At 46.5% G+C, this 115,343-nt stretch carries 118 protein-coding genes, 1 pseudogene and 1 other annotated feature (2 of these 120 cut by a window edge); of the genes and pseudogenes, 40 read left to right on the forward strand and 79 right to left on the reverse strand.

Features of this window, described 5'->3' with window-relative positions; translation table 11 throughout:
- The 6 genes from ACV3PA_RS12630 to ACV3PA_RS12655 all read right to left on the reverse strand — a co-directional run.
- On the reverse strand, nt 1-456 hold the 5' portion of the coding sequence (locus tag ACV3PA_RS12630) for a hypothetical protein (protein WP_053453026.1). It extends 360 nt beyond the left edge of the window; the window shows 456 of its 816 coding nt (coding positions 1-456); its start codon is at nt 454-456; its stop codon lies beyond the left edge, outside the window.
- Nucleotides 453-1,130, reverse strand: a complete 678-nt coding sequence (locus ACV3PA_RS12635; RefSeq protein WP_053453025.1) for an ATP-binding cassette domain-containing protein — start codon at nt 1,128-1,130, stop codon at nt 453-455. Before ACV3PA_RS12635 ends, ACV3PA_RS12630 begins: the two co-directional genes overlap by 4 nt.
- On the reverse strand, nt 1,123-1,503 hold the full coding sequence (locus ACV3PA_RS12640; RefSeq protein WP_456124996.1) for a GntR family transcriptional regulator: 381 nt from the start codon (nt 1,501-1,503) through the stop codon (nt 1,123-1,125). The genes ACV3PA_RS12635 and ACV3PA_RS12640 overlap by 8 nt, the downstream gene beginning before the upstream one ends.
- A gap of 156 nt (nt 1,504-1,659) precedes the next feature.
- Nucleotides 1,660-1,848 (reverse strand): hypothetical protein, encoded by a 189-nt coding sequence (locus ACV3PA_RS12645; RefSeq protein ID WP_029341324.1) that lies wholly within the window; start codon nt 1,846-1,848, stop codon nt 1,660-1,662.
- Nucleotides 1,849-1,861: 13 nt separating this feature from the next.
- On the reverse strand, nt 1,862-2,737 hold the full coding sequence (locus ACV3PA_RS12650) for an SDR family oxidoreductase (protein WP_456124997.1): 876 nt from the start codon (nt 2,735-2,737) through the stop codon (nt 1,862-1,864).
- Between the two features lie 87 nt (nt 2,738-2,824).
- Nucleotides 2,825-3,286, reverse strand: coding sequence for an NUDIX hydrolase (locus tag ACV3PA_RS12655; RefSeq protein ID WP_053453023.1), 462 nt, complete (start codon nt 3,284-3,286; stop codon nt 2,825-2,827).
- Between the two features lie 326 nt (nt 3,287-3,612).
- On the opposite strand from ACV3PA_RS12655, the gene ACV3PA_RS12660 reads away from it, so the two are divergent.
- Entirely contained in the window at nt 3,613-4,350 is a 738-nt protein-coding gene (locus tag ACV3PA_RS12660; RefSeq protein WP_053453022.1) for a peptidoglycan DD-metalloendopeptidase family protein, read from the forward strand.
- Nucleotides 4,351-4,518: 168 nt separating this feature from the next.
- Here ACV3PA_RS12660 and ACV3PA_RS12665 read toward each other — a convergent pair whose 3' ends face one another.
- Nucleotides 4,519-5,631 carry a glycerol dehydrogenase gene (locus ACV3PA_RS12665; protein ID WP_456124998.1) on the reverse strand — a complete coding sequence of 371 codons (1,113 nt, stop codon included), beginning with the start codon at nt 5,629-5,631 and terminating at the stop codon, nt 4,519-4,521.
- Between the two features lie 223 nt (nt 5,632-5,854).
- On the opposite strand from ACV3PA_RS12665, the gene ACV3PA_RS12670 reads away from it, so the two are divergent.
- A complete protein-coding gene (locus ACV3PA_RS12670) occupies nt 5,855-6,220 on the forward strand; it encodes a nuclear transport factor 2 family protein (RefSeq protein ID WP_456124999.1) in 366 nt (121 codons plus the stop codon).
- 139 nt (nt 6,221-6,359) lie between these two features.
- Here the strand turns inward: ACV3PA_RS12670 and brnQ are convergent, their stop codons facing one another.
- Nucleotides 6,360-7,700: a branched-chain amino acid transport system II carrier protein gene (gene brnQ / locus ACV3PA_RS12675; protein ID WP_456125000.1), complete on the reverse strand. Its 1,341-nt coding sequence runs from the start codon at nt 7,698-7,700 to the stop codon at nt 6,360-6,362.
- A gap of 366 nt (nt 7,701-8,066) precedes the next feature.
- Here brnQ and ACV3PA_RS12680 point away from each other — a divergent pair, with 366 nt between their 5' ends.
- Nucleotides 8,067-8,945 (forward strand): AraC family transcriptional regulator, encoded by an 879-nt coding sequence (locus ACV3PA_RS12680; protein ID WP_456125976.1) that lies wholly within the window; start codon nt 8,067-8,069, stop codon nt 8,943-8,945.
- Nucleotides 8,946-9,064: 119 nt separating this feature from the next.
- On the opposite strand, the gene ACV3PA_RS12685 is transcribed toward ACV3PA_RS12680, so the two are convergent.
- From ACV3PA_RS12685 to ACV3PA_RS12705, 5 genes are read right to left on the reverse strand one after another with little or no spacing between them, the layout of a single operon-like run.
- Nucleotides 9,065-10,255 (reverse strand): acetyl-CoA C-acetyltransferase, encoded by a 1,191-nt coding sequence (locus tag ACV3PA_RS12685; protein WP_456125001.1) that lies wholly within the window; start codon nt 10,253-10,255, stop codon nt 9,065-9,067.
- A 13-nt stretch (nt 10,256-10,268) separates the two neighbouring features.
- Nucleotides 10,269-11,045: a 3-hydroxybutyrate dehydrogenase gene (locus ACV3PA_RS12690; RefSeq protein ID WP_053453017.1), complete on the reverse strand. Its 777-nt coding sequence runs from the start codon at nt 11,043-11,045 to the stop codon at nt 10,269-10,271.
- Between the two features lie 5 nt (nt 11,046-11,050).
- Nucleotides 11,051-11,713 (reverse strand): 3-oxoacid CoA-transferase subunit B, encoded by a 663-nt coding sequence (locus ACV3PA_RS12695; RefSeq protein ID WP_053453016.1) that lies wholly within the window; start codon nt 11,711-11,713, stop codon nt 11,051-11,053.
- 13 nt (nt 11,714-11,726) lie between these two features.
- The gene (locus tag ACV3PA_RS12700; RefSeq protein WP_456125002.1) at nt 11,727-12,428 is read right to left on the reverse strand and encodes a CoA transferase subunit A; all 702 of its coding nucleotides are present in this window, start codon (nt 12,426-12,428) and stop codon (nt 11,727-11,729) included.
- 24 nt (nt 12,429-12,452) lie between these two features.
- A complete protein-coding gene (locus tag ACV3PA_RS12705; RefSeq protein ID WP_456125003.1) occupies nt 12,453-13,892 on the reverse strand; it encodes a GntP family permease in 1,440 nt (479 codons plus the stop codon).
- 242 nt (nt 13,893-14,134) lie between these two features.
- Here ACV3PA_RS12705 and ACV3PA_RS12710 point away from each other — a divergent pair, with 242 nt between their 5' ends.
- Genes ACV3PA_RS12710 through ACV3PA_RS12720 form a run of 3 tightly spaced genes read left to right on the forward strand, consistent with a single transcriptional unit; the run spans nt 14,135 to nt 15,891 of the window.
- On the forward strand, nt 14,135-15,250 hold the full coding sequence (locus ACV3PA_RS12710) for a GGDEF domain-containing protein (protein ID WP_456125004.1): 1,116 nt from the start codon (nt 14,135-14,137) through the stop codon (nt 15,248-15,250).
- Nucleotides 15,251-15,305: 55 nt separating this feature from the next.
- Nucleotides 15,306-15,473, forward strand: coding sequence for a hypothetical protein (locus ACV3PA_RS12715; protein WP_023467823.1), 168 nt, complete (start codon nt 15,306-15,308; stop codon nt 15,471-15,473).
- 13 nt (nt 15,474-15,486) lie between these two features.
- Nucleotides 15,487-15,891: a DUF350 domain-containing protein gene (locus tag ACV3PA_RS12720; protein WP_456125005.1), complete on the forward strand. Its 405-nt coding sequence runs from the start codon at nt 15,487-15,489 to the stop codon at nt 15,889-15,891.
- 528 nt (nt 15,892-16,419) lie between these two features.
- Here ACV3PA_RS12720 and ACV3PA_RS12725 read toward each other — a convergent pair.
- The gene (locus tag ACV3PA_RS12725) at nt 16,420-17,079 is read right to left on the reverse strand and encodes a hypothetical protein (RefSeq protein ID WP_456125006.1); all 660 of its coding nucleotides are present in this window, start codon (nt 17,077-17,079) and stop codon (nt 16,420-16,422) included.
- Between the two features lie 830 nt (nt 17,080-17,909).
- Between ACV3PA_RS12725 and ACV3PA_RS12730 the strand changes: the two genes are divergently transcribed.
- Nucleotides 17,910-18,032, forward strand: coding sequence for a hypothetical protein (locus ACV3PA_RS12730; protein ID WP_268760711.1), 123 nt, complete (start codon nt 17,910-17,912; stop codon nt 18,030-18,032).
- Between the two features lie 936 nt (nt 18,033-18,968).
- On the opposite strand, the gene ACV3PA_RS12735 is transcribed toward ACV3PA_RS12730, so the two are convergent.
- The 6 genes from ACV3PA_RS12735 to trhA all read right to left on the reverse strand — a co-directional run bounded on the left by ACV3PA_RS12735 (nt 18,969) and on the right by trhA (nt 24,193).
- Complete coding sequence (locus tag ACV3PA_RS12735; RefSeq protein WP_456125007.1) at nt 18,969-19,547, reverse strand: ABC transporter permease; 579 nt, start codon at nt 19,545-19,547, stop codon at nt 18,969-18,971.
- A gap of 127 nt (nt 19,548-19,674) precedes the next feature.
- The gene (locus ACV3PA_RS12740; protein ID WP_456125008.1) at nt 19,675-20,247 is read right to left on the reverse strand and encodes an ATP-binding cassette domain-containing protein; all 573 of its coding nucleotides are present in this window, start codon (nt 20,245-20,247) and stop codon (nt 19,675-19,677) included.
- A 426-nt stretch (nt 20,248-20,673) separates the two neighbouring features.
- A complete protein-coding gene (locus ACV3PA_RS12745; RefSeq protein WP_053453006.1) occupies nt 20,674-20,934 on the reverse strand; it encodes a hypothetical protein in 261 nt (86 codons plus the stop codon).
- Between the two features lie 21 nt (nt 20,935-20,955).
- Nucleotides 20,956-21,654 (reverse strand): ribose-5-phosphate isomerase RpiA, encoded by a 699-nt coding sequence (rpiA, locus tag ACV3PA_RS12750; RefSeq protein WP_053453005.1) that lies wholly within the window; start codon nt 21,652-21,654, stop codon nt 20,956-20,958.
- Nucleotides 21,655-21,697: 43 nt separating this feature from the next.
- Nucleotides 21,698-23,422, reverse strand: a complete 1,725-nt coding sequence (locus tag ACV3PA_RS12755) for a M3 family oligoendopeptidase (RefSeq protein WP_456125009.1) — start codon at nt 23,420-23,422, stop codon at nt 21,698-21,700.
- Nucleotides 23,423-23,545: 123 nt separating this feature from the next.
- On the reverse strand, nt 23,546-24,193 hold the full coding sequence (gene trhA, locus ACV3PA_RS12760) for a PAQR family membrane homeostasis protein TrhA (protein WP_053453003.1): 648 nt from the start codon (nt 24,191-24,193) through the stop codon (nt 23,546-23,548).
- A gap of 112 nt (nt 24,194-24,305) precedes the next feature.
- Here trhA and ACV3PA_RS12765 point away from each other — a divergent pair, with 112 nt between their 5' ends.
- Both ACV3PA_RS12765 and ACV3PA_RS12770 read left to right on the forward strand, forming a co-directional pair.
- Nucleotides 24,306-24,821 carry a DUF1836 domain-containing protein gene (locus tag ACV3PA_RS12765; protein ID WP_456125010.1) on the forward strand — a complete coding sequence of 172 codons (516 nt, stop codon included), beginning with the start codon at nt 24,306-24,308 and terminating at the stop codon, nt 24,819-24,821.
- 54 nt (nt 24,822-24,875) lie between these two features.
- The gene (locus ACV3PA_RS12770) at nt 24,876-25,841 is read left to right on the forward strand and encodes a DUF4003 family protein (RefSeq protein WP_456125011.1); all 966 of its coding nucleotides are present in this window, start codon (nt 24,876-24,878) and stop codon (nt 25,839-25,841) included.
- A gap of 75 nt (nt 25,842-25,916) precedes the next feature.
- Here the strand turns inward: ACV3PA_RS12770 and ACV3PA_RS12775 are convergent, their stop codons facing one another.
- From ACV3PA_RS12775 to ACV3PA_RS12790, 4 genes are all read right to left on the reverse strand, one after another.
- Entirely contained in the window at nt 25,917-26,192 is a 276-nt protein-coding gene (locus ACV3PA_RS12775) for a hypothetical protein (protein WP_053453000.1), read from the reverse strand.
- 61 nt (nt 26,193-26,253) lie between these two features.
- On the reverse strand, nt 26,254-28,011 hold the full coding sequence (locus ACV3PA_RS12780; protein ID WP_456125012.1) for an EAL domain-containing protein: 1,758 nt from the start codon (nt 28,009-28,011) through the stop codon (nt 26,254-26,256).
- Nucleotides 28,012-28,043: 32 nt separating this feature from the next.
- Nucleotides 28,044-29,678 (reverse strand): ATP-binding protein, encoded by a 1,635-nt coding sequence (locus ACV3PA_RS12785; RefSeq protein WP_235504850.1) that lies wholly within the window; start codon nt 29,676-29,678, stop codon nt 28,044-28,046.
- Between the two features lie 83 nt (nt 29,679-29,761).
- Entirely contained in the window at nt 29,762-30,193 is a 432-nt protein-coding gene (locus ACV3PA_RS12790; protein WP_456125013.1) for a YaiI/YqxD family protein, read from the reverse strand.
- A 124-nt stretch (nt 30,194-30,317) separates the two neighbouring features.
- Between ACV3PA_RS12790 and ACV3PA_RS12795 the strand changes: the two genes are divergently transcribed.
- Nucleotides 30,318-32,063 carry an ABC transporter ATP-binding protein gene (locus ACV3PA_RS12795; RefSeq protein WP_152910961.1) on the forward strand — a complete coding sequence of 582 codons (1,746 nt, stop codon included), beginning with the start codon at nt 30,318-30,320 and terminating at the stop codon, nt 32,061-32,063.
- Complete coding sequence (locus tag ACV3PA_RS12800) at nt 32,060-32,941, forward strand: NAD(P)-dependent oxidoreductase (protein ID WP_456125014.1); 882 nt, start codon at nt 32,060-32,062, stop codon at nt 32,939-32,941. The genes ACV3PA_RS12795 and ACV3PA_RS12800 overlap by 4 nt, the downstream gene beginning before the upstream one ends.
- A gap of 40 nt (nt 32,942-32,981) precedes the next feature.
- Here the strand turns inward: ACV3PA_RS12800 and ACV3PA_RS12805 are convergent, their stop codons facing one another.
- The 10 genes from ACV3PA_RS12805 to acnA all read right to left on the reverse strand — a co-directional run bounded on the left by ACV3PA_RS12805 (nt 32,982) and on the right by acnA (nt 44,262).
- The gene (locus ACV3PA_RS12805) at nt 32,982-33,617 is read right to left on the reverse strand and encodes a DUF975 family protein (RefSeq protein WP_053452996.1); all 636 of its coding nucleotides are present in this window, start codon (nt 33,615-33,617) and stop codon (nt 32,982-32,984) included.
- Nucleotides 33,618-33,804: 187 nt separating this feature from the next.
- Nucleotides 33,805-34,467 (reverse strand): copper homeostasis protein CutC, encoded by a 663-nt coding sequence (locus ACV3PA_RS12810; RefSeq protein ID WP_053452995.1) that lies wholly within the window; start codon nt 34,465-34,467, stop codon nt 33,805-33,807.
- Nucleotides 34,468-34,492: 25 nt separating this feature from the next.
- Nucleotides 34,493-35,257: a DeoR/GlpR family DNA-binding transcription regulator gene (locus ACV3PA_RS12815; RefSeq protein ID WP_053452994.1), complete on the reverse strand. Its 765-nt coding sequence runs from the start codon at nt 35,255-35,257 to the stop codon at nt 34,493-34,495.
- 187 nt (nt 35,258-35,444) lie between these two features.
- Nucleotides 35,445-36,059 carry a glycerol-3-phosphate 1-O-acyltransferase PlsY gene (plsY, locus tag ACV3PA_RS12820; RefSeq protein ID WP_456125015.1) on the reverse strand — a complete coding sequence of 205 codons (615 nt, stop codon included), beginning with the start codon at nt 36,057-36,059 and terminating at the stop codon, nt 35,445-35,447.
- 17 nt (nt 36,060-36,076) lie between these two features.
- Entirely contained in the window at nt 36,077-37,111 is a 1,035-nt protein-coding gene (locus ACV3PA_RS12825; RefSeq protein ID WP_456125016.1) for a M15 family metallopeptidase, read from the reverse strand.
- A gap of 236 nt (nt 37,112-37,347) precedes the next feature.
- The gene (locus tag ACV3PA_RS12830; RefSeq protein ID WP_053452991.1) at nt 37,348-37,785 is read right to left on the reverse strand and encodes an acyl-CoA thioesterase; all 438 of its coding nucleotides are present in this window, start codon (nt 37,783-37,785) and stop codon (nt 37,348-37,350) included.
- A 12-nt stretch (nt 37,786-37,797) separates the two neighbouring features.
- Nucleotides 37,798-40,041 carry an AAA family ATPase gene (locus tag ACV3PA_RS12835; RefSeq protein WP_456125017.1) on the reverse strand — a complete coding sequence of 748 codons (2,244 nt, stop codon included), beginning with the start codon at nt 40,039-40,041 and terminating at the stop codon, nt 37,798-37,800.
- 76 nt (nt 40,042-40,117) lie between these two features.
- On the reverse strand, nt 40,118-40,825 hold the full coding sequence (locus tag ACV3PA_RS12840; protein ID WP_023467799.1) for a hypothetical protein: 708 nt from the start codon (nt 40,823-40,825) through the stop codon (nt 40,118-40,120).
- Between the two features lie 184 nt (nt 40,826-41,009).
- Nucleotides 41,010-41,480, reverse strand: a complete 471-nt coding sequence (locus tag ACV3PA_RS12845; RefSeq protein WP_053452989.1) for a DUF3939 domain-containing protein — start codon at nt 41,478-41,480, stop codon at nt 41,010-41,012.
- 55 nt (nt 41,481-41,535) lie between these two features.
- Nucleotides 41,536-44,262: an aconitate hydratase AcnA gene (acnA, locus tag ACV3PA_RS12850; protein ID WP_456125018.1), complete on the reverse strand. Its 2,727-nt coding sequence runs from the start codon at nt 44,260-44,262 to the stop codon at nt 41,536-41,538.
- Nucleotides 44,263-44,519: 257 nt separating this feature from the next.
- Between acnA and ACV3PA_RS12855 the strand changes: the two genes are divergently transcribed.
- Nucleotides 44,520-45,014: a hypothetical protein gene (locus tag ACV3PA_RS12855; RefSeq protein WP_053452988.1), complete on the forward strand. Its 495-nt coding sequence runs from the start codon at nt 44,520-44,522 to the stop codon at nt 45,012-45,014.
- Nucleotides 45,015-45,108: 94 nt separating this feature from the next.
- Here the strand turns inward: ACV3PA_RS12855 and ACV3PA_RS12860 are convergent, their stop codons facing one another.
- The 3 genes from ACV3PA_RS12860 to ACV3PA_RS12870 are packed head-to-tail and all read right to left on the reverse strand — an operon-like array spanning nt 45,109 to nt 47,780.
- On the reverse strand, nt 45,109-45,717 hold the full coding sequence (locus ACV3PA_RS12860; protein ID WP_456125019.1) for a hypothetical protein: 609 nt from the start codon (nt 45,715-45,717) through the stop codon (nt 45,109-45,111).
- A gap of 26 nt (nt 45,718-45,743) precedes the next feature.
- A complete protein-coding gene (locus ACV3PA_RS12865) occupies nt 45,744-46,928 on the reverse strand; it encodes an RtcB family protein (RefSeq protein WP_456125020.1) in 1,185 nt (394 codons plus the stop codon).
- Nucleotides 46,929-46,958: 30 nt separating this feature from the next.
- On the reverse strand, nt 46,959-47,780 hold the full coding sequence (locus ACV3PA_RS12870) for a LysR family transcriptional regulator (protein ID WP_053452985.1): 822 nt from the start codon (nt 47,778-47,780) through the stop codon (nt 46,959-46,961).
- Between the two features lie 107 nt (nt 47,781-47,887).
- Between ACV3PA_RS12870 and ACV3PA_RS12875 the strand changes: the two genes are divergently transcribed.
- Nucleotides 47,888-49,126, forward strand: a complete 1,239-nt coding sequence (locus ACV3PA_RS12875) for a purine/pyrimidine permease (RefSeq protein WP_456125021.1) — start codon at nt 47,888-47,890, stop codon at nt 49,124-49,126.
- 97 nt (nt 49,127-49,223) lie between these two features.
- Here ACV3PA_RS12875 and ACV3PA_RS12880 read toward each other — a convergent pair whose 3' ends face one another.
- From ACV3PA_RS12880 to ACV3PA_RS12890, 3 genes are all read right to left on the reverse strand, one after another.
- Nucleotides 49,224-50,312 (reverse strand): MBL fold metallo-hydrolase, encoded by a 1,089-nt coding sequence (locus tag ACV3PA_RS12880; RefSeq protein ID WP_053452983.1) that lies wholly within the window; start codon nt 50,310-50,312, stop codon nt 49,224-49,226.
- Nucleotides 50,313-50,432: 120 nt separating this feature from the next.
- The gene (locus ACV3PA_RS12885) at nt 50,433-50,888 is read right to left on the reverse strand and encodes a YflT domain-containing protein (RefSeq protein ID WP_053452982.1); all 456 of its coding nucleotides are present in this window, start codon (nt 50,886-50,888) and stop codon (nt 50,433-50,435) included.
- Nucleotides 50,889-51,013: 125 nt separating this feature from the next.
- Complete coding sequence (locus ACV3PA_RS12890) at nt 51,014-52,594, reverse strand: peptide chain release factor 3 (protein ID WP_456125022.1); 1,581 nt, start codon at nt 52,592-52,594, stop codon at nt 51,014-51,016.
- Nucleotides 52,595-52,997: 403 nt separating this feature from the next.
- Between ACV3PA_RS12890 and ACV3PA_RS12895 the strand changes: the two genes are divergently transcribed.
- The gene (locus tag ACV3PA_RS12895; protein WP_053452980.1) at nt 52,998-54,242 is read left to right on the forward strand and encodes an MDR family MFS transporter; all 1,245 of its coding nucleotides are present in this window, start codon (nt 52,998-53,000) and stop codon (nt 54,240-54,242) included.
- A gap of 62 nt (nt 54,243-54,304) precedes the next feature.
- Here ACV3PA_RS12895 and ACV3PA_RS12900 read toward each other — a convergent pair whose 3' ends face one another.
- The gene (locus tag ACV3PA_RS12900) at nt 54,305-55,102 is read right to left on the reverse strand and encodes a hypothetical protein (protein ID WP_456125023.1); all 798 of its coding nucleotides are present in this window, start codon (nt 55,100-55,102) and stop codon (nt 54,305-54,307) included.
- Between the two features lie 140 nt (nt 55,103-55,242).
- Between ACV3PA_RS12900 and ACV3PA_RS12905 the strand changes: the two genes are divergently transcribed.
- From ACV3PA_RS12905 to ACV3PA_RS12915, 3 genes are all read left to right on the forward strand, one after another.
- On the forward strand, nt 55,243-55,683 hold the full coding sequence (locus tag ACV3PA_RS12905; RefSeq protein WP_053452978.1) for an RrF2 family transcriptional regulator: 441 nt from the start codon (nt 55,243-55,245) through the stop codon (nt 55,681-55,683).
- A 93-nt stretch (nt 55,684-55,776) separates the two neighbouring features.
- Nucleotides 55,777-56,790 carry a hypothetical protein gene (locus ACV3PA_RS12910; protein ID WP_023467785.1) on the forward strand — a complete coding sequence of 338 codons (1,014 nt, stop codon included), beginning with the start codon at nt 55,777-55,779 and terminating at the stop codon, nt 56,788-56,790.
- Nucleotides 56,791-56,816: 26 nt separating this feature from the next.
- Nucleotides 56,817-58,121 carry a VOC family protein gene (locus ACV3PA_RS12915; RefSeq protein WP_456125024.1) on the forward strand — a complete coding sequence of 435 codons (1,305 nt, stop codon included), beginning with the start codon at nt 56,817-56,819 and terminating at the stop codon, nt 58,119-58,121.
- Nucleotides 58,122-58,164: 43 nt separating this feature from the next.
- Here the strand turns inward: ACV3PA_RS12915 and ACV3PA_RS12920 are convergent, their stop codons facing one another.
- The gene (locus tag ACV3PA_RS12920; protein WP_050678333.1) at nt 58,165-58,488 is read right to left on the reverse strand and encodes a hypothetical protein; all 324 of its coding nucleotides are present in this window, start codon (nt 58,486-58,488) and stop codon (nt 58,165-58,167) included.
- A 91-nt stretch (nt 58,489-58,579) separates the two neighbouring features.
- Between ACV3PA_RS12920 and ACV3PA_RS12925 the strand changes: the two genes are divergently transcribed.
- Entirely contained in the window at nt 58,580-59,005 is a 426-nt protein-coding gene (locus tag ACV3PA_RS12925) for a DUF2621 family protein (RefSeq protein WP_053452975.1), read from the forward strand.
- Nucleotides 59,006-59,048: 43 nt separating this feature from the next.
- On the opposite strand, the gene ACV3PA_RS12930 is transcribed toward ACV3PA_RS12925, so the two are convergent.
- Both ACV3PA_RS12930 and ACV3PA_RS12935 read right to left on the reverse strand, forming a co-directional pair.
- Nucleotides 59,049-59,528 (reverse strand): CcdC family protein, encoded by a 480-nt coding sequence (locus tag ACV3PA_RS12930; protein ID WP_053452974.1) that lies wholly within the window; start codon nt 59,526-59,528, stop codon nt 59,049-59,051.
- 16 nt (nt 59,529-59,544) lie between these two features.
- Nucleotides 59,545-60,243 carry a cytochrome c biogenesis CcdA family protein gene (locus tag ACV3PA_RS12935; protein ID WP_053452973.1) on the reverse strand — a complete coding sequence of 233 codons (699 nt, stop codon included), beginning with the start codon at nt 60,241-60,243 and terminating at the stop codon, nt 59,545-59,547.
- Between the two features lie 221 nt (nt 60,244-60,464).
- Here ACV3PA_RS12935 and ACV3PA_RS12940 point away from each other — a divergent pair, with 221 nt between their 5' ends.
- The 3 genes from ACV3PA_RS12940 to ACV3PA_RS12950 all read left to right on the forward strand — a co-directional run bounded on the left by ACV3PA_RS12940 (nt 60,465) and on the right by ACV3PA_RS12950 (nt 62,346).
- Nucleotides 60,465-60,659, forward strand: coding sequence for an aspartyl-phosphate phosphatase Spo0E family protein (locus tag ACV3PA_RS12940; RefSeq protein ID WP_053452972.1), 195 nt, complete (start codon nt 60,465-60,467; stop codon nt 60,657-60,659).
- Nucleotides 60,660-60,742: 83 nt separating this feature from the next.
- Nucleotides 60,743-61,162 carry a hypothetical protein gene (locus tag ACV3PA_RS12945; protein ID WP_053452971.1) on the forward strand — a complete coding sequence of 140 codons (420 nt, stop codon included), beginning with the start codon at nt 60,743-60,745 and terminating at the stop codon, nt 61,160-61,162.
- A 305-nt stretch (nt 61,163-61,467) separates the two neighbouring features.
- Nucleotides 61,468-62,346, forward strand: a complete 879-nt coding sequence (locus ACV3PA_RS12950; protein ID WP_053452970.1) for an SH3 domain-containing protein — start codon at nt 61,468-61,470, stop codon at nt 62,344-62,346.
- Nucleotides 62,347-62,406: 60 nt separating this feature from the next.
- Here ACV3PA_RS12950 and ACV3PA_RS12955 read toward each other — a convergent pair whose 3' ends face one another.
- The 7 genes from ACV3PA_RS12955 to yneA form a co-directional block, all read right to left on the reverse strand.
- Nucleotides 62,407-64,170: an ABC transporter ATP-binding protein gene (locus tag ACV3PA_RS12955; RefSeq protein WP_456125025.1), complete on the reverse strand. Its 1,764-nt coding sequence runs from the start codon at nt 64,168-64,170 to the stop codon at nt 62,407-62,409.
- On the reverse strand, nt 64,160-65,917 hold the full coding sequence (locus ACV3PA_RS12960) for an ABC transporter transmembrane domain-containing protein (protein ID WP_456125026.1): 1,758 nt from the start codon (nt 65,915-65,917) through the stop codon (nt 64,160-64,162). The genes ACV3PA_RS12955 and ACV3PA_RS12960 overlap by 11 nt, the downstream gene beginning before the upstream one ends.
- Nucleotides 65,918-66,036: 119 nt before the next feature.
- Nucleotides 66,037-66,267 carry a YneF family protein gene (locus tag ACV3PA_RS12965; protein ID WP_012370001.1) on the reverse strand — a complete coding sequence of 77 codons (231 nt, stop codon included), beginning with the start codon at nt 66,265-66,267 and terminating at the stop codon, nt 66,037-66,039.
- Nucleotides 66,268-66,390: 123 nt separating this feature from the next.
- The gene (gene tkt / locus ACV3PA_RS12970; RefSeq protein ID WP_053452967.1) at nt 66,391-68,379 is read right to left on the reverse strand and encodes a transketolase; all 1,989 of its coding nucleotides are present in this window, start codon (nt 68,377-68,379) and stop codon (nt 66,391-66,393) included.
- 253 nt (nt 68,380-68,632) lie between these two features.
- Nucleotides 68,633-68,869, reverse strand: a complete 237-nt coding sequence (locus tag ACV3PA_RS12975) for a DUF896 domain-containing protein (RefSeq protein WP_053452966.1) — start codon at nt 68,867-68,869, stop codon at nt 68,633-68,635.
- Nucleotides 68,870-68,982: 113 nt separating this feature from the next.
- Complete coding sequence (locus ACV3PA_RS12980) at nt 68,983-69,636, reverse strand: YneB family resolvase-like protein (RefSeq protein WP_053452965.1); 654 nt, start codon at nt 69,634-69,636, stop codon at nt 68,983-68,985.
- A gap of 45 nt (nt 69,637-69,681) precedes the next feature.
- Complete coding sequence (gene yneA / locus ACV3PA_RS12985) at nt 69,682-69,969, reverse strand: cell division suppressor protein YneA (RefSeq protein ID WP_053452964.1); 288 nt, start codon at nt 69,967-69,969, stop codon at nt 69,682-69,684.
- A gap of 211 nt (nt 69,970-70,180) precedes the next feature.
- Here yneA and lexA point away from each other — a divergent pair, with 211 nt between their 5' ends.
- The 5 genes from lexA to ACV3PA_RS13010 all read left to right on the forward strand — a co-directional run bounded on the left by lexA (nt 70,181) and on the right by ACV3PA_RS13010 (nt 74,128).
- A complete protein-coding gene (gene lexA, locus ACV3PA_RS12990; protein WP_023467770.1) occupies nt 70,181-70,795 on the forward strand; it encodes a transcriptional repressor LexA in 615 nt (204 codons plus the stop codon).
- A gap of 31 nt (nt 70,796-70,826) precedes the next feature.
- Nucleotides 70,827-71,297: a metal-binding protein gene (locus ACV3PA_RS12995; protein WP_053452963.1), complete on the forward strand. Its 471-nt coding sequence runs from the start codon at nt 70,827-70,829 to the stop codon at nt 71,295-71,297.
- A gap of 187 nt (nt 71,298-71,484) precedes the next feature.
- Nucleotides 71,485-72,186, forward strand: coding sequence for an MIP/aquaporin family protein (locus ACV3PA_RS13000; RefSeq protein ID WP_053452962.1), 702 nt, complete (start codon nt 71,485-71,487; stop codon nt 72,184-72,186).
- A 43-nt stretch (nt 72,187-72,229) separates the two neighbouring features.
- Complete coding sequence (gene glpK, locus ACV3PA_RS13005) at nt 72,230-73,732, forward strand: glycerol kinase GlpK (RefSeq protein WP_053452961.1); 1,503 nt, start codon at nt 72,230-72,232, stop codon at nt 73,730-73,732.
- Between the two features lie 75 nt (nt 73,733-73,807).
- Nucleotides 73,808-74,128, forward strand: a complete 321-nt coding sequence (locus tag ACV3PA_RS13010; protein ID WP_053452960.1) for a hypothetical protein — start codon at nt 73,808-73,810, stop codon at nt 74,126-74,128.
- Between the two features lie 88 nt (nt 74,129-74,216).
- Here ACV3PA_RS13010 and dhaM read toward each other — a convergent pair whose 3' ends face one another.
- From dhaM to dhaK, 3 genes are read right to left on the reverse strand one after another with little or no spacing between them, the layout of a single operon-like run.
- A complete protein-coding gene (dhaM, locus tag ACV3PA_RS13015; protein WP_053452959.1) occupies nt 74,217-74,585 on the reverse strand; it encodes a dihydroxyacetone kinase phosphoryl donor subunit DhaM in 369 nt (122 codons plus the stop codon).
- A complete protein-coding gene (gene dhaL / locus ACV3PA_RS13020) occupies nt 74,578-75,180 on the reverse strand; it encodes a dihydroxyacetone kinase subunit DhaL (protein WP_456125027.1) in 603 nt (200 codons plus the stop codon). Before dhaL ends, dhaM begins: the two co-directional genes overlap by 8 nt.
- Nucleotides 75,181-75,204: 24 nt before the next feature.
- On the reverse strand, nt 75,205-76,173 hold the full coding sequence (dhaK, locus tag ACV3PA_RS13025; protein WP_053452957.1) for a dihydroxyacetone kinase subunit DhaK: 969 nt from the start codon (nt 76,171-76,173) through the stop codon (nt 75,205-75,207).
- Nucleotides 76,174-76,329: 156 nt separating this feature from the next.
- Between dhaK and ACV3PA_RS13030 the strand changes: the two genes are divergently transcribed.
- Both ACV3PA_RS13030 and ACV3PA_RS13035 read left to right on the forward strand, forming a co-directional pair.
- A complete protein-coding gene (locus ACV3PA_RS13030) occupies nt 76,330-77,031 on the forward strand; it encodes an AzlC family ABC transporter permease (protein ID WP_456125028.1) in 702 nt (233 codons plus the stop codon).
- Complete coding sequence (locus ACV3PA_RS13035) at nt 77,010-77,336, forward strand: AzlD domain-containing protein (protein ID WP_053452955.1); 327 nt, start codon at nt 77,010-77,012, stop codon at nt 77,334-77,336. Before ACV3PA_RS13030 ends, ACV3PA_RS13035 begins: the two co-directional genes overlap by 22 nt.
- A gap of 314 nt (nt 77,337-77,650) precedes the next feature.
- On the opposite strand, the gene ACV3PA_RS13040 is transcribed toward ACV3PA_RS13035, so the two are convergent.
- The 6 genes from ACV3PA_RS13040 to hflX all read right to left on the reverse strand — a co-directional run bounded on the left by ACV3PA_RS13040 (nt 77,651) and on the right by hflX (nt 82,712).
- A complete protein-coding gene (locus ACV3PA_RS13040; protein WP_053452954.1) occupies nt 77,651-77,926 on the reverse strand; it encodes a GNAT family N-acetyltransferase in 276 nt (91 codons plus the stop codon).
- Nucleotides 77,901-78,137 carry a (4Fe-4S)-binding protein gene (locus ACV3PA_RS13045; protein WP_050678346.1) on the reverse strand — a complete coding sequence of 79 codons (237 nt, stop codon included), beginning with the start codon at nt 78,135-78,137 and terminating at the stop codon, nt 77,901-77,903. The genes ACV3PA_RS13040 and ACV3PA_RS13045 overlap by 26 nt, the downstream gene beginning before the upstream one ends.
- 122 nt (nt 78,138-78,259) lie before the next feature.
- A complete protein-coding gene (glnA, locus tag ACV3PA_RS13050; protein ID WP_053452953.1) occupies nt 78,260-79,606 on the reverse strand; it encodes a type I glutamate--ammonia ligase in 1,347 nt (448 codons plus the stop codon).
- A gap of 45 nt (nt 79,607-79,651) precedes the next feature.
- Complete coding sequence (locus ACV3PA_RS13055; protein ID WP_023467758.1) at nt 79,652-80,050, reverse strand: MerR family transcriptional regulator; 399 nt, start codon at nt 80,048-80,050, stop codon at nt 79,652-79,654.
- Between the two features lie 140 nt (nt 80,051-80,190).
- Entirely contained in the window at nt 80,191-81,468 is a 1,278-nt protein-coding gene (locus ACV3PA_RS13060; protein WP_456125029.1) for a methionine gamma-lyase family protein, read from the reverse strand.
- Nucleotides 81,469-81,470: 2 nt separating this feature from the next.
- Nucleotides 81,471-82,712 carry a GTPase HflX gene (hflX, locus tag ACV3PA_RS13065; RefSeq protein ID WP_034785946.1) on the reverse strand — a complete coding sequence of 414 codons (1,242 nt, stop codon included), beginning with the start codon at nt 82,710-82,712 and terminating at the stop codon, nt 81,471-81,473.
- Nucleotides 82,713-82,851: 139 nt separating this feature from the next.
- Between hflX and ACV3PA_RS13070 the strand changes: the two genes are divergently transcribed.
- The gene (locus ACV3PA_RS13070; protein WP_456125030.1) at nt 82,852-83,823 is read left to right on the forward strand and encodes a tyrosine-type recombinase/integrase; all 972 of its coding nucleotides are present in this window, start codon (nt 82,852-82,854) and stop codon (nt 83,821-83,823) included.
- Nucleotides 83,824-83,994: 171 nt separating this feature from the next.
- Here the strand turns inward: ACV3PA_RS13070 and hfq are convergent, their stop codons facing one another.
- Together hfq and miaA are read right to left on the reverse strand one after the other, a co-directional pair.
- Entirely contained in the window at nt 83,995-84,243 is a 249-nt protein-coding gene (hfq, locus tag ACV3PA_RS13075) for an RNA chaperone Hfq (RefSeq protein WP_023467753.1), read from the reverse strand.
- A gap of 48 nt (nt 84,244-84,291) precedes the next feature.
- The gene (gene miaA / locus ACV3PA_RS13080; protein WP_456125031.1) at nt 84,292-85,218 is read right to left on the reverse strand and encodes a tRNA (adenosine(37)-N6)-dimethylallyltransferase MiaA; all 927 of its coding nucleotides are present in this window, start codon (nt 85,216-85,218) and stop codon (nt 84,292-84,294) included.
- A gap of 506 nt (nt 85,219-85,724) precedes the next feature.
- Between miaA and ACV3PA_RS13085 the strand changes: the two genes are divergently transcribed.
- Entirely contained in the window at nt 85,725-86,246 is a 522-nt protein-coding gene (locus tag ACV3PA_RS13085; protein ID WP_456125032.1) for a P-loop NTPase family protein, read from the forward strand.
- Nucleotides 86,247-86,288: 42 nt separating this feature from the next.
- Here ACV3PA_RS13085 and ACV3PA_RS13090 read toward each other — a convergent pair whose 3' ends face one another.
- Nucleotides 86,289-87,287: an ABC transporter permease gene (locus ACV3PA_RS13090; RefSeq protein ID WP_034785942.1), complete on the reverse strand. Its 999-nt coding sequence runs from the start codon at nt 87,285-87,287 to the stop codon at nt 86,289-86,291.
- Nucleotides 87,280-88,200: an ABC transporter ATP-binding protein gene (locus ACV3PA_RS13095; protein WP_029341234.1), complete on the reverse strand. Its 921-nt coding sequence runs from the start codon at nt 88,198-88,200 to the stop codon at nt 87,280-87,282. The genes ACV3PA_RS13090 and ACV3PA_RS13095 overlap by 8 nt, the downstream gene beginning before the upstream one ends.
- A 126-nt stretch (nt 88,201-88,326) precedes the next feature.
- Between ACV3PA_RS13095 and ACV3PA_RS13100 the strand changes: the two genes are divergently transcribed.
- Complete coding sequence (locus tag ACV3PA_RS13100; protein WP_456125033.1) at nt 88,327-89,091, forward strand: SGNH/GDSL hydrolase family protein; 765 nt, start codon at nt 88,327-88,329, stop codon at nt 89,089-89,091.
- Nucleotides 89,092-89,129: 38 nt separating this feature from the next.
- Here ACV3PA_RS13100 and ACV3PA_RS13105 read toward each other — a convergent pair whose 3' ends face one another.
- A complete protein-coding gene (locus ACV3PA_RS13105) occupies nt 89,130-89,480 on the reverse strand; it encodes a DoxX family protein (protein WP_238239368.1) in 351 nt (116 codons plus the stop codon).
- Between the two features lie 207 nt (nt 89,481-89,687).
- Here ACV3PA_RS13105 and ACV3PA_RS13110 point away from each other — a divergent pair, with 207 nt between their 5' ends.
- Nucleotides 89,688-90,818: a S1C family serine protease gene (locus ACV3PA_RS13110; protein ID WP_456125034.1), complete on the forward strand. Its 1,131-nt coding sequence runs from the start codon at nt 89,688-89,690 to the stop codon at nt 90,816-90,818.
- A 77-nt stretch (nt 90,819-90,895) separates the two neighbouring features.
- Nucleotides 90,896-92,143, forward strand: coding sequence for a lysine N(6)-hydroxylase/L-ornithine N(5)-oxygenase family protein (locus ACV3PA_RS13115; RefSeq protein WP_053452945.1), 1,248 nt, complete (start codon nt 90,896-90,898; stop codon nt 92,141-92,143).
- A gap of 77 nt (nt 92,144-92,220) precedes the next feature.
- On the opposite strand, the gene ACV3PA_RS13120 is transcribed toward ACV3PA_RS13115, so the two are convergent.
- On the reverse strand, nt 92,221-93,081 hold the full coding sequence (locus ACV3PA_RS13120) for a DUF4003 family protein (RefSeq protein ID WP_053452944.1): 861 nt from the start codon (nt 93,079-93,081) through the stop codon (nt 92,221-92,223).
- A gap of 114 nt (nt 93,082-93,195) precedes the next feature.
- On the reverse strand, nt 93,196-94,908 hold the full coding sequence (locus ACV3PA_RS13125) for an ABC transporter ATP-binding protein (RefSeq protein WP_456125035.1): 1,713 nt from the start codon (nt 94,906-94,908) through the stop codon (nt 93,196-93,198).
- Nucleotides 94,909-95,106: 198 nt separating this feature from the next.
- On the opposite strand from ACV3PA_RS13125, the gene ACV3PA_RS13130 reads away from it, so the two are divergent.
- Nucleotides 95,107-96,537: a C40 family peptidase gene (locus ACV3PA_RS13130; RefSeq protein ID WP_053452942.1), complete on the forward strand. Its 1,431-nt coding sequence runs from the start codon at nt 95,107-95,109 to the stop codon at nt 96,535-96,537.
- Between the two features lie 88 nt (nt 96,538-96,625).
- Nucleotides 96,626-96,805, forward strand: a complete 180-nt coding sequence (locus ACV3PA_RS13135; RefSeq protein ID WP_053452941.1) for a hypothetical protein — start codon at nt 96,626-96,628, stop codon at nt 96,803-96,805.
- A 29-nt stretch (nt 96,806-96,834) separates the two neighbouring features.
- Here the strand turns inward: ACV3PA_RS13135 and ACV3PA_RS13140 are convergent, their stop codons facing one another.
- Complete coding sequence (locus tag ACV3PA_RS13140) at nt 96,835-98,025, reverse strand: helix-turn-helix domain-containing protein (protein WP_456125036.1); 1,191 nt, start codon at nt 98,023-98,025, stop codon at nt 96,835-96,837.
- Between the two features lie 117 nt (nt 98,026-98,142).
- Between ACV3PA_RS13140 and ACV3PA_RS13145 the strand changes: the two genes are divergently transcribed.
- Nucleotides 98,143-99,414 (forward strand): MFS transporter, encoded by a 1,272-nt coding sequence (locus ACV3PA_RS13145; RefSeq protein ID WP_456125037.1) that lies wholly within the window; start codon nt 98,143-98,145, stop codon nt 99,412-99,414.
- 18 nt (nt 99,415-99,432) lie between these two features.
- Here ACV3PA_RS13145 and ACV3PA_RS13150 read toward each other — a convergent pair whose 3' ends face one another.
- Nucleotides 99,433-100,443, reverse strand: coding sequence for an LLM class flavin-dependent oxidoreductase (locus ACV3PA_RS13150; protein ID WP_456125038.1), 1,011 nt, complete (start codon nt 100,441-100,443; stop codon nt 99,433-99,435).
- A gap of 163 nt (nt 100,444-100,606) precedes the next feature.
- Between ACV3PA_RS13150 and ACV3PA_RS13155 the strand changes: the two genes are divergently transcribed.
- The 3 genes from ACV3PA_RS13155 to ACV3PA_RS13165 all read left to right on the forward strand — a co-directional run bounded on the left by ACV3PA_RS13155 (nt 100,607) and on the right by ACV3PA_RS13165 (nt 102,472).
- Complete coding sequence (locus ACV3PA_RS13155; RefSeq protein ID WP_053452937.1) at nt 100,607-101,092, forward strand: pyridoxamine 5'-phosphate oxidase family protein; 486 nt, start codon at nt 100,607-100,609, stop codon at nt 101,090-101,092.
- Nucleotides 101,093-101,210: 118 nt separating this feature from the next.
- A complete protein-coding gene (locus ACV3PA_RS13160) occupies nt 101,211-102,179 on the forward strand; it encodes a cation diffusion facilitator family transporter (protein ID WP_456125039.1) in 969 nt (322 codons plus the stop codon).
- On the forward strand, nt 102,176-102,472 hold the full coding sequence (locus ACV3PA_RS13165; RefSeq protein ID WP_456125040.1) for an MGMT family protein: 297 nt from the start codon (nt 102,176-102,178) through the stop codon (nt 102,470-102,472). The genes ACV3PA_RS13160 and ACV3PA_RS13165 overlap by 4 nt, the downstream gene beginning before the upstream one ends.
- Nucleotides 102,473-102,528: 56 nt before the next feature.
- Here the strand turns inward: ACV3PA_RS13165 and ACV3PA_RS13170 are convergent, their stop codons facing one another.
- The 10 genes from ACV3PA_RS13170 to ACV3PA_RS13215 form a co-directional block, all read right to left on the reverse strand.
- On the reverse strand, nt 102,529-103,050 hold the full coding sequence (locus ACV3PA_RS13170; protein ID WP_456125041.1) for a pyrophosphohydrolase domain-containing protein: 522 nt from the start codon (nt 103,048-103,050) through the stop codon (nt 102,529-102,531).
- Nucleotides 103,051-103,111: 61 nt separating this feature from the next.
- Nucleotides 103,112-104,761, reverse strand: coding sequence for an aromatic amino acid hydroxylase (locus tag ACV3PA_RS13175; RefSeq protein WP_456125042.1), 1,650 nt, complete (start codon nt 104,759-104,761; stop codon nt 103,112-103,114).
- A 60-nt stretch (nt 104,762-104,821) separates the two neighbouring features.
- Nucleotides 104,822-105,024 (reverse strand) — a binding site (T-box leader).
- Nucleotides 105,025-105,094: 70 nt separating this feature from the next.
- Nucleotides 105,095-106,240, reverse strand: a complete 1,146-nt coding sequence (locus tag ACV3PA_RS13180) for an FUSC family protein (RefSeq protein ID WP_053452932.1) — start codon at nt 106,238-106,240, stop codon at nt 105,095-105,097.
- A gap of 105 nt (nt 106,241-106,345) precedes the next feature.
- Nucleotides 106,346-108,280 (reverse strand): PTS fructose transporter subunit IIABC, encoded by a 1,935-nt coding sequence (locus ACV3PA_RS13185; RefSeq protein ID WP_053452931.1) that lies wholly within the window; start codon nt 108,278-108,280, stop codon nt 106,346-106,348.
- A 17-nt stretch (nt 108,281-108,297) separates the two neighbouring features.
- Nucleotides 108,298-109,218: a 1-phosphofructokinase gene (pfkB, locus tag ACV3PA_RS13190; RefSeq protein WP_035408794.1), complete on the reverse strand. Its 921-nt coding sequence runs from the start codon at nt 109,216-109,218 to the stop codon at nt 108,298-108,300.
- The gene (locus ACV3PA_RS13195; RefSeq protein WP_053452930.1) at nt 109,215-109,961 is read right to left on the reverse strand and encodes a DeoR/GlpR family DNA-binding transcription regulator; all 747 of its coding nucleotides are present in this window, start codon (nt 109,959-109,961) and stop codon (nt 109,215-109,217) included. Before ACV3PA_RS13195 ends, pfkB begins: the two co-directional genes overlap by 4 nt.
- 285 nt (nt 109,962-110,246) lie before the next feature.
- Complete coding sequence (locus ACV3PA_RS13200; protein WP_456125043.1) at nt 110,247-111,071, reverse strand: fumarylacetoacetate hydrolase family protein; 825 nt, start codon at nt 111,069-111,071, stop codon at nt 110,247-110,249.
- 244 nt (nt 111,072-111,315) lie between these two features.
- Nucleotides 111,316-111,735, reverse strand: a complete 420-nt coding sequence (locus ACV3PA_RS13205) for a hypothetical protein (RefSeq protein ID WP_152910960.1) — start codon at nt 111,733-111,735, stop codon at nt 111,316-111,318.
- 208 nt (nt 111,736-111,943) lie between these two features.
- On the reverse strand, nt 111,944-113,386 hold the full coding sequence (locus ACV3PA_RS13210) for a SulP family inorganic anion transporter (RefSeq protein WP_053452927.1): 1,443 nt from the start codon (nt 113,384-113,386) through the stop codon (nt 111,944-111,946).
- A gap of 72 nt (nt 113,387-113,458) precedes the next feature.
- Complete coding sequence (locus ACV3PA_RS13215; RefSeq protein WP_456125044.1) at nt 113,459-114,367, reverse strand: TetR/AcrR family transcriptional regulator; 909 nt, start codon at nt 114,365-114,367, stop codon at nt 113,459-113,461.
- Nucleotides 114,368-114,536: 169 nt separating this feature from the next.
- Between ACV3PA_RS13215 and ACV3PA_RS13220 the strand changes: the two are divergent.
- Nucleotides 114,537-115,343 (forward strand): annotated as a pseudogene (locus tag ACV3PA_RS13220) (DHA2 family efflux MFS transporter permease subunit) (it continues 667 nt past the right edge of the window).

Below are 115,343 nucleotides of genomic sequence, written 5' to 3' on the forward strand. Positions count from 1 at the left end.
AATCAACCAATCAAATAGATAAAAACTTGATTGCAATACACACCACTGAATTCCAATAAAACTTATGATGATCAAAAAGACTGTCGTCAATTTCGAGAAGAAGATGCTTGCTCGACTTCCAGGAAGCATTAGTAAACGATAAATATACTTTGTTTCTCCTAACCAATCCCGGTACCAAATTTGAATCGCATAGATGACAACAATCGCCATTCCGATCAGAGTCATATAACTAAAGAAAGAGGACGCCTCAGAGTATCCGAGTGTATCAATTTGTTTAAGTGCTTCTGCGACGGAAACTCGGTTAAGTTCTATGAAATTCTCGACTTTTCGTTCGTGATACATGACTTGCGCAACGATTGATGCTAACTCAATCGCTACCATTGCTAGTACAACGATCACATAAAGCTTAAAACTCCGTTTAATCTCTTCATTCGTCAATTGTATGTATTGTTTCATCGTTGATAGACCTCCCGCATCCGGTCCTGAACCGATTTCCCGTACAGTTCTCGCATCTCTTCCGTCTCATGTTCATCGATGATCCGACCGTCCTGTAAGAAGACGACTCGATCAATCAAGTGCTCGATTTCCTGAATTTCGTGTGTCGTCATCAAGATGCCACGTCCTTCCATGAAATGACTCGAGAATAGTCCAGCAATCTGTTCTTTCGTAAACAAATCGATTCCAGCGAACGGTTCGTCGAGCAATAAGTACGGACGATCGAGGGCAAATCCAAGGATCAAGCTGACCTTTGCCTGGTTCCCTTTTGATAAGTCTGTGATCTTGTCCGTCGAAAGTAGCTGGAAGATCCGCATCAATTCATCGGCTGTCGCTTGGTTCCAGTCTGAATAATAATCCGCCATATAGGTCAGGGCATCACCAACCGTCATGTAGCCAGGCATCGTCTGGATATCCGGAACGAAGGCGATCTTATTTCGGTTGATCTCGCCATCGACGAGAACCGTTCCCGCGTTGACTGGGACGAGACCTGCGATTGCCTTCAAGATTGTTGATTTCCCCTCACCGTTCAGTCCGATTAAACACGTCAGTTGATCCATCGGAACCGAGAACGAGACACCTTGAAGGACTGGTTTTTTACCGTATTTTTTTTGTAAGCCATGGACTTCAAGCATCAATCTTCCTCCGTTCCGTTTCCTGATAGACGGTCTCGACCTTCGAGACGATCTCATCGAGTGGGATTTGAATCGCCTTGACGGCATCGATAAATTCAGAAACTGCTTCTTCCAGCATCTCGGCACGTACTTTTTGGACGACTTGTGGATCGCGTGTAATCTTACTCGGGACATTCCGTTCTGTCGTAATCAATTGCTGCTCCTCCATCTCTTTATATGCTTTTTGTGCGGTATTCGGATTAATTCCGAGCTGTGCGGCGATTTCGCGGCGGGACGGGATCTCTTGCCCGCTTTGCAATTCCTCGGTCGCGATTCGTTGTTTAAACCAACGGACGACCTGCAGGTACACCGGGCTTCTTTGGTCGAACTGCATCGGTAGACCTCCCTTTCCTGTTTAATGTATTAAAACAATAATACACTTCTCCTCTGTATCATACTCACCATACAGTTTGACTGTCAAGCCGGTTTTTTGTTTCTGTCACGAAAAAGCCACCATCCTCGATTGGGATGGTGGCTCTGATCAATTCAATCAGTACGGATTCGGATCTTCCTGCGGTGTATCCGGAATCTCGGTTGGTTCTGGGAACGTATCCGGTTCCGGCTGACGGACCGGGTCTTCCTGTGGCGTATCTGGCACCTCGCTCGGTGGTGTCTGCGGTATCTCGTCCGGTTGATGATCCGGTTCGCGTTCAGGCACTTCATTCGGATTCTTCTTCATCTTGATCTCCCCCTTACGACGTGATGTAATCGCCGCCGTTGATATGAATCGTCTGACCCGTGACGTAACTTGAATCGCGGGAGGCGAGATAGACATAGGCCGGTGCGTTTTCTGACGGTTGTCCCCGGCGTTTCATTAACGTATCTTCCCCATGCGCCTCAACTTTTTCCTTCGAGAACGTCGCTGGAATGAGCGGTGTCCAGATCGGACCGGGTGCGACCGCATTAACGCGGATTCCCTTCTCGATCAAGCTCGAGGCAAGTGAGCGTGTCAATGTCGTGATTGCCCCTTTCGTCGCTGAGTAATCGATCAACGTTGGTGCTCCACGATAAGCCGTCACCGATGAAGTATTAATGATCGTATCTTCTTTATGCAAATGTGGGAGCGCAGCCTGAATCAAATAAAACATCGAAAAGACATTCGTCTCGAACGTTTCCTTCAATTGTTCTGGTGTAATAGCGAGGAAATCATCCTGCGGGAATTGTTTCCCGGCATTATTGACGACAATGTTCAATTGACCGAATTCCTCAATAACCGTATCGATGATCTCTTGTGCATTTTCCGGTTGACTGACATCTTTTGCGATTTTTAAGGCTTTGACCCCGTAGCCTTCAATCAACGATTTCGTCTTTTCCGCGTCTTTCCCCTCATTTAAGTAAACGATCGCGACGTTTGCCCCTTCTTTCGCATAAGCGACAGCGACGGCACGACCGATTCCACTGTCCCCACCCGTGATCAGCGCGACTTTTCCTGTCAGTTTTCCTGAACCGACATAATCTGGATCATCGTAGATGGGTTCTGGTTTCATGGCGTACTCGACACCGGGTTGTTGTTCCTGTGTCTGCCCTCGTGCTTCTTGATGCATCGCTTCGAACTGTTCTTCTCTCATGAACGATCAGCTCCCTTATCACTGTTGAATGAACTACATGATTAACCATTCCCTTGCGATACATCTATAAACGTTTTTCTGGAAAAGTCAGATGTCATTCGTCAACAGCGTTGGGAATGTATTCGTTCGGAGCATGTGCACGAGTTCACTTGGGTACACTGTATACTGATCCAGTTTGTCAAACGGAACAAAGCGATACGTCAACCCTTCACCTTCTGGACCATAAAAATCTTCTGTTAATAAAGGCAGCGGCTCTCGGCACGTCACATCATAAAACATCCCCAGTTCATGAAATTGGTGATCGGCATACTCAAAGAAATTTTCATGCAGGAAACGGAAGACCGGTGGCTCAATCAACTGACCGAGTTCTTCTACTAATTCACGTTCAATCGCTTTGGCACCACATTCACCGAACTGGACACGCCCTCCCGGTAATGACCAAAAATCATCTTCTCCTTGACGATGAATCAAAAGATGTCCATCTTGAATCAACAGCGCCACTGCGCGAATGTTAAGCTTTTTTTGATTTACTGTAAACGTTAAATCCATCTCATTTCCCACTCTCTAATTTTAGTTTCCCCATACTTTTTCATCATTTCCCATGATTGTATTTTGTCATCAAATTCATCTCGTTGTAATATAAATTCATCTTGATTTTAAGGCATTTTTACATTGAATAACTATTCAATATTACAACAATTGTTATTAGAATATATTTAAGCAATCGAATTGAAACACAAAGGTCTGATGTTTGAATGCTATACTCTCGTTAGTCAAATGACCGCATCACTCACTTCAATACACACTAAACGCATCCACTTCTATAGATGTCATTCCGACGACAACACAAGATATTCAACTTAGGAGGAACATTCATGAAACGAACAATCACGACGTTAGCAATGAGCGCCCTCGTTGTTTCAGGTTTTGCAGCTACGGGTAATGGTAAGGTTGAAGCCGCTTCTGGCTCATCGTATAAAGTAAAAATTAAAGCAGACGGACTCCGTGTCCGGACTGGTCCATCGTTGAAACACCGCATCGTCGACGGCGTCAATGCGGGTCAAACGTTCAAATACCTCGGTCAGACAGGAAACTGGACGAAGATCATGCATAAAGGTGAAAAGCGCTTCGTTTATTCCGGTTATGTCAAGAAGTACAGTACTTCTAGTAAATCAGCGAAAAAAGCATCGTTTTCTTCGTCAACTGGATTCATTCGTCCGACAAGCGGACCAATTACGCAAGGTTACGGAAATGCTAGCGGCAAGTACGGCTACACGTTCCACAACGGAATTGACTTCGGAGCACCTACAGGAGCACCCGTTAAAGCAGCTGCTGCCGGAAAAGTCATCAAGTCGTCATATCAAGGAGCATATGGAAACCATGTCATGGTCGAACATAAAGTGAACGGTATTTCGTACACAACAGTGTATGCTCACCTTAGCAAACGTTCTGTCTTCGTCGGTCAATCGATTCCTAAAGGCGCAAACATCGGAGCTGTCGGTAGCACTGGTAACTCATTCGGATCTCACTTACATTTCGAGATCCATCGTGGTAATTATGTCTACAGCGGTTCATCTGCAGCAAGCAGTGTTAACCCACTCGCCTTCTTGTAAACAAGCACGTTTAAGGTACCTCAATGGAGGTACCTTTTTATATGTATATGGCAATTCATCATATCCAACACTATCTAATACTGTCAATTTTATACTTGTATCATTTTTAAATAAGGGCACAAAAAAATCACTTCTTCTAAAAAGAAAAAGTGATTTTAAAATACCTAATCAAGAAGAAGTACGTTTCGCTTGGTACGCTTTCGAATAGCGATCGGCTGCGATGATCGCATCAGCGACTTCGTCAGCTGTGACGTTGAATCCACTGTGAATCGTCTCGCCTTCAGCTGTCGCTGCCTCGCCGACTTTGACGATATCCTCACGTGACGCATCCTTTAGCTTGACGTCTTCGAGCGTCACCGGTAAGCCAAGATCCATGTAGAGCGCGATATACCGCTCGATTTCTTCTTGTGGATGTTCTTCGAGCGCCAGCTGAACGAGTGTACCGAAAGCAACCTTCTCTCCATGCGTCAAGTGATGGATGTCCCCATCAAGTGCCGTGAATCCATTGTGAATCGCATGCGCTGCAGCTAGTCCGCCACTCTCAAAGCCAAGTCCACTTAAGAGCGTATTGGCTTCGACGACAGCTTCGAGTGCCGGCGTGACGACTTGTGCCTGAACGGATTCATAGGCTAGACGCCCGTGCTCGAACAAGACTTCTTCGCACCGTTTTGCGATGGCTTGCGCGGCAATCGTCGGTCTACCGCCTGCCATCGTCTGTCCACCAAAGGCGACGACGCTTCGGACCTCGACCCATGTTGCCAGCGCATCAGCGATGCCGGACGCGAAGAACCGCGCTGGTGCTTGCGCAATCAGCTTCGTATCGACAAGGACGAGATCCGGATTCTTCTTATAGAAGCGATAACTTTCAAAAATTCCTTCGTCGGAATAAATGACAGACAGAGCACTCGTTGGCGCGTCAGTTGAAGCCAGTGTCGGCACGATGACGACGGAAACGTTCAGTTCATCTGAAACGGCTTTTGCTGTATCGAGCGTTTTCCCGCCACCAACACCCATGACGAATCGGACATTTGCCGCTTTTGCCTGCTCAGCGATTCGTTTCACTTCATGGCGCGAAGCTTCGCCACTAAAATCTGCTTTCTCGATGCCGACGTTTTCGCTCGACAACGACTGCTCAACACGTTCCTTGACGATTTTCCAAACGACATCATCCGCGATGACGAGCGCTTTTTCACCGAACGGGCTCACATATGTACCGAGCCGGTCAATGACATCCTTTCCTTGGACATACTTCGAGGGACTAATGAAGACACGTTCTGACATGTTTCAACATCCTTTCTGTAAGGGGCACGATGATCAATGACATACAGTAGAGCAATTGCCGTTTCGACTGATCGTTAAACCCCCACTTAGACGTCTGAGAGTCAAACATGTAGAAATTGGCTAGATTTCGACAGACTTAGTGAAATATCATGAATCATAAGTCACAGGCTATTCTTTCTTTCAATTTGATAAAATAGAAAAAAGGAAGATAGGAGAGATAACAATGGACAACAGCGACTCAATAAAGAGGTTACTTCTCGAACGAGAGCAAAAATTATTAGAATCCGAAATTCGAAGAAACGCAGAAGAATTACATAAATTATTAGCCCCAACTTTTTTTGAAATTGGTAGTTCGGGCAAGATGATGTATAGAGGTGAAAGGACAGACCAAATTCAGCTAAGCACTGTCCACATGCAGCTGAGTGATTTTGAAATCCATCCGCTTTCAAAGGAAATTGTTTTAACGACTTACAGGATCTATGACGTATTAAATGATCAATCTTCATTACGCAGCTCGATATGGAAATGGATTGATGACGAATGGAAAATGCATTTCCATCAAGGAACCAGAGTACTTTGCTCTACCTAACACCTATCTTGGAACCGAACAAGGTTCATTCCTCTGAATTGATGTCTAATGATGCTTCATTTAAAAACATCTTCATACAAAAAAACCTGAATGGGATTCTTAAAGCAGGAATCCATCATTCAGGTTTTTTTCAGAGATATTAAGCAACTCGCGACGACGATTGTGTCTCCGCTGTTTTATTCCCAACGATTGCCCCGATCACCCCGCCGATGATAGCTGGAACAACCCATCCGAGACTGACGGAAGCAAAAGGTAACACCTCATTGAACACTTTTGTGACGACCGAGACATTGAGCCCTGCTGTCTGTAATCCATCAAACAAGCTGACGACGAATGTCATCCATAGCGCCCCTTGATAAACGGCTGGTTTTCCTTTGAAGAGTGGATGCAAGAACGTCAAGAAAATCAGACAAATCGCCAGTGGATAAAGCGTCATCAAGACTGGTTTAGAAACGGCGAGCAATTGGTTCAGACCGATGTTCGCGACGAGTGCGCTGAAGACTGATAGACCAATCGTCCATTTGACGTATGAGATTTTTGGCACGAGTGCCGAGAAGAACGACGCACATGCCGTAATCAAACCGACACTTGTCGTCATACAGGCGACTGTAATCATCAGACCGAGTAAGATTGCGCCATACTCACCGAAGTAATGATCCGACACGGCAGACAAAATCTCGGCTCCGTTTGCGAGTTGACCAATCTCCGAGACACTCGACGCACCCATGAACGCAAGCGCTGTATAGGTAATCGCAAGTAAAGCGGCTGCGATCAAAGAAGCTTTCGTACAAATCAGCAACAATTGTCGTTTCGATGTGACACCTTTTTCCTTGATTGCTGCGATGATGATGATGCCGAAGACGAAGGCACCTAGCGCATCAAGTGTCATGTATCCTTCTTGGAAACCATTAAAGAAGGCATTCGACTGATATGTCTTCAAAGGATTCTGAAAACTTCCGATTGGATGAAGAACAGCAACGATGATCAAGAGTCCAATGAACGTAATCTTGATCGGTGTCAGAACTTTACCAACGACATCGACAATCTTTGTCGGGTTCAACGATAAAAGACAAGCAACCGTGTAGAACAAGACCGTGAAGATGAGTAATGGCCAATGGCTCGTCGACTCGCTGAAGAATGGCTTGATTCCGATCTCGTATGAGACCGTTCCGGCACGTGGAATCGCAAAGAATGGTCCAATTGCCAGATACAAGATGACTGAGAAGCCGATTCCGAAAATAGGATGGACTCGTGACGCCATCGCTTGTAGATCGCGTTCCCCTGAGTACGCGAAGGCAAGAATCGCTAGCAATGGTAGACCGACACCGGTAACGAGGAAGCCGGCATTGGCGACCCAGACATGCTCCCCTGCGAGCTGCCCGAGCATCGGCGGAAAGATGAGATTTCCTGCCCCGAAGAATAAGGCGAAGAGCATCATGCCGATGACGATGATGAATGATGTTGGAACTGTTTTAGACATAATAAACCCCCACTGATGATTTCCGACTTCATCCGCTCCCTAAGCTGATGAAGTACTTCGTTCGAAAGAATAACATACGTTTAAGAGCTCGTGCTAGGAGTTTATCTGGAGAATATTCTGAAAATTATGCAGAAAGTTTGATATATCTTGTTTCTACATAATTTGTTACGTCTGTGCGTCGAAGCGTGAAACCGGATTCATAAGTTCATCTGACGGAGTAGGAGCTTTCACTTCTTTCTAAAAAAGAAGATAATATAAATTGTTCACAATGATGACTCTCACCAATCGACTTAATTCGTATGTAAAGAATCAAGTTTCCTTTGTCAGCGGCACGTATAGTGAATAGAGAAAGGAGGGGAATGAATGTTGCTCGATCAATTAAATCAATTAATGCGTTATATCGATGAACATTTGACGGAAGAACTATCACCTCAAGACATTACTCGACTGACAGGACTATCCGATTATCATTTTCGAAGAATGTTTTCTTATATGTCCGGAGTAACATTAACGGAGTATATTAAACAACGGCGTTTATCAGAAGCGAATCGCGACTTGATTCAAGGTGCTTCTGTCACTACGGTCGCCTTCCAGTATGGCTTCCGTTCTGTAGAAGGTTTTTCGAGAGCTTTTCGTAACTGGTCAGGTTATTTACCGTCATTTGCCATAAAACATCAGATTCAAAAAACCTTTCCTCCTTTCACATTTTATTTAGAAATTAAAGGAGGAACTTCAATGGAGTTTAAAATCGAAGAAAAAAGTTCATTTTTTATAACAGGTGTCTCTAAACGTGTCTCAATTCAATTTGAAGGGGTTAATGAATCCATCCTTGAGCTTGCCCAATCCATCACTGCGGAGCAAAGACAACAAATGAAGGCAATGGCTGATCTTTACCCTCATCATGTATTGAATGTATCATTTGACCATGAGGAGCAATTCCAGGAAGAAACCGGTTCACTTACTCATATGTTAGGATATGCTACAACACAAAAATTAACTGATTCCAGTATAGGACTTGAACAGTTGTACATCGCTGCATCGACATGGGTCATTTTCCCGAATCGTGGACCTTTCCCAGCAACTTTACAAGAGACGATGGCTCGCTCATATTCTGAATGGTTACCTTCCTCTGGTTATGAATTGATTAACTTGCCTGCCATCTCCTTTACGATTCACGGTGACGACCCTGAACAGGTGTACAGTGAAGTATGGGTAGCAGTTTCAAAGAAAAGTAGTGAACAATAATTCTATATGTGTTAGCAAACGAAAAAGCCGTCTTCTCATCAAACGAAGACAGCTTAAATGTCACACACTCCTTTAAGTTATAGTGAACTGAGGTAGTGTTTTCATTTATGCTAATTCAATTATCCTCTTACAGACTTTACGATCGTCGCCACCCCTTGACCGCCACCGACACATAACGTCGCAAGACCATGCGTCTCACCTGTCCGCTCAAGTTCATGAATCAATGTCACGAGAATCCGCGCCCCACTCGCGCCGATTGGATGACCGAGAGCAATTGCTCCGCCGTTCCGGTTGAGTTTCTCATGCGGGAACTGAAGCTCCGCATCGACCGCAAGGGATTGCGCTGCGAACGCTTCATTCGCTTCAATGACATCGATATCGTCAAGCGAGAGTTTCCCTTTACCGAGTGCCTTCTGAACCGCTTGAACTGGACCGATCCCCATGATGCTCGGATCAACACCAGACGTTCCGTTCGCGACGATCTCAACGAGTGGTGTCACGCCAAGTTCTTTTGCCTTCTCCTCTGACATGATGACGAGCGCGGCAGCACCGTCATTGATACCAGATGCATTACCTGCCGTGACCGTTCCGTCCTTCTTGAATGCCGGGCGCAAACGACTGAGTGTTTCAACAGACGTTCCGGCGCGCGGGAACTCATCCTTATCAAAACGAATCGGATCGCCTTTTCGTTGTGGAATCAGAACCGGTGTGATTTCCGAGATGAACCGTCCTTCTGCTAATGCTGTCTGTGCTTTTTGCTGACTCGTCGCGGCAAACTGATCCTGCGCTTCGCGGGAGAGTTCATACGCATCGGCTAAATTCTCTGCTGTGATGCCCATGTGATAGTCGTTAAAGGCACACTCGAGTCCATCTTGGATGATCGTATCGACGAGTGGTTGGTCACCCATCTTCAGTCCAGACCGTGCGCCCGCGAGGACATACGGTGCTTGGCTCATGTTCTCCATCCCACCGGCAACGATGACGTCGGCTTCGCCTGACTTGATTGCCTGATACGCGAGATGGACGGCAGAGAGCCCGGATCCACAGACCTTGTTGACGGTCATCGCGGGACACGTCTCTGGTAACCCAGCAGCCAGTGCCGCCTGACGTGCTGGATTTTGACCAAGTCCTGCTGAGAGAACGTTGCCGAAAAAGACTTCATCGACTTGACTTCCTGCGACACCAGCTTTCTCGAGTGCTGCGCGGATGACGGTCGCTCCAAGTTCCGTTGCTTTGACATCCTTCAAACTTCCATTGAAATTCCCGATCGCCGTGCGCGTCGCACTGACTATGACGACTGCTTCACTCATCTGCTCCATCTCCTTATTGAATCGTGTATCCACCATCAAGTACGTTCGCTTGTCCGGTGATGCCTTTTGCTTTGTGGCTCGCAAGGAACAACGCATAATCTGCGATTTCCTCGACGGCGAGCAGACGTTTTTGCGGGACGAGCGGATAGATGACTTCTTCAAGTACCTTCTCAAGCTCGACGTGTCGTGTTTTCGCTAAGTCTTCCATTTGATTACGAACGAGTGGTGTATCAACGTAACCCGGACAAATCGCGTTGACGGTGATCCCGTGCTCCGCACCTTCAAGGGCTGCGACCTTCGTTAGACCGAGCAACCCATGTTTCGCTGAATTATATGCTGCTTTACCGGCAAAGCCGATCAAGCCGTTGATCGATGCCATGTTAAGGATGCGACCGTAGCCTTGTTCCTTCATGATCGGAAAGGCATGTTTGATGGCCATGAACGGTGCCGTCAACATGATCTTAATCATCAATTCGAACTTCTCCGTCGGAAACTCTTCGATCGGTGAGACATGTTGAAGACCGGCGTTGTTGATCAAGACGTCGAGTCGACCGAACTGTTCGACCGTTTGCTTCAAGACCGCTTCGACTTGTGCTTCATCGGTGACGTTTAACGTCATCCCGACTGCTTCATGACCGGCCGAACGAATCGATGCTGCAGCTTCCTCTGCTGCTTCCGCACGGACATCCGTGACGACGACTTTCGCTCCTGCTGCTGCGAACGCCTTTGAGATTTCAAGACCAATCCCACTCCCTGCACCTGTAACGAGTACGATATCTCCTTGTACCATCAGTTTCACTCCCCTACCGTCACACGCTCGAGTTCCGGACTGACCGTGAACCGTGCTTCCGTGACTTGTTTGACGTCCTCGACCGTTTGACCATTCAGCGTCTCGATCAAGACCATCCCGTCCGGTGTGAAATCAAAGACGGCCCGGTCCGTGATGAGACGGTTGACGACGGTGCGTCCTGTCAACGGCAAGGTACACGCCTGTTTGACTTTTGATTCACCGTGTTTGTTGACATGTTCCATGATGATGACGACGCGTTTTGCTCCGTTGACGAGGTCCATCGCCCCACCCATTCCTTTGACCATCTTCCCTGGAATCATCCAGTTCGCGAGATCACCGTTCTGATCGACTTCCATCCCGCCGAGAATCGCGAGATCGATATGCCCGCCGCGAATCATTGCGAACGACTCAGCACTATCGAAGTAAGAAGCTCCTGATTGTGCCGTTACCGTCTCTTTGCCGGCATTGATCTCGTCGGCATCGACTTCATGATCGAGTGGATACGGTCCGATCCCAAGCAAGCCATTTTCAGATTGCAACATGACATGCATGTCGTCCGGAATCGCATTGGCGATCAATGTCGGAATCCCGATTCCGAGGTTAACGTACATCCCGTCTTCAATTTCCTGAAGTGCGCGTTCAATGATGATATCTCGTGTCGTTTTCATATCGATCTCCTCCTCAAGCTTCCCGGACAGTCCGGCGTTCGATGCGTTTTTCATAATCCGTCCCGACGACGATACGCTGGACGTAAACAGCAGGTGTATGGATCTCGTTCGGATCCAGTTTGCCAACTTCGACGAGTTCTTCGACTTCGACGATCGTTACCTTTCCCGCTGTTGCGACAATCGGATTAAAGTTGCGTGACGTCTTTCGGAAGACGAGATTCCCGAGACGATCTGCTTTCCAGGCTTTGACGATCGCAAAATCACCGACGATCCCTTCTTCGAGCAGATACGTTTTTCCGTCGAACTCCTTTTGTTCTTTTCCTTCGGCAACCGGTGTCCCGACGCCAGTCGGTGTATAAAAACCAGGAATGCCAGCACCACCGGCCCGGATTCGTTCCGCAAGCGTACCTTGGGGAACGAGATCGACTTCAATCTCGCCACTGAGGTACTGTTGTTCGAACGTCTTGTTTTCTCCGACGTACGACGAGATCATCTTCTTAATTTGTCGCGTCTGCAAGAGTAGACCGAGTCCAAAATCATCGACGCCACAGTTGTTACTGACGACCGTCAAATCCTTGACGCCCTTCTCTTGTAGCGCCGTGATTGATTTTTCTGGGATTCCGCAGAGTCCGAAGCCCCCTACGACTAGCGTCGCCCCGTCAAAGATGTCTGCTGTCGCTTCCGAGAATGATGCATATACTTTCCCCTGTTTCATCTGATGATGCCCCCTTTGAAGTCTTTAATACAAACCAGTTAAGCTATACAATCCAATCATCAAGAAGACCGTCACTGTCTTGAGGATCGTGATCATGAAGATATCTTTATAAGACTGACGGTGCGTGAGTCTCGTGACCGCTAGCAACGTGATGACGGCACCGTTATGCGGTAACGTATCCATTCCGCCGGACGCCATCGAGATGACGCGGTGCATGACTTCTGGCGGCACACCACCTGACGTGATTGCCTGCGTATATTTATCAGACATCGCACTTAACGCGATCCCCATCCCGCCGGATGCTGAACCAGTAACACCAGCAAGCGTCGTCGTCGTGACTGCTCCGTTGACGAGCGGATTCGTGAATGTTTCCGAGATCCCGCTTGAGACGGACTTGAATCCTGGAAGTGCGGCGATGACACCACCGAAGCCATACTCAGCACCGGTATTCATGACGGCTAAGAGTGCGCCGCCGATACTGACGTTTAGACCCGCTTGGAAGTTCGTCTTGATCTTCGGGAAGTCATACAGCATCGCTGCGAGAATTCCGATCAACAATGCCATTTGGACGGACCAGATGGCAAGAACAGCTGGTGTCTCAATCTTTCCGAATGCTTCTAGACCGATTGCTGAGAAGTCGAACCCTTCTGGATACCATTTCGGAATCGACAGGGTGAAGACTTTGTTCATGACAGCAACGAGGACGAGTGGGACGAAAGCTAGGACTTGACGATAGACCGGTTGACGATCCGTTTCGAGCGTCATTTCCGGTTCGTTCTTCAATTCCATCTGTGGTGCGGCACTCGCAGCCGTCGCTTCGAATCCAGCATAGCCTTCACCCGCTTGATGGGCATTTTTCTTGCGTGACTCGAGATACCACATCCCGACGACTAAGATGAATAACCCACCGACTGAACCCATGATTGGGGCAGCGTAGATATCTGTTTTAAAGAACGTCGTAGGAATGACGTTTTGAATCTGTGGTGTTCCTGGTAACGCGTCCATCGTGAACGTGAACGCACCAAGGGCAATCGTTCCTGGAATGAGACGTTTCGGGATATTCGCTTCACGGAACAGGTTTGCCGCGAACGGATAAACAGCGAAGACGACAACGAATAAGCTGACACCGCTATATGTAAGAATGGCGCCAAGTAAGACGATAGCGAGGATGGCGCGTTTTGCACCAATCATCCGGATGATCGTTTTCGCGATTGATTCCGCGATACCGGACATCTCGACGACTTTCCCGAAAATCGCTCCGAGTAGGAAGACCGGGAAGTACGCTTTAATGAACCCGACCATCTTTTCCATGAAGATATTCGAGAAGAAGGGTAATACCCAGTCCGGGTTCGTCAGTAAGACGGCGAATAAGGCACAAATCGGTGCAAATAGGATGACCGAAAAACCACGATAGGCAACGAACATCAATAAGGATAAGGCAAGAAGAATGATGACTAGTTCCATAAATAGATCTCCTTCAATTTTTAGTAAGCGCTTTCAATATCGCTTCTTCCTCATTTAACAATGTCGTGTCTAGTAAGGTCAATTAAAATCGCAATATCTATAAGTACAGATTATAGAATGCATAATTTCACATTATAGACACATTTCATGACTAGAGAATATTTTTTTAGAAAACAGGAGATTTTCCTTTTGTGGCGTATCTATTTTAAATAACGCTTATTTTTTGAAAGGATGGACGATTTATGAAAAGCATCCTTTTTGACGTCTTGCATAACGTGACGCTATTAATGGCTGGTTTCTATCTCCTTGGGAAATTATCTCCACTACCGATTACCCGAGAATCTCCGCGTATGACCCGCGTGTATTATGGTCTTGCCTTAAGCGTCATCTCATTACTACTCATGCAGATGACGATCGAAGCGGCTCCAGGTGTCATGGTCGATTTACGCCATATTCCAGTCATCGTCGCCGCCTACTTCGGTGGTGCTATCCCGACGACGATCGTAACAATCGCGATCATCATCTATCGATTCAGTTTAGGAACGAACTTAGCTGCTTTTACCGCATTCGGTTTCATCGTTGCCATTGCGCTCGGGACGAGCTTGATTGTGCGCGAGATGCCGCCATACGCGAAACGGACGTTTACACTCGTAACAATCTATGCGACTGCTTTGCACGCTCTCGTCTTATGGATCGTCTTGCCGAAACAAATCCTTTTACTTGAGGTGATGTCGGTCGTCGTGCCTGCATCGTTCGTCAGCAGTTGGCTCGCCCTACTGATCATCCGTGATATTCGGTTAACGAAACAATCTTTACGGATGCTCCATCAAAAAGCACAACTCGACTTTCTGACAGGTCTGAATAATTCACGTGCCTTCAACGAGTACTTTACGGATGTCAAACAACGATTGATCCTAAAGAAACAATCAGTCGTATTATTGACGATTGACATCGATCATTTTAAGCATGTCAACGATACGTATGGACATGAATCAGGTGACGAGGTGTTGCGACAGTTTGCTTCGCGACTGCGAGACGGTGTCGCCGAGAGTGGATACTTATCACGTAATGGCGGTGAAGAATTTTCGGTCCTGTTTGAAGGCATACCGCTTACTGAAGTGCTTCCATTAGCAGAGCAATTGCGCGAACGCATCGCCACTAGCCCCTTCCAATTAGCTACGACGGATCTATCGCTCACGGCATCGTTTGGTATAGCTGCGTATGATGAGACGACGTATCAGATTGAACTCCTCCTGCCGGATGCCGACGCAGCACTCTATCAGGCCAAACAGCAAGGACGGAATCAAGTCGTCTTGTTTTCTCCTAATGCGGAATCTGCCGTTAGCTTTCAAGAATAACGATGGACGTCACTACGGAAATCCGCTACCTTTAAAGAAGAGGTAGGTGATTGGCATGAAGTTAGCAAAAGGTCCCTATATCCTGATCGGCCTCATTTTAGGTCTCTTGTTCGGATTCATTGGTGACAACTTCTATTTGTATGTATCAGCAGGTATTCTTGTCGGAGCACTGCTCGAGTTATATGTTGCATACGAACAACGCAAGAAAAATAAAAAATCATGATGGAGGTACCAGCATGACATTCAGTGATCTATTCCTTTCGACACTCTCGTATATCGGTGTCGCAACTGTACTCCTTGCGATTGGTGTCGTCCTATTCGAAGTGACGACGAAATCAAAGGAGTTCGAACTCATTCGTAACGGGAAGAAAGCGGCCGTCTACGCCTTCGGTGGACGTATTCTTGGTCTTGCCATCGTCCTCTATTCGAGTATCTCGAACTCCGTCAGCATTCTCGATATGGTGTTGTGGGGTGCACTCGCGATCGTCTTACAAATCGTCTTGTTCTATCTCGCGGATTTACTAATCCCACGTTTGAGCATGACGAAAGAGATTGATGCGAACAACGAAGCAGTCGGCTTGCTGCTTCTCTTCTTATCGATTTCGATCGGTTTGATCATTGCAGGATCGCTTACATATTAAGACGCGGTAAAACAGCCCTGGATCATTAGGATCTAGGGCTGTTTAGATTATAAATTGTTTCATTCATTTTATAGGTTCTAGCTTCATGAGGTCGCATCCTAACTGTGTCATTCAATACGTTTTGTAAGGCTGTGTTTCGAATATCTATAGACAATAGAAGTGCCACATTTTCATTCGAATGATTCAAGACGATCACAAAGTTAACTTCGCCGTGATGACGTTCATACGTATGGATAACAGGTTGGATGGCATAAATCATTTCATTCCACATGAGTGTGCTAATTGTCTCCTCATAAAAGAGTGTTTTTACCGTCGGTCAGCAGAAAGTTCCATTGAAAAAGAAAAAGAGAGGAAGATGATCAGGTTTAATCCCATCATCTTCCTCCTTTCGTTTAGTTTAATCAAAAGATATCCTCTCTTTTGAGTCAAACCTCTTATCTAAAATCTGGATTGACTGAGAGATTAGATTTTTAAATGTTATTTATTCTTCTTCAAAAACAATATAATTATCTGGTTTATATATTTTACTTATTGAGAAAACATGCCAGTATAAATTACATTAGCAGGCAAAATCCCAGTAAATCGTAAATATACACCTTTACCTTTATTCGTTTTATAAAACATAGCAGCAGAACCACCCAAAATAACTACCGCACTTGCAGCTACAGCTTTTACAATAGCTGTAGGAGCTGAGAACCAAGGCGACCAAATAGATACAAGTGCAGCTGTACCAGATCCACCAGTCAAAGCCTGAGCTGTAGTATTTGTTAAATTGTCATTTAAATACACTTTATACCCCCACCAGTGAACTTCAAGAGTATTTTTACCTTTACTACTAGCTTTTGCCGATACATTTTGATCTAAAAACTGAACATGATTATCAACTATAGCTATGCTGTCACGTTCTTCTGCTGTAAGTTCATTTAATAAAGCATTTTTATCAGCAATCTCTGCATTAACTTTAGCAAACTCATCTTCACCAATTTTAGTGATTAGACCCTCAGCATCTTCAATCACAAAATTATTATCTTTAAAAACTATAAAATTATCCACTAAATCAATCGTTTTTTGATTTAGCTCATTTATATTTGATGGTGAATCATCTGCACTTACGTTGTTTCCACCTGCAGTAAAACTACTGAAAACTAACAAGATAGACAACAACAGGAAAAATCCTTTAAATTTCAACTAAAACCCCTCCTATTAAAATTTGGATATGATTCTACTAAATGTAGTGTTAGAAACAATAAGTTGATAATGGTTCTGTAAAACCTATTTACTTACAGTATTTTTACCATATTTGTTTTCCATAACGTAAAATACAAAAAATATTATAAGAATAACAAATGGAGCTGTACTGTACTTCATCATCTCAAAGTATGGTAAAATTAGAGATAGAAGTATCAGAAGTGTTGCTACCAATCGAATGGTAATAAGGTTTTTTTGATATTTCTTATTTTCCAATTTAAACCCTCCTTTTCTTGATATAACCATAACATAGTGTTTAATCTAATGAAACCGGTTGGCTATTAATCATATTGATTTCTTCATCAACCACGTTATGCCATCTGTGTTAATAAAAATCTTTTAAACGGCTTGAGCTCTGTATTTTAACGGAGCTAAGCCGTTTTATCGTTAGTGATATAGCTCTCCATTGTAGAAGTGAATATACTTTAAATTCGTGCAGAAGTTCGTTAAAATCTTCAAACTTATGTAGACAATAGCGTTGATCTTTTGCGCTCTTTAAAAGGACTCAACGAATCATTTTAAATACATTTACTAACATGAGACAGTCTTTATACCTGCCACGCGAATCACATGACAAACAGTATAAAACAGGAAATATAACATCGTATTAATAGTCCTTTATTCATATACACACCTTAAATATCAACATGATTATTTCCATTTTCATACTATACACTACATATTCCATGTGTATGATTCTTTTCGAATAAAAAGTCACAACATAATATGACGTATCACCATTTCAACTAAATATATGCAAGGAGAAACGAATGAAAATTAAGCCGCAAAAATTAAATGATATTGAAACCAATCAATACATCCCGATCAAATGTACTATCTCTTTTCCTGAAGCCTATTATGCCGATATTTTAGGCGATATGGATGAAACATAACTACAGTTCATTTCGAAAAAATTGCAAATCAATACGTTGTACTTCTACACGAGATTTCATTATTTTATCGAGGAAAATGTCACAAGGTACTGCCAAGGTCAAGGATTACCTATCCATTGGCTAGGTGAAGGAGATAGCTATAAATTCACTAGAATAGATATTGATAGCATTCAAAAATTTAAAAAATGTTTTTACTTAATCGATATAATCACTGAACGCATGGACGATGTCACTTTATTTTCGGTAAACGATCATCTAGAGGTTCCGAGTGAAGAATCGATGATTACATATGGTAGATTCTTTATATCGGATAACATTAAAGAGGAACGTATTACATTACTTATTTCAGAAGATGTGCATGGCACGTTTCGCTTGATGTCTAATGATCCGATGTATACTCCGAAATCCTTACAGGAAACGTTAGGCGAACTTGTTTTCTTTGTGTAGAAAACTACTCAATCTTTCAAATATGCCTACGTACTTTTGGAAGTTCATATTTATAAGACTCAGCTAATGCTAAGACAACTACGACTACACGATTTTTTATTATCTTTCATGTTTAATAATTGAAAGCAACTCAAGCTATTTCTGAGTTCTAAATAGATAACATATTTGTGAAAATTCAGCACTTATTTAAGTAATACAAAAAAAGAACGTAATTAATAAGAAAAGGTATAACATTGTATGAATACACTGTATAAATTCTAATTTCGATAATGCATCAAAATATTTCAAATAAAAAAGTTGAATTTATATATTTTCAAATCGAATACGAAAGTCGAATTTAATTCAAGTGAAAAACATCAATCGTTTTTATATACCGTTCTGAATAACATAAACGATAAGTAAGCCAAAGAGCGTTCCCATAATTGTTAATAGTACTTTTTTCATCATTATTCCTCCTAGCAATACATATAATCCGTGATGTACAGGTTTTTAATCTTTTAATGTTCTCTTTTGGTAGATCATGAAGACTAAAGCACTGGATAATATACCAGCCATCAAAATAACGATCAGATTAATGGATAGCGAAGAGAAAGAGGCACCATTCTCAACCTTTTTAGCTAGCTCTAAAAGTTGTAAGTTCGGCAAATAATCGACAATCGAAAGTAACGGATATTTATCAGAAACCTGCTGGAGCAACGTTCCGAATCCGAATAAAAACATGACAGGTAATACAGCGACAGAAGCTTCCATCACAGAAGAAGTCATCAACCCTAAAAGCGTTCCTAAAGCAAGATAGAACAAACAAGAGACGAGAAGTCCAATTATTATGATGAAAGGATGTGACGGAGCATAACCCGTAATGACGGCACTAACGACTATGGTGAAGAGTGTGATCAGAGCAGTCAATATACTTTTGCCACCTAGAATCTCTAGAGTGGAGGCAGGTGACAGCATCAAACTACGCAACGTGTTCTTCTCTTTTTCTTCTGCGATCAATGTACATTGAACGAATGCTGCTACTGAAGAGAATGTCAAATTGATGACGGTGTAGTGAATTTCTAACGTCACTCGCCAATATTCTTATAGACAATTGCCATCAAGATAGGAACCAATAGTGTCGTACCTACAAATACGTTTCTTGACACGTCTTTTACATCCTTCTGAAAAATGGCCATTGTACGATTGATTGAAAAGATCATCTGAGTTCACTCCCTGTTACTTTTACGAACACGTCCTCTAGAGTCGGTTCGTTAGAATGGATAGATACAACCTGATTAGTACGTAACATTTCATAGATATGGCGAGCATCTTTTTCATTCGATTCGAAAACGTGTTCTAGGCCGTCTAATGATTCGATTGTCAACGTCTGATCAGCAAAACGCTGTTTGATCGATTTTGGTGATCCTAACAACTGGATATGACCACGATTTAGGAAGGCGACACGATCGCAAAGGGTGTCCGCTTCTACCATATCGTGAGTCGTTAAAAAAATCGTCGCACCGTCTCGATTCATATCTCTAAGAGCAGAATAGATGGCTTGCGTGTTGACAGGATCTAACGCAGAAGTAGGTTCATCTAAGAATAAGATTTCGGGTTGATGTAAAAAAGTTCGAGCGAGCAGTACCCGTTGTTTCATCCCTTTCGACAGTAAGGCAACTTTCTTATTCTGCTCATCACCTAAATTGACTAACTCCAGTGCACGATGAATATGGTTTTCAGAGACAGAAAAATTTTTGCAAAATAGTTTTAAATTGTCTTTTACAGTCAAGCGATCTGGGTAATATTAGAACTAATCGCCAATTACTTTCCTGGAGAAACAGAAAACGTGAGTTTTTCGAGTATTGTTGTTTTATCTTTCTGATCTATGTAATTAAGCTCATCCACAAATAGAGTCACACTAGTTCCCCCTCCTTGGATGAATTATCCATTGAAAATATACATCCACCTTATCATGTTTTTTACAAAATGTAGGTTATAAAACATGAATGATGGAATAGCGAATTAAATATTAAATAATTTAGAAATGAATTTCCGTATAGTAGTCGCATCCGATTTTCTTATTAACGTTTGAATTCACAAATATAGCGCAGAAGACACAAAAACGGCTTAAGTCCGTATAAAGAACGAACTTAAGCCGTTTAAAGAATCATTAAGTTATCTGGTTTATTAGTAAAGAAATATTTTATTAATATTATTATTTTTCAAGCTCTTCCAGCTCTTTACGCGAACGCGGAAAACCATTCGCTTGCCACTCAGCTCGATAGATGGAATCGAGTTTCGTCAATCCGACCTCATCCGGATCCTTCGCAGCATCTGGACTCGGATCCTGATCAAGATGTGCTAAATAGTCACGTAACGCATCCGTCTGGGTGCCCTGATCCCGCTTCCTTAACAGGAGTAGACTTGTCCCCGCAATGATACCGGCACCGAACAAATACCGTTTTTTTAAGCCCATACGGTTTCCTTCTTTCTTCCCTTAAACCAACCCACCGCCGTCACGCAGTCGAGGATGCGCGATGCGTTTGACCTTTCCCTCTTCGACCGTCAGAACATGATCGGGTTGACGCTCGAAGTAACCGGTCTCAAGCACCCCAGACCAGCTCTTGACTTCTTTTGCGAACAATCGGACGTCCGAGACAGCTGATAAATCAACATCCAAAATCATGTGCCCTCCATCCGTAACAAAGGGACGGTCGTCTTTCACGCGTAGTGTTGCTGAGACATGCTTATCACACAACCGCTCGAGCACATACGGTAAGGCAAACGAATCGAGTTCAACCGGTAACGGTCCACTTAAATGATGAACGAACTTCGAAGAATCGGTCAGATAGAGTAATTCGCGACTCATCAGTGCGACGATTTTTTCGCGAAATAACGCACCGCCGCCGCCTTTGATCGTTTGGAACTGACCGTCGATTTGGTCGATTCCGTCAATCGTCACATCGATTTCCATTCCCTCTTCCAGATCGATCAACGGAATCTGTAAACGTTCAGCAAGCTCTACCGTCGCAAGCGATGTCGCTACGCCTTGAATCTGTAGTCCCGCCTGTACGAGTGGACCAAGCGCCTCGATGAACCGTTCCGTCGTTGAACCGGTCCCAAGCCCCACTATCATTCCATCCTTCACATAAGCCAGTGCTGCTTCGGCGACTAATTGTTTCTCCTGTTCATACATCCGCATCCCTCCTCACTGATTCTGTTCCCGTTTCGATTCGTCTTCAATCGACTGGGAGAGATGATTCCGTCAAAGTAAGGTACTGCTCAATCGCCTCTACAAGTGGTTCTTGTGCCTCAATCCAAAAGGCAACGGAGGTCGGATCGGCGTTGAGATGACGTTTAACGATTTCATCGATTGTCGCTTGTCCCGAATCGTGCATGACCGCTTCAAAGACTGTCGAAAATTGACTTGAATCCGCTTGAACCGTTTGATACAGGCTATTACTGAGCAGATAACCGATCGTGTAGGGAATATTGTAGAAGGCAAGATTCGGATTGAACAAGTGACTGATGTACATCCACTTATAACGCGCTGGTTCAGGTAAGACTGGACCGTAGGCTAAGCGTTCTTCGTCTTGTAGAAGTTCACTTAACCGGTCGGCACTGACCGTACCTTGCTGACGTTCTGCGTAAAACCGTTGCTCGAAACGGAACATCCCGGGAACGATGCTAGCATACTTCAGCCCTTCCCGGATCTTGACCTCTAGGAGAGCGAGCACTTCCTCCCGTTTCGTCGTCTCTTTGATCGCCGCATCGAGAACGAGATTTTCCATGAACGTCGAAGCCGTCTCCGCGATGCTCGTTCCTTTGACTTGATTTAAATACGGTTCGTCTTGCAGTAAATAATTATGATAGGCATGACCAAATTCGTGCGCGAGCGTCGCGACGTCCGGATAACTGTCGCGATACGTCATGAAAATTCGACTCTCTTTTGCAATCGGGAATGCAGCACAGAATCCACCTTCTGCTTTTCCGGGACGATTCTCTGCATCGACCCATCCCTTACTAAACACTTTTTCAGCAAAAGCACCGAGTTTTGGATTCAACTGTTTGAATTGTTTCGTGACGATTGTCTGTGCCGTCTCAAACGGAACATGCCGCGCGGAGCGATACGTATTCGTCTCAAAATCATGCCATTCGCCCGTTGCCCGCTCCGCCTGGGCAATCTTGCGAGCGTAATAGGCTTGGAAAAGTTGCCGGTGATGTTCGAGTGCGTCCATCATTGCTTGTAAGCTCGCTTCCGTGATCCGGTTCTGCTCGAGCAACTCGGTTAATGGTTGCTCCCAGTCACGCATCTTATACGACTGTAGTCTGAAGCCAGCAATCCGGTTCAGAATCGTCGCAAACAGGTCAGCTTCTTCTGCACACGCGGCGTCTACTACTTTTGCTGCCGCTTGACGCGCTAAGCGGTCGGACGCAAACATCGCTTCGTGTAGCCCTTGACCAATCGTGACTTGTTTTCCGTCTAAGTCAACGCGTAATGCCATGAAGCGCTGTTTGTAAAGCTGCCCCCAGCCTTGGAATCCGTCAACACCAAGATCTTGTAACAATTGTTCCTGAACAAGCGGTGCACGACGCGACTGGATATCGCGACGTTCATTCAAGAAAAAGGTATACGGTGAATCAGCAACAAACGTTTCCCAGTCTTCTTGTGATACCGCTGCAATCTGCGTATCAAGCTCTGCTGCCAAACTACGAACTGTTGCTTGAACGACTTCGATTTCTTCGAGCAACACGTGGACCTCCGATCGTGTAACGTCCTCTGCGTATAAGCAGTAAATGAAGTCACTCCATTCCTCGACGTCTCGCGCGACTTGCTGGTAGCGTTCGACTTGTTCCGTTAATGTAACCGGACGTTTTGTCAACGCCGCTTGTATCGAAGCGATTCCCGCTTTGACGTCATCGATTGTATATAGTTCTTCTAGCTGCCATCGTGTCTGTTGCATTCTATTTCCCCCTATGCGTGATCTATTCGTTCTTTCATTCGTGAGAACATTCGACTTCTCCTGTTTTTTCCATCTTTCATTAAAAAACCTCCTTCGGTCATTGACCAAAGGAGGACATTGTCATCATAAAACGAAGAAGTAGACACAGAGGAAGTGTGCTAGACTTCCGAGAAGAACGAAAATATGGAAAATCTCATGGAATCCAAGATGTTTGAACGATAGAACACGCGGCTTCAGACCATAGATGATGCCACCGATCGTATAGAAGATACCACCAAGGAACAATAAACCGATACCAAGTGGCGAGAGGACTTGTGCGAGTGGCGTAATCGCAAACACCATGATCCAGCCCATTCCGATGTAAAGCGTCGTCGATAACCAGCGTGGACTGTTGAACCAGACCAATTTAAACGTGATTCCGGAAACGGCAATCAACATGACGATGCTGAACAAGACCCAACCGGTCGGACCATTCAGACTGACGAGACAAAACGGTGCATACGATCCAGCAATCAATAGATAAATCATCGAGTGATCCAACCGACGCCAGATCGCAATCGCCCGGTCGCTGGCAAGCACCATATGATACGTCGCCGAGACGGCATAGAGCGCCATCATACTGACCCCAAAAATAATCGCTGCGACGATTGCGAGCGACGCCCCTCGTTCTAACGATGCTTTGATGACGAGTGCGAGTAACCCGACAAAAGCAAAAACTGCCCCTCCAAGATGCGTTAGTCCATTGATTGGTTCTCTCATATAAGCTTTCACTGTTGTTCCTCCCCTGATATGTAGTTTCGAATACTACATGGCGTTATATACATATTCTATCATATGATGGAGAAGTAGAAAGTCCTATTTTAACGATTTTGGAGGTTTTTTTATGGCACGTTCTGACGACACGAGATACGATCGTCAATTACAGCTCGAAGATATACCGAATATCGATCTCTATATGGATCAAGTCATCCAACTGTTCGAGCGGACATTCGAGGACACAACACGCAATGCGGATGAGACGATTTTGACGAAGACGATGATCAACAACTATGCTAAAAAGAAATTATTCTTTCCGGTGACGAATAAAAAGTATACGAAAGAGCATTTGATCCTGATCAGCTTGATTTATCAGCTGAAAAGTTCGTTTTCAATCAATGATATCAAGACGATTCTTGCGCCCTTAAACGAAGGGATCGAACAAGACCAACTCAACCTCGCAGACTTTTACCGGAATTACCTTGAGCTGACCGAACAAAATACAGCCCGCTTCGTAACGGAACAAGAGGCTTTGACTGCTTCAACGACTGACCCACTAGAGCAGATTCTCGCTCTGGCTCATATAAGTAATCTGTACCGACGAGCGGCGGAACAGTTGATTGATACCCATCTGAAAAAATGAGAGAACGGTTTCACTGCGTGATACACTAGAAGAAAAGGCAGAGGAGGAACGGTCATGGAATTAGCGACGATTTTCTTGCGACATTTGGATGACATCGGACCAGAACTGAGAACGTACCAGGATGGTATTTTGATTGAACTGGCATTCGACCGAACGATTGGAACAGAGCAGGTCCCTGCAAGTGTGTTGCTTGAAACAGCCGATGATTTAACGGCACGGCTACGCACACAAACTACTCAGGCACTGCTACTCGCTTCGAAAATCCATGCGTTTGACGCCCATGCACCGAGCCGCATCGCTGAAATGATGTCGATTCACGGCTATTTTAAATCTCACCGTTTATCACATCCCTTAAATGCCTACTCCACCGCCCTATTTATTAGCCGCCTTTCTCCGCAAGACGTGTTACTCGAACGGACGGTTCAACTATATGCACTTCTTAAGAAACAGCATCGTTTTATCGTGACGCCTTTACTTACCTCTTTCGTTTTCTTTCATGCTACGACACGCGGTGATTTAGCTGACTTAGCCTCCCGCATCGAAACGGTCTACCAACGACTGAAACGACGGTTCGGTCGAGCGCAACAGACATACGTCGTCGCCTTGTTATTCGCTTTACTACCAGAGGACGATTGGGATCGCTATATCGCTCAGCTGGAGTCGTCTAAAAAGCTGCATCGCAAACATCACGTTCCTTTATCGTTTCATGGCATGCTCGCTTTACTAGGCGACCCGAGCGAACACGCTACATCACTCCAACGGATGGCAGAGACGTTACGTCCTGATCTGCACTTTAAATATCGAAAAGATTTAATCTATTTGACAGCCATCCGGTTGTACTTGAGTCAACAAACGATCCTGCAGCAACTCTTCCCGTCCTCCATCCTACCACCGGATGGCGCCGACACGATTCCCTTCTTACTCTTCCCAGTCGATTTAACTGATACATCTCATGCGACGGATGGTGGAATCGACGGTGGATTTGATGGCGGAGGGGATGGCGGTGGTGGTGGCGAGTAATTTTCAAGAACACCACACAAAAAGAGCAATCGCGGTTTGGCATTTCCACCGAACCGCGATTGCTCTTTGTATTGGTCATTCCTTATCTTGCTGATTCTCTTCATCAGATGGCTCGACATCGCCGTCTTCATCTGAAGCATGCGATAAATCAGGCGCTTCTTCACTTGAAGCTTTACCATCTGGTTGTTCTGTTTTCTCAGCATCGTGGTCTTGATGCTTCGATTCTTTTTCATCCTTCGATTTCTCCGGTACATCCGTATGGTTCTGCGGATCACGTCCAGCAATCTCATCCTTCGTCATGCGGTTCCCAGAAGTAATCGGATCCGTTTCTTTTTCGTGTTGATCAGCCATTCGGCATCCCCCTTAAAATGTACTTGTTCCACATTTTAAGGTATTCCCGACTATCGTCCCGTTAAACCTCTGTTCGTCCCCGCGCGATGTCTTCGACGAGTAAGGATTCGACCGGCTGTGGATGATGGACCTCGTACCCTTGCACATATAATGATTCATCGAGTGATTGAATGTGTTGCAGTTGAGACGGTGTTTCGACTTCTTGAATGACTAACGCGATGTTTAGAGCAGACGTTAAAGATTGAACTGACCGAATCATCGAGCGCTCCAATTGATTCTGAACGAGACGCCGCGTAAAGATCGGATCGAGTTTGACCGCCTGGACAGGTAAACGCAACAACGAGTTGAGTGACGCGTAATGACTGCCGAAATGATCAACGGTCAGACGATAGCCCGCTTGACGCAGTTGTTCCAAGCGTTTGATGGCAAAACGACGACGTGTTTGCAATACTTCTTCTCGGATTTCAAGAATGAGTCGTTCTTCTGGAAAATAAGACTCTTCCGTTAATCGAAGTAACTCTGCAAACAGTTGATCTGACTCGAACTGACTCGCTGATAGATTGACGGCAACCGAAATCTTCCGACCAAACGTTTCCTCTAGCCGACGTTGATCTAGAATGGCCTGACAAATCGTAAAACGACCAATGTCAGGGAAAATATCCATCTTCTCGGCAATCGGAATGAAATCCGTTGGACTAACGAAACCAAGTACTGGGTGATTCCAACGTAGTAATGCTTCAACGGCAACGAAACGTTCTTGTTTCGCATCCACGATCCACTGGTAGTAGAGTTCGAACTGCCCGCGTTCAAGGGCATGGGATAATTCGGTCTCGAGAACGGATGCAAAGGGATGTTGTTCCGCGCTTCGATCCGGATTAACGAACGATGTCCGATGCTTGCCGTCATGTTTGACTTGTTGCATCAAGGCTTCCGCCGCATAAATCTGCGTCTGACGACTCGTCATGTCACCGGTCAAGAGACTGACACCAGATGATGCCGTCACATGAATCGGTTCGTCTGCGATACCAACGATTGGTTTCTCGATCGCTTCCGTAATCATACGGGCATAATCTATTGCATGCTGTTCAAATTCCTGTTCCTGCTCAAGTGCTGCTAGAACAACGAACTCATTACCATCCATCCGTCCAACAACATGATTCGGTAACGGCACATACTTCAAGCGGCTCGCGATTTCCCGTAATACTTCATTCCCTACCCGATAACCATGCGTAGCATTGATCGCATGAAAACGGTCGAGATTCAAGACCATCAAGAAAGCTGGATGAATCGTCACACTGGAAATCAAGCGATTCATATAGCGTTCGTTATAGACATCCGTTAAAGCATCTTTGATGACATACGTTTCGACATTGATTGATTTACTAATGATGTCAGCATACCGTTCCACAAGTGCAATATCCTGCTCCTTGAAGTCGAATGGTTGGTCGTCAAAAGCGCACAATGTTCCGATTTTTTCATTCTCAGCATTCTTGATTGCCACTCCCATGAAACTCCCGTTCCCCAGTGCTTTGGTAACCGGATGATTGACCGTCAACGGATCATTCAGCAATTCGCTGATTGACACCTTTCCATCCGTTTCATCGACGACTAGCTTACAGAGGACGTGTTGGAAGACATGGGTCGATCCTTCTTCGATCAACTGTCGCTCTTGATTGATTGCCTTGACGACAAAGTTACTATATGAATCATTTAATGCAAAAAACAACGTGTTGACGCCAATCCGTTCACTAAGCTTTTCCAGAATCTCTTCGACGAGCGGATGGAGCGCTTCGTAGCGGATATGTGCGTTATTCTTCACCGCGTCTTCCCCCTTTCTTGTTCTGTCGTCGATCATTCGTCAACTGGAAGTTGAATGATGAAGGTACTACCTTCTCCTTCTGTTGATTGAACGGAGATTGCTCCTCCATGATCAAGGACGATCATTCGACAAATCGCGAGCCCTAAGCCGGTCCCACCGATTTTACGTGTATCCGAATTGTCGGCTCGGTAAAACTTATCAAAGATATACGGGAGTGCCTTTTCTGGTATCCCAAGTCCTTCATCGGAAATTTCAATCCGCAGCATGTCAGATTGAATCATACCTTTGATTCGAATCGCACCGCCTTCGGGTGAGTATTTAATCGCGTTCATGATCAAGTTCGTAAACAGTTGCTTCATTTTTTCATTGCTTGCAGGAATCGTATAGGAACCGGGCTCGAACTGCACACTGATCCGATGCGCCCGACTTGCGAGATCAAACATCGGTTTCATCTCGAACATCAGCTGCTTCAGATCGAGCGGCTCTTTTTGTGTGCCATGCGTCGAGTCCTCACCTTTTTGAATTTCTAAGATATCATTGATTAATTCCGCCAACCGGACCGTTTCCGAGTGAATCGTCTGGAGATAACGTTGCTGACGCTTCGGATCCACTTCTCGTTTCATCAGTAGCTCTGTAAAGCCCATGATCGAAGAGAGGGGTGTCCGTAACTCGTGTGATACGATCGAAACGAACTCTGCCTGCTTGAGGTCGAGTTCTTTATCCTTCGTCACGTCACGTAAGACGAGCATCATTCCCCATTCGACGTTTGCAATCGCAATCCGTTCAGCGTAGGCACTCAGCAATAAGTTCCCCCGAAATGCGGAAAGTTCGATCGTTTCTCCTGGTATATCCCCGTTCATCAGTTGACCGATGTAGTCATGAAGCGCTTCTGGCTGATCGACGTGTTCGAACAATGATGTTGCCCGTTCATAAGCATGCCGGAATCCTTGCGCTTGATTGACGAGTTTTGGAGGAAACATGTTCAACAAGGCTTGGTTCGCATAAATCTGTTCGCCGCTACTCTCAATGTAGAGGACAGCTTCCCGAATCGAGTCAAGGAGCTGATACGTCTTGATTTTTTCATGCTCCATTTGATGGAACAACAGATGGCGTTCAAGTGTCATCCCGAGTTTTCGAGATAAATCTAGTAAGTCTCCGACTTGTTCGAGATTGAATTGAGGAAAAGCATGACGGATGTAGAGTAATCCGACGACTTGTCCATTACTTGGTGACTGGACTGGAATCGCGGACTCATACTGATCATCTACCGGCAACTGGACGGATTTACGCATGACGAACGCACGACGTAAGACCGAATATTGATCGAGGTCTTTTTCAATCAGCTCCATCTCATCGATGCCTTGTGCAACGAAATGATTCAACTGCTCGCGACGATACAAGAGAATCGCCCCCTCTTCGATCCCAAGGAGTTGTAACAAGATTGTGAGGACCGTCTCACAAGCCGCTTCGACATTTTGTGTCGCTAACGCTTCCATGATTTCATTGCGCTGCTTCAATTTTAATTCCACTTCCCGTAAATTCTGTTGCAAGCGGTCGATTTCACGTTGATCGAGTGTCGTGAGTGGTGCTTCAGCTGTTGCCGGAAGCGTCCCTTGGCGCAATCGGTATGGACGATCCTTCGAATGGTCGCGTAAAATTCGTTTCAACGTGTATCCTCCTTTCTGATATTATTCCTGTTTCAAATTATAGCATGGTCCCTATTCAATCGACAGTTCGAGTACTACATCACTCACATGCTTGTTTGCACTAATGCACGAAATGCCTCTTCAAAGGCTCGATCGGCGTCACGTGTCCGCTTTTTCGGACCCTTCGTCCGCCCACCTGCTCGCCGGATTTGTTGCCCGACATGACGCGTGTGAAGCAATAGATCGATATTATCGTTCGTGAACTGACGACCGTTTTGATCGATCGCAAGTCCTCCGCGTGCTAAGACAAGTGCTGCTAATCCATAATCTTGAGTGACGACGAGATCCCCGCGTTTCATCCGATTGACGATCGCATAGTCGACGGCATCCGGTCCTTGTCCGACTGTGATCGTCGCCGCTCCATCCCGCACCATTTGATGCGCTGTATCACACACTAAAAAGACGTCATGTCCCTGTCGGTGTCGAATGACGAGATCGACAACGGGACATCCGTCCGCATCTACGAAAATAGACATCTGAATCCTCCCTTATTGTTTCCACTATCAGTGTCACAAACAGAAAGATTTCTTGTCAAGTCGCGCTTCCCATTTGACCCTTCCTTCGTTCTTTCGGACAATGAAAGAGAGAGGATGTGTTGAAATGAACGCTGCGACGTTCCAATCTTTTTACCTGTTATTAAAAAAAACGAAACCCCCGGTCGGTTTATTATCCGCCGCAGTCTCCGTCTCCGTCATCCAAGCGCTAGCTGCACTCGCGATTCCTTGGTTCTTAAAAACATTAATCGACGGCTTTACGGTCGACCGACTGACACCGCAGTTGATCAGTCTGTTCGTGATCGTCTTCGTCGTCCAAGTCGTCGCGAACGCTCTGTCGATCTATTGGTTGCAGATTGTCGGTCAACGGATCGTCGCTAATTTACGGACGCTTCTATGGAAACATTTATTGACACTGTCGATTCCGTTCTACGATGAGACGAAGTCCGGTGAGCTCGTCTCACGACTTAATAGTGACGCGACGACGCTCCAACAATTGCTGTCGGAACAACTCGTTCGCCTACTGACGTCACTCGTTTCGATCATCGGTGCGATTACGATCTTATTCTTCCTCGACTGGCAGATGACACTTGTCATGGTCATCGCTGTGCCCGTGACGCTATTGATCATCATTCCACTCGTTCGGAAGCTGCATAAGATTTCTCGCGAGACGCAAAAAGAACTTGCTGGATTATCTGGCTTTTTTGCTGAGATGCTGGGTGAAGTCCGGCTCGTCAAATCACAAGCGACAGAAGACTATGAGCTGGGACGAGGAAAAACGCGGATTGAGAATTTGTACGGATACGGCGTCAAAGAAGGACGAATCCAAGCCCTTCTGTTACCAATCTTTAACGTCACCTTGACGACGATGTTGATTTTAATCATCGGCTTTGGTGCGTACCGGGTCGCGACGAACCAAATCACCGCTGGCGAACTCGTCGCCTTTTCGCTCTATTTGTTCCAAATCATGACGCCGCTCGTGACGATGACTGAATTCATCACGAAATTACAGAAGGCACGTGGGGCAACGGAGCGGATTATCGAACTCCTTGATGAGACACCAGAGTCACCAGGACAACTTGACGCACCTCGTCCCTTCACAGACGTCACCGTCGAACGGTTATCGTTCGGTTATAATGAAACACCCATCTTACAAGACGTCAGCTTTACGTTACCACGCGGTAAAACGACCGCCATCGTCGGTCCGAGTGGTTCCGGTAAAACAACGTTGTTTGCTTTGCTCGAACGCTTTTATCAACCGACGTCCGGGCAGATTCGACTTGGTCACCACCTGATTTCTGATTTGACATTGTCGTCTTGGCGTCAAGCGATTGGTTACGTCGCGCAGGACTCCCCCGTCTTATCCGGGACGATTCGCGATAATCTCGTCTACGGTCTTGCTGAAGATGTCAGTGAGGAACGGATTCGTGATGCTGCCCGTATGGCGAATGCCGATACGTTCATCGAAGAGTTTTCCGAAGGATATGAAACGGAGATTGGCGAACGAGGCGTCAAGTTGTCCGGTGGTCAACGCCAGCGGATTGCCATTGCACGTGCGCTCTTGCGCAATCCAGAAATACTATTACTGGATGAAGCAACGTCTAGTCTCGACTCAGAATCGGAACGTGTCGTTCAAGAAGCGCTGGAGCGCTTGATGGTCGGACGGACGACGTTCGTCATCGCCCATCGTCTTGCGACGGTCCGTCATGCCGATCAAATCATCGTCCTTGAAAGAGGTCGAATTTCTGGGATTGGGACACATGAGAGTCTTGTCGTCGACAATCCATTGTATAATAAGCTCGTAACGCAACAATTCATCGGCACGGAACGTGCAAGGGGGAATCACGTATGAAGACAGTCGGTTTCATCGGATTAGGTGTCATGGGACAAGGAATGGTCCGCAATCTGCGTAAGGCAGGTTTTGCAGTCAAAGGCTACAATCGTACGAAAGAGAAAGGACTTGTCCTCGAAGCGGATGGTGTCGAAATCGTCGACACGATTCAAGAGGTCGTCACGGATGTCGACGTCGTCATCTCGATCGTTGGTTATCCGCAGGACGTCGAACAGATTTACTTAGAGAATGGGATTCTCGATCATGCTGCACCTGGAACGATCGTGATAGATATGACGACATCAAGTCCTGCACTTGCTGAACGGATTGCGAAGGAAGCAACGACTCGTGGGTTACAGGCACTTGACGCACCCGTCACAGGCGGCGACCTCGGTGCGAAGAACGGAACACTTGCGATTCTCGTCGGTGGTGAAGAAGACGCTTTTACGCAAGCGAAGCCGTTGTTTGAAGCGATGGGCAAATCGATTTCGCTCTTCGGTGGTCCCGGTAAAGGACAATCGGCGAAACTCGCGAACCAAATCGCGATCGCCGGCTCGATGATTGGGACAGCGGAGATGCTACTGTTCGTCACGCGGTCCGGCATCGATCCGACGCAATTCATCGAGACGATCAAGTCCGGATCTGCTGGTAGCTGGAGTCTTGAAAACTTGATTCCACGTGTCATCGCTGAAAACTACTCACCTGGTTTCTTCGTTAAACATTTCATCAAGGATATGCGTCTTGCGCTCGAACGAGGAGCCGAGATGGGTATCGCGACACCTGGTCTCGCACTCGTCAAGGATTTATATGAAGAACTTGCTGAGATGGGACACGCTGATTCCGGCACACAAGCACTTTATCTCTTACTCGCCGAACGCTCACGTGCTTCGGTAGAATGAGCAAAAGCCTGTACATGACATCATGTACAGGCTTTTTCGTTCATCCTTCGACGGATGATTGACGGGTTGGTTTCAAGCGTTCATAGAAGTGTGCCATCGTCGTGTCGAAGTACGGCGTCAAGAAGATGACCCCGACCGTACTGAGTAGTGCGAGGATCCCCCAGCCGATGAAACTCAGGTAAAGCATGATCAATTCACGTTTGTGCCCTTTCATCATCCGGCGGCTCTCACCGAGGACTTGCCAAAACGACAATTCAGGTCGGTCGACCAGAATGTACGGTACGAGGCGATACGCTAAGTAAAAGTAGAGTGCCGGTAAGATCAAGAATGACCCGACATACACCAAAACCGTTACGATCGCATAAGCGGCAATCGTCCGGAAAGCACGACGAAACGACGAGAATCCTTCGAACAACGTTCCGATTCCTGCAGACTCTCCGCGTGTGAAGCGTAAGTAAGCAACCGTTCGACCGACTGTCACCGGAGCCAGGACGATCGTCACGACCATGTTCAGGGCGATGAAGCGCACCATACTATCAATGTCGTCTTGATCAAATGACATCCGACTCGCAGCGAGCGCAAAGATGAGGAAGTAGATGATTGAGATGCTTAATCCGACCAACCAACGTCCCTTTAATGAGCCGAGAGCGGCTTGTTTTAATTGTTTAGAATTCATGTCATACCCCTTCATTTCCACTATTTCCATCTTTGATTTTAGCCTAGTCTCGTTGAAAAACCTAGTTATCCTACTCTTCTTTCCACCTGCATCAAGCGAATCGTCGAAAATCCGTCACGAACATATACAAAAAAATCCATTTCTCTCACCTCGTAAGACAAGAAAAATGGACTGATTCATGACATGCTCAACCAAGCAGACGTGTTAATGCCTCGACACGCTCTTTCTGGATGACGCCGTCTTGCAAAACAGCTGAACCCACGTGTAGTTCAGATGCATTCGTTGCCTCAAGAAGAGCTTCTGCATTCTCAAGCGTAATCCCGGATCCCGGTAAGATGATCAAATCCGGATAGTCCTTGATCAATCGCGCAATCGTCTCTTTCCCTTCAAGTGCCGTCGCTTGACCACCTGATGTCAAAATCCGATCAACTTCTGGAAAATCAGCGAGCACTTCTGCTGCTTCGAGAATATCACGGCTACTGTCGATTGCCCGGTGGAACGTCAATGACAGTTCCCCTTTATGTTTGATGATCCGACCAAGGAATCCTTCGTCGACTCGTCCGTCAGCCGTTAAGGAACCGACGACAATCCCGGCAGCACCGAGTTCACGGATCAAGTCAATATCAGTGATGATCGTCTCTTCGTCGGCTTTCGAATAGACGAACGACTTACTATGCGGTCGAACGAGGACGTGAACTGGAATCTCAACCGTCGAGACGACTTGACGGATCAAACCATAACTCGGTGTCAATCCCCCTTCGGATAATGCGGAAACGAGCTCGATCCGGTCCGCTCCGGCTTGTTCTGCTGCGACCGCTTCTTCTACGGTCGATGCGATGATTTCTAACATGATACATCCCTCCCGCATCAGTGTATCATGAGACGACCATCCAGTTCACGCGTTCGTTGAACAGTTTCATCTCCCAAGATGGTGGATAAGAGGCTGGACTGAGAACAATTTTTGCACGACGGAACTCCGCCACCTTGTATTTTCGATTTCCTTGGAATTCGTCATTGGCTAAGAAGGCGTAGACATCTTTCGTGCAACTAATGACCGCTTTTTGGATGAGTGACGATTCGATATCATCACTGACGAAGCCTCGCTCAATCTCAGCACCATCAAACGATAGGAAACAGGCATCAAAAGCGTAAGCATCCAGTGCTTGCAATACTTCGACACCGACCGTCTGCCCGTAGGCATCGACCGTTCCGCCAAGTAGCCGAATCTCTCCCTTGAACGGTCCCGTCTTACGGCACTGCTCCAAGTGACTGGCAACTACTAGTGAGTTCGTGACGATCGTCGCGTTACCCGTCAGATAGGGCAAGAGATGCTCGACTGGCTCACCTCGTCCTAAAAAGATACAGGAATAATCACTGAGCCAGCCTTTTGCATAACGCGCTAAGCGGCGAGACAGTTGATCTGTCCGTCGCGAAATCGACGTCTCTCGCTTCCCGCCTTGATAAATCGCTCCCCCATATACGCGTTTTAGCTGACGTTCCCGTTCTAGCTCCTCTAAGTAGCGTCGTACCGTTTCTCCCGAGACATCGAGACGTTCGATCAAATCCTTCGTCATGACTTTTCCTTCCTCTTCCAGCCATTCCATGATGCGTGATTTCCGCTCTTCTCCTAACAACGACACGTGCGCTTCCCCCTTTACAGACAAGTTCTAGTTCTAGTGTATCGAATGTCTGTAAAGGTCTTGTAAATCAGGTGTAAATAAACGTGTAGTTCCTATGAAATGTCGTTGAATTCGTCCGTTATCCGACTTTTTCTAAACAAAAAGACGCCCTAACATCTCAATTTAGATGCTAGAGCGTCAAGAACGTTCATTCAGACGGTTTCTTTGCAAAGAGTGGAATCTTAGACTCTGTTCCTTGGCGAATCCGTCGGATATTATCGCGGTGCTTGAAGATGACGAACAAGGCAAGGACTGTAAAGAACGTTGGAACGATCCAGTCATTCGTCAAGACACCAATCGTGATCGACACGACGATTCCGATACTTGCTGCGACGATCGAACTGAGCGAAACCATCCGGCTCAGACGAAGCGTCGTCAAAAAGGAGACGAGCAGAAAAAGGAATAGGATCGGGCTCGTCACGAGCAACATTCCACCGGACGTTGCGACAGCTTTGCCACCTTTGAATTTCGCGAAGATCGGATAAATATGACCGACGACTGCTGCTAGTCCAGCAAACAATGGGTGAACATCTGCTGCCATCAAGATCGGTATGAGACTCGCGACAGCTCCTTTTCCAAGATCACCAATCAAGACGATGATTCCCGCCTTTTTCCCCAAGACACGGAACGTATTCGTCGTTCCGAGATTCCCGCTACCGTGTTGACGGATATCGATTCCATGTCCCCACTTCCCAACGAGTAGTGCGAACGGAATCGAACCAAGCAGATAGCCAAGAACCAAAATCCCTATGATTTCAATCATAGTTAACCTCCAACCTCTTAGTGACCGACTTTCATATATTCCTCAAGAGTCTGTCCGTTGTTTTTAATTTGTGTCGCGACGTCGACACCGACATAACGAATGTGCCATGGCTCATACGTGTATCCTGTCCGAGACTGGAATCCACGATCGTAGCGAACGATGAAGCCGAACTTCGCTGCGTTATTCGCGATCCATTTTCCTTCTTTCGTATCACCAAGAGCGGCTGTTAATCCATTACCTACGCTTGGTGACGAGATATCAAATGTCAGACCGGTCTGGTGTTCACTGTGACCTGGACGTGCGGAATACTGATCGGCAGCCGCCTTACCGTCACGTGCGACATAATTATTATACAATACTTTTTGACGTGCGCCGGAACGGAATCCGCTGACAGCATTTAAAGTCACGCCTTCTTTTTTCGCGGCAGCGAACATCTTTTCCATCTGTTTCGCAGCTGGAGCTCGCATGTAGCTTTGCTCAAGTACACCTGAGTAAGAGAAGCTGACGTTAGGTACGACGAGATCCGACGGTTTGTAGTCGATCGGCAAGCTGTACTTCTTGTTGACGACAACGAGCATCCCAAGTGATAGATCTGCTTTTGCGTCTGCTGATTTATCAACGTCCGGTGTCTCATCTTCTGGTTTTGATGGTTTTTCTTGCTCAGGATCCTGAGACGAACTATCCGGTTTATCCGTCGATTCATCCTTTTTGTCCTCTGTCTTGTTCTCAGAAGCTGGTGTCTCGTCTTTTTTCTCTGTCTCGTCCTTCGTCGCCTCATCCGAAGATCCTTGATCCTCTTGTGTCGTCTCATCGGATGATTTGTCCTCTTGTTTTGCATCTTCTGGCGCATCGTCTTTTGTTGTTTCATCTGTTTTGTTTGTTTCTTCTTTGTTCGTGTCTTTTGCTGTGTCTTCTTTTTTCGTTTCGTCGTTTGATTGTGTTGTCTCATCTGATTTCTGTTCAGTTTTCGTCGTATCATCCGCTTGTTGATCCCCAGGATTACATCCTGCAAGGAGAAGCGCTAATGTACTAACGGTTACGATTTTTTTCATGAGTAAGACCCCTCTTCTTTTTATGCTTCTCTATGTTACCGCTAATCGCTGTATCCGTCGACCCTTCTTCAGACGAATGGATTAGACCACATCCTACTCTAGCTACTTCATTTTCGCAAATGATATTCGATTTGTCATCGGTCCTTAGTACCAAGTACTAAAAATTATCGATTGACCTCATAATAAGATGAAAAAGCGGAACCGATTCAACAAATCGATCCCGCTTGTATTGTATCTCACGCCTCCGTCAACAGGGCTGCATCCGTTTCGCTCATCTTCTCATAGATGTCGTGCCAGTTCGGGAACACCTTCGGCAAACGAATCGGACGGAAGTTTTCCTTTTTGACGACGACATGTGTCGTCTTCGCAGATACCGCAAGCTTCCCGTCCGGATGCTTGACGGTATACCCATAAATCGTCCGCAGTCCATCGTAATGATCAATCCAGACCGTGACGACTGCCGTATCACCGTACGTCAACGAACGTTTATAATCGAGATTGACATTCGTAACCGGAGAGACATATCCCGCATCTTCCATTTCCTTATAGTCAAGACCCAAGGATTGGATCAATTCTGTCCGTGCCAGTTCCAAATAGACGAGATAGTTCGAATGATAGACGATGCCCATCATGTCCGTCTCGGCGTATCGGACAGGTATTTCAATCGTGTGCATGTAGCTTCCCCCTTAAAAATCCTCTTTTTCAAGATAGGACCATTCTGAACCCGATAAGCTAACTTTGTCAATTAATCGCATCGATTGCTTCGCAATCGCCTGTTCGACAATCGTGATCGCCGCTCGTGCGTTTCCGTTCGGAACGACATCAATCTTCTCAGTAAGCGTCAATCGTGCGTCCTCCGTTAGCTCATACCCAAACCGTGCAGCATATCCTTCGATGATTTGAATCAACTCTTCTGGCGTATAATTCGGGAAGTGAAATGAACGCTTAAAGCGTGATTTCAATCCTGGATTACTAGCAAGCAACGCGTTCATCTGTTGCTCGTAACCGGCAAGAACGACGACGAGATTATCTTGATGTTTCGTCATCTCGTCAACGAGCGTATCGATCGCTTCCTTTCCGAAGTCATTCGCTCCCCCATTTAACGCATATGCCTCGTCGATGAATAAAACACCACCAAGCGCGTCTCGGATCGCATCGCGCGTTTTTTGCGCCGTTTGTCCGACGTAACCAGAGACGAGATCCGCACGACTGACGACTTTTAAATGTCCGCGTTTCAAATAACCGCATTGTCGTAAGACATCAGCATAGAGCTGGGCGACGGTCGTCTTACCTGTCCCGCTATTGCCGCTAAAGACCGCGTGCAATTCGACTGGCAACACTTTATAGCCCGCTTCACGACGGCGTTTTTGCATCGATAACAACGCTTCAATTTGCTTCAGTTCATCTTTAAGATCAGACAATCCGACGAGCGAAGCAATCCGTTCCTCAACTGTAGCATCCGGTTCCTGCACCATCTCAAAATCCGTTTGTTCGAGTAAGGCAAAATCCTCGTGACTCGCACTTTCTCCAAGGCTCGCCCCTTTTTTGAAGATGGCATCAAGCACGATGTTTCGGACGGCCCGACCGTTTCCGAAGCTCGCGTCAACACGTTCTCGCTCTAGGCGACCGAGTAATGCTCGTTCTGCTTGTTCCGTCAAGACGTAATCGTTCGCTGTCGCGATCGACCGTCCGATCGCAAGCAGTTCCTGATCCGTATAGTCGGCGAGCAAATAATGATTCGATTCCGGGAAACGACTCCGAAGTCCCGGGTTCGCCTTGAGAAAATCGCGCATCTCTTCCGGATAACCGGCAAGAACGACTGCAAACCGTCCTGCATACTCACCACTCGTCATTGCGGCGACGAGCGTATCAATGGCTGCTTGTCCATAATCGTTCCCACTTTGCCCGGCCCGTTTTAAGGCGTAGGCCTCATCAATGAAGAGCACACCTCCTACGGCTTCACGGACCTTACTCATGACTTGTTCTTCCGTTTGACCGACGAACGCGCCGACGAGCGATGAACGATCTGTCTCAACGACTTCCGGTCGTTCAAGAAGTCCGAGTTCGTGGTAAATTTTCGCCATCAAGCGAGCAAGTGTCGTCTTCCCAGTTCCGGGATTGCCCATGAAAATCATGTGTAAAGATGGCTGGTCGCTCGAACGATAGCCATCTTCCGATCGTTTTTGTTGATACTTCAAGAACCGATACATATGGTGAACGCGTTGTTTGATGTCTTCAAGACCAATCATCGCGTCGAGTTCCTCGAGTGCCGATCGTTCGACTTGTTTACTTTCAACGGGTAACAAGGCAACGACACGCTTGAGATCCTGGATTGTCGTCGCCTTCAGTTCCGTCATCTCACGGAACGCTTCTCGGGAATAGAAACGTTCTTGTAAGCTATCGACGAACGTTTGCGCGGTCTGTTCAAGCGTCGCACTCGAACGAAGTAATGCTGTTCCAGCGTCAAACAGTTCCGTCCAGCGTTCAGCATCTAAGCGACGCAGTCGTTCTGTCAGTTCGACGATTTGATCCGTCTCCTCGACGATTTGGCTGGCTTGGAGGATCAGTTCCTTCGTCGCCGATCGTTTTGCGTTCGCATTATCCGTCTCGCGAATCGTCGGGAACGTATGCGCGACGAGACGTTGATACGTACTTTGTAATTGTTGTTCCGTTAATAACTGTTCGAGACGTGCTGGCAAGCGATCGTGCTGACGAATCTCTTGCATCCAGCTTTCAGCAAGTGCATCGAGTCGTCCTGTCATGATGTAACGATGCTCGACGAGTAACGCTAATATTCGGACGAGTGCTTCCGTTTCGCCAAGTAGCCGACTACTTTGGGCATATCGTAACGCTAGCACCTCCTCGACTTTTGCGCCCTCTTCCCACGCCTTGATTTGATTGAACATCTCCTCTTTCGAGAATGCTTCCATGTTGAACCTCCTGCGTCTCGAAAAAACCGACTTTGTCCGCTACCGTTTCGTAGCGTCATCGCCGGTCGTTTCTTGATTATTTTGCTTTTAACCAATCCGGATCGAACGTATCGATCGTTTCAAAACTCTTCATTTTGACAGAGTAGAACAACTTACCGTTATTCCGTGATTCCGCACCGAGTACTTTCGAACGGTCGGATGCTACATAATACGTCGCTTGTTCTTGATTGTTTTCTTTATCGAAAATTGATGGATATTGTTTGATCCAGTCTTCCGGTACTGTACTCGATGGTTCTTTTTTCACATACACGTCTGCTGCCATTCCGGCAATGTCCGCTTCCCCTTCGACTTGTCCAAAGTCACCTTTGTTGATGAAGGCGAGGATTTGTTCATTGAACCCACGTGAGAGGAATGGGCGTGGCGCACTGACACTTTTGCCCGCTTTCGTCTCATTGACTAATTTGCCTGTCGCATCATACTCACGGAACATCGTCCCGTTCCAGATCGCAAGCGACCCTTTTGACGGACCGTCTACGACTTCTGTCCGGAAGTGTCCTTTGTCATTAAAGACAACTTCATACGTCCGAGATTCAAGTTCATCCTTTTTCGTCGCGAGTTTCTTCTCAACATATTGAATGCGTGTCATCGTATAGAACGGTTTGACTGTTGCGGCCTTTTCATCGCTTGCAGTCTGCGTCTTATTCAAGAGATAAAAATTGTAGGCAAGGAGGATCGCCATTGCCACGATTGCTACTGCAATCCACGTGCTCGTTCGTTTCGTCATGCCATGTACACCTTCCTAGCTCAAGTCTCTATTCCCTATCATCGTATCGGTTTTAAGGGGGAAATACAAAGGGTTTGTCCAAGATTTCACGATTTCTGAGTAAATTCGTCAGACTTTTGAACAAATGAAAAGATCGTCGTGACGACAAAAAAAGACGAACCGATTGGATTCGGTCCGTCTGCTATCATGGTCGTGGTGCTTTAGGTGTCAGTGAGACGATCAGTGAATCATCGACTAAGTAATAACTATGATGTGGCATTTCGCGTAAATAGCCTTCTTGAAAAAGTTTGGCACAATCGACTTGCATCGTCTTTGTATGTGCTTTGAGCGGCAACTTTTTGACATGGTGCAAGTACTGATCGACAGCGATCTGGACATGATCCATTTCATAAACCAGTTCTCGGTCCTTTGCCTCCATAATGGCAAACGTCTCACGTGACATATAAAACTCTTGTGTCGAGCGTGCTTTCAACTGATGTTCCAGTTGGGTCAAATCGATTCGCTGTTCTGCATCTAGGAGAACCGTCCGATTCGTTCCTTTTGGTAGTTCGGATTCAAAGGCATGGGTTGCTCGTTTGACTTCTTCAAGCGTCACGTCACGCATCGGTAAAAGATTTTCACTCTTCGGTTGGAACCACTTCTTGAATCGATTCATCGTATTCTCCTCTCGTCAAAAAAGGTGGGGTTTCCCCCACCTTTGATTCATCATCTTATGCTTGTTGGAGACGCTCACGAAGGACCATTGGTAAGATCCCGCCGTGACGGTAGTAATCGATGTCGACTTCTGAATCAAAACGAGCGATTGCTTCGAATTCAGTGACTTTTCCGTCTGCCGCAGTTGCTGTGACTTTGACGATGTCACGTGGACGAACAGACTCATCGATTGCGATACTGATTGCTTCTTCACCTGTTAGACCAAGTGTTTCAGCTGTCGTGCCTGCCACGTATTGAAGTGGAAGAACACCCATCATGACGAGGTTTGAACGGTGAATCCGCTCGAAGCTCTCCGCGATGACGGCTTTAACGCCGAGTAAGTTCGTTCCTTTTGCTGCCCAGTCACGTGAAGAACCCATCCCGTAATCTTTACCAGCGAGGATGACGAGACCTGTGCCATCTTCTTTGTACTTCATCGCAGCATCGTACATCGCCATCGTTTCGCCTGTTGGCCAGTACGTCGTGAAGCCACCTTCAGTACCTGGTGCTACTTGGTTACGGATTCGGATGTTCGCGAACGTTCCGCGCATCATGATTTCGTGGTTACCACGACGTGAGCCGTATGAGTTGAAGTCTTTTGGTGCAACCCCTTTGTTGACGAGATATTGACCGGCTGGCGTCGTTTTCGAGAATGAACCAGCTGGTGAGATATGGTCAGTCGTGACCGAATCAGCGAACTTACCGAAGACACGGAGTCCGTTGAGTGCTTCGACTTGACCCGCTTCCTTCGCGAGGTTCTCGAAGAACGGTGGGTTTTGGATGTATGTCGACTCACCGTCGAAGTCATACTGATCGCCTGTTGGCACGTCAAGGTTGTTCCAGCGTTCGTTTCCTGTGAAGACTGAATCGTATTCTGCACGGAAGCTTTCTGGTGTGACGACTGTGTTGATGATCGTTTGGATCTCATCACGCGAAGGCCAGATGTCAGCGAAGAAGACTTCTTGTCCGTCTTTGCCTGTTCCGAGTGATGCGTTCATGATATCGACGTCGACCGTTCCTGCAAGCGCATAAGCGACGACGAGTGGCGGTGAAGCCAAGTAGTTCGCTTTGACGAGCGGGTGTACACGACCTTCAAAATTACGGTTTCCTGAGAGGACAGACGAAACGAGTAAGTCTGAACCGAGGATCGCGTCTTCGACTGCGCGGTCGAGTGGACCAGAGTTCCCGATACATGTCGTACAGCCGTAACCGACCGTGTTGAAGCCGAGTTCGTCAAGGTACGTTTGGAGTCCTGATTTCTCGAGGTAATCCGTAACGACTTTCGATCCTGGCGCAAGTGATGTCTTGACGTATTTCGGAACTGAAAGACCGAGTTCGATCGCTTTTTTCGCGACGAGTCCCGCACCGATCATGACATATGGATTTGATGTGTTCGTACAGCTCGTGATCGCAGCGATTGCAACGTCACCTGTACGCATTTCAACTGCTTCGTCTTCGAACTGAACGACAGCGACTTTGTTCGCTTCTTCTTCCGCTAATCCGAATCCAGCGTTTCCTTGTGGAGCCGTCAACGCTTTTTTGAATGATGTATGCACATCCGTCAAATCGATCCGGTCTTGTGGACGTTTTGGTCCAGCAAGGGCAGGAACGATTGTTGAAAGATCAAGTTCGACTGTTTTCGTGAATGTTGGATCTTCGTTTTGTGGCGTGTAGAACAAACCGTTTGCTTTCGAGTAGTTCTCGACTTTTTCGATCAATTCTTCATCGCGACCTGTCAAACGAAGGTACGTCAATGTTTCTGTATCAACTGGGAAGAATCCACATGTTGCACCGTATTCTGGCGCCATGTTTGCGATTGTTGCCCGGTCAGATAGTGACATCAAATGGAGTGATGGACCGAAGAACTCGACGAATTTACCGACGACGTTCTCTTGACGGAGCATTTCTGTCACGCGAAGGGCGACGTCTGTTGCTGTCGTTCCTGGGTGCATCTCACCTGTGATGCGTACACCGATGACTTCAGGTACTGGGAAGAATGACGGCTGTCCGAGCATGCCCGCTTCCGCTTCGATCCCACCGACACCCCAACCGAGGACGCCGAGACCGTTGATCATCGTCGTATGTGAATCCGTTCCGACGAGTGTGTCTGGATACACATCAACTGTACCGTCTGCTGTTTCCTTTTCAAGGACGACAGATGCCAAGTACTCGAGGTTAACTTGGTGGACGATTCCTGTTGCAGGTGGTACGGCACGGTAGTTATCGAATGCCGAAGTCGCCCAGCGAAGTAATTTGTAACGCTCTTCGTTACGCTCAAATTCGAGATCTATGTTTTCTGCAAGTGCACCAGCAAAACCGTATGCATCGACTTGAACCGAGTGGTCAACGACGAGGTCGACTGGTACTTCTGGGTTGATGACCGATGGGTCTCCACCGAGATCTTGCATGGCTTTACGAAGTGATGCGAGGTCAACGACCGTTGGAACACCTGTGAAGTCTTGCAGGATAACGCGTGACGGTTTGAACGGAACATCGACATCGTTCGAAACTTGAGCTGTTCCCCATTTCGCCAAGTTCTCGACGTGTTCACGTGTAATCGAACGACCATCTTGTTGACGAAGTACTGACTCGAGTAGGACACGAATCGAATATGGAAGACGTTTGACTTCCGTCAATCCGAGTTCTTCCAATTTTTCAAGACTGTAGTACTGATAATTCTTACCGTTTGCTTCAAACGAACGGCGTGCGCCAAAGACATCTTGCGACACATCTGTTTGCTTCATGGTGATTCCCCCTTTAAGTGTTCACGACATCAAGCCCCTGATACCGCTTACTTGTACAGTTCTATCATAGTATAATATGGATTCGGTTACAATTTGAAAGAACAAAAGACTTTCGATAAGTTTTACTTATTGCCAATATTAGAAAATTATTCTGTTGTGCAGATTTTCTCATATTTACAGTCAGGCGTTTCCATTTAGAATGTTCAGGGTACTTAAAAAGTGTAGTACGATATCCGATTCTTGTGGAGGCGTTTATTATGGCGAAATATAAAAGCGATGCAACGCACGTCATTACGACAATCATTTTTAGCGATTTAGAACAAGCAAAAACTGGCTTTGCAATGATTAAAGACCTTGAGGCAATCAAGGAAATCGAAATGGATCAGATGGTTCTTGCGAAACGGGACGAAGCGGAAGGATTCTCTTTCATCGATGCAATCGACTTCACGCAACAAGATCAATCCTTTAAAGGTTCTCTTATCGGTATGGCGATTGGTGTCGTCGGTGGTCCGTTCGGTATGCTCGTCGGTTCTGTCGCTGGCTATTTGATTGGTGCGAATCGAGATGAGAAGAACGAACGGGAATCGTTTGATTTGTTCAATCGAACGCTGAATCAGATCAATCCCGACCATTACGGTGTTATCCTCATCAGTGAAGTTAATGAAGATTCGGAAGCTGTCAATGCCATTGCCGCTGAACTCGGCGCGACGATTCGCCGGTCAGGTGAGACGTTGCCGGATGGTGCCGTCTAATCAAAGTAGATTTATCAGCTTCGCGTTCTCGTTCTATACGAGAACGTTTTTTTGTGCCATTAAATACTCTAAGATCAAAACGTCCTCAGAAGTATTAGTGATGATAGTTCTCTAATTCATCAATCATCTGTTGAGCTACTCGTTGCGTCGTATCAGGATCGACTTTATTTAAAGAATGTTGTTGTACGGTTATGATGATGTTCTTAAAGCTGATCATGATGAGATCGGATCGATTTGACAGCTCTTGATTGAGTTCCTTATTTTCGTCATTTGATTGATACTGAAGCATATCATTTCCTATGTATTGATCTGTATAAGCGAAGTGAACCGATACTTGTGTGTCTTGGTTCTTGTTTTCAAAATAAAGTGACTCTTGTGTTGATCCACTGTCGATTGTTCCATCAACAGTTAACCAGCGTCTCTTACCGAAACTTAATGCTCGATCTACAACCGTGAAATCGTCTCCTACCGTGCTCGCTTTCAACTGGAAATGATTTATCTTTACGTGCTGATTCATGTGTTCAAACAATTTTTCATACTGCTCATGCGTCAACACTTGATGTCGCTTCTCGTCTATCTTTTGACTCGTATGAGTAGCTGTTTTGATCTCTGCTTTCGACTTTGTCGTGGCTGCCTCATCTGTGCACCCAGCGAATAAAATCACACTCGAAACCAGAATCAACATTCTTCCTCTCCGTTTCATTGAACATCCTCCTATGACGAACTACTTCACTTCGCCTTAAAATTGTATAGTGGTTTAATGATGTCGACAACGTCGACTGTCTCTTTCGTGTTGCGAATGATTTCGTCCATCGGTTTGTAGACGAACGGTGATTCGTCACGTGTCGATGCAACGACAGAACTCGACCAGACATCGGTCATTGTCTTTTCGAACGCCTCTAGTTCAACCGTTTTAAATGCTTTTGATCGCGACATGATACGCCCTGCACCGTGTGGCGCGGAGTAGTTCCAATCGGGATTTCCTTTTCCGACGACGATCAAGGAGCCATCGCGCATGTTCATCGGAATGATTGCCCGCTCGCCTACTTTCGCAGAGATGGCACCTTTTCGTAGAATCATCGCCTCGAGATCGATATAGTTGTGGATCGTATCGAACTGATCTGCTACCGTCCATCCCATCGCTTCGAAAATGACCTCGGTCATCGCTTGTCGATTTAGTGCCGCGTAGCGTTGCGCAATCTGTAAATCATGTAAATAACGTTCCATCGCTTCGCCGGAAACAGATGCTAAGTCTTTATTAAACGAAGCTCGTTGTTCCTTCAGTTGTTGTAAAATCTCCTGAATATCTGACTCGAGCCCCTGTTGCTTTAATTCCGCGATCACTTGGTCCGCGTCAAACTGGAAACGCGTCGTTTCCGCTTCTGCTTGATAATGTTCAGCAATTGTCTTACCAAGATTGCGACTGCCAGAATGAATCACGAGATACAATTGCCCTGCTGCATCCTGATTCAGTTCAATGAAGTGATTCCCTCCACCGAGCGTACCGATCGATAATCGTGCGCGTGTCTCGTTGAACGGAGCAAGTACTTCATTAAACAGTACCTGTTCAGACAATGGATGGGCTTGCTGCCGCACTGACATGCCACTTGGAACAAGACGCTGAATCGTTGCATCCAGTTTCGCATAGTCGATCGGTCCCTGTTCAACGAGTCGTGTACATAACATGCCACAACCAATGTCGACACCGACGAGGTTCGGTACGACCTCGTCCGTCACATGCATCGTCGTTCCGATGACGGATCCTTTTCCAGCGTGACAATCCGGCATGATCCGGACATGACTGTCTGTCGCGAATTGTTCGTTTAACATGGTGGAGACTTGCTTAATCGTCAGATCGTCAACGTTATCTGTGAAGATTTTGGCTTCTCCGTAAGTACCTTGAATTGTTTTCATGTGATTTATCCTTTCTTTCCTATCCATTGATCATTCTGCTGTTTCTTGCATGATTTCAATGAATTGTTTCGTCAGTGTCGTCGGTCCCGTCTCCGTTAACCAGACGAAAGCCGTCGTACTTGATGCACCTGACAGGTATGTCTGGTGTAGTCCTGTCATATCTAGTTCCCGCAATGTACTTTCCGGTAAGACGGTTACAGCTTGTCCACTGCGTACGAGTCCGATCAGCGTCAAAACGTCGGAACATGTCTCTTGCGACACGACGCCTAACCGTTGACTTAATGTCTGAAAGACACCGAGCCCTTCTTGACTTGGAATGATGATATCTGCGGTCGGATGATCAGGGTGCCACACTTGATGAAATGGTTCTTCCTCCATCCATTCGATCGAGATCCCTTGCGCATCAATCGGGAGACGAACAAATGCTGCATCAAGTGACCGCTCCTTCAACCGTTCGATGAGTGCACTGGATTCTCCTTGGTGAACTTGTAAGATGATACCGGGATGTCGCCGCTTCATCAGTTCAATCCATTCGACTAAACGACTAGCTGATAACGTGTTAACACCAATCCGCAAAATTCCTGTCCGCCCGGCTTCAATGTCACTCACCTCCATCCGTGTCTCCTGCTCAAACTGTAGCAAGGAGACCGCCCGCTCATACAAACGACTGCCGCTTGGTGTAATCCGGATCCCGCGCCCTGCTCGTTCGACGAGGCGAACCCCGAGCTCTTCTTCCATTCGTCGAATCTGCTGGGTTAAGGCAGGTTGTGCCATCCGTAAGCGCTCTGCTGCTCGCGTAACGGACTGTTCCTCAAAGACCGCACAAAAATAGCGATACTGCCGTAAATCCATATTCATCATCTCTTTCATATGTTTTCGTGTATAAAGATATATGAATCATAACATCAATCATATGCTATGATGCAGGAATATCTGAAGTTAACGAAAGGAGCTTTTTCATGAAACAAACGACTTCTACCTTCCAGTGGATCGTCTTTTTACTCGCGAACACGATTGCGTTACCAATCGTCGTCGCCAGTCTGTTCGACCTCTCCTCAGTCGAAACAGCTGCCCTTGTACAACGGTCGTTCTTTGTAGGCGGGATTGCCTGTTTCCTACATGGCGCTTTCGGCCACCGGCTTCCGATCGTATCGGGACCTGCCGGATCATGGGTCAGTATTTTCGTCGTCATCGCCGCCTTACCGGTCGATTCAAAAACAGCCTTTACGATTGCAATGGCAGCTGTCGTCATTGCTGGTGTTGTCCTCATCATCCTTGGTTTAACAGGATGGACGAAATACTTATTACCTGTCTTCACACCGCTCGTCAGCGGAACATTTTTGCTCTTATTATGTATTCAATTAACAGGTGTCATGCTCGGTGCCGTACTTGCTGTTGAAGCAACACGTCTCGCCGGGATCATCACGTTCTTGCTCGTTCTCGGACTCAGCCAATTTGGTCCGAGTCGCTTGCGCCCATTTGCCTTAATGATCGGAATTCTCGTCGGTTGGCTCGTTAGCCGTCCATCGCTTCCTGCGTCGTCTAATTTATTCGCACCACCACAAGCGTTACCATTCGGGTGGCCGCAGTTTGACGGCAGTGCATTTCTTGTCGCGATTCCGTTCGCGATCTTACTCGTTGTCAACTTGATTGCTGCCTTAAGTGCCGTCGAAGCGACGCTTCAAAAACAAGGACGCTTGCACCAAGGGTTATCGATCGAAGGTGTCATTCACCTACTTGCTGCTACGTTCTCGACGCTCGTACCGGTTCCTTTACCGATCACGAGTGGATTCATCGCGCAAACCGGTAGCCGGAAACGTCGTCCGTTCTTGATTGCCTCACTCGTCATCGCGCTGATCGGTTTCTTCCCAAGCTTGATCGGGATCATTGCGACATTACCACGTAGCGTCGCGAGTGCCGCGTTGCTTGCGACATTGCCGCACATGTTCCTGATTGCCTGGCAGTCAGCGGAAAGTAACATGGAAAATAGTCGACGCCGTCACGCGTTTGCGATCAGTTCCGTCATCGGCATCAGTATCTTGTTACAATCAACCGTCATCGCAGAAGTCCTGCCGTTGACGCTTCGTCCGTTCCTCAGTAATGGACTACTCGTCGGAACAATGCTTGTGCTCGGTTTCGAAATCATCGAAAAAGTGCGTTCCCGTCGCGCAAAACAAGCGGATCGATTAGCGAGCTAATCATTTGAATTAAATTGAACTAAAAAATAGCCTTTCCGGAGCATGTCGGAAAGGCTATTTTTATATCCTCATCTTCAATTAAAAACAAAAAACTCCCTCAACGCACCTCGCGCCACCATTTCCGTGTCGTGCTCCCTGGTGTCACACTCTCCCCAATCATCGGTGTCAAAACAGGAATCTCATCGCGTTTTGCTTCTTTCAATAACCGTTCGACCGGTTCGAACCAAGCGTGAAACGCGAGGATAAAAGCGGACCAGTGAATCGGCATCAAGACCCGTCCTTTGACATCGCGGTGCGCTTGAACCGTTTGTTCCGGTAACATATGCGAATTCGACCACCGAACATCATACTGACCACATTCCATCATCGTCAGATCAAACGGACCATATTGTTCACCAATCGCTTTGAAGTGCGGACCGTATCCGCTGTCGCCACTAAAGAAGACTTTTTGTGAACCTTCGATGACCCATGACGCCCAAAGTGTTGAAAACTGATCGAGACCATTTCGACCGGAATAATGACGTGACGGAGCTGCCGTCAGTGTAATACCGCCAACTTGCGTCGACTCATGCCAGTCGAGTTCCGTGATCCGATCTGCTGATACGCCCCATCCACGCAGACGACTACCAACACCGAGCGGCACGATGAAGCGACCGACTCGATTTTTCAAGGCGAGGAGCGACGGATAGTCAAGATGATCATAATGATCATGTGAATAGACGACAACATCGATCAATGGAAGACGTTCGAGGTCAACCGTTTGCGTCGTTTGAAAACGTCCCCCACCTAGTTTTGGGAATGGTGACGGGGCGCGACCGAGCATCGGGTCAAAGAAAATCGTTTGCCCGTCAAGTTCGAGTAAAAACGCTGAATGTCCAAACCATGTGACACGTGGTGCTTCGCTATCGTCTTGCCGTCGTTGATACGGAAGCGTTGGCAATGCTTTGACAGGACGTAGATTCGGAATGTTTCTTCCGTAGTCCTTTAAAATACTTTTCATCGATTCCCATTCCATCTTCAACTGGAAATCCGTCTCATTTTTGAATTTCCCGTCGATAAAACGATCTGACCGTTCAAAACTACGTCGATCCGCTCGGCTTGGGCGTTTACCGAACACAGGGTACCGGTTGATGAACCACGCACTTGCAAGACCGATTCCTGCTAAAGCTGTCACTACTTTTTTCATGTCTTATCACCTCTTCGATGCTCTCAGTATAGCACCTCGATTCCTCACACATCTCGCCCTACGACTCAAGGTGCGAAAAAAAGTGAAGTTCACCGAAAGCGGTGTCTTCACTTCTAGGTATTAGTCGATATCGTCGGCTTTCCATTTCGCCCGGTCGCTCTTCTCACCGTCCTCACGATGATTGGATTCATAGGCGTTGTTCCCTGGATTTTCGACTTTATTGTCATCGTGCCGATGATCGTGGTCATGGTTATGATGATGCTCATGGTCATGATCATGGTCGTGATTTCGATCCTTGACGAACAATGCAAGACCGCCGCGCTCAACTTCCGCGTAATGCCGTTCTGCCTCATCATCTGAATGCCCGACACGTTTTAACGTCTCACGAAGCGGTGGTTCTTTAGAGAACTTTGATTTGACTTGATCGATCCAGCTTGCACCTGATGCTTCGTCTGCTGCGTCATCTCGACCCACTACAGAAAAGTCCGAATCATGATGCCCCTGTTGTTTCAAATCCTCAATTTTTCGTTCTAGACTCGATTGATCCTGATAGATTCCAACAAACCGTTTCGCCATCACATGACACCTTCCTTTTTCATATGAATTCAAACACGCTCTATTTTTACCCTTGTTCGATTGTCATCAAACGAGATTTCAAGAACGAAAAAACGGACCACTTCGAAAAGTAGTCCGTGAAAAAATTAAAGTTGTTGTGGTGAATCGACCAATGTGATCGTTCCCTCGTTTTTCTGAACGAATCGCTCGTAGACGAAATCGTTCGCAAATAGCAATACAGCATTTTCCCAGCGGTCATACACAAGAACTGTCCGTGAATCCGTCAATTGTTTGACAGCAGCGACTTCTGCCGGTTTAATCCATTTTGCGACTTGGAAGTTCGCAGCATCCTTCAAGATATCAACGCCATACTCACCTTTGAGCCGGTGCTCGAAGACTTCGAATTGGAGTTGCCCGATGGCTCCGAGAATGATTTCGTTGTATTCCGTCTTGTAGACTTGGATCGCTCCTTCTTGCGCGAGCTGCTCGACACCTTTTTGGAACTGTTTCGACTTCAAGGCGTTTTTCGTATAGACCTTTAAGAAGAGCTCCGGTGCGAATGTTGGGAGTGCTTCGTATTGCAGTGATGGATCACCGTTCGTGATCGTATCACCGATTTGATAGTTACCTGAATCGTATAATCCAATGACGTCTCCTGCAAACGCTTCGTTGACCGTTTCACGCTCATCCGCCATGAATTGAGTTGACTGTGACAGTTTCATTTTCTTACCTGTCCGTGTCAAGACGACGTCCATCCCACGATCAAACTTACCCGTACAAATCCGGACGAAAGCAATACGGTCGCGGTGGTTCGGGTTCATGTTCGCTTGAATTTTGAAGACGAAACCACTGAAGAATTCTTGAGCAGGTTCGACCTTCCCTTTGTTCGACTCACGTGGTGTCGGTGAAGGAGACAGGTTCAAGTAATGCTCGAGGAGCGGTGTAACACCGAAATCGACGAGGGCTGATCCGAAGAAGACCGGAGTCAGTTCGCCTTTTGCAATCAATTCTTCATTGTATTCGTTACCTGCGCCGTCGAGTAAGTCGACTTCGTCCATCAATGTCTCGTACATTTCCGAGTTGATTGTTGTCGCGAGTTCTTCGTTCGCTAGACCTTCTTCCCCAAGTTCGATCGTCTTACGATCGTTCTTGAAGCAATGGAATTGTTCTTTGACACGGTCGTAGACACCTTCGAACTGTTGACCTGATCCAGCTGGCCACGTCACAGCAACCGATGGGATGCCAAGAACTTCTTCGAGTTCTTCCATCAATTCGAGTGGGTCACGCGCTTGACGATCCATCTTGTTGATGAACGTAAAGATTGGAATACCGCGCATCCGACAAACTTGGAAAAGTTTTTTCGTTTGCGACTCGATCCCTTTTGCCGCATCGATGACCATGATTGCTGAGTCAACAGCTGTCAGGATCCGGTACGTATCTTCACCGAAGTCTGAGTGACCTGGTGTATCCATGATGGAAACGATTTTTTTATCGTATTCGAATTGCATGACCGAAGATGTTACGGAGATTCCGCGTTGTTTTTCGATTTCCATCCAGTCGGATTTCGCGAATTTCGAGTTTTTCCGTGCTTTGACAGAACCTGCCTCACGGATTGCTCCTCCGTGCAGGAGGAATTTTTCAGTTAATGTCGTCTTACCCGCATCCGGGTGGGAAATGATGCCGAAAATCCGACGTTTTTCGACTTCCGTTTGTAGAATGTTTGTCATGTATGGTAGTTCCTTTCACCGATATATTCAAATGTCCGATCAATCTTTTTTCGCAACTAGTCTATCATACCGAATTTTCAAGGTCTCGTCCATTTCACTTCATTGACTCAATTTTCAGATTAAAAGTTGACAATTTGACACTTTCTTCATTACGATGACTAGGAAGTTCACTATTACAGAAGGAGGAGACGTACAATGGTATTCCATCAAGCCCGGACATCTGTCCACACTGTCTTTGTATCGGCTACAACTGTACGTCACCCAATCGTTTAATTTTTAATTAAGCAGGGTGTGCGTATGCGTATACGTACATGCTGCCCTCTTATATTTGGACGGGTATGCCCATATTTGTGCGTATCCGTCTTTTCTATTGTCTAAAAACGGAATATAAGGGGTTTTCACTATGTTTAACGCACTCAAACAGCTTGATCGCAACATCTGGATCCGGTTCGTCGGGGAAACGATCACCGGAATCATGATGTTCATGATTGCACCATTTTTAGTTCTCTATTACGCGGATCGACTCGATTCCTACTTCTTAGTCGGTGTCATCATGGCGACCGGACCGATCATGTCACTCGTCGGAGCTGTCCTTGGTGGTCACTTCGCCGATAAGTTCGGTCGAAAACCACTGATGGTCATCTCGATCATCGGTGACGTCATCGCTTTGATTGGTTTCTCGTTCGCCGATTCATTCGGACCGCTGCTTGCTTTGAATGCACTGCTCGGTTTATCGAGTTCACTGTTCCACCCAGCGGCAAGCGCGATGGTCGCTGACGTCACACCACCGGAGCGGTTGAACGAATCGTTCGGTCTGCTTCGGATGGGTCATAACGTCGGAGCAGCATTCGGTCCACTTCTCGGAAGTGCCGTCCTATTCGTCGATCGTTCACTCATCTTCTACTCTGCTGCTTTCGTCTTTTTCCTATACGGACTCGTTCTCTATTTCTTCATCGAGGAGACGAAACCGGACTATATCGAAAAAACAGACGAAGTCAAAGTCTCTCCACTCACCGTATTACGGAAGGACCACGTCTTCCTGATCTTTATCGGTGCGGGTGTCTTCATTTCAATGGGCTTCGCTCTTGTTGAGAGCATGTTACCGGTCTTCTTGAAGGAAGCATTGCCAGGTTTACCAACGAAGCAAAATCCGTTCCCTTATTTGATGGCACTGAACGGGATCATGGTCGTCTTATTCCAATTCCCGATTGCGGCTCGTTTGTCAGGTAAGGCATTCGGAAAAGTCATGTTGCTCGGCGCCTCGATCTTCGGCATCGGCATGATTTTCCTCGCGTTCGTGCCGTCTTATCTGTTCTCACTTGGAACTGACTATGTCGTGCTCGTGACGATCTTACTTGCAATCTATGCATTCTATACGCTTGGTGAGATGATCATGTCACCTGTCCAGATGACATTCATCGCTTTGATTGCACCGGAACATCTACGAGGTACGTATAACGGTGCTGCGAGTCTGCAGTGGTTGATCGGTGGTGTCACCGCACCACTTCTCGGGTCCCTGTTCCTCGATTCAGGAAAAGGTGACTTCGCTTTAGCGTTCATCGGATTGCTCTGCTGTGTGTCGGGTGGGGTCTATCTTGCGCTTGATCGTTCAATTCAACGAGCGAAACGGTTAACAAAATCTGCTTAAAGTAAAAAAAGCGATGTGTAGCGCCCCGATTTCTGTCAGAGCGTTACACGTCGCTTTTCTCGTTAAGATGGTAATTGATTTGCCGCTACGAACGGACCGAACAGGACCGGTAACGGATCCAGTCGTTGCTGAATTTCTTCAATAAAATTCGTTGATCCGCTGACAAAGACGATCGGATCATTGACGGTGATCATCGTTAAAAACTCGTGCATCTGTTGTTCCCAACCTTCCTGACGGATATGATGCACAACCATTCCTTTCGTCGTCAACGATAGAACATTTGCTAACATGCGTTCCGCTAGTTCCTCAGCAGACACATGCAATAAGGTCGTTTTTCGACCACTAAGTAGCGCATGTCGTGCTTCATCGATGACAGCTCCAAGATGATGTTCTTCCGCAATCAACAAAATATCTTGTTGGCGCCAATTTTCCGTATGTCTATACTTACAAAAATGACGGCACGTATCAACAAGTTGATGGTGCACAATCGCCCAGGCTTGTAACAAAGGGGAACTTTCTTCAAGAGCATATTCAATCTGGATGGCTTGAAGGATTTCACGACTGATAATATCCGGGTACGTCAACAGAAACGATTTTGTTTGATCGATTTCATTCAGTAAAATCAATTTAAACAGTTCACTCGATTCATGCTGGTTTGTAATCTGGTTCAATAATTGACTCAGGCGTAAAATCCGTAATGCGCGAGTCCCGTCCTGAGCCCCCGCTTCCCGAAGCGCGCGCAGTTCTTCTTCGTACGTCGCCTCAAGCGAGTCATAGAAGCGCGTCGCGATCCGCAATCCCTTTTGCTCCATCGATGGACCGAGCTGTTGCAAAAGGTGTAATGCCTGATCGAAATGCATAATTTAACCTACCTTTCACCGTTCATTATGCGTGAATCCGGTCTCAAAAACAATCTCTAAAATGCATCTTATTTTTTGCACATTGAGAGTTGTAAAAGCTTGCGTACCCCCCTAGTATGTGTGTTAAGTAGGTGATGAAAATGCGCATGACACGTTATACGGATTATGCGATCCGGTCCCTGCTGTTCGCAGCAGCCCATCCCGATCGTTTAGTCCGAATCCAGGAAGTAGCGGATTGTTACGACATTTCTAAAAATCATTTGATGAAAGTAGTCTATCGTTTAGGACAGAGTGGTTTGATTGATTCTGTTCGTGGTCGTGGAGGTGGATTCCGATTAGCAGGTCCTCCAGATGCAATTCATATCGGTGACGTCGTACAACTGTTTGAACCAACCGTTCATTTTCTCGATCCGCAAGAAGGCATTCACGAGGTCCCTTCGCTTAATCCGGCACGTGATGCTTTCGATGATGCCATTGCGGCGTTCCATCAAGTACTCAATAGTTACACAGTACATGATTTGCTACATCCGACAGCTGACACTCATCCACAAATACTTGAAATGATTCCGAGCCGCGATTGAGCGGGCTCGGAATCTTTTTTATATCTCCCCCTCGCTCAATTGCGATTTCTCGAAACGCTCGTGGTATACTTATATAAGAAAGGAGGGGTACAGATGAACCCTCAAGAAGAACTCCATCTCTTATATCTTCGCCTGAAAGAAGAAGAACCCTCCGTTGCACGCGGTGAGGCCTTATGGGCCATCTTTGAGGAAACAGCTGATGATTCACTCCGCTTCCTCTCCTTATGGACGTTTTCACAAAACCAATTTGACTTAGGGCACTTTCGGTCGTTTCTCGTGTCCTTTACGCTTTTGATGGAATGGATTCGAAAAGACGAGATGACACTGACTCCAAAACAAGAACTTGATTTGTACTGGAATTACAAGTCCTATTTAATCTATATGGCAGAACAAGAAGATGTGACGGTTTCGCTCCTCGAAGAAGATCTCGATCGTTTCATCGATTTTTGTGACGCACACGGTTTTATCCGGACACGCGACTATATCAGCTTCATGGTCTATAGCAAACTCGGTGACGAAGAACAGGCGGATCATTACCTATCAGAATGGGTCGACGCTCCAAGTGACGAACTGAGTGATTGCCCATCTTGCGAAGCCTTCAGTCGGATGACGTATGCAATTGAGCGCGGGTTCGAAGATCGTGCTTTGTTGCTGTACGCGGCACTTCGACATGAACGCGGTTGTTCACGGATGCCGGATCAGGCACATCCTTATATCCTCCCACTGTTTCTCAGTCGAAAAAAAGAACGCTTTGACTGGAGTGAACGCTTGATCGAAGAAGTCAAACGTGGCGAAACCCTCTTTACGGGTGGAGACGAACCGTATCACTTGTATGCGAAGATGTATTACGACACGAACTATACGTGGTCGATGGAAGAGAAAAAACAGTTGATTCCATTCTTGACTGACCGTGGGTATCTCCAGTTCCTACTCGCTCACTATGCGTTCGCCCATCGCCAATCTCTTGGTGAGGAAGCGTCTTATCTTGCAGCGCTTCGAACGAACTTATACGAGATTGCGCAGTCACTCGATCGTCGAATTGAAGGTGTCTTCTACTTGAACCTTGTCGAACGGGAACTGAAACGCATCACGCAATTCGTTGCTTGAATCTAATTCGTAAAGGAAGTGTCTTCATGTTAGATCATGTCCAGCTCGTTATGCCGAAAAACGAAGAAGATCGCGCCCGTGCATTTTATGCCGGGCTTTTACATATGAAGGAAGTCGAAAAGCCTGCTGGCGTTCAAGCGAGTGGGGGTGTATGGTTCGAAGATCACGGTGCAGCGATTCACCTTGGTATCGAGGATCCGTTCTCTCCTGCTAAAAAAGCACATCCCGGATTAACCGTCGCTGCGTTTGAAGCGTTAAGTGATCGGCTCCAAACAGCCGGATATCCAGTCGAACACGACGCCCGCCTTGCGCCACGTCGTCGATTCTTCACAGCCGATCCATTCGGTAACCGTATTGAAATCATCGCTGCTCACTTGCCACCGTTAACGCCAAAAAAGCTGACGGACGGCTCTCATGTACGACTAGTCGCACCTGCTTCGAGCCTTTCGACGGTTGAGATGAAGATCATTGACGTGGCAATCCAGACGCTCGAATCGTTCGGCTTACGTGTCTCGATTAGCCAACATGCGCGTGCTACCAATCCATTCGGTTCAAGTGATCCAGAGTTACGGGTTGCCGACCTTCATGCTGCGTTCGCTGATCCGAACGTTGATGCAATCCTATGCGTTCGTGGTGGATTCAGTACGAATGAACTCGTCGACTTACTCGATTACGAACTGATTCGGACGCATCCGAAGGTTCTGTGTGGTTTCTCCGATATCACAGCACTCAGTCATGCCATTCTGACGAATACCGGATTAGTGACATACTCTGGTCCCATGTTACGCGCTTTCCGTGATCGTGATGTCTATACGATCGATTACTTCAAACAAGTCTTGTTCGGAATGGATCCCGTTACGATCAAGCCGTCGATTCATTGGCGTGATACAGATCGCGGACACGTCATTACATTACCGAACAAAGGACCGATTCTCTTATCAGCAGGACAAGCAAGTGGGCGTCTACTTGGCGGAAACCTTTGTACATTGAATCTACTTCAAGGCACGCCCCATTTCCCCGATTTACGGGATGCAATCCTGTTCCTTGAAGACGATTACGAAGTCCACCCAGCGACGTTTGCCCGTGATTTCGCCTCGTTGATGGCGCAACCAGGTGCCGAAACAATTCGTGGTATCGTCTTCGGACGGTTCCAACTCGCAACGAAGATGACGGAAGAGCATTTGCGTTATCTGATCTCGCTCTATCCATTCCTAGAGCAGGTTCCAGTCCTTGCGAATGTTGATTTTGGACATACGAGTCCCCTGTTTACGTTCCCGATCGGTGGACAGGTTGAACTGCATGACGAGGTCATTCGACTTCATATTTCCTGAACATCAAAAGAAGGAGACGCGGCAATCCGCATCTCCTTCTTCTTTAATAGTCGAGCAATCTCGAAGCGTCGATTTGACGTTTCGACCCATCCGCGAACATCTCGAGTGTCGCGAAAATCTGGTCGTTTGCCCATTCATAATGAAGTAGCGTGAAGTCTTCAAGTGTCGAGACCGTCTTGAACGTCTTCCCGACCGTAAACGCACGCTTCCGGCTTGCATCTTCTGCCGGAACTGTGACGAAGATAACCGTGATTTCCTCACCCTTCGTATCATAATAGAATTCAACGATCCGACCGTCCGCTGTTTCAGGTAAGATACCTTTACGGGGCTGTCCGGTCTCGTCCAATTGTACGTATGGTTGCAGCATTTTTTCGCCTCACTTTCTCCGTCATTCATCATAGCACGTACACTTGATTTATGCTAATCTATATTTGATGTGAAAGGGGGATGAGTCGCGCATGGAATGGTTCATGAACGGGATTCTGCTCTGGGGCTTTATCATGATTACACTCATGGCGATTGGCGGGTTTTTCATGTTCCGGAAGTTCCTCAAGAAGTTACCGAAAGAAGACGGTAAATCGATGATGGACTGGGAAGATGAATACATCGACCAGACACGACATCTTTGGACAGATGAGACGATGGAATTATTAAACGCCCTCGTCATGCCAGTACCATCGGCGTTTCGAGATGTCGCACGTCGTAAGATTGCCGGACGGATCGGGCAATTTGCACTCGAGGAACAAGCGACGCAGATGACATCTGAACTGGTCGTCAAAGGGTACATTTCCGCTACGCCGAAACGCGATCATAAATTCTTGAAAAAAGCACTGACGGAGCACGCCATCGACTGGCGAGACTACGCATTATATTTCCAAAATTGAAGAATGCACGAAAAAACCGCCGAAGTCACCTTCAGCGGTTTTTTTATTGAGGTAAATGCGCTACAGGCACGGTGCCCGATTTCACCCGTTTGTATTTCATATACATCGCGAAGCGCCACGGAGCGATCATACCGAAGGCAACGAGATAAAAGATTCCACCCGTTTCGAAAATATCGATTTGACCTCCGATAAAAAATTTCGCAACGGTTCGTACGAATAAGATACCGAATAAAACGATGAAAAATGCTTTCGAGCGTTGCAGGTAAATCTGTCCTTCTGCTTCATAAAAATTGGATGTCTTGATCAAGAAGATGCTGAAGATTGCTCCAACAAGCAAAGCTTCTGCTACTTCCGTCCATGTCAGGCGGGAGGCCGGATACAAAAACTGTAGCATCCCCGTCGACATCGCAAAGGGCGGGATCAAGATTTTTTTAGCGTTCGTTGGCTTTGCTGACGCCTTCACACGAATGAAGCTAATCAGCAATCCCATGACGAGCGCTACCCCAGTTGATATCCAAATCATCCGATCACTTCCTTGATTAAAATCCAGTGAATCCGACGATGTCACTCATCCATGCTGCGAATTTACTCAAGCCATCAAAATACAGCATGACTCCGAACACCATCATCAAGGCTCCCCCGAATTTCGTTAATTTCAGACTATACTGCACGAACAAACGTGAACGACCAACGAAAAACGCCATTAATAAGAAAGGAATCGAAAACCCAAGTACGTAAGCCAGCATATAGAACATACCTTGACTCGGATTGGTCGCAGCTAATCCAATGACTCCTGCGAGAATCGGACCCGTACACGGTGTCCAACCGGCCGCAAAACCGATACCGACTAGGACAGTTCCGACGTATCCCCCTTTTCGTTCCCCGAGGTTCAGTTTCTTTTCACGCATTAAGAATGTCGGTTGCCATAACCCGACGAGAACGACACCAAACACGAAGATGACGAGTGCCCCAACCATTCGTAATGTATCTCGATAGGTGATGAAGACATCCGCGAACAAGGACGTCGAGAGTCCAAGGACCGCAAAGACCATCGCAAAACCAACAAGGAAGGCTAACGTATGAAACAAGGATCGTTTTTCCCGTACGCCCCGTTCTTTTAAATCCGTTACCGACACGCCTGTGATATACGAGAGAAACACAGGGTACAACGGTAGCGTACACGGAGAGACGAATGATAATAAACCGGCTCCGAACGCTAACCATAATGAGAGCTCCATCATGAGCATCCCCTTTCTTTACTACTATAGAAGAAGTTCCTTCTCTATTTTGCCAAACTCCTCTGCATTTAGCACCTATTATCTCACAGAAAGTTGCAAAAGATTCGTGTCCGCCAAAATTACAAAAAAATTACATTTCATCGATTTTACTGAAATCTCGTTGCACCTAGTAAATGGACTTGCTAGAATATGGATACGACACCAATGTAAGGGAGACTGCTATGACGACACAACAACTATTGACGTTAGCCATCGAAGCCAAACGTAGCGAACTATATCATCAAGCTGACCAGTCCAGCTTCACCTCCCCGCGTGTTTTACAACTTAGTCATGAACTCGACGTCTTACTTTTAGAATATTCACGTATGGTTCAAAACTATACGCTTCACGGTTCGAATGAACCGCTCTTATCATGATCACCTATCCGGTCAGCATTCGAATACGAGTGCTGACCTTTTTGATGTTTTACATTACTTCTTAATTCTAATGGAGGTTCCATATGTCTGCTCTGACGTTCTTAGCTAGTTCTCGTCCCTTCTATATACCTGATGACCTACCACAGTTATTCGTACATGAAATCGAACCACTTGAATATGTCCCATTAAAGCGAGACCGATTCACGATGCCTTACTTGTATACGATCGAAGGTGCTGACCAATGGGAGTTTATGATTTATCTACAGCGTTATATGGAAGAAGGAGATGTTTTCGAGCTCTTATACATCGAAAATCAAAATGACAGTATGCATGACCATCTACCGTCTGTTCCGCTAGTAGAACCGATTAAAATCAATATTCGACAGCGAACCTACCAAACGATTCATGGTATGTTCCAACTTTCCGCTAACGATTGGATGCAGGAATTGTATCACCGTTCTTACGTGACAGCGTTCGGCGTGACGACAATCGTTAACTATTGATCTATACATCATCCGTTTCACTTTTTCATCATTAAGACGATAGAAGGATTACATAGTTTCTATATTCAAGTCTTTTTTCTGTTGAATTGTGCGAATTTTTCAGTTTTATTAAGTCAAAAGACCTATAAACGTCCGTTTTTCATAATCAGTATGTCCTATCGATGACAAAAACCGTCCTTTTGCAATCTCGTTGTCACACAAGCTCGGTTTGTAACTCGAATGACATTGACCTGTAAACGCACAAGTCAGATTTGCCGTGTAAAGTAGGAACAGTAAACACAGCATATGTCAGGAGGACATCAATAATGAAAAAAGCAGTTTTCGCTGCCGGTCTTGCAGCAACAGCTCTATCAGTAGGATTTGCCCAAGAGACAGAGGCTGCCTCAGAAACGGTAACAGTAAATACAGCAGTACTCAACGTACGCACAGCACCTACAACTGCATCAGCAGACGTAGGCAATGTATATAAAGGTCAAACATTAAATGTCGAAGGACGTTCTGGCGCATGGATCCAAACTCACATTAACGGTCAAAAACGTTATGTCCATGGCGCGTATACGTCTGCAGCAGGCTCATTCGACTTTAAAAAAGCTACAGTTACTACGGCAGTACTAAACGTCCGCACACAACCAACGACAAGCTCGAAAGATGTCGGTAATCTCTACAAAGGCGAAAAAGTCAACGTAGAAGGTAAAGTCGGTGCATGGATCAAAACAACAATCGACGGTAAAACACGCTATGTACACAGTGCATATACAACACTCGGTAGCGTAGCGAAAGCACCAGCAGCTAAACCGGCTGCAAAACCAGCACCAAAAGCAGCAGCTCAACCAGCAACTGCAACAAAACAATCAACACCTGCAAAATCAGGTACAAAAGTGACGATGAACGTCAGTGCTTACACGAACGACCCATCTAACAATGGTAGCCAACTCTACAATGGTCGCGCGTTGACAGCAAGCGGTTATGATGTCACGAATACGATCACGTACAATGGTATGCGTATCGTAGCAGCTTCTTCACAATACCCGATTGGTACACGGATGCACATCGAAGGCATTGGTGAAGCAATCGTACTCGACCGTGGTGGCGCAATCCAAGGTAACCGCCTTGATCTTCTCGTTGGTTCACAACAAGAAGCACTCAACTGGGGTCGCCAAAACGTCACAGTTACAGTCTACTAATCAAAACAAACAACCTGCCGGGCGAGATCGCCTGGCAGGCTTTTTTTATGTCTAATTCTTTTAGGAAACGGTAACATGACCGGATTGTAGCTGATACATCTTCTTATACAGTCCATCTTGCGCAATCAATTCCTGGTGATTTCCTTGTTCAATGACTTCTCCTTGATGCAATACAAGAATCAAATCAGCATCTTGAATCGTCGATAGACGGTGCGCTATGGCAATCGTTGTCCGTCCTTGACGCATCCGTTCAAGTGCGACTTGCACTTTTTCCTCTGTCTCCGTATCAATCGAACTGGTCGCTTCATCGAGAATCAGGATTTTCGGGTCTCGCGCCATCGTGCGTGCGAAGGAAATCAACTGACGTTCTCCAGCGGAGAATGTCGCACCCCGTTCAGCAACGGGACTGTCATATTGATGATCGAGTTGATTGATGAATCCGTCGGCTTGGACGAATTTTGCTGCCGCTTCGACACGATCAAAAGAGATCGAGCTATCGAATAATCGAATATTGTCAGCGACTGTTCCCGTGAACAAGAATGAATCTTGTAAAACGAGTCCAACGTGTTGTCGTAGCTCTTCTTCCGATAACTGCTCGAGCGGTTGACCATCAATCAAAATCCGACCTGATTGATAAGCGTAAAAGCGCATCAAGATATTGATGATTGAACTCTTTCCACTTCCGGTATGACCGACAAGGGCAATCGTCTGTCCTTTTTTCGCCTCGAACGAAATGCCTTTCAAGACATCCTTCTCACCGTCATAACTAAAGCGAACGTCTTCAAAGACGATATGTCCTTCTGATACACGTGCATCTCCTTCGAGTTGTTTCGTCGGTTCTGGCTCATCCGTATCAAGCACCTTGAACACGCGGTCCGCTGAGACGACAGCTTGTTGGAACTCGGATAACCGTTGCATGATTTGCTGAACCGGTTGGAAGATCCGCTCCATGTAACTGATGAAGGCATAGACGACACCGACTTGAACTGTTTGTGAGAACGATAAGACACCGAAATACGTCACAAGTGTCGCAATCGAAATCGCTAGTAACAATTCAATGATTGGTCGTAGTAACCAGCTATCGAGCTTCAGGTTCTTATAGCGACCGTTCTGGTGAGCGACATTCGTTTCTTCGAATTCTGCCATCAAGCGCTTTTCTTGGCGGAATTGTTGAATGATCGCCATCCCATTGATCGATTCGTTCAGTTGCGCATTGATTTTCGACAGTAGATCGCGAACTTCCGCGTAATATTTCGTCGAGTACTTTCGGTAGATCCAGATAATGAAATAAAACAGCGGTAACAACAACAGCGCAATCGTTGCGAGTCGTGGTTCTAGGAGATAGAGGAAGATATACGTCCCAATCAACTGGACACCACTTTGAACGAATGTCGACAGGACACCGATATAGAGTTCCTTAATCGCTTCCGTATCGTTCGTGATCCGGGAAACGAGCACTCCGGCAGGCGTCCGGTCGAAATAAGCGAGCCGTAAATGCATGACGTGCCGGAACACATCGATCCGTAAACGTTGAATGACTTGCAAAGCAATCTTTTGGAACTCAAATGCCTGTAAATAATCGACGATGATCCCTGTCGTATGCAATAACAAATATGCCGTAAACAGAAGTGCGACTTCTTGAACTGGATAGGTTCCTGGTGCGACATACTCATCAATGAAAATCTTAACGAGATACGGTCCTCCGAGTTTTGCTGCTGTCGTAATGAACAGGAGAACGAAGGCGATACTGACTTGCTTCTTGAACGGTTTGACGAAATCGAGCAATCGTTTCAGGACGGCTTTTTCATTGATATCATGATTCATTAGAACGCCCTCCTTGTTCGACGAGTGATTCTAGTTGCTGGCGGTCGTATGTCTCTTTGTACCAACCGTCGTGAGCGAGTAACTGCTCATGCGTTCCTCGCTCGATGATTCGACCGTCTTCAAGGACGATGATCTCATCGGTATGCGACACAGCCGACAGGCGATGAGCAACGATGATTTGCGCTTGATCGTGATCAGCCGTCCGGAAGTGATGGATAATCGCTTCCTCAGTCTTAGCATCGACCGCAGATAGTGCATCATCGAGCACTAAAATCGGGCAGTCGGCTAGTAACGCCCGGGCAATCGAAATCCGTTGCTTTTGACCACCAGACAACGTGACACCACGCTCGCCGACCATCGTCGCATATCCTTCCTTAAAGCCAAGAATATCGTCATGAACCGCTGCAATACGCGCCGCTTCCATGATGTCTTCCATTGACGCGTCGGGTTTCGCAAAAGCAATATTATCCGCAATCGAAGCGGAGAACAGGAAATGATCCTGCGGGACAATCGCTACTTGACGACGAACGGTATCTCGTGTCAATTGTTTGATGTCTCGTCCACCAATCATGATCGCTCCTTGTTTGACGTCATATTCACGTGATAATAAACGAACGAATGTCGATTTACCAGCACCCGTCTTCCCGACGATCCCAAGCGATTTACCCGGTTTCAACGTCACATCGATGTCTTGTAGGACCGGTTGCGTGTCATAGATGAATCGTTTAATCCCGACATGAAGTTCCGGTGACGAAACAGTCGTCGCCGCTTCCTTCGCGTCTTTAATTTCCGGTTCGATCGCAAGCATCCGCTCGATCCGATCGTAAGAAGCACGACCACGTTCGACGATGTTAAACAACCAACCGAAAGCGAGCATCGGCCATGTCAATAAACCAAGATATGTAGTGAATGAGACGATGTCACCAATCCGAATTTCACCTTGTTGCAATAAGTAGGCACCATAGCCGACTGCGATGATGTACGATAGACCGACTAACCCAAAGATCGTCGGATCAAACAGAGCATCAATTTTTGCCACGCGACGGTTCTTTTGGACAACGTCGTCGGATAGATCGGTGAACGTCTGTACGTCAGACTCAACTTCGCCTGTCGCTTTTAAAACACGGACACCACTAATACTTTCCGCGACCTTATCATTTAAATCGGAGAAGGCTTCCTGCGCGTCATGAAAACGCGAATGTAGCATCTTACCGTAGCGTGACGTCAAATAGACCATGAGTGGCATCGGCAGAAGCGACACGAGCGTCAACTTCCAACTGATTGTCGTGACCATCGTGATGATGACGAAGCTCCCCATCGTCACTGAGTCAACGAGCGTTAGAATACCGGCACCCGCTGTCATCGAGACGGCTTGTACATCGTTCGTTGCATGTGCCATCAAATCTCCGCTACGATATTTCTTATAGAACGATTGATCTAAATCTGAAAAATGACCATACAGTTGACTGCGCAACAATCGACCGAGACGAATCGAGGCACCGAAGATATGAAAACGCCAAAAATAACGAATGAAATACGTCGCGACTCCGATAAGCAACAATGTACCTGCTAGACGAATCAAATCATTCTTCGTCAAGCTCCCTTCACTCAGACCATTGACTGTCGTCCCGATGACTTTCGGTGGAATCAGTTCTAACCCTGCCACAAAAATCAAACAGATGACCCCAAGACTATACGCTTTCCATTCTCGTCGGAAAAACCAACCGAGTTTCCTGAAGACTCCCATTCAAGTCTCCCCCCTTTTTAAATCCTATGATTATTTGAAATAGTCTCACATTTTAGATTAGTTCTCTTTCTAAAAAATAGCAAACAAAAAGGAGACCATTTGGTCCCCTTTCATACAGCTTATTTTTTAGGTGATTTCATTGAACCACTCATTGAACGCATCACTTGGTTGACTTTCTTTTGTGATGGCTTTTGACCCATTTGCATCATCAATGTCTTAATCATATCTTCGTTGATTGGTGGGTTTTGCTCCAAGTAGTTCATCATGTATCGACGAGCGATATAGAAACCAAGGGCGACACCTGCTACCAAGCAAAGAAGGGCAATTAAAATCCAAATCCATGTAGCCAAGTTGCTTCCTCCTCTAACTTAAAACGTCGCTTTTTACTATACTATAATTCCAATTGTTTGCATAGATGATAATAGATGAAAAACGAGCCCGACGTAAGAACGGACCCGTTTTTCCAGAAATGATTATCCGAGTTGCTTGACTGTCGCTAAAACGTTCTCAACAGACATACCGTATTCTTTCAAGAGGAAGTCTCCAGGAGCAGATGCGCCGAAACGATCGATTCCGATAACTTGTCCTTCTGTTCCTACATATTTGTACCAACCGAGTGAAGCACCTGCTTCGATCGCTACACGTTTCGTGATGTGTTTTGGAAGAACCGATTCTTTGTACTCTGCTGATTGTGCTTCGAATACTTCCCATGATGGAAGAGAAACGACAGCTGCTGATTCACCAAGTTCTTTTTGCGCTTCGACAAGAAGGTGAACTTCTGAACCTGTACCGAGTAAGAGTGTATCGGCTTTCGTGACGTCACCAGCGATGACATAACCACCTTTTTCAGCGCCTTCTGTCGTCGTACCTTCAAGTTCAGGAAGACCCTGACGAGTCAAGACGAGAAGTGTCGGTTTGTCTTTTGCTTGAACCGCTGTTTTCCATGCTGCGATTGTCTCTTTTCCGTCTGCTGGACGGTAGATCGTGACGTTCGGCATTGCACGGAAGCTCATCAAGTGTTCGACTGGCTCGTGTGTTGGACCATCTTCACCGACAGCAATCGAGTCATGCGTCAAGACGAAGATTGATGGAAGACCCATTAATGCAGCGAGACGGACCGCTGGACGAAGGTAATCCGAGAAGACGAAGAATGTCGCACCGTAAGGAATGACGCCACCGTGAAGTGCCATACCGTTGACAGCTGCTGCCATTGCGAATTCACGTACACCGAACCAGATGTTGCGACCACTTGGGTCGATATCGAAGTCTGCTTCGCCTTTGAGCATCGTGTTGTTTGATCCCGCAAGGTCAGCTGAACCACCGAACAATGTCGGAACGTTCTTCGCAAGGCCATTCAAGACTTCACCGCTCGTTTGACGCGTTGCTTTTTTCGACGACAAGTCGTATGTCGGAAGGTCTGCTTCCCAGTTGCTTGGCAATTCGTTTGCGATCGCGCGAACGAGTTCAGCATGCAATTCTGGGTGAGCTGCTTCGTATTGTTTCATCGTCTCGTTCCATGCGTCTTCTGCAGAAGCACCACGTTGAACGATGCGCTCGTCAAACAATGATTTGACTTCTTCAGGGACGTAGAACTCTTCATGATCCCAAATGTAGCTAGCTTTCGTCAACTTGATTTCTGCCTCACCAAGTGGTGCACCGTGAGAAGCGGACTTCCCTGATTTGTTCGGTGAACCGAAGCCGATGACTGTCTTAACTTCGATCAATGTTGGTTTTGTCGTCTCTGCTTGTGCCGCCGCGATTGCTTTCGAAATCGAATCGATATCCGTTCCGTCTTCTACGCGAATGACTTGCCAGTTGTACGCTTCGAAGCGTTTCTGGACGTTTTCAGAGAATGATTTATCGAGATCTCCGTCAAGTGAGATATCGTTTGAATCGTACAATACGACCAATTTCCCAAGACCAAGGTGACCTGCAAGTGAAGCGGCTTCAGCTGAAACGCCTTCCATCAAGTCCCCGTCTCCACAAATTCCGTATGTGAAGTGATCAACGACGTTAAGGTCGTCACGGTTATATTTTGCTTCAAGATGACGCTCTGCCATTGCCATACCAACTGCCATCGCGATCCCTTGACCAAGTGGACCAGTCGTCGCATCTACACCAGCCGTGTGGCGATATTCTGGGTGACCTGGCGTTTTAGATCCCCATTGACGGAATGATTTTAGATCTTCCATTGATAGATCATATCCCGATAGGTGGAGGAGTGAGTAGAGAAGCATCGAACCGTGTCCGGCTGAAAGTACAAAACGGTCGCGGTTAAACCATTCTGGATTTTTAGGGTTGTGGTTCATATGATCCGCCCAAAGTGAGAATGCCATCGGCGCTGCTCCCATTGGCATACCTGGGTGACCCGAGTTCGCCTTTTGTACGGCATCAATCGATAAGGTACGAATCGTATTAATTGCTAATTGTTCTACTGTCGTCATGTTCGTCAAAACAATCATCCTCTCTCTTTTTCACAAATTCCTACTTATTTTAGCATACTCTCAAATGTGATACAACTTTTCTAAATAGTATGTCACATTAAAATGAATGCGCTATCTATAGCCGTTCTATCGACTCATACAGGATGTCTGAATCGATGAAAGCTCCCTATTAAGATGTATTGCTATCGTACAATGTTTCCTAATCCAAATACTCCATAAAAAAAGAGGGTCCGCTTGCGCGAGACCTCTCTTTTATAGAAGAAACAAACGATTATTGCTTGTTTCGTTCTTCTTCTTGTGCTTGTTTCAACTTCTCTGGTGTAACGTCTGTACCCTCTTCGTCGACGATCTTCATGCCCATGAGTTGATTTTTAAACGATCCACGGAACGCTGCGAGATAGGCCGCACGTAGTTCTTTTTGCTCTGCCGTTTCCGCTTCTGTTAATGGCTCGACTTTTGATTTATTCGCTAAAGCGTTGATTCGATCTAATTGTTCTTGTGATAACATGGAATCCCTCTTTCTGTACGACTCAAAATTGAGTTGTTCAATTGTATCCTTACTTTAAAAGAGCCCATAAAAAAAAGCAAGTTAACCGCGTCAGTCGACGGGTTACTTGCTTCTCATTCCGAGCTAGGTGTCAGTTCACGGTATTCGAGGTACCGACGATTGACGGTGGCTTTTGAAATATCATGCCCCATACCTCTTAAGGTGATTGCAATATCAGAGAACGTCAAACCAAGTTCTCGAAGACGAACGATTTCTTCGATTGGTACGTCTTTTCGACTACGTCCAGCGTTGTCTCCTTGGCGATTGAGATTACGTTCTGGTCGAAACCCTTGTTCCACAGCTCGGCGCATGCCACGAGCGATTTTTGCATTATGCAATTTGCGTTGATATTCTTCAACGAGTGAGACAATCTCAAGCACCATCGCCTCTGCATCAGCAAGCTGATATTCGCCATCGGAATCAAGCGTCATCAGTCGAACACCATGCTTTTTAAATGTATGCAAAATAGCAATTTTCGCATTCCCTCGCCCAATTCGTGTGTCATCCGTCACGAGAACCGCATCTATCGCATCACGTGTCACATGATCAAGAACAGTTAGCATCCCTTCACGATCAACATCGTATCCACTCTCTTTTTCAGAGACGACATCTACGACATCAAATCCTTTTTGAGATGCCACCTTCGAAAGTTCCATCCGTTGACGTTCAATCGAACTATCTTGTGCTTCTTTTTCAGTCGACACCCGACAATAAATCACGACCTTCATCGTACCTCACATCCCTGTTCGTTCTTTCACAACTTTTCCATTCTGTCATTGTTGTGCGATTGGTACAACGATTTTGCTTTTTGAGATGACATGTTTTGTCTCGACATCATTATTTTTGATCAACCAGTTGACATATTCTTCGTCTGACATTGAACCGTCGTTATAGACTTCAGCAATTTGTTCGACCGTAGCGTTCTCATCGACCGTTACGGACGCTGTCATCAGTTGCGCGACCTTTTCATCCGGACGTGGTATGAGTAAAAAAATCACGAAAGCAACACTTAAAGCATAGAAGAGAATAGAAAAAGCATGAGTACGAATCGTATGAATCATCATGAATCCCTCCAAATATGAAATGAATGAGTTAGAATAAATGTTCGCGGAACAATTGTTCGCATAACTCATAATAAACACAGAACCCGTGTTCGGTCAACACAAAATGTCGAACAATTGTTTGTACGCTCATTTGTTCTATGTTATAGTGAATCTAGAAACATATATTCTTACATTTCAAACTTCAATCCAGAAAGAGGTGGCAATTCGTATGCGGAAAATGTCTAAGCGCCAACAAGAGATTCTCGACTACATCGTCTCTGAAGTGAAACTGAAGGGGTATCCACCATCAGTTCGTGAAATCGGAGAAGCAGTCGGACTCGCGTCTAGCTCGACGGTACACGGTCATTTGGATCGACTCGAGAAACGGGGAATGATTCGCCGTGACCCGACGAAACCACGTGCGATTGAGATATTGCTTGATAAGCCTGAAGAAATCACGGAAGCCATCGTCCATGTTCCCGTCATTGGGAAAGTCACAGCTGGTCTTCCGATTACAGCGATTGAAAATATCGAAGAACAATTCCCGCTCCCTGCACATTATGTAGGTAACGAGACAGTCTTCATGTTAACGATCGATGGTGAATCGATGATTAATGCAGGTATTCTTGACGGCGATCGTGTCATCGTGCGCCAACAAAACACAGCAGAAAACGGAGAAATCGTCGTAGCTATGACCGAAGATAGCGAAGCGACGGTGAAACGGTTCTTCTTAGAAGATCAACAGGTACGTCTACAACCAGAAAATGACTCGATGGATCCGATGTATTTCGATAATGTCTCCATTCTTGGTAAGGTAATCGGCGTGTATCGGACGATTCATTGACGGAGGGACCAGTTACGACTGGTCTTTTTTCATGCCTTCAGGAAATGTACATGATACCGTCAATACCATCGCGCTGACGGGTTACGTTGCGTATTCGGTCGCAACGCAACAAACCGATTGGTTACCGACCGCCATTGGTATCGCTGTCGGTACACTTTGGCTGTCGCCCGACCTTGATTTAAAATCAGAACCGTATTATCGCTTTGGACCGTTTCGAGTCCTATGGATGCCTTATGTGAAAATCATGCCCCATCGCTCGATTTGGTCACATGGACTGATCATCGGAGATATCATCCGACTTCTATATAGTGCTGCTATTTTGATTCCACTACTATTTCTAAGTCTGTATTTTCAAATTCTTGATTCGGCAACGATTGATTCATGGTTCGCTTCTCTGCCTGCTTTTATCATCGGCATCATGGTAGCGAGTACGATTCATATCCTACTAGATTATTCCAGTAGCTGGTTTCGACCTAAAAAAAGAAAGAAGCGTCGCCGTTAACACCTCTTATTACCTGTTTACAGGTAGGAAGAGGTGTTTTCTTATCCATTTTTCCGTATCTTTAAACATCAAAATAAAAAATTTCCATTCCTATATTTCAATTATTTGTATTGAAAACGTTCTCAATTCGGAGTAATTTAAAGTAGAAAGGCCATTATCTGCTTTAATCCAAAGGGAGGGTTTTTGCATGAATAACTTTGTACTAGAAATGATCGGTACGATGATCCTCATCCTACTCGGGGATGGTGTCGTCGCCGGTGTCGTCTTGAAAAAGACGAAATCGGAAAACAGTGGGTGGATCGTCATCACGTTCGCTTGGGGTCTTGCCGTCATGACAGCAGCATTCGTTGCTGCTGAGAGCGGAGCACACTTGAACCCCGCATTAACAATTGCACTTGCTTTGAACTCTGATTTACCGTGGGCAGACGTTCCGATCTACATTGCTGGACAACTTGTCGGAGCTTTCATCGGCGCCATTCTCGTTTGGCTTCATTACATGAAACATTTTGAAGCGACTGATGATCAAGCTGCAAAACTCGGTGTGTTTGCAACAGGCCCAGCGATTCGTCATACGCCATCGAACTTGATTTCTGAGATCATCGGGACATTCGTTCTTGTCTTCGGTATCTTGGCACTCGGTTTAACAACATTCGGTGACGGATTAAAACCACTCATCGTTGGTTTACTCGTCGTCGTTATCGGTCTATCACTCGGTGGTACAACAGGATACGCTATCAACCCGGCCCGTGACCTTGGACCGCGTATCGCACACGCCATCCTACCGATTCCAAACAAAGGTTCTTCTGACTGGGGATACTCATGGATTCCAGTTGTTGGTCCAATCATCGGTGGAGCAATTGCCGTGCTCATTTATCAATTGATTTACTAAGACCACATTCCACTAACACATAATGCTCAAGGGGGATTTCGAAATGGAAAACAAGTATATCCTAGCACTCGACCAAGGTACGACAAGCTCACGTGCGATCATCTTCGACCACGATGGGAAAATCGTCAACTCGGCACAACGGGAATTCAAACAATACTTCCCGCAACCAGGTTGGGTCGAGCATGATGCCAACGAAATCTGGGGGTCGATTCTTGCTGTCATGGCAGAAGCACTCGGAACTGCAGATATCAAACCTGAGCAAATCGCCGGAATCGGAATCACGAACCAACGTGAAACGACAGTTGTCTGGAATAAAGAAACAGGCAAACCAGTCTATCACGCACTCGTTTGGCAATCGCGTCAAACGTCTGGTATTTGTGACGACTTAAAAGAACAAGGTTTGAACCAGAAGTTCCGTGATAAAACAGGACTCCTGATTGATGCCTACTTCTCCGGCACAAAAGTTAAATGGATCCTTGACAATGTCGAAGGTGCACGTGAGCAAGCAGAAAATGGTGAATTACTCTTCGGTACGATTGATACGTGGCTCGTATGGAAACTGTCTGGTGGAAAAACACACATTACAGACTATACGAATGCTTCACGGACGTTGATGTACAACATCTACGAACAAAAATGGGATGAAGAGTTACTCGATATTCTCGGTGTTCCGGCTTCAATGTTGCCAGAAGTTCGTCAGTCGAGTGAAGTTTATGACAAAACGGTACCGTATCACTTCTTCGGTTACGAAGTGCCGATTGCTGGTATTGCTGGTGACCAACAAGCAGCACTCTTCGGTCAAACGTGCTTCGAAGCCGGTGAAGGAAAAAACACATACGGAACAGGTTGCTTCATGCTCATGAACACGGGTGAAAAAGCCGTTTCTTCTGATCATGGCCTTTTGACAACAATCGCTTGGGGTGTTGATGGGAAAGTTGAATATGCGCTTGAAGGTTCGATCTTCGTCGCTGGTTCTGCAATCCAGTGGCTCCGTGACGGTCTACGCATGCTAAAACATGCGAAAGACTCAGAAGGTTACGCAGCGAAAGTCGACTCAACAGATGGCGTTTACGTCGTTCCTGCCTTCGTTGGTCTTGGCGCACCATACTGGGATTCAGATGTTCGTGGTGCGATCTTCGGCTTAACACGCGGAACGGATAAAGAACATTTCGTTCGCGCAACGCTTGAGTCACTTGCATACCAAACACGCGACGTCTTGACAGCAATGGAACAAGATTCTGGTATCGAACTGAAGACACTTCGTGTCGACGGTGGTGCTGTAGCGAATAACTTCTTGATGCAGTTCCAATCGGACATCCTCGGCGTTCCTGTCGATCGTCCGCAAATCAACGAAACGACAGCACTCGGTGCAGCATATCTTGCTGGATTAGCCGTTGGTTACTGGAAAGATAAAGCGGAAATCAAGCAACAATGGAAGCTCGATCACCAGTTCAAACCAGAGATGAAAGAAGACGATCGTGAACAACGCTATGCTGGATGGCAAAAAGCAGTTGAAGCGACAATGGTCTTCAAACCATCGAAATAAAACAATTAACCCGGTCCCTTTTGCAGAGGGACCGGGTTTTTGATATCTTGTAGAAAATTGAGCGAGAGGTGTATCATGCATTCTACTTATTCTGATCAACAGTTAAAAGAACACATTCAGTTTGCGCTTGATGGCAACATCACGCATGAAGAACTAGCAGATTGGTGTTATCGCTATATGACAGACGTGTACCACAACGATCATTACTATATCGCAACCGACGGACGTGGGAGCTATCCGTTAGGTAAGCAAGCGGCTGAAGTAGTAAACGATATCGATGCACAATGGGATCTTTATCTTGCTAACAGTTATTCTCTAAATGAATTACAGACCATTGATTTAGCTACAATTTGTTTGCCTAGAGAGTGGTTAGAAAAATGGCTCCAGTCGTTTTGATTCATGAAACACTCATCTACGTTTTAATACAAATAAAAGTAATTGAAATAAAATCCCCATCGCCTACTTGCAAAGGGGATTTTATTACTTATTTGCTAAACTCTTTTTTCAGCCCGTCTTCAATCTCGTCAACGGATTTGGACTGACCGCTTAGGACTGCCGCTAAAAACGCACCTTCGACGAGCGGTGCGTCGATAAACCGAATCGTCCGTTCCCCACTGTATAATTCAAGGGCTAGTTCCGTATTCATCGTCGCAGAACCGATATCCGTTAAGACGACTCCATCGTCGTCTAACGTATTCAGTGTCTCTTCGATGCGAGTAGCGTCCGTTCCAATACTACCATCCTCAAGACCTGCTGCGAGCAAGACCGGAGTATCCGGTGCCATTTCTGCTAACAGTTCCTTTAATCCCGTCGCGAGTTTTTCACTATGGGAAACAAGTACAAGATTAACCATGGAGCACCTCCGCGATTTCGCCTAGTAACAGAGCACTTGATAGACTGCCTGGGTCCTGAACACCTTCCGTCGCTTCACCGAAGTACGACGCGCGACCTTTCGTTGCGACACGTGCTTTTGTATCAGCAAGCGCTTGGTCGATTGCTGCTTTCAAGTCCCCTTCTTGCGAAAGTGCTTCTTGGAATGGCGTCCAAATGTCAACCATCGTTTTTTGACCGAATTCTGATTTCCCGCGCGATTTAATGCCTTCAGTCGCCTCGTGGAAAGCATCGGCAAGCTCTGTTCCTTCGATTTCTGTTTTTCCTTTAAATGCACCGGCAAACTTAACGAATGCTGTTCCATATAAAGGGCCGGATGCTCCACCGACTGTTTTGATCAGCGTCATTCCGACTTCCTTGGATAATGCGCCTAAATCTTCGTACTCTCCATGTTCCTCAAGCGTCTTTTGAACGGCTTGGAACCCTCGTGACATATTAATTCCGTGATCCCCATCGCCGATTTCTCGGTCAAGATCCGTCAATTCATCCTTGTGCTGTTCAATCTGTTCTGCTGCTTTAATAAGTGCGCTTCGCAACTGTTCCGTCGTCAACTTCATCTTAGTACACCCCGTTTATCTAAATTAGAATCCAATCGCTTTCGTTTCTGCGTCGAGATAGCCAAGCAGTTCATCATCCACTGGTAGAAGCGTAATCGAGAAACCGTGCATCTCGAGCGACGTCATATAGTTTCCGACGAACGAACGGGCAATCTCGTAACCATGCGCCTGAAGTTCTTCTGCGACGTATTTATACGTGATATACAGCTCGGATTCTGGCGTTCCGCCCATCCCGTTCACCATGACCGCAACTTTTTTATCTGGCACTTCTTTCGTCAGACGATCGAGCAACTCTTTGACGATTGCATCAACGGAAGCGACCGCTTTTCGTTCGAGTCCTTTTTCGCCATGAATCCCGATTCCAATCTCCATCTCGTCATCATGCAGTTCAAACCCTGGTTTCCCGCTCTCTGGCATATAGCATGGCGAGAGCGCCATTCCGATTGAGCGAACGCCATGAATGACCTTTTCAGCGACTGCTTTGACTTCACTTAGTGATTTCCCTTCTGCAGCAGCAGCGCCAGCAATCTTATGAACGAAGACAGTCCCTGCAACTCCACGACGGTCCTCTTCTTTTTTGATGGCAATGTCATCGTTGACGATGACCGTATCAACTTCGATATCCTCAAGTTCAGCGAGTTCCTTCGCCATATCGAAGTTCATGACGTCACCCGAATAATTTTTGACGACGAGCAATACGCCCTTACCACCATGCGCAGCTTTAATCCCTTCAAGCACCATATCAGGCGTTGGGGACGTGAAGACTTCCCCACATACAGCTGCAGCAAGCATACCGTCCCCGACGAATCCAGCGTGTGCCGGTTCGTGACCACTTCCCCCACCAGAGACAAGACCAACTTTTCCATCGAGTGGGACTTTCCGCGCAACGACATTGACACCTTCGACTTTTTTATACAAATCAGGGTGAGCAAGTACGAGTCCGTCGACCATGTCTGAAACGAACCGGTTTGAATCTTTCATTAATTTGTGCATGAAAAACGCTCCTTTACCTAACTGATTTTTGCCGTACCACTTACTCTTTACCACCAAATCAAGTCGAGTATGTCGAAAAAAACGATGAAAATATTGACCAGTTAGTGACGATATTCCACATGAATGCTATGCTCTTTTAAAAAGAGGAGGAATCGAATGTCATCAGCCTTTCAAGCAGGTGTACGTGCCTGTCTTCCAACCGTCCTTGGCTATATCGGCATCGGCTTTTCAGCCGGAATCGTCGGTCGTGCTTCAGGTTTATCTCCCCTTGAAGTCGGATTCATGTCCATCTTCATCTATGCAGGTGCTGCCCAGTTCATCATCACGAGTCTCTTACTATTAAATAGTCCTGCCTCTGCCATTATCCTGACAACATTCATCGTCAATTTGAGACACTTGTTAATGAGTCTGACACTTGCACCACATGTCGAGACACGGCACCTTCGTGATCGACTCGGTACCGGGACACTACTGACAGATGAATCGTTTGCGGTCGCAATGAATACTGCGCAAAAAGGGAAGATCTCACCTTCTTTCATGCATGGCTTGAATCTGACCGCTTACTTTAGCTGGATCGTCGCAACTGTTCTTGGAGCACTCGTCGGCAGTTGGTTTCCTGATCCTGAGCGCTTTGGTCTCGATTTCGCCTTGACTGCGATGTTCATTGGCTTATTGTACTTACAGTTCGAAGGAGAACGTTCCCGTATTGCTGTGAATAGTTGCCTCTTACTGATCGTCATTCTTTTGCTTTACATAACCATGCGCTACTTTTCTCCAGAAGTCGCCGTTCTTTGCGCGACGCTTGGTGGCGCAAGTATAGGAGTCGTGATCACACGATGGAAATCCGCCCAGAATTAATTGCTCTCTTTTTAGCTTGTGGACTCGTTACTTGGATTCCACGCGTTTTACCCTTTCTAGTCCTTCACGGACTGACGTTACCTCGCCTCGTAACGGAATGGCTCTCCTTCATTCCGGTTTGCTTACTCGGTGCGCTCTTCTTTCAAAATCTACTTATCGTGCAAAACGATGCGTTCCCGACTATTTCGACGCTTCATGTTTTCGCAGCACTACCGACGATGGCCATCGCGATCTTCAGTAAAAGTCTATCCTGGACGGTCATCACCGGTGTCGTTACCATGGCGTTTCTACGATTGTATCTGTAACTCCCTCATCCATCTTTACCATATTTCGGTGAGCCGCTTGTGTTATCCTTAAAATTGAAATTAATGGATAGTAAAGGAGGTTTTAATATGTTGAATAAGCGGTTGATGTCCCTTCTGATATTGTTATGTGCCAGCTTTCTGCTTATGAATCAAATGGATCTATCTTACATGTTAAAACAAGGACTGATCGTGCTCTATGTCATCGCTTATTTCGTCGCGGTGGTTATTTCTCGGAAAAAGACGACCAGACCTCAAAAACAATGACTCGAAAAAATCTCCTCAAGTCTTGAAAGACTTGAGGAGATTTTTTGAATTCACATATTCGCTTGTACATCCTGATAAGTGGATTGTTGTTCAAACTCTTTTTTCGCAAACGGACATAACGGCAATAGCTTGACGTTTGCCTCGCGTGCCCAGTTGACGATCTCAGCAACGAGTTGTTCCCCGATCTGTTGATTCCGGTGCGCGGGATCAACATACGTGTGATCGATGATCCACATCCCGTTGTTTGTATCGCTGTAGGTGATTTCCCCGATCACTCTGTCCTCATGATGGGCTTCGATTTTACGTTCCGCTCGTTTCAGCTCCATTTGCTTCCCTCCGTTCATAAGATAAGGCGCCACTCGGACAACCGTCAACGACCCGCATGACATCCTCGACTGGCGCTCCGTCCGCTTCAATCCAAGGACGTCGTTTGACATCAAAGACAGTTGGTAGACTTCGTACACAATGACCAGAGTGAATGCAAACTTCCGAATCAAAATAAACCGTGATCTCTTTGCCTTCATATCCCTTCTTCATTACGTCTCGCCTCCCTAATTTCTTGCTGTTGTTTCTTTTCCACGTCCTTTCGTCAATCCCTGTTTTTCCATTACAAATAAAAAAGCACTTCCGGACAGAAGTCCGAAAGTGCTTGAGTTGGATTAGAACAAGACCATGTACTGATCGCGTTCCCATTCCGTAACTTGTGTCCGGAACATATCCCATTCGATTTCTTTTAATTCAACGAAGTGTTCTGCGATGTGATCGCCGAGAGCGTGCATGACGACGTCATCCGCTTTCAAGACTTCGAGTGCGTGGCTGAGTGTTGATGGAAGATCATCAATTCCGTTTGCGACGCGTTCCGGTTTGTCCATGACGTAGATGTTGCGGTCGATTGGCGCCGGTGCTTTCAAGTTGTTCTTGATTCCGTCGAGACCTGAAGCAAGCAATGTTGCAAGTGCGAGGTACGGGTTTGCTGCTGGGTCGACTGAACGCACTTCAATACGCGTCGAGAGTCCACGTGCTGCAGGAACACGGACGAGTGGTGAACGGTTACGTGCTGACCATGCAACGTAGCAAGGTGCTTCGTAGCCAGGAACAAGACGTTTGTATGAGTTGACTGTCGGGTTACAAACCGCTGTGAACGCACGAGCATGTTTGAGGATACCCGCTGTAAAAGCACGTGCATCGTCCGACAATTGCATGTCTTCGTTGCCTTCGTCGAAGAAGACGTTCTCGTTGCCTTTGAAGAGCGACATGTTCGCGTGCATTCCTGATCCGTTAACACCGAAGAGTGGTTTTGGCATGAATGTCGCGTGCAAGTTGTGCTTCGCAGCAATCGTCTTAACGACGAGTTTGAACGTTTGGATGTTATCCGCTGTTGTGATCGCATCGGCATATTTGAAGTCGATTTCGTGTTGACCTGGTGCGACTTCGTGGTGTGATGCTTCGATTTCAAAGCCCATGTTCTCGAGCTCGATGACGATCTCTTTACGGCAGTTCTCTCCGAGATCGACTGGTGCGAGGTCGAAGTATCCACCTTGGTCATTCAACTCAAGTGTCGGACGCCCTTTTTCATCTTTCTTGAAGAGGAAGAATTCTGGTTCTGGTCCAACGTTGAACGAAGTGAAACCGAGTTCTTCCATCTCTTTAAGTACCCGTTTGAGCTGACCACGTGGGTCTCCTGCGAACGGCGTGCCATCCGGATTGTGGATGTCACAGATTAAACGTGCAACTTTCCCTGTTCCATCTTCTGTCCATGGGAAGACGACCCATGTGTTTAAGTCTGGGAAGAGATACATATCTGATTCTTCGATTCGGACGAATCCTTCGATCGATGAACCATCGAACATCATTTTGTTATCAAGTGCTTTTTCCAATTGGCTTACTGGAATTTCAACGTTCTTGATCGTTCCGAGGATATCTGTGAACTGTAAGCGAATAAAGCGTACATCCTCAGCTTTAGCGATTTTCAAAATGTCTTCTCGTGTAATGTTGCGACGTGTCATGTGACAAATCCCCTCTCCGATTCGTTTTTATATGGTAACAGGTTCTTACTTGAAGAAACGCCCGAGCTCACCTTGGATGAGCGACGTCTTTCCATGTCGTCCTGCTTCCTTCAATTCATTTTTCAGGAGTTTATACAATTCGCCGTCAGATAGTTCCGGGCGCGTCTCGACGACGCTCTCCGCAACGCGTTCGCGTTTGACGAGATCGTTTTCAAAAATCAATTTGATCCCTGCGATATTCAGTCCTTGATCCAGGTATTCCTTGATCGACAACAGGCGATCGACATCGTTGAACGAATAGAGGCGACGCTTCGTCTCTGTCCGCTCCGGCTTGATCAGTCCCTGTTCTTCGTAGTATCGGATCTGGCGGGCAGATAACGCGGTCAACTCTTGAACGACTCCGATGGGAAATAGTGGCTTGGACTGGCGTGATGAGTCTGCCATGTGGTTCCTCCTTTTTCCTTACTCCATGAGAATAAACCTCTGTCAGGCAACTTGTCAAGCGATGTAAGAAAAGTTAACACAACTTTTTTAATCACTTTACATGAAGTCGTTCAGAGGTCTTTTCACGAGATATTCTAGTATTAAACGTTTTTTTCTGGAATTAATTGTTTTTCCATCAAATGATTGACGGCTGAAATGATAGCGATTTTGACGTGACTATACGTCAAACCACCTTGAACGTACGCGGTATAGGGCGCACGGATCGGACCGTCTGCTGACAACTCAATCGATGAACCTTGTACGAACGTCCCTGCTGCCATGATGACGTCATCCGCATATCCTGGCATATAATCCGGAATCGGCAACGCATGCGCATTAACAGGCGAAGCTGCTTGAATCGCCTGACAGAACGCAATCATCGGCTCCGGCGCATGGAACGAAACCGATTGAATCAAATCCGTCCGTTCTGCTGTATGATGCGGTGCCGTGTCAAAACCGAACTGTCCGAGCATGCTCGACGTGAACATTGCCCCCATCAATGCTTGACTGACCGTATGTGGTGCCATGTAGAATCCTTGATACATATCTGGAAGTGCTGATAACGATGGACCGGCTTCTGCGCCGATTCCTGGTGTCGTCATCCGGAACGATGCCCGTTCAATTAAGTCGGTCCGCCCGACGAGATAACCACCAGTCTTCGCAAGACCACCACCCGGGTTCTTGATCAACGATCCTGCCATCAAGTCTGCCCCGACATGCGTCGGTTCGATCGTCTCGACGAACTCACCGTAGCAGTTGTCGACGAAAATCAAGACGTGTGGATGGACGGCTTTAATGGCGGCAATCGCCTCACCGATTTCGCTAACCGGTAGACTACGACGCGTCGCATATCCTTTTGAGCGCTGGATCCCGATGACTTTCGTCTGTGGTGTGATCCGTTCGAGAACAGCCGATACGTCAATCGTCTCGGCGTTTTTCATCTCGACGACATCATAGTGGACGCCGAGCTCCTTTAATGAACCACGTCCGTCACCACGAATTCCGACGATCTCTTCGAGCGTGTCGTATGGTTTTCCTGTAATATATAGCAATTCATCGCCCGGTAATAGCAACCCGAACAACGCGATACCGATTGCGTGCGTTCCGCTAATGATTTGCGGACGACAAAGACCGGCTTCTGCACCGAAGACATCGGCATAGATCCGTTCGAGCGTATCGCGCCCTTCATCGTTGTAGCCGTAGCCTGTTGACGGCATGAAATGAAAATCACTGACCTTGTGACGTCGGAACGCATCGAGGACACGGAATTGATTATATTCCGCGACCTCTTGTGCCTTCTTGACGTACGGTGCGATCTGTTCCTCCGCCCGGTCAATAAGTGGACGGAGGGTTTCGTAATGGGTTAATTCTGAAAACATGCTTACACCTCGTATTGTTTCAATGTCGCGTAGAGACGCGTATCTTTACGCAAGTAACCTTTTAGAATGACGGAACCATCTTCTTCGAACGATTCCTTCAAGTTCATCATGACTTCCTTCGCTGGATTATAATGGGCAAAACCATCCACCGGAATGCGAATCTCGAGATACTCGAGAATTTCACTGATCGAACGTTCGATTTCTTCAATCAAGCGCTCGATGTCTTGCGGATCTAGCGCAGAAATCAACAGCTTCCCGCCTGTGAACAAGCGGTTCAGTTGGTCTTTCTTGTTGTAGACTTCCAGTTGCGGGATGTCACCGGCACCGAGTTCATCGAGGACATCGTTCGTCGTCTGCATCTGATTCAAGTAATGCTCACTTGATGCATCAACGACGTGAAGAATCAAGTCTGCTTCAAGCACTTCCTCGAGGGTCGAGCGGAACGCCGCGATCAACTTCGTCGGAAGATCTTGAATGAAACCGACCGTATCCGTCAGAAGGATTTGACCACCTTCCGGCAAATCAACTTGACGCGTCAACGGATCGAGCGTCGCGAACAACTCATCCTTTTCGTATGTGTCGGCTTGCGTCAACCGGTTGAAGATCGTTGACTTACCAGCGTTCGTATAGCCGACGAGTGCGATTTGGAACGTCTGGTTTTCTTTGCGACGTTCCCGGTAACGGGCACGGTGCGCGACGGATGTCTCGAGTTGTTTCGAAATCTCATCGACTCGGCGACGGATATGACGACGATCCGTCTCAAGTTTCGACTCACCTGGTCCACGTGTTCCGATTCCACCACCAAGACGCGACAGTTGTGTTCCCTGTCCGGCAAGACGTGGCAATAGATAACTCATTTGTGCCAATTCCACCTGCAATTTCCCTTCGCGTGACTGGGCGCGTCCGGCGAAGATATCGAGGATCAACTGTGTCCGGTCGATCAATTTGATCGCTTCCGGGTCCGATAAGGCAATCCGGATATTTTTCATCTGACCAGGCGTGACCTCAGCATTGAATATGATTAAATCAGGTTCAAGTTCGTCCGCTAACGCAACGAGTTCTTCAACCTTTCCTTTTCCGATGAACGTACGGCGATCAATCGCTTGTCGTTTCTGATCCAGACGACCGACGACGACACCATGCGCAGTCGTTACGAGTGCTTCGAGCTCCGCGACCGATTCTTCATAGACATGGTCCGGGACACCGGGGAGCTGGCAACCAACGACGATAACGCGTTCTGACATAATATCATTCCTTTCACGAGTAAAGACGTACTGCGCCCCTTATCATACCACAGGCACCGGTTCGTCTGAACTTTTTTGGACAGGAAACATCCGTTCGGTTTATGATGGAAGAAACACCACAAGGAAGGGGAGGAAAACCATGGCACGCGAGCAGTCGTACACGCTTCCAGAGTTCATTGAACGCTACCTGTTTTATTTAACGACAAGTGGACGGCAACTTTCGACAGTCCGGCGCTATCGGTATGATTTAATCGAAGTCCATCGTTATATGACGGATGTCGACCAACCGCTCGAGACGATTGACGATTTCAAAGCAATTTCGATCGAGACGTGGAAGACGTTCATCAATGAGTACTTGATCGAAGAGAAGCTCTACCAGCAAGCAACGGTCGCCCGAATCGTCACCGTCATCAATCAAGTCAATTACCAGATTCGGCAAACAAAAGCGAAGCTGATCGAATACGCACAACCGACACACGAACTGACGGCAAAACATATCGCTTCCTTCAAGGAATACGAGCAATTGGTACGGACGAATCAATCCGATCGCGGTTTGACAGAACATCAATTGAAGGCACGTCCGTTTTTGATTGATCGAAACGAACTGATTCTTCGGCTATTTTACCGTTATGGCTTACGTGTCCATCACATTATCGGCTTAAAAATGCACGACCTCAATTTCGCCCAGCAAGAGATGGCTGTCCACGATCGCCTTGGTAACCGCTTCCTGCTTCATCTTGAGCGGGAAGATCAAGACATCATGTTGCGTTACTTGAAGACGATCCCAGAGCCAGTCCGCCCCCGTTATCACAGCACCGATCCCTTTTTCGTCGCCTTCGACTTCGCCCGGATGACGTTCCGCTGGGTCTACAGTAAGAATGCACCGAAGCAATTGTCGATCGTCATGATCACGAAGATGATGCGACAGCTAAATGAGCGGTCGGATAACAAACGGATCTTAACCCCGTCGATGTTACGTAACAGCTTCATCTTAAAAACGTATCAGGATGAGATGACGAAAGAAGAACGTCTGCAAAAGACGTGTCTCTATAAGGATGTCTCGCTCCGGCGTTACGAAGAGGCGGTTGAAGAATTGACACCATTACTTTAATGACAGGTTTACAGTTGGAGTTAAATAAGAGGTATTTTTCTTAACTAAGGAGCGTTACACCGTTACACTTTCTTTTTTCGTTTCGAATCGTCTTCCTTTTCTCCAAGTTTTAATACGCCATATATTATGAATGAAATAAAAAAAGACGACCCCCCGGTCGTCTTTTTTTACTTAGCGAGAGACTTCTTGTGTCTCTTCTTGCTCATATAACGTCACGTTGCGCGCTGGTGCGAACGTCGAGATTGCGTGTTTGTAGATCAATTGCTGCTTGCCTTCCGACTCCAAGATGACCGTGAAGTTATCGAATGACTTGATCAGCCCCCGTAATTGATACCCACTGATTAAGAAAACCGTCGTTGGGACTGCATCTTTCCGTAATTGATTTAAAAAGACGTCCTGAATGTTGTATGTCGCTTTCATGATTCCCCGTGCCCCCTCTTTTTATCTGTTTCTGTCTTCGGGCAACTCTTATTTAACCGCTTTCAGAAACTCTACAGTTCTATCATAGATAATTTTGAACGTTTCTTCAAATGAAAACTTTCCCATATCTACCCAAACGCCATCAAATTGATGACGGAACCATGTCAATTGACGTTTCGCGAAGCGTCGTGTATTCCGTTTTAGCATGTCAACAGCAGGGTCGAGTGGTGCCCCGTCAAGGACGGGTAACATCTCTTTGTAGCCAATTGCTTGCAACGCCTTCGTCTGTCGGTATCCGGCAGCGTCAAGACGTGCCACCTCTTCAAGAAGCCCACTGTCGACCATCAAGTCTACCCGCTGATCGATTCGGTCATATAACCGATCTCGGTCTTCCATGTGTAAGACGAACAATAGACTGTCGTAGAGCGCTGGCTTGCTACCGGTCGTTTGTGTCTGACCGGTCCGTGCGACCTCGATTGCCCGAACGACGCGCTGGATGTTATTCGGATGAATTGCTTCTGCACGCGTCGGATCAAGTTCTTTTAACTGGTCATGCAACGCATTCGCACCGTGCGCCGCCGCGTACGCTTCAAGCTCAGCACGCAAAGCTGGGTCTTCGGCCTGTTCGGTAAACTGGTAATTATATAAAATCGACCGGATATAAAGCCCTGTTCCACCAACGATGATCGGTAACTTGCCACGACTCGAAATCTCATCGATCGTCGCCCGAGCAATCGTTTGGAAACGGGCTACACTCATCTCGTCGTCCGGTGTCACGAGATCAAGCAGATGATGCGGCACCCCTTCCATCTCTTCGGTCGTCACTTTTGCCGATCCGATATCCATCCCTTGATAGACTTGAACCGAATCTCCGGATAACACCTCTCCGTTTAGTTGTTTTGCTAGTTCAATGCCTGTCTTCGTTTTTCCGACTGCTGTTGGTCCGACGATGACGATGACTGGTTGTTTCTTCATTTTTCTTCACCCATTCTCTATCGTTTCATTCTGATTCGAGTGTACCATAGCCACTTACTCGGATTAAAAAAATCCATAAAAAAACCGTCCCTCTCGGACGGTCCCACAAATACAAGTCTTATACGCGACGGATGAAATCGTCATAGATGGCACTAAAGATACACCATCCGCAAATGACGACGCCTGTCAGCATGATGCCCCAATCTGCCATGGTCGTTCCTCCTCTACTCATCGTTATTCTGTCTTTTGACGGTTTAAGCAGAATGTAAACCCTTCCGAGCAGGTTTGACACCAATTCTTGGAATCAGTATGATAAAAGTACGATTGGTACGTAGCGCGGAGGCTGACCTGCATCGGCTTCCTATTAGAGGCACTGCCTCTCGATTCCATGTCTTATGCTTGCATAAGACAACATAGGGAGAATTCGTTCTTCCAAGCGACAGGTCCGGCATCATGCCCGGGCCTGTTCTGCGTGCCGTTACCTATTTTAAAAGGAGTGATACTGCGTGCGCATTCAAATCATTGGTGGATCAGGTACCGGAAAAAGTACGCTTGGTGCCTTCATCGGACAAGCCGAGCAGATTCCCTGGATTGATACGGATCACTATTTATGGAAAGATACGACGTTCACTGAAAAACGTACTGTCGCTGAACGGTTCGCCCTGCATGAAGCAGACCTTGCGTCTCATAACGACTATATCGTCTCCGGTTCCGTCTTTGCTTGGCATCCGGACGGCTTCATCGGTCGGGACTTACTCGTGTTTTTATCGCTCGACGAAACAGTTCGGATGGAACGACTGATCGCGCGAGAAAAAGCACGCTACTCAGATTTTACAGGCTCCAATGAATTCCTCGACTGGTGTCGGACTTATCACACAGCAACGGACCCTTCGATGATCGGTACGTTCGCAGAACACAAACACCAAATGGATCGTTCGCTTTCGCCGGTTCTCATACTAGATGCTTCGCTATCGACAGAGCTCCACTATCAAAAAATAATCGAGACATACAATCGATTGTCGCTTTAGCAATAAAAAACGGGTCCCCCTCTTCAGGTGGACCCGTTCGTCTTAATACATATCTTTTTGTGTGAAGTTCCAGAACGCAACGACTAATGCCGCGACCGTCCAACAGCCGAGAACAGCTAGTGAGAACGGTAGTGTCATACCTTCGATCGGTGGTGCTTGTCCGTCGAGGTAGTTGATCAGTCCGAAGTTGACGTTGACGAGATACTTCGAACTCGTCCAACTTGAACCGAGTGTCGTCAACAACGTACCCGAGATCAAGACAGCCATCATGATCCCGATTCCTGTTGCTGTGTTTTTAACGAGGACGGACACCATCAAGGCGATCGTTCCGACGACAGCCGTGACGATCCAGGCTAGACCAACAGCCATTAAGAGGTATTCCCACATCGGTAACGTGTGTACGAATTCGGTTGAGAACGTACCACTCGGTGAGGCTTGGAATCCAGTCAAGATCGGTGCGGTCCAGCCGTCATAGCCGAGGACAATCCCGGATATCGCGTAACAGACGGCGACGGTCAATGCCATCAGCATCGACGTATAGAGCAAGACAGTCAACCATTTCGCCATGAGGATTTTCCAGCGCCGGACCGGTCGTGACAGCAACGTCTTGATTGTTCCATCATTTTGTTCCCCACTGACGATATCCGCCATGATGACGATGATGAATAGCGGTAAAATCAACGTCAACCCTTGCGAGAAGAAAATCCGGATGAACGTCGGTGCTCCCGGATAGTTCGGATTGATATCATTATCGAGATAGTATTGATTTTGTTTTAGATCAAACTCCAGGAACTGACGGAACTCATCTTGAATACTGCTAGAAGCAAGACGGTTCTGCGTATCGACGATGTCTTGTTGTAACTCAACACGCCAGTCGAGTGTTCCCTGCTTTTTGATTTGCTCTTGAATGTCTCGGTACTGCGCATACGTAAACATCGAGACGAGGACGATCAAGATGATCGCAACGACAGCAAATCGACGCTTAGAAGCGATTTTCGTGACTTCATTTCGAACGAGACCGATCATGTTCGGATTACGCAATGTGATCGCCTCCCGTTAATGTGATGAACAGATCTTCGAGCGTCTGAACTTTTCGTTCAATTGTCCAGACTTCGACACCTGCTTCAAGCAGCTGCTTATTAAGCGCTGGTGTCTTACTTGCATCCATCAAAGTATGGACCGTATTTGCATCGACGACTTCTGATACTTGAACTTGATCCGATGCTGATAAAATCTCATTCGCCTTAAAGGCATCGTCAACACGCCAGTCAACGCCTGGTGCAAGCGACTCGACCAATTCCTTGACCGTTCCGACTTGAACGATTTTTCCATAACTCATGATGGCAACACGATCAGCAAGCATTTCAATCTCAGCTAAGATATGACTCGAGACGAGGACCGACAGTCCCGTTTCCTCGACGAGCCGGCGGATGAATTGGCGCAAATCCCGAATCCCCATCGGATCGAGACCATTCGTCGGTTCGTCGAGAATCAAGACGCTTGGTCGTCCGAGTAATGCCTGGGCGATGCCGAGACGTTGACGCATCCCGAGCGAGTATGTCCGGACTTGATCGTCAACACGTGCCGTCAAATCGACGAGGTCAATGACTTCTTGAATCCGAGCATCATCGACATTCGGTAACATCCGGGCAAAGACTTGTAAATTTTCGCGACCTGTCAAATACTTATACAATTCCGGGTTTTCGACGATCGAACCGATCCGTTCCATTGCTTGGACGAACTGTTTCCGGACGTCAAAGTCACAGACCGTGATTTTACCGGACGTCGGTTTAATCAAACCAACGAGCATCCGGATCGTCGTCGTTTTTCCTGCCCCGTTCGGTCCGAGGAAGCCAAAGACTTCACCTGGCTGAATTTCAAACGAGATATTATCAATGATCGTCTTTTTTCCGATCACCTTTGTTACACCTTCTAATTTCACTGTTGGTTTCACGTCTCTCACCTCTTATTGTCTATTCTAGCGGAATAATGAATCATTTGACTTGTCAGAACACTTCATTTCCGCACATTCTTTCAACATTTGCTACAATCAGGTTAGAAACTAGAAGGAGGAACGTTCATGAAGCGATTACGCTGGCCCTTGTTTTTAACCGTCTCACTCGTTTTGACGGCAATCTTTGGATATGGCTTCGTCAGTGCCTATAGTGACGTCGTCAACCCACCAAAACGTGCTGTCCTGACACCAACAAAGGAAGAGCCTGTCAAAAAAGGCGGGACGTACGTCGCGCTTGGTGACTCATTAACACGTGGTGTTGGAGCATCAAACGGCAATAGTTATGCTGCAATTGTCGGACGCGATCTTGTCAAAGATAACACTGTCGAGCGTTTCCAGAATCTTGCCGTTAGTGGTGCTCGGACGGAAGATTTACTGAAACAACTAGAACAAAAAGAAGTGTTACGCTCGATCGATCAAGCAAAAGTCATCTCAGTGACGATTGGCGGGAATGACTTGTTCAACCGTGGTGAAGGCGTCGCGAACTTCAATGCGAAGAAGACGGCCGAAACTGTTACGGCGGCACAAGCCAACTTGAAAAAGACGTTCAGTATCCTACGAGAACAAAATCCGGATGCTGTCATCTTCTACGTCGGACTCTATAATCCTTTCCGTGCAACGGAAAATGGTGAAGCGTTCGACGCAATCGTTCAAGATTGGAATGCCAAATCACGGACGCTCGGTATCGAGTATGATGTTGAGATCATCGACACATTCAATCTTGTCCGCGACGTCAAACGTGATTTGTCGAGTGACCAGTTCCACCCGAACGACTCTACCTACGAAGAGATCGCGAAAGCTTCCTTACTCGCTGTAAATAAACGCTTCTAACAATAAAAGCCGCCAAATTGGCGGCTTTTTGTTCCGATTCATTTCAAGCGTTTCGCAAGAGAGACCAGTCCCCATTGAAGCGGCAGACGTGTCCACAGTAACCAAGACGGAAGACGTTTTCCGTTAATCGGCTTTGGATTGACTGCCATGTTGACGTTTGCGGGTAAGACAGCATATAAGAAGGCAGGAAGTGTCTTGCGAACGAGATGCACTCCTTTTCCTGTCAGCAACATGATTCCGTAAGCGATTTCGATGACACCTGTTACTTGTACGAAAAAGCGCTTGAATGGAATGAACGACGGCATGATACTGACGAATCCTTTTTCGTTACGGAAATGACCAACTCCCGCAAACAATAGTCCTGCTCCATACACTAAACGTAATAGCATTATGTTTCACACTCTCTTTCTGTTAATGAAATATATGTTCGAGACAGCTTCAGTGTATCGAAACGACCTGATTATCTCAACTTTTAGAAATTGTCGTCGAATTATGGGGAATGATGAGTCATTTCGGAATGTCTCCCGTAATCAGGGAAGAGATTGCTACATTTGCTATGATGAAGTCAGAAATCACACAGAGAGGAATGATGACTTATGGCTGGAAAAACAAAAGCACTTTTACCTGGATTGACTGGAGGCATCATCGGCGCGGTCTTGACGGCTACAGTTGCCTTCCCGATTCTACTCGATCAAGAACAGCAAGTCGCAGATACACCGTTATCGAACGGCATGCCAAAACAAGTCTCAACGACGACAAGTGACCCTGTAACGAACGCAGTCGCTACCGCTCAAAAATCCGTCGTGACCGTGACGAACTATCAAGCTGGTAATTCAATGTCGCAACAAGAAGCAGCTGCTGGTTCAGGATCGGGTGTCATCTATAAGAAAGAGAATGGAAAAGCATACATCATTACGAACCATCACGTCGTTGATGGTGCATCAAAACTCGACGTAACCTTAAATGACGGCAAAACGCTCTCAGCAAAATTGCTTGGTAGCGACGAAACATATGACTTGGCTGTGCTTGAAGTGGATGCAAGCGACGTTCCTGGCGTCATCACACTCGGAAAATCCGCTGACTTAAAAGCAGGTCAGACCGTCCTTGCAATCGGTAACCCGCTCGGTGAATTCCAAAACTCCGTCACACGCGGAATCGTCAGTTCAAAAGATCGAACCGTACCGGTCGATACGAATAGTGATGGACAAGACGACTTCAATACGACGGTCATCCAAACGGATGCTGCCATCAACCCCGGCAACTCAGGTGGTGCCTTGATCAACGAACAAGGACAACTCGTCGGGATCAACTCGATGAAGATTGCCGAGTCTGGCGTCGAAGGTGTTGGCTTCAGTATTCCAATCGATGATGCGTTGCCTATCCTCAAACAACTGGAGACAAACGGTAAAGTTGAGCATCCGACACTTGGTGTCTCCTTGCAAGACGTCGCGGCGTTCCCTGCTGGTTATTTAAAAGATCAAGTCAAACTACCAGACAGTCAGAAAACAGGTGTCGTCGTCATGTCGGTCGAACCAAACAGCCCCGCTGCTGCGGCTAAACTGAAAACAGGTGATGTCATCACGAAAATCAATGATTCTGATATTAAAGGATTCGTTGATATCAAAACAGCATTAATCAAATCAGATGGTCCACTCTCACTAACGATCATTCGCGACGGGAAGCAGATGACGGTCGAAACCAAAACAACGACAACGGATCAGCTGTAAACCTTCCACCTCACGTTTCATCCGCCTTCCTTTTCGGGTATTGTTTTAGAACAATATCGAATTGGGAGGCTTTTTCTATGTATGATTTAATCGGCATCGGTATTGGACCGATGAATTTAGGATTAAGCGCACTGGCGCATCCAACTGAGTTAAAGACATTATTTTTTGACGAAAGTGAACAATTTTCATGGCATCCTGGCATGATGATTCAAGACTCGATGATGCAGACGAGTTTTATCTCCGACCTCGTCACGTTGGCTGATCCGACAAGTTCGTTTTCTTACCTCAATTACTTACGATCAATTCATCGTCTCCACACCTTTTATTTTTATGAAAAACTTCTGATTTCAAGACAAGGCTATAACGATTACTTACGCTGGGTTGCGACGCAACTGGACGATTTACGATTTTCAACGCGAGTCATCGATGTCCAAGATACCGGAGATAGTTTTGAAGTCCTCGTCGAAGATATCTCGACTGGAAAACGCGAAACGTTCGAAGCACGAAACGTCGTCATTGGTACTGGTTCAAAACCTGCGATTCCTGAATCGTTTGACGACCGTGTCATTCACAATACGCAATATGTCATGAATAAGCCAGAACTCCTTCAACGCGAAAAAATCAGCATTGTCGGATCCGGTCAAAGTGCTGCCGAGATTTTTCTCGATCTTTTGACGACGTCTGCTCCAGAGCGACCTGAGCTCGAATGGATTGCGCGATCGACACTTTTTGAAACACTCGAGACAGGTAAGCTTGGCGAAGAAATTTTTTCCCCGAGTTACGTCACGTACTTTAATCAATTACCACTCGAAGTACGACAAGAATCCGTCAAAAAGTTTGCCCGTTCACAAAATGGCATCAGTCCTGAGACTCTACAATCGATCTATGCCCACCTCTATGATTTGACAGAAGAGGAACAGCAACAGGTCGCGATTCGCGCGAATCTCGAAGTAAAGAAGATCACGTACGATGAGCGCTTCACGATTTCGATGCAACATCAAGAACGCGGGGATGACCGTGTATCCGTAACAGATGCTGTCATCGCAGCAACTGGTTTTTCACCATCCCTTCCGAGCTTCATCGATCGCCTCGACATCGTGTTTGAAGCACCGAATGCTTGGAAAGTCGATGCGAACTATCAAATTGAACGCTCGGTCGATACCCCCCATCATCTTTATGCAACGGCTAATTTAGAATTGTCACACGGACCTGCTGCTGATAATCTCGGAATGTCCGTCTCACGAAACCAATTAATCTTAAATGCGGTCGCTGGTACGGAACTTTATCCGGTCGAACGACATGCGACGTTTACGACATTCGAATAAATGAAAGGATGACATAGCAAAACGGACGACCGATGGCATACATCATTGGTCGTCCGTTTTGTTTTGTCTATTTCATTTCAAGGCTTTTTCGTCAGTTCTAGTGCAGCCAGTAACAATAACGTAGCCTGAACTCGTGTCACTCCTGATTTAGCCAGTAAGAGATGAAAGGCAATCAACCAGTTGACCTCGTCTGAAAAACGATTCCGTGCTCGCTCCCGATCGACGATCCGTGTCACGTAGATCCAGTCGACACGTTCCATCGTCGGTAACAACGCAAGAAGCGGCATTAAACGATCCCAAATGATGATTTCTCGTCGTTCTAACAATTCCCGCCACGCAATGATTCGTTCCTGTTGCGCTGAAGGATCTGGATGCGCCGCTAAGATTTGCGCCGTAATGACACGTTCACTCGTCCGTTCCATATATTGCGCGAGCCACTCTTCCGATGTATCGACCCGCTCTAGAAATTCTTCTGGTAATGGCTGCTGTTCAAGCAAAGTCGATGTCACGACGTACTGTTTCGCGGCATTCAGATGAGGTCGTGTCGCATGTAGGCGTTCCATGTAGGGAAACGCATCGATGCCTTGCCGACGATTTAGTACCTCGTTGAGTGCAAAAAATGGACGAACACCTTTATCACGAATCAGGCGATGTTTAATCTTTTTTTCTGCGACGATGATCTCTTCAATCAAGAGATCGGGATCTGTACTATTTAGCTGAACATGAGCAACGAGCAATGGTGTATAACGACTTCGGAGTGCTGAAAAGCGCGATGTCTTTTGTTTGATCGTTCGCATCAGACGTTCGTAGACAGTCTGCTCAAAGACGGTATCGTGAATCGTATAAGACAGCGCAAAAAAACGATGGAAATCATGCGACGTCTCTTCCCGCAAGACGGGATAACTCTCATCATAGTTCTCACAGAATTGACCGTACATCCTTCCACCTCTCCTTCTTTTCTATCAATCGTTTTCCCTAAAATTGGCTTGCACAATCTTATTTTTAAACGAACAAAAAAAGGCATCGGACCAGGTCCGTTGCCTTTCATTCATTTAAACGCGCTGTCTCTCTAACAAACGGGAGAAGTAACCTCCTTGATTCATCAGTTCATCGTGTGAGCCTTCTTCAACGATTCCTTCCTTCGTAACGACAAAAATCTTATCAGCATTCCGGATCGTTGCTAAACGGTGCGCAATAACGAGCGTCGTCCGGTTCTCAGACAGCTCGGCAAGCGATTCTTGAATTAGTGCTTCCGTTTCCGTATCAAGCGCTGACGTCGCTTCATCAAGAATCAAAATCGGCGGATTCTTCAGGAACATCCGCGCAATGGCAAGTCGTTGCTTTTGTCCCCCCGACAGTTTTAGTCCGCGTTCCCCGATTTGTGTGGCGTATCCATCCGGAAGATCTGCGATCATTGGTCCGAGATGCGCCCGTTCTGCTGCTTGCACGATTTGATCATGCGTCGCGTTCAAGTCACCGTAGGCGATGTTTTCAGCAATCGTTCCTGAGAACAAGAAGACATCTTGTTGGACGATACCGATTTGTTGTCGCAAGGACTCCTTCGTCATCTGCCGGATATCGATTCCGTCAATCCTGATTGCTCCGTCTAAGACATCATAAAAGCGTGGAATCAACGAACAGATCGTCGTCTTCCCTGCCCCCGATGTTCCGACGAAAGCGACCGTCTGCCCTGGTTCGACCGTCAGATTGATGTTTTCTAAAATCAGACGTTCTGCTTCGTATCCGAACGCCACCTCCTTGAACATGATGCCACCATTCAAGCGATCAACGACGAGCGCATTCGGTGCATCGGGCAAGGACGCATCCTCATCAATCATCGAAAGGAAGCGCTTAAAGCCAGCCATCCCTTTTGGATACATCTCAAGCAATGCGGTGATCTTATCGATCGGCTTCAGCAGGATATTCATATAGAGAATGAATCCGACGAGTTCCCCTGCCGTTAAAGTGCCTCGATACGTTAAGTACGCACCGACGACTAAGACGGCAAGCGTCATCAAACGCGTCGTCAAGTAGATACCGGATAGGCTCTTACTCATGACCTTGTAGGCATTGATCTTCGATTGCCGGAACGTCGCGTTGTCTTTTTCGAATCGCTCGATTTCGTAAGCTTCGTTCGTGAACGACTGAACGACACGGACCCCGGAGACACTGTCCTCGACACGTGAATTGACTTCCGCGATATTTCCATACATCCGGTCCCACGACTTATTCATTCGGACGTTCGCATAACTGATCAGCCAGATTAAAAACGGTACGGCAATGATCGTTACGAGTGCGAGTGGCACGTTGATCGTCAGCATGATTGAGAACGCACCAAGCAATGTCATGACGGCAATGAAGGCATCTTCCGGACCATGGTGCGCAAGTTCTCCGATGTCAAACAGATCATTCGTGATTCGACTCATAATATGACCCGTCTTCGTATTATCAAAGAAACGGAACGACTGTTTCTGAACATGACTAAACAACTGACGGCGCATATCGGTCTCGATATTAATCCCAAGCTTATGTCCGAAATAGTTGACGACGAATTGCATCAACGTACTGATGACATATAACACTAATAATCCGACGCTGACAAGGATGATCCAGTTCATCTCTTCATTCGGTAACAATGAGTCGATGAACCACTTAACCGCGAGCGGAAAGGCAAGTTCTAAAATCCCAACGAATAAGGCAGATGTGAAATCCAGCCAAAAGAGACGTTTGTGCGGGATATAATACTGATAAAAACGGCGTAACATGTATAGCCTCCTTTCAATACTCCTAGTGTACTCGAACTTTTTTGAAAATACTGTATCGAGCTATTCATTTTGTTTTAAAAGACTAATGCAGTTTTTTAGACCAAAAATATATTTTAAAATCAGGGGAATCGTCACTTTTTATGACAAAATGGTAACAACGATTTTTTATCTATCTCGACTTGGAAGGAGCTATGTCACGTGAAGAAGACTTTTCTCGCTCTCACGACGATAGCCTTGATCAGTTCAACCGGACCGGTCTCTGCTGCATCACCGACCTTAACATTGACGGATAACGTCAACATTCGCACGGCTGCCTCGACTTCCGCGAAGGTCATCACGACTCTAAAAAAAGGTACGAAGCTGACAGCTGTCAAGAAAGTCAACAGCTGGTACGAAATTCGCTACCAGTCAAAACCTGCCTTTATCACTTCAGCATACGTCAAGGCGACGACAGTAAAACCTACGACAACAACGACCTACATAACGAATACCGATGCTGTTAATATCCGCCAACAAGCGACGACTAGCTCAACATCATTAGGAAAACTCGCAAAGAACACGATTTTATCCGTCAAGAAAAAATCCGGTGACTGGTATCAAATCACGTACAAGAAACAAACCGCTTATATCCATGCATCGTTAGTCGATAAAAAGACAGCGAAAGTAACGACTACATCAAAGCCTTCTACGACGACACCAGTCAAGAACGTCATTAAAGCAGTCGATCGATCAAAAGTCTATACGGTCAACGCAAAAGAAGGGTTGAACGCACGGACTGCTGCAGCAACAAGCGCAAAAATCTATAAGACATTGCCCCATCAGACGGTTCTTGATGTGACAGGTGCCGTCGATTCATGGTATCAAGTGAAACTTGATGGAAAAGAAGCCTACGTGGCATCAAGTTATGTCAAAGCATCGACGAAAACTTCTCCACCAACGATTCCGACAACTCCTGGTGTTTCTCTGACACCTGTCGATGCCTCGAAGACATATCGTGTCAATGCACCGACAGGACTGAATGTGCGTACGCTTCCTTCGACATCCTCAAGTATTTTCACACAAGTCGCGCATGCTTCAATCGTCAATGTAACAGGAGAAACGACAGGAAAAGATAGTGGCTGGTATCAAATCAAAATCGGAACAGGTTTTTATTTCGTCGCAAAAAGTTATATCACGACAGGTTCCGTCACGACGACACCTCCAGTCACTCCTCCACCACCCGTGACATCCGTTCCGGGTTCGACATTGATGGAGCGTGCTATTTCAATCGGACAACAGTATCTTGGAACACCGTATGTTTGGAGTTCAAGCAACCCAGCTAACGGTGGCTTTGACTGTTCTGGATTCATCAATTATACGTTGAATGCCGCTGGCTATGCTGTCGGACGAACAAACGTCAACGGTTACTGGAACGATGATCGGTACCTCGGAGCGAAGTTATCAAAATTACGTCAACCAATGCGCGGAGATATCATCTTCTTCGAAAACACATATGCTGCTGGTCCAACACATATCGGGATTATGTTGAACAATGATCAGTTCATCCATGCGAATGAACCAGCTTTAGGCATCAGCCGTCTTTCGGAACGTTACTGGACGCAAAAACTGTTAGGCTTTAAATCACTCTAATCAGTTCCTCATCCATCCTTAAGGATGGATGTTTTTTTGTCTCGTGTTTTACTTTGGGATATACTGGATATAGAAAGGATGTGTCTGTATGTCTTACGCAACACTCTATGTCCGGCTACTCTTTCTTGCTTTATTGATTTTCGGTGGCTCCATGCTCATTCATTACATCCAGACGGGAGACATATATATCGGGCACTTGATCGTTTCCGTCCTTGCATGCGTCTTACTTATTGTTAAACGAACGACATCACCACACAAACAAGCATGAAGCGCACTCGCTTCATGCTTGTTTTTTCGTTATTGAACATTAACCAACGCTTGTATCTCCTGCTCGAGATCACCTTTTAGACGTTCACTTTGAAGTTCATCCTTCAATCGCTGCACGTCCTCCAAACGTTCCTTACCAACGCCTCGTTTCATCGCTAAGACGAGTGTCCGCAACATCATCGCTTGGTCAAACCCACTTGCTGCAAGCCACGCATCTTGCATCTCCCATATCTTCTCAATACTCTGCTGAAGCGTCTGATTTGGTAATTCGATACCGTTCATAAGGAGATGGACTTCCAGTTGTCCGATGTAATGCTTCGCGTCATCGATCGCGACAACGACGAGATTTTCCCACGCCATTTGCATTCCTTTCGTATCGTTTTCAAAAATCGCGATGAGTCCTTTTGTCAGATCGACTTCGATGCGTCCAACGCCATTCGTTCCACTAAATGCAAAAAATTGTTCCAGGCGATCAAACTCTCGCCGTGATTGTTCGACCTCTCCTTCTAGATACAAGAATAGACCGAGAAAACGTTGAAACGAAATGACGTGATAGTAAACATCTTGTTCCTGCATGTATTGAACACCTTCACGCAATAACGCAATTGCTTCTGCGTAGTGATCATCGAACAAACTTGCTCGTAGGGCACGAAGGATTTGAAATTTTAAATAGGTTTTCGGCGCAAGAGGAATCTCACGTGGGACGTCCATGATTTCAATCAGTTCATAGCCTTCCTTTGTTCGTTTTAAATTAAATAAAAAGTAGACTTTTGCGATTTGGGCAAGTAATTGTTCATCTGAACGACCGAGCTGTTGAAATACTCGCTCTGCCTTCTCGAAATACGTCAAACCAAGCTCCGGGTCAGACATTCGGAGGGCATCGCCATATTCATGAAAGACCTGTCCTTGCCAGTAGGAATTTGTCTCTGGAACTAAATACGGTCGTAGGATTTCCTGAACTTTTTCGTCCGAATGATACGGAGTATCACGCGAACGAATCATTTCAATGAGTTCCCGCATCTGAACATCCCGCGGATCGAGCATTAATTCTTCAACTGTCACCTGTAATCGTCGAGCAATCGCTTGTAATGCTGGTAAAGACGGGGTCGCTTTCCCATTCTCGACCATACTGAGCATTGACTTCGTGATGATGCCGGTCGCAACGTCCGTTTGTGTCATTTTTTTCTGTTTTCGGATCTGTTTGATACGTTCCCCTAACACACTGGTCACTCCTTTTATCACAAAAGTTAAATTAAATTGAACTTTTTCTTTACATTTTTCTTCCACTCCTTTATTCTACACTAAAGTTCAATAAAATTTAACTCTGAAGGAGTGAACATGATGTCATTTAATTTGAAACGTGTCTTATTCGGAAAATTTTGTTCGTTGTTTGCGGCTAGTCTCTTTACGTTCGTTGCCGGACTGACCGTCTTACGGGAAACGTCGTCTGGTTTTCAGTTCGCGCTCGTGTTACTCGCAGGATCCGTACCACGGATTTTGCTCTCACCGATTGCTGGTGTGCTTGCTGATCGCTGGAACCGGAAACGCATCATCGTCACGACCGAAAGTCTAAGTGCACTCGTTTTATTTGGACTCTTGCTTTATTCGCTACAAGCTCCGCTACATACCGTCCATTACATCTTTGCTAGTGTGCTCTTGACGAGCCTGTCGACGTTCTTGTCGGTCACCTTATCAAGCTCGTTACCGCGACTCGTACAAGAAAAGGAGTTACAACGTGGGAATGCCCTCTTCTCGACGATTCAATCGACCTCAACGATTACCGCTCCACTCGTTGCGGGATTGCTCATCGCCTCTGTCTCGATCACGCAATTCTTGGTTTTACCGTTTCTTCTGTTTGCCTCTGCTGCCTGGTGGAATAGCCGCCTCCGCTTTCTTGCAGTGGATACTTCTCCTCTAGCTACTACCGATACTCCGTCTTTTGTCACGGAGTTTAAAGAAGGCTACCGCTATCTATTCCGTCAACCGGTATTGACGATACTCGTCCTGATGGCGATCGTCCTAAACTTCTTTTTTGTCGCTTTCGAAATCTTGTTACCGATCATTTTGCTCGATCGACTGCAATTCACGCCATTTCGGTTTGGACTGGTCGAGTCTGCACTGGGTGCCGGTCTTCTTGTCGCTTCGTTGCTTCTTGCCTTACCTCGCTTTACGGTGAAACGTCCATTACGAACAATATTCGAGTCGCTCTTTTTAATCGCCTCATGTTACGCACTTCCTGCACTTGCTCTACTCGGCTACGTTCCATCTACTCTACTACTGCCTTTTTTCATGGTTCTATTGTTCATCGACGGCATGCTCGTCTTACGCATGAACATTCCACTACAGCTCATCGTTCAAAAACAGACCGATCCGGCTTACCTCGGACGTGTCATCGGTGTTCTAGAATCGGTCGCCATGGCGATGATGCCAATCGGTACCCTATTGTTTGGTTTACTCAGTGATCATGTGTCTATCATCGTGCTACTTGGAGTCGGTACGGTTGGCTTATTCGGTGCAGCGTTATTCGGCTTCCTCCGACTGCGTAACGACATCTTATCCGAGAACATTCCTGTAGCAGACGCAAAAAACACGTCCTCCCTCACTTCGTGAGAAAGGACGTGCGTATAATCAGACCGTCGCTTTGACAGCGTCCATGATGAATTTCAATGATTGTTGTTTTGCTTCTTTGTCAGCGATCATCGAAGCGATCATCACTTCGTCCGTTCCATATGAATCGGCAAGCTCTTGCAATTGTTTTGCAACGGATTCCGGGTTACCAACGATCATCCGCTTCCGGTTTTCAGCAATCCGGAACTGATCTTGGAACGTATACGGATAAGCTGCTGCCTCTTCAGGAGTTGGCGTTCCTGTTGACGAGACGCCTTTTTCAAGTAAGAGCAGTGACAGGTCCAGGCTTGACGCTAGACGTTCTGATTCTTCCGTCGTTTCAGCACACGTCACGAAGATCGAAACAAGCGTTTGTGGTGTCTCATTGAACGACGTTGCCATGAAGTTATGACGGTAGTAATCCATCACTTCTTGACCACCTTGTCCATTGATGAAGTGAGCAAATGCAAATCCGAATCCGCGTTGCGCTGCGTTCAAGGCACTCCCACCACTTGATCCGAGCAACCAGCCTTCTGGAGTCGTATCGACTTCTGGTGTTGCAACGAGTCCCGCGAACCGGTGTCCGGCAGGTGCTCCGTCTTTCAAGTAATCGACGAGATCATCGAGTTGTTCACCGTAATCGGCTCCACCAAAACGTGGCGACGATCCTTCCTGTAACGCACGTGTCGCAAGCGGCATACCGCCCGGTGCTCGACCGAGTCCAAGGTCGATCCGGTTTGGTGCAAGTCCTTCAAGAACACGGAAGTTCTCTGCAACTTTATAAGCACTGTAATGGGGTAACATGACACCACCTGAACCGAGACGAATCTGTTTCGTCACAGCTGCCATATAAGCGATCAAGACTTCCGGGCTTGAACCCGCTAGTGTTTTCGCAAAGTGGTGCTCGGATACCCACAGGCGATGGTAGCCAAGTTCGTCCGCGATTTTCGCGAGCTCGACCGTTTCGTGTAAGGCATCAGATGGGGATTGTCCTTTAGAGACCGGGGATTGGTCTAAAATACTAAGTTTCATGTATGTCTCTCCTTTTTCTTTCGAATGCGTACCTACACTGTACGCCTCCTCGTTGTACCGTGCAACGAAACTGCTTCTTTCGGTCGTGAGGACGTTTTCATTTTGAAATTCAGGGAACATTGCCTAAGTGAGCATAAAAATCTAACGAATGAGGTGGAGCTACATGTCAACGCATACTACGAATCAAGAAGCAGTCGAAACGGTCAAGAAACTGATTGATAAAATCGAAACAGCCATGCTGACAACGATTTCAGCAGAGGGACTCGTATCCCGTCCGATGCAAACACAAGATATCGAATTTGATGGCGACCTCTGGTTCCTCACTTCAAAAGAAACAGACAAATATCAAGAACTACTTAAAAACCCAAGTGTCAACGTATCTTATGTCGATAAATCATACGTCTCGATCCGCGGAACAGCGGAACTCGTTGAAGACATCGAACGGAAGAAAGAGCTCTGGAGCCCACGCTATGAAGCTTATCTCGGAACGACCTATGAAGATCCGAAAGTCGTCTTGATCAAGGTCAACACGGAAGCAGCGGAGTACTGGGAAACAGGAAACACGACGAAGTCCGTTAAACAAGTATTGAAAAAAGTCGTCGGTAAAGATGATGAGAACGAAATTAACAAAACAGTCGACTTGTCTTAACAAGTGAAGCCCACGCGACTAGCGTGGGTTTTTTTTGTGCGAAGATAGTCGTTTTTCTCAAAATGATGTAACATAATAAAGTGAACTAATACGTGACTTAACTAAAAGGAGTACAATCATGGGAGAATTCATTACGTTATTACGCCGGGGTAACCGGTCGGCTTTGACGGCAGGGATCGTCAACTCCGTCATCGCCATCATTAAGGCAATCGCTTATGTCTTGACGGGAAATGTTGCGATGTTCGCTGAGATGATGCATACGCTCGGTGACGCTGCCAACCAATTTTTCGTCTTCATCGGCTCTGCCCTTAGTAAAAAGGCACCCACAAAACGATTCCCGAACGGCTTCGGTCGTCTCGTCAATCTCGTGTTGCTCGGTGCGATTCTTTTCGTCGGCATCATGGCTTATGAAACGATTCATGAGGGCATTGCCCACATTATCGAACCGACAGAATCGACAGGTTTTTGGATCACGCTATCTGTCTTGTTCGTTGGTGTCGTTTTAGAGAGTGGTGTATTTGTTAAAGCGATGCAGGAAATTGCACATGATGCAAAACTGGATTCAAAAGGACCACGTCTCATTCTTGATAGCTTTCGTTCACTCAAACAAGCAAAACCCGCCACACGTCTTGTGTTCCTCGAAGACTTAGTCGCAACCGCTGGTGGAGTCGTCGCGATGATCGCCGTTATTATCTCGCATGTAACACCGTTCCATCAGGCAGAAGGAATCGCTTCGATTCTAATCGGACTGATGATGTTTTATGTCGTCGGGAACGTCTTTTTGCAAAACGCAGCCGGTGCGCTTGGTGAAGCCGATGAGACAATGGCTGCTCGCCTCGGCGGACTGATCATGAAAGATCCTGACGTCAAAGATATTAGTAAGCTCGAAGTTATCAAGGAAGGCGACCATTTCCACGTCGAAGTCGAAATTGAAGTCGATCCGGCGTTGACGATTGCGCAAGCAGACGACATCAAAGATCGTCTCGAACTCCAGATTCGATTGCAACAAGGCATCATCGACGTGACAATTGGTTTTGATGAAGACGATAAAATTCAACAATACATCGTTGCTTCTGAGGAGTCATGAACCCGTTCACGCAAGATGTCCTAACAATCATTCGCTCGATTCCAGCTGGTCGCGTCATGACTTACGGGCAAGTCGCTCGGCTCGCCGGGCATCCACAGAGTGCACGACAAGTCGCACGGATTCTCCACAGCATGAGTAAGACGGAACGTCTACCATGGCACCGTGTCCTTGCTGCTGGTGGCAAACTGTCGCTTGAAGGTGACGAACAACGACTTGCGCTTGAAGCAGAAGGGATCGAGTTCCTAAATGATCGCCAACTCGATTTATCGCGTTATCAAGTAAAAAGTGAATAAATAAAAAAAGGGATGACCGGTATGTATACCAATCATCCCTTTTTTGTTGTTTTGAATTAAGCTTTCGACGTACTCGAAGCCGTAGCAATTTGCCGACGCACTTCTGCTTCAAGTTGCGGTTCCGGTGGTTGCCAGCCTTCCGGTTTCATGACTTTTTGGTCTGATTCCCGGAAGATCGGTTTGCCGTCCGGTCCAAGCTTCGCCATGTTGGCACGCTGCACGATTTCGAACAATGGAGCCGGATCAAGTCCGATTTCAACAAAACTTCCCATGATGAAATAGAGAGCGTCCGTCAAGGCATCGCCTTGTCCGACGAGCCGTTCAATGTCTGTTTCGGGTTGTTTCATCTGAAGCGATTTTTCGACCGCTGTATCAAGCCCTGACTTGAAACGCTCGATCGCTTCGAGAAATTCTGCTTCATTCGTCGCCGATTGATGCAGGAACTCAACGACCGCTTCTTCCGCCGTCCAAGTCGAGCGTTTGATCCCACGATCGACTGTCATAGGTGTTGGCGTCGTTGCACCAGGGTGTGAAAACACACGGTGGAATTCCTTTACGTCTTGATAATAATTTGTCATAACCGATCATCCCCTTTTACCGAATGTCTCCATTCTAACAGGTTCAGAACCGGAGTTCGACTCATTGATGAACGACGTCGAGTAAAGCCATCCCGCGTGTAATCAATTCATCTCGTTGCTCAGATGTTGCTTTTAAACGCTCGAGATCAGCGATGAGACGCGGTTGATCGACTTCGTCCGCTAACTCGAGTAATTCGAGACGAAGCAACCAAGCATCTGGTAACTGGACGAGTGTCTGATCGATGAGTTGTGGCAATCGTTCGCGACCAGCACGTCCTTCGCGAATCTCGCGGACGACTTCGAAGATTGGATCAGCAGCTGTCAACGGACGTTCGATCCGTTCGAACTCGACTGTTTCCGGAATCGGCTTTAGCGCTTCGACTTCTGTTCCTGGGAACGCTGACGTGATGTCGCCGACAATCAATTCCATCCGATCCATCGTCATCGTTTTTCCATCGTTCGTTAGTGTCGCTGTCTCTAAGATGACGAGTGCGCGGTGACCATTGACGTTTTGAATCGCCGTGATATCACCTGTAACTTGGACATTGCCTTCCGTCCAGTCCAGACGCTCACCGACTTTGACTTGCATCAATACTTCATTTAATTCCTTGCCATGAAGGAGTGTAAAGCCTTCGGGATGATCAGCAAGACCTTGACCTGTTAATACTTCACTGTTTGCAGCAAGCGCTGTCGGTCCTGTCAGTTTGACAAGGTGCAACGAATCGTGAATTTCTTGCGTTTCAGGAACACCGACGAGCGAGAGACCACTCTCGAAGACGAGCGTCGACAGGTTACCTGATTCGACTGCTTTCGTCAGTCCGTGGATACCACCGCGGATGTACGACATCGATTGGGCGAATTCTTCAAGTGCATCGCGAAGCTGTTCAAACGATTCACAGACGAAGAGCTCTTTTTGCATGCTCGTCACGTCATGTTTCGTCGCAAGTGCTTTCTCAAGCGAGAACGGATGTTTGACGACAGCGTCCGTCAAACAGTGGCGACTTTCACCGACTGATGAGAGAAGACCTGCACCGTAGATTTGCGGATTGTCGATGTCACCAATCAGACCGAATTCAACCGTCCACCAGAATAGACGTGAGATTTCATTGGCTTCAGAAATGCCTTTGACATGTGTCCGTGTCTCAGCGAGCTCGATTTCAGCTTGCTCGATATCGGCTGGCGTCGAGAAAGGACTCTCTTTGACGATCGTCAACTTCTTGAGTGCTTTGAAGACGTCATGCTCTGCTTTATGGTTAAAGGCATGTGCCCCGATTTCACCAAAGCGACGAACGAATTCCGCGTAGACCGGATTCATTAAGATCGGCGCGTGTCCCGCTGCTTCGTGCAAGATATCAGGCGCTGGTGTGTAGAGAATGTTATCGACTTTTCGGATATCAGTCGCGATTGGCAATAGACCGTGACCTTGGAAATCAAAGAACGCGACGCCGGGAATGAGACCATCAACAGCGACTGTTCCCCAGCCACCACGGCTTAGGTTCGCTGTCATCTCGCGCACGTCCGGAATCCGTTCCGGGCTGATTCCTGAAGCGGCAAGTCCTTCGAGGTATGCCGGATGCGCCGTATCTTGTAACGTATTTAAGTTCAGTCGCATGACGTATCTCCAAACGGCATGATCCGTTGGTGTGTAATCTTCGTAGTGCTGTGGTGCGACGTGTGGACGTAAGTGACTTGGAATGATTGGTGTAGACATATAAGTTCCCCCTTGAATGAATGTGAGATAACAAAAAAGCCCCTGCCGAACGTATTGTTCGACAGGGGCGACGAAAGCCGCGGTACCACCCTGATTACCCAGTCATCGACTGAGTCACTTGATTGGGATAACGGTGTGCTCCGCTCGCTTACGCAAGAAGCTCAGAAACTGTAATTCAACACCATCTGTGTACACGTTCGCAGCGCCACGTGCTCTCTGAAACAGGGAGATGGTCTTTACTTCGGTTTCATCATCGCTTAATCTTTCGTTCTGTTATGCTGTTATACTGTTATGCTTTTAGCAAGTAAAGTATCGTTAAGGAGGACTATACGCTTACTTTTTACTTTCGTCAATGGCTTTTTTGCGTTTAAATCGATTAAATGTTTTGTCCCGGACCGATTTTTGCTCGATCGTCAGCGACGTGATATGACGACGAAGCGCACCATTGAGCCGTTTTTCGAAAGATTCAAGTTCTTGGATCCACTCGTTCATCGAGACGACGATCGGTAGAATTTCCATGATGACTTCTTCCTCGAGCTCATCTCGGTCAAGAAACGAATGCTTGACGAAAGCGATGTTCTCTTTGACGAGATCCTCCATCGCGAGCGGTTCTTCCGTCAACAAGAGATCATATGTCAGCAAGACCTTCTCTTGGCGCTGGGCGATGTGCATCAAGTGGTAGAACAATTCACTTCGAAGATCGTCAGCAATTGAGTCGAGTGCCTTCTCTCGCTCTCTGAAGCGTTCTGCTGTCGCGACACCACGTTCAAGACACGATTGCATATGTTTGAGGATCAACAGGTTCCGTAAGAGCGAGGCGTGCTTCTGACGTGTTCCTCGGATCTCTTCCTTGTGTAAGTTGAACAGATTTTGTGTCTCAAGGAGCGAACGTCCCATCTTATCGATTGCCGCACGATATGGGACGACCTTTCCTTCAAAGGCGATCGCCCGTGTGACGACGAGTAGCTTTTCGAAGAGTTTCGTTGCTTTTTGATAATAGACATTGCCATAGCGTGGCGGGAAGATTAGTGCGTTGATGCCGAGCGCACAGCCGATCCCGAGCATGACGAGCAAGTAACGAATCAAGACGACTTGCCAAAGTGGTTCCGTCGCAGTCGCGACACTTTCGAGAATGACGATGATCATCAAAACAACGTGTGGAATCGTCCGCCCGAAACCAAAAGCTAGCAAAATCGAGATTGCTGCCATGATGACGATACCGATGGCAAGCGGATTGGCCGGGTTATCCCCTAAAATCCATAACGCGAGTAATGTCAGAAAGGCACCAATCAAGTTGGCTTCTGCCTCCTCGAGAAATTGTTTCCATGTCTGATAGACCGAGGGCAGGAGTGTCGTCGCTGCCGAGATCGCAGGTAGGATCGGGCTGAGGTTGAACAGATTACTGATCAACAGCGCCAAGATGACCGCAAGACCTGTCTTGATGGTCCGTGGTCCGATTTGTAAGGATTGTCCACCCATGTCCATCCCTCCTTCTTATTCAGTATGCCCTCTATTCTTTACCGTTAGCCGTTAAAATTCAACAAAAAATCCTCTCCGTTTGAAAACGGAGAGGATTTAGTCGACTTATGATGCTTTTGTACCTGTTCCTTCTGTCATTTCCGCTTTCGCGACCGATTGGTCAACGAGCGGCTTTTTGAGGAAGGATAGGATTGCTGCACCAACAAGTGAACCAATGAGGATCGCGCCAGCATAACCGACGATCGCCATGACCGTACCTGATGGACCATCAAGTAGCGGGAAGACGAAGATACCACCGTGTGGTGCAGGAAGCAAGACACCGAAGACGATTGTCAACGCACCAGCGATCGCTGAACCGATGACGCTTGACGGAATGACGCGGAGTGGATCGGCTGCAGCGAATGGAATCGCACCTTCAGTGACGAACGATGCTCCCATAGCGTATGCAGCGATACCTGCTTCACGTTCTTGCGGTGTGAATTTTTTACGTGCGAACAATGTAGATGAGAGTGCAACGATGAGTGGTGGAACCATCCCACCTGCCATGACGGCTGCCATGACTTCCGTGTTACCTGCTGTAAGAGCAGCTGTACCGAAAACATATGCTGTTTTGTTGATTGGACCACCCATGTCGATTGCCATCATACCTGCGACGAGCATACCGAGAAGAATCGCGTTACCACCGCTGAGTCCGTTCAATGAATCTGTGAGCCATGTCATGAACTTCGCGATCGGCTCATTGATGACGAGCAACATGATCATCCCTGTGATGAATGAACCAAACAGTGGATAGAGCAAGACTGGTTTGATTCCTTCAAGAGCTGCTGGGAGACCTTTGAAGACTTTGACGAGCAGAAGAACAACGTAACCAGCAAGGAAACCGGCAATCAATCCACCGAGGAAACCTGCGTTACCGCTACTTGCAAGGAAACCAGCAATCAGACCAGGAGCAAGACCTGGTTTATCAGCGATCGACATCGCGATAAATCCAGCGAGGATTGGAATCAAGAGACCAAACGCTGCTTTCCCGATCGTCATCAATTGTGCTGCAAACTCATTGTACGATGGATCTTTCGGGTTCGCTGAGTTGATCCCCCAGAAGAAGCTGATCGCGATCAAGAGACCACCAGCGACGACGAGTGGCAACATCGCGGATACACCACTCATTAAATGTTTGTAGAATCCACCACGAGCTGGTTTTGAACTTTCGCTTGAACCGCTCGCTTTATAGACAGGTGCGTCCTGTTTAACAGCGCGGTTGATCAATTCTTGCGGTTTACGAATTCCTTGTGCAACGGGTACTTCAACGACGTGTTTACCATTGAAACGATCCATCTCAACTGCTTTATCCGCTGCGACGATGATCGCTGTTGCATCATTGATGTCTTGTTGTGTTAAACCGTTCTTGACGCCTGTCGATCCGTTCGTCTCGACTTTGATGCGGACACCCATTTCTTCTGCTTTTTGACGAAGCGCATCAGCTGCCATATACGTGTGTGCGATTCCTGTCGGACAAGCTGTGACAGCAAGGATATACGGTGCGTCTTGATCAACATTGTCGCTCGAGACGTCAACTGGACCTTCTTCTTCACGTTCTTTCGCTTCGATTGCTGCGATGACTTCGTCTTTCGTTTTAGCCGCAAGAATCGTATCGCGGAAGTTCATATCCATCAGATAAACGGAGAGTTTCGAAAGTGTTTCAAGGTGTGCGTTATCAGCGTTCTCACCTGCTGCAATCATAAAGAACAAACGACTTGGTTGACCGTCGAGTGCTTCGTAGTCAACGCCTGCCGAACGACCAAAGGCGATCGCTGGTGTTTTGACTGCTGCCGTTTTTGCGTGTGGAATGGCAATGCCTTCCCCTAAACCTGTCGTACTTTGCGCTTCCCGTGCGAGAATCGCTTCTTTATATGCCGAGCGATCGTTCAGTTTTCCTGCCCGATCGAGGACGTTGACGAGTTCATCGATGACAGCGGCTTTAGATGACGCTTGTAAATCGAGTTGAATCGTATCGCGTGTCAAGAGATCAGTAATTTTCATGAGTAGTCACACTCCTTTTAGGATTGAATGAGTTCAACGACGTTGACGTCTACGAGGAGACGATCGATATCTTCCTTCGTACAAAGACCGAAGGAATAAGCAGACGCACTACCAGTTGTTACCGCATAACGGAACGCTTCTTCTGGTGATTTTCCGAGCGCGTGGCTGGCGACGAATCCGGCGACGAGTGAGTCTCCGGCACCGACGGAGTTGACGAGCTTTCCTGCCGGTGTGTTTGCTGTATAGGCGCCTTGACGATTAACGAGCAGTGCTCCGTCTCCTGCAAATGAGATGACGACGTTCTCAGCACCACGTTCAACAAGTTGTTGGGCGTACGGAACGGCCATCTCCTTCGACGTAATCTCGACGTCGAAGATTTCACCGAGTTCATGGTGATTCGGCTTAATTAAAAATGGACCGAGTGGTAAGACTTCAAGCATCGCTTCCTTCGTCGTATCGACGGCGAAGCGAACATTCCGCTCGTTCAAGATCGTCGCGATATGACGATAGAGATCATGAGGTAGACTGCTTGGGATACTGCCTGCGAAGACGACGATATCACCGGCTTGCATCGTCTTGAATCGGGATAATAAATGCTCTAGCTCTTCCGGTTGAATCTTCGGTCCCGCTGCATTCAACTCAGATTCTTGATCGGCACGAATTTTCACGTTAATTCGCGTCTCATCTTGAATTGGTGTGAAGTCGGTTAACACGCCTCGCTTCTCAAGTTCTGTCCGGATGAATTGTCCGGTACTTCCTCCAAGGAATCCGAGTGCTTGTGTTTCTACCTCATAGTTTTTTAGGACGAGAGAGACGTTGATTCCTTTCCCTCCGGCCACTTTTTCCGCCTGTTCGACACGATTGACTTGTCCTGCCTCAAATACCGGTAACGTGACATAATAGTCGATTGATGGGTTGAGTGTCAGTGTATAAATCATTTCGCGTTCACCACCTCTGTGTATTGACTGTATTTCGCTTCTTGCTCACTGGATGTCGTCGTGATGATCGTCGCCGCTTGCAAGGACGCCACCCGACTGAAGCTGATCGCATCCAGCTTCGTCTCATCGACGAGTACATACGATTGTTTTGCTAATTCGATCGCTGTCTTCTTTACGAGTGCCTCTTCCGGATCTGGTGTCGTGAAGCCTTGTGTCGGATGAACACCGTTCATCCCAAGGAATGCGACATCAAAATGGTAAATCAACATTCCTTCACGTGCGTTGTAACCGACGAGTGCTTGCGTTGAATGCTTGAGTTGACCTCCGACGACGAACGTCGGGATACGGTGATAGAGTAACGTGTTCGCTAGAGGAAGACTGTTCGTCACGACCGTAATCACCTTCTCTTCGAGATACGGAACGATGGCAAGCGTCGTCGTTCCGGCATCCAGATAGACATACATGCCATCCTCGATCAGGTCAGCAGCCGCTCGCGCGATCCGTTCCTTCTCTTCGACATGTTGGTCGCTCTTCTCGAAATAACTCGGTTCTTCAATTTGCAAATGGTTCGCTGTCGCTCCCCCGTGCACTCGACGCAAATGACCTGCTGTCTCGAGTTGTGATAAATCACGACGAATCGTGGATTCACTGGCACCGGTTTGTTCGACGATTTTTTGCATCTTGACGACTTCTTCTCGAGCAAGAAGCTCGAGGATGAGTTGATGGCGTTTTTTCGTTAACATAAGGTTTCCCTCCGCATCTTTAATATAAAGCGTTTACATCTAAAAATCAATCAAAAACGTTCAAATTTTATATAAATTCTTTATAAAACGTTCAAAAAGCGACTTTTTTCGACATGAAACCGTTCTTATAGTTTCATTATACATCAAAAACGGTCATAAAATGACTGTTTTATTGAATGAAATCAATCATTTTTTTATTTTCAAACTTGTTCCATAGAAAAACCGCTCTCCGAATCAAATTCGGAAAGCGGTTGATTGAAAATAACGTCATTCAGTCATGAACGTTTACTGTACTTCATTTTGTAGGCGACCGATCCCAGCAATCGATACTTCAACAACATCCCCCATCTGTAGATAGACGGGCGGTTTCATCCCATGACCTACGCCAGCAGGAGTTCCTGTCGCGATGACATCACCCGATTCTAGCGTCATTCCACGTGACACTTCAACCAAAATCGTCACGACGTCACGCAACATTAAGGCAGTTGATCCCGACTGACGGAGTTCCCCGTTCACGCGTGTCTCGACGAGAACGTCACTCGGATCAAAGCTATCCGCTGAGACGATAACTGGACCGAATGGACAGAACCCATCAAGTGATTTGCCACGGAAGAACTGGACGTGTTCTTTTTGTAAGTCCCGTGCGGTCACGTCATTGACGATACTGTAGCCAAACACATGATCAAGTGCATTCTCTGGTGTTAGATCACGACCCGTCGTCCCGATGATGATAGCGAGTTCCCCTTCGTAATCCAGTTGTTGCGTCAAATCTGCATGCCGTTCAATCGGTTCGAACGGGCCGACGATCGATGTCGGGGCTTTTGTAAATAAGACGAATTTACCTGCTCCCGCCGTATCCATCTCTTTAATATGATCAGCATAGTTCTTACCGATACAAATGACGTTTCGTGCCGGAACATATGGAACTAGCTTACGAACATCCCCTTTTAGTAATGGCGCGATATCGAGATCGAGATCGACTTCGAACTCACGTGAGATCACTTCGAGTAGCGAATCCGTATAAACTTGTGCTGTCACATCATATGTAGACCCATCCTGTTCAACCCCGATACCTACTTTTCCTTCTTGCTCAAATCGAAACCATTTCATCCTAAATGCCCCCTTTTGTTTCAGTATAACGAAACTGACAGAACGTCGCACTTATCCTCTTAATCACATGTTCATTCTTCAAATCATTTTACTGTTATTTTCAGTGATAGCACATAAATCATATATGATATTCAATCATCCCTTGATTTTATTGTTGATTCCAATATTTGAAGATCATATAGATATCCTATAGTTCATATCGAACGAGTAGTAAGTTTGAATGTTAAAACATCATCTCTCATTTTTATTGTTGTGATAAGAAGTTAAATTTTTCTGTAGGAATATGATTAACGTTGATAGGACACTTATATTTTTCTAATACATTTTGGAGTAAAGGAAAAATATCATTCAAATTATTTTTATATTTGAAATCACTATTAACTTCTATGTCAAAATTCCAGCGACATTCTTCTTTATCCTCTAAAAAACCACCCGCCACTATACACAATTCATCATAAGTTTCTTGAGTGAACTCCTCCGATGAAATAATAATTGCCTTGATAAAATTATCATTTCCAAATTCGTCTTCCGAGATTCCATCAATATTCTTTAAATAGGGGAAATCGTCAATTGTGCTAGGACGTTGATAGTCAATCAGTATTAGACAATAGGTAGGTGGTATTAAATAACTATCTCTCAAAAAATATGCTTCAATCGTGCGCAAGTTGATAATCCTATTCAAATGAAAGTTTCTCATTTATTACACCTCATTTCCCCTAAATATTATGAGTTTGATTATTACTAACGTGAACCTTATCACACTATTACATTTATTGGATATATCGTACTTTATTATAGTATATATAACGAAAAATGAGGTAAAATCCCCAACTGAGTCTAGGAACTTTACCTCATTTCAATTACAACACTAGTTACGCAATCCGTTGCGCTAGTCGATCAACGAGAGCCTGCGACTCTTCATTTAATCCAGTGAGTTCAACTTTTTTCCCAAGTCGTTCATATTTCAACACGACGTTTTCAATCGCTTCAATGGCTGAGTCATCAAATAAATGACAGGCTGAGAAGTCGAGTGTGATGAAGGACGATGGATCAGCCTCTAGTCGGAACTGTTCCATAAATGCCGTCGTTGACGCAAAGAACAACGGTCCACGAATCATATAATATACCCGCTCCGTTTGCTCTTCTCGCTCTACTTGAATACGAGAAATTTTTGAAGCGAACAATAACGCAGCAAGTAAGATTCCGACAAGAACGCCCATCGATAAATCATTCGTCAATACAGTGACGAGAACGGTCGCTAACATGATAGCCGAGTCACTCTTTGGTGATGTCTTGAGCATCTTGAATGAACCCCAGTCGAACGTCGCATACGAAACGAAGAACATGACACCAACGAGTGCTCCCATTGGAATCGTCATCAGTAAATCGTTCATCGTAAACATCAACAGCATCAAGAAAACACCTGCTGTCAACGTCGACAATCGACCACGACCACCGGAAGTGACATTGATGACGGATTGACCAATCATCGCACAACCTGGCATACCACCGAACATACCGGCAATGATGTTTGCAATCCCTTGACCGCGTGATTCCATCGCTTTGTTTGATGTCGTATCCGTCATCTCATCAACGATTCGTGCTGTCAGCAATGATTCGATCAATCCAACAAAAGCAAGGGATAAGGCATACGGGAAAATGATCTGTAATGTCTCAATCGAAAATGGAACATTCGGTAAGAAGAAGCTCGGTAAAGCCGCTTCGATTTGTCCCATATCCCCGATAACTCGTGTATCGAGTGAAAAGACGACCGTTAACACCGTCATGATTGTAATCGCAACGAGTGGTGCCGGAATGGCTTTCGTCACACGTGGGAATAACAAGATGATGGCAAGAGATGCAGCAACCATCGCATACATGATCCAGTTTTGCCCTTCGAATTGAGGGAGTTGCGCCGAGAAAATCAGGATTGCCAGTGCATTGACGAATCCAACCATGACTGCTCGAGGAATGAATCGCAATAATTTAGCGATCCCTAAAAAGCCAAATGTGATTTGTAAAAGACCGGCAAGAATACCAGCAGCAAGTAAATAGTCGACGCCATGATCCTTAACGAGTTGAACGACGACGAGTGCCATCGCACCAGTTGCAGCCGAGATCATTCCGGGACGACCACCGGCAATTGAGATGACGATTGCAATGATGACCGAAGCGTATAAACCGACCATCGGATTGACACCAGCGATCAGTGAAAACGCAATCGCTTCTGGAACAAGTGCCAAAGCAACGACGATACCGGACAATAGATCCGCTTTTGGTTGCAGGAACCACTCTTTTTTCCATTGAGTAAACATATGATAACCGAGACCCCTTTTCTAACATGAATGGTCTCAGTGTACTGGCATCAGTTTCAAAAAGCAACCCTTTTAGGAATTTTTGATCCGAATGCGTGCAATCTCATCGACCATCGCCTTATAGGTTGCCATGATTTCCTGCCCCGCAAAGACTGGATCTTCATCCATCGTCTCAAGCGCACGGCGAAGGAGATGAATTTTAGGTTTCTTACGTTCGAGTAGTTCCTCATAAATGAAGTCAAGTACCTCTTTATGAGCTTCCTTGGATTCATCGGAAATCGAAGACAACGTAATCAACCGCTTCATATGCGCACTCGTCTTTTCAAATAAATCCTTCCGAATGACGACTTCATCTTGCGGGCGATCCAGCCAGACGGATAAAAAGCGTGGTGGAATCAACTGTTCCTCCGTTCGACTGACATCTTCAACGAGATGCGTCAATCGATTGAATACATAACGGACGACCCGTTCGGGCTGCGTATTTCGTTCGGATTGGCGGAAGAAGTACATGGCATACTGCAACATCCCGGTATAAATGACAGCTAGATCCAAGAGGTATGGTTCCTTCGTCTGACCAAATAGATCTCGCAGTCGCTCAAACGTCCATTCGATTTCAAGGAGACGATTGTTTTCCATAAATGCTTTGAGTTCTTTTTCATTCGACGCAATCGCCTCTTCGAATAACGTATATAATTTATATTTTTGCATCAGTTCCAAATAACAGTTTCCTTGTTGGATGAACGTTTCATAGTCTGAGACATCTCGTCCAACTAAGATTTCTTTACGCGCCGTCCGCATTTTTTCAAAGACAGTATTGAAAACATCGATAAACAATTCATTTTTGGATGAAAAATAGTTATAGAACGTTCCTTTTGAGACATTGCTGTGCTCAAGAATATCCTGGATGGATGTTGATTGATAGCCTTTTTCGACGAATAGCTGATAGGCAGCATCTAATAGTTGTTTCTTTTTTGGATTCATGGTCTTGTCCTTTTCTGTTCAAATGATAAGAATGGTTTAGCAATCACTTATTTTAGTGTATGAAGCAAATAATTTGAAATCATTCGACTTCGACTGGTAAGATAGCCAAGTCAGTTATAGAATTCAAGTCTAACATTTTAGACTCGTAGTACAAAAGGAGCATAACGAAATGCAATCAAGCAAGCAATCATCACGACTTTATTTAATTTTAACTGTCCTCATGGCAGGTGCGTTCGTTGCGGTCCTGAACTCAACGTTACTTAATATTGCCTTACCCTCGATCATGGGATCATTTGGTATCCAGGCAAGCACCGCCCAATGGCTAACGACGGGTTATATGCTCGTCAACGGAATCATGATTCCGACGTCGGCGTTTCTCGTCCAAAAGTTCTCGACGCGTCAACTTTTCTTGACGGCGATGACACTGTTTTCACTCGGTACGATCATTGCCGGTCAAGCACACGTCTTCCCGCTTCTACTCGGCGCTCGTATGATGCAGGCATCTGGTTCTGCGATCATGATGCCGCTTTTAATGAACGTTCTCTTGACTGGTTTCCCGATTGAGAAACGCGGACAAGCAATGGGGATTTTCGGACTCGTCATTACGTTCGCCCCAGCCATCGGACCGACATTGTCTGGTTGGATTCTCGAACATTACGAATGGCGGATGTTGTTCCATCTCGTCACACCAATCGCATTACTCGTCCTGTTCACAGGTGCTTTCTTATTGAAAAAAGAAACAGTCCGCAGCACACTCAAACTCGATTTGTTCTCACTCGTTCTCTCAAGCTTCGGTTTCGGTGGTTTGCTGTATGGATTTAGCTCTGCTGGTTCAGCAGGATGGGGTTCATGGACGGTCATTGGTTCATTGATCATTGGTGTGATCAGTTTGACTTCTTTCATTATACGTCAATTCTTGCTCGAAGAACCGATGCTAGAGTTCGGAATCTTCCGTTACCCAATGTTTGCCTTATCA

The organism is Exiguobacterium sp. EA-TM-5, assembly GCF_053878415.1.

Bases quoted from the DNA above. Each gene is read 5' to 3' on its own strand.
- ACV3PA_RS13010 (WP_053452960.1), top strand. From the start codon at position 73,808: ATGCATTCTACTTATTCTGATCAACAGTTAAAAGAACACATTCAGTTT.
- ACV3PA_RS13160 (WP_456125039.1), top strand. From the start codon at position 101,211: ATGGGAGAATTCATTACGTTATTACGCCGGGGTAACCGGTCGGCTTTG.
- ACV3PA_RS13060 (WP_456125029.1), bottom strand. From the start codon at position 81,468: ATGTTTTCAGAATTAACCCATTACGAAACCCTCCGTCCACTTATTGAC.
- ACV3PA_RS12730 (WP_268760711.1), top strand. From the start codon at position 17,910: ATGAAAATTAAGCCGCAAAAATTAAATGATATTGAAACCAATCAATAC.
- ACV3PA_RS12890 (WP_456125022.1), bottom strand. From the start codon at position 52,594: ATGACAAACATTCTACAAACGGAAGTCGAAAAACGTCGGATTTTCGGC.
- ACV3PA_RS12915 (WP_456125024.1), top strand. From the start codon at position 56,817: ATGTTAGATCATGTCCAGCTCGTTATGCCGAAAAACGAAGAAGATCGC.
- ACV3PA_RS12875 (WP_456125021.1), top strand. From the start codon at position 47,888: ATGAAACAAACGACTTCTACCTTCCAGTGGATCGTCTTTTTACTCGCG.
- ACV3PA_RS12770 (WP_456125011.1), top strand. From the start codon at position 24,876: ATGGAATTAGCGACGATTTTCTTGCGACATTTGGATGACATCGGACCA.
- ACV3PA_RS12700 (WP_456125002.1), bottom strand. From the start codon at position 12,428: ATGAAACAGGGGAAAGTATATGCATCATTCTCGGAAGCGACAGCAGAC.
- brnQ (WP_456125000.1), bottom strand. From the start codon at position 7,700: ATGTCTAAAACAGTTCCAACATCATTCATCATCGTCATCGGCATGATG.
- hfq (WP_023467753.1), bottom strand. From the start codon at position 84,243: ATGAAAGCGACATACAACATTCAGGACGTCTTTTTAAATCAATTACGG.
- ACV3PA_RS12910 (WP_023467785.1), top strand. From the start codon at position 55,777: ATGAACCCTCAAGAAGAACTCCATCTCTTATATCTTCGCCTGAAAGAA.
- ACV3PA_RS12655 (WP_053453023.1), bottom strand. From the start codon at position 3,286: ATGGATTTAACGTTTACAGTAAATCAAAAAAAGCTTAACATTCGCGCA.
- ACV3PA_RS12800 (WP_456125014.1), top strand. From the start codon at position 32,060: ATGAAGACAGTCGGTTTCATCGGATTAGGTGTCATGGGACAAGGAATG.
- ACV3PA_RS12790 (WP_456125013.1), bottom strand. From the start codon at position 30,193: ATGTCTATTTTCGTAGATGCGGACGGATGTCCCGTTGTCGATCTCGTC.
- lexA (WP_023467770.1), top strand. From the start codon at position 70,181: ATGCGGAAAATGTCTAAGCGCCAACAAGAGATTCTCGACTACATCGTC.
- ACV3PA_RS13040 (WP_053452954.1), bottom strand. From the start codon at position 77,926: ATGGAGCTGAAACGAGCGGAACGTAAAATCGAAGCCCATCATGAGGAC.
- ACV3PA_RS12705 (WP_456125003.1), bottom strand. From the start codon at position 13,892: ATGGAACTAGTCATCATTCTTCTTGCCTTATCCTTATTGATGTTCGTT.
- ACV3PA_RS12685 (WP_456125001.1), bottom strand. From the start codon at position 10,255: ATGAGTGAAGCAGTCGTCATAGTCAGTGCGACGCGCACGGCGATCGGG.
- ACV3PA_RS13110 (WP_456125034.1), top strand. From the start codon at position 89,688: ATGGCTGGAAAAACAAAAGCACTTTTACCTGGATTGACTGGAGGCATC.
- ACV3PA_RS12690 (WP_053453017.1), bottom strand. From the start codon at position 11,045: ATGGTACAAGGAGATATCGTACTCGTTACAGGTGCAGGGAGTGGGATT.
- ACV3PA_RS12710 (WP_456125004.1), top strand. From the start codon at position 14,135: ATGAAAAGCATCCTTTTTGACGTCTTGCATAACGTGACGCTATTAATG.
- ACV3PA_RS13030 (WP_456125028.1), top strand. From the start codon at position 76,330: ATGTCATCAGCCTTTCAAGCAGGTGTACGTGCCTGTCTTCCAACCGTC.
- ACV3PA_RS13155 (WP_053452937.1), top strand. From the start codon at position 100,607: ATGTCAACGCATACTACGAATCAAGAAGCAGTCGAAACGGTCAAGAAA.
- ACV3PA_RS12870 (WP_053452985.1), bottom strand. From the start codon at position 47,780: ATGGATTTACGGCAGTATCGCTATTTTTGTGCGGTCTTTGAGGAACAG.
- ACV3PA_RS12660 (WP_053453022.1), top strand. From the start codon at position 3,613: ATGAAACGAACAATCACGACGTTAGCAATGAGCGCCCTCGTTGTTTCA.
- plsY (WP_456125015.1), bottom strand. From the start codon at position 36,059: ATGATTGAAATCATAGGGATTTTGGTTCTTGGCTATCTGCTTGGTTCG.
- ACV3PA_RS12860 (WP_456125019.1), bottom strand. From the start codon at position 45,717: ATGAAACGGAGAGGAAGAATGTTGATTCTGGTTTCGAGTGTGATTTTA.
- ACV3PA_RS13185 (WP_053452931.1), bottom strand. From the start codon at position 108,280: ATGAAAATTACTGATCTCTTGACACGCGATACGATTCAACTCGATTTA.
- ACV3PA_RS13070 (WP_456125030.1), top strand. From the start codon at position 82,852: ATGGCACGCGAGCAGTCGTACACGCTTCCAGAGTTCATTGAACGCTAC.
- ACV3PA_RS12745 (WP_053453006.1), bottom strand. From the start codon at position 20,934: ATGGGCTTAAAAAAACGGTATTTGTTCGGTGCCGGTATCATTGCGGGG.
- dhaK (WP_053452957.1), bottom strand. From the start codon at position 76,173: ATGCACAAATTAATGAAAGATTCAAACCGGTTCGTTTCAGACATGGTC.
- ACV3PA_RS12830 (WP_053452991.1), bottom strand. From the start codon at position 37,785: ATGCACACGATTGAAATACCTGTCCGATACGCCGAGACGGACATGATG.
- ACV3PA_RS12720 (WP_456125005.1), top strand. From the start codon at position 15,487: ATGACATTCAGTGATCTATTCCTTTCGACACTCTCGTATATCGGTGTC.
- ACV3PA_RS12845 (WP_053452989.1), bottom strand. From the start codon at position 41,480: ATGAATCGATTCAAGAAGTGGTTCCAACCGAAGAGTGAAAATCTTTTA.
- ACV3PA_RS12715 (WP_023467823.1), top strand. From the start codon at position 15,306: ATGAAGTTAGCAAAAGGTCCCTATATCCTGATCGGCCTCATTTTAGGT.
- ACV3PA_RS12960 (WP_456125026.1), bottom strand. From the start codon at position 65,917: ATGGGAGTCTTCAGGAAACTCGGTTGGTTTTTCCGACGAGAATGGAAA.
- ACV3PA_RS13165 (WP_456125040.1), top strand. From the start codon at position 102,176: ATGAACCCGTTCACGCAAGATGTCCTAACAATCATTCGCTCGATTCCA.
- glnA (WP_053452953.1), bottom strand. From the start codon at position 79,606: ATGACACGTCGCAACATTACACGAGAAGACATTTTGAAAATCGCTAAA.
- ACV3PA_RS13045 (WP_050678346.1), bottom strand. From the start codon at position 78,137: ATGAAGAAGGGATATGAAGGCAAAGAGATCACGGTTTATTTTGATTCG.
- ACV3PA_RS12670 (WP_456124999.1), top strand. From the start codon at position 5,855: ATGGACAACAGCGACTCAATAAAGAGGTTACTTCTCGAACGAGAGCAA.
- ACV3PA_RS12665 (WP_456124998.1), bottom strand. From the start codon at position 5,631: ATGTCAGAACGTGTCTTCATTAGTCCCTCGAAGTATGTCCAAGGAAAG.
- ACV3PA_RS12925 (WP_053452975.1), top strand. From the start codon at position 58,580: ATGGAATGGTTCATGAACGGGATTCTGCTCTGGGGCTTTATCATGATT.
- ACV3PA_RS12855 (WP_053452988.1), top strand. From the start codon at position 44,520: ATGGCGAAATATAAAAGCGATGCAACGCACGTCATTACGACAATCATT.
- ACV3PA_RS12650 (WP_456124997.1), bottom strand. From the start codon at position 2,737: ATGAGAGAAGAACAGTTCGAAGCGATGCATCAAGAAGCACGAGGGCAG.
- ACV3PA_RS12980 (WP_053452965.1), bottom strand. From the start codon at position 69,636: ATGAAGGTCGTGATTTATTGTCGGGTGTCGACTGAAAAAGAAGCACAA.
- glpK (WP_053452961.1), top strand. From the start codon at position 72,230: ATGGAAAACAAGTATATCCTAGCACTCGACCAAGGTACGACAAGCTCA.
- ACV3PA_RS13215 (WP_456125044.1), bottom strand. From the start codon at position 114,367: ATGAATCCAAAAAAGAAACAACTATTAGATGCTGCCTATCAGCTATTC.
- ACV3PA_RS12955 (WP_456125025.1), bottom strand. From the start codon at position 64,170: ATGAATCATGATATCAATGAAAAAGCCGTCCTGAAACGATTGCTCGAT.
- ACV3PA_RS12635 (WP_053453025.1), bottom strand. From the start codon at position 1,130: ATGCTTGAAGTCCATGGCTTACAAAAAAAATACGGTAAAAAACCAGTC.
- ACV3PA_RS12825 (WP_456125016.1), bottom strand. From the start codon at position 37,111: ATGAAAAAAATCGTAACCGTTAGTACATTAGCGCTTCTCCTTGCAGGA.
- ACV3PA_RS12920 (WP_050678333.1), bottom strand. From the start codon at position 58,488: ATGCTGCAACCATACGTACAATTGGACGAGACCGGACAGCCCCGTAAA.
- dhaL (WP_456125027.1), bottom strand. From the start codon at position 75,180: ATGAAGTTGACGACGGAACAGTTGCGAAGCGCACTTATTAAAGCAGCA.
- ACV3PA_RS12905 (WP_053452978.1), top strand. From the start codon at position 55,243: ATGCGCATGACACGTTATACGGATTATGCGATCCGGTCCCTGCTGTTC.
- ACV3PA_RS12765 (WP_456125010.1), top strand. From the start codon at position 24,306: ATGGCACGTTCTGACGACACGAGATACGATCGTCAATTACAGCTCGAA.
- ACV3PA_RS13150 (WP_456125038.1), bottom strand. From the start codon at position 100,443: ATGAAACTTAGTATTTTAGACCAATCCCCGGTCTCTAAAGGACAATCC.
- ACV3PA_RS12885 (WP_053452982.1), bottom strand. From the start codon at position 50,888: ATGGCGAAACGGTTTGTTGGAATCTATCAGGATCAATCGAGTCTAGAA.
- ACV3PA_RS13100 (WP_456125033.1), top strand. From the start codon at position 88,327: ATGAAGCGATTACGCTGGCCCTTGTTTTTAACCGTCTCACTCGTTTTG.
- ACV3PA_RS13170 (WP_456125041.1), bottom strand. From the start codon at position 103,050: ATGACAAATTATTATCAAGACGTAAAGGAATTCCACCGTGTGTTTTCA.
- ACV3PA_RS13135 (WP_053452941.1), top strand. From the start codon at position 96,626: ATGTCTTACGCAACACTCTATGTCCGGCTACTCTTTCTTGCTTTATTG.
- ACV3PA_RS12975 (WP_053452966.1), bottom strand. From the start codon at position 68,869: ATGTTATCACAAGAACAATTAGATCGAATCAACGCTTTAGCGAATAAA.
- ACV3PA_RS12640 (WP_456124996.1), bottom strand. From the start codon at position 1,503: ATGCAGTTCGACCAAAGAAGCCCGGTGTACCTGCAGGTCGTCCGTTGG.
- ACV3PA_RS12940 (WP_053452972.1), top strand. From the start codon at position 60,465: ATGACGACACAACAACTATTGACGTTAGCCATCGAAGCCAAACGTAGC.
- ACV3PA_RS12865 (WP_456125020.1), bottom strand. From the start codon at position 46,928: ATGAAAACAATTCAAGGTACTTACGGAGAAGCCAAAATCTTCACAGAT.
- ACV3PA_RS12695 (WP_053453016.1), bottom strand. From the start codon at position 11,713: ATGAAAACGACACGAGATATCATCATTGAACGCGCACTTCAGGAAATT.
- ACV3PA_RS13200 (WP_456125043.1), bottom strand. From the start codon at position 111,071: ATGAAATGGTTTCGATTTGAGCAAGAAGGAAAAGTAGGTATCGGGGTT.
- ACV3PA_RS13105 (WP_238239368.1), bottom strand. From the start codon at position 89,480: ATGCTATTACGTTTAGTGTATGGAGCAGGACTATTGTTTGCGGGAGTT.
- ACV3PA_RS13035 (WP_053452955.1), top strand. From the start codon at position 77,010: ATGGAAATCCGCCCAGAATTAATTGCTCTCTTTTTAGCTTGTGGACTC.
- ACV3PA_RS13000 (WP_053452962.1), top strand. From the start codon at position 71,485: ATGAATAACTTTGTACTAGAAATGATCGGTACGATGATCCTCATCCTA.
- rpiA (WP_053453005.1), bottom strand. From the start codon at position 21,654: ATGTATGAACAGGAGAAACAATTAGTCGCCGAAGCAGCACTGGCTTAT.
- dhaM (WP_053452959.1), bottom strand. From the start codon at position 74,585: ATGGTTAATCTTGTACTTGTTTCCCATAGTGAAAAACTCGCGACGGGA.
- ACV3PA_RS13115 (WP_053452945.1), top strand. From the start codon at position 90,896: ATGTATGATTTAATCGGCATCGGTATTGGACCGATGAATTTAGGATTA.
- ACV3PA_RS12755 (WP_456125009.1), bottom strand. From the start codon at position 23,422: ATGCAACAGACACGATGGCAGCTAGAAGAACTATATACAATCGATGAC.
- ACV3PA_RS12835 (WP_456125017.1), bottom strand. From the start codon at position 40,041: ATGGAAGCATTCTCGAAAGAGGAGATGTTCAATCAAATCAAGGCGTGG.
- ACV3PA_RS12930 (WP_053452974.1), bottom strand. From the start codon at position 59,528: ATGATTTGGATATCAACTGGGGTAGCGCTCGTCATGGGATTGCTGATT.
- ACV3PA_RS13175 (WP_456125042.1), bottom strand. From the start codon at position 104,761: ATGTCTACACCAATCATTCCAAGTCACTTACGTCCACACGTCGCACCA.
- ACV3PA_RS12895 (WP_053452980.1), top strand. From the start codon at position 52,998: ATGTTTAACGCACTCAAACAGCTTGATCGCAACATCTGGATCCGGTTC.
- ACV3PA_RS13180 (WP_053452932.1), bottom strand. From the start codon at position 106,240: ATGGGTGGACAATCCTTACAAATCGGACCACGGACCATCAAGACAGGT.
- tkt (WP_053452967.1), bottom strand. From the start codon at position 68,379: ATGATTGTTTTGACGAACATGACGACAGTAGAACAATTAGCAATTAAT.
- ACV3PA_RS12945 (WP_053452971.1), top strand. From the start codon at position 60,743: ATGTCTGCTCTGACGTTCTTAGCTAGTTCTCGTCCCTTCTATATACCT.
- ACV3PA_RS13195 (WP_053452930.1), bottom strand. From the start codon at position 109,961: ATGTTAACGAAAAAACGCCATCAACTCATCCTCGAGCTTCTTGCTCGA.
- miaA (WP_456125031.1), bottom strand. From the start codon at position 85,218: ATGAAGAAACAACCAGTCATCGTCATCGTCGGACCAACAGCAGTCGGA.
- ACV3PA_RS13210 (WP_053452927.1), bottom strand. From the start codon at position 113,386: ATGTTTACTCAATGGAAAAAAGAGTGGTTCCTGCAACCAAAAGCGGAT.
- ACV3PA_RS12840 (WP_023467799.1), bottom strand. From the start codon at position 40,825: ATGACGAAACGAACGAGCACGTGGATTGCAGTAGCAATCGTGGCAATG.
- ACV3PA_RS13125 (WP_456125035.1), bottom strand. From the start codon at position 94,908: ATGTTACGCCGTTTTTATCAGTATTATATCCCGCACAAACGTCTCTTT.
- acnA (WP_456125018.1), bottom strand. From the start codon at position 44,262: ATGAAGCAAACAGATGTGTCGCAAGATGTCTTTGGCGCACGCCGTTCG.
- ACV3PA_RS12775 (WP_053453000.1), bottom strand. From the start codon at position 26,192: ATGGCTGATCAACACGAAAAAGAAACGGATCCGATTACTTCTGGGAAC.
- pfkB (WP_035408794.1), bottom strand. From the start codon at position 109,218: ATGATTTATACACTGACACTCAACCCATCAATCGACTATTATGTCACG.
- ACV3PA_RS12995 (WP_053452963.1), top strand. From the start codon at position 70,827: ATGCCTTCAGGAAATGTACATGATACCGTCAATACCATCGCGCTGACG.
- ACV3PA_RS12810 (WP_053452995.1), bottom strand. From the start codon at position 34,467: ATGTTAGAAATCATCGCATCGACCGTAGAAGAAGCGGTCGCAGCAGAA.
- ACV3PA_RS12950 (WP_053452970.1), top strand. From the start codon at position 61,468: ATGAAAAAAGCAGTTTTCGCTGCCGGTCTTGCAGCAACAGCTCTATCA.
- ACV3PA_RS13055 (WP_023467758.1), bottom strand. From the start codon at position 80,050: ATGGCAGACTCATCACGCCAGTCCAAGCCACTATTTCCCATCGGAGTC.
- ACV3PA_RS12805 (WP_053452996.1), bottom strand. From the start codon at position 33,617: ATGAATTCTAAACAATTAAAACAAGCCGCTCTCGGCTCATTAAAGGGA.
- ACV3PA_RS12900 (WP_456125023.1), bottom strand. From the start codon at position 55,102: ATGCATTTCGATCAGGCATTACACCTTTTGCAACAGCTCGGTCCATCG.
- ACV3PA_RS13145 (WP_456125037.1), top strand. From the start codon at position 98,143: ATGATGTCATTTAATTTGAAACGTGTCTTATTCGGAAAATTTTGTTCG.
- hflX (WP_034785946.1), bottom strand. From the start codon at position 82,712: ATGTCAGAACGCGTTATCGTCGTTGGTTGCCAGCTCCCCGGTGTCCCG.
- ACV3PA_RS12880 (WP_053452983.1), bottom strand. From the start codon at position 50,312: ATGAAAAAAGTAGTGACAGCTTTAGCAGGAATCGGTCTTGCAAGTGCG.
- ACV3PA_RS12935 (WP_053452973.1), bottom strand. From the start codon at position 60,243: ATGGAGCTCTCATTATGGTTAGCGTTCGGAGCCGGTTTATTATCATTC.
- ACV3PA_RS13120 (WP_053452944.1), bottom strand. From the start codon at position 93,081: ATGTACGGTCAATTCTGTGAGAACTATGATGAGAGTTATCCCGTCTTG.
- ACV3PA_RS12795 (WP_152910961.1), top strand. From the start codon at position 30,318: ATGAACGCTGCGACGTTCCAATCTTTTTACCTGTTATTAAAAAAAACG.
- yneA (WP_053452964.1), bottom strand. From the start codon at position 69,969: ATGATTCATACGATTCGTACTCATGCTTTTTCTATTCTCTTCTATGCT.
- ACV3PA_RS12645 (WP_029341324.1), bottom strand. From the start codon at position 1,848: ATGAAGAAGAATCCGAATGAAGTGCCTGAACGCGAACCGGATCATCAA.